Raw genomic sequence first — 115,343 nt, 5'->3', positions numbered from 1 at the left:
ACCCGCGTTGCTCTCGCGAGGGCGTCCGACGCTCCGGCCAGCATCGCGCGAATCGACGCGTGCACGGTCTCCGCATCTTCGGGGCTCGCCACCTTGCCCGTGCCGATGGCCCACACCGGCTCGTAGGCGATGGCGCCAAAGCCTGGCTGGCGCACTAGCTCCCCCAGCACCGCTTTGACCTGCCGCTCGACCACCGCGAGCGTCGTTCCTGCTTCCCGCTCGGCGAGGGTCTCGCCGACACACACGATGGGTCTCGGCCCCGTCGTCATGGCCCGCGCGCACTTTTTCGCGACGAGCTCGTCCGTCTCGCCGCAACGTTGGCGGCGCTCGCTGTGACCCAGAAGCACCCACGTCACGCCCATCGCGCGCAACATCGCGCTGGAGATCTCGCCCGTGAGCGCACCGTCGTCCTCGTCGCTCATGTTCTGCGCACCGAGCGCGACGCGGCTCTCGGCCTCGTCCAACATCGCGCGGACGGCGTGGAGCGCGGTGAACGGAGGGGCGACGAGCACGTCGACGCGGTCGAACGACCGAACCGCGCTCGCCACCGCGCCGGACAGCTCTCTGGCTTCGGGGCCGCCGAGGTTCATCTTCCAGTTGCCGGCGATGAAGGGTCTGCGCTCGGGATTCACGCCCATCTGCGTACGGCGTCGGGAAGCCCACGACAATAGGCTCCTGCCTTCGATGATCCCGCCGCCTGATCTAGCGTCGCTGCCTCCTGATGAGCACGCCCGTTCACGCCGAGCCAGCTCCGGAGCGCGGCAAGCAAACGTCCTGGAGAACCTTCCTCGAAGCCCACTGGAGCGCGCTGGCAGCGAGGTGACCCGCCGTTCACGCACTGACGTCAGAGTTGCACATCGGCCCACAGAATGGAGAGGTCGAGCTCGATGGCCTCGAAAGGCTCGGCTCGGCCACGAGCAGCATCGCGCCACACGGCGAGGCTGGTGTAGCGCCCGGTCTCGAGCCGCAGGGCCTCCAGCGTATGGTCAAGTGGATTCACCAGCCACACGTGGCCAACGGCCTCGCGCGCGTAGATTGGCAACTTGTCAGCGCGATCGGTCTTCGTGCTCGACGGTGAGAGCACCTCGCACACCCAGTCGGGCGCGAGGGTAAAATACGGCTCGTTTCGGACCGCGGGCATGCGGGTCCTTTTCCAACCCCCGAGATCCGGGACGAGGATGTCGTTTGACAAGTGGAGCTCGGGTTCGTCGAGGATGATCCAACCCCCGGGCCCACCGCGCCCACGCTTGAAGGGTGGCCCGAGCTCTTCTCCGAGGGCGCTGGCCGCCGCGAAGCTCGGGCGCGCAACCGATCACCCCGTCGGCCCGTCGGGTGTCACGAAGCGCGTCGCGCGGCGACGAGGAGCGGCTGGCGCAGAAGCGCGTTCTCCCCCGCCGGGGACTTCCCAGGGTCGTCCGCGAGGAGCGCCGCGCGCGAGATCATGAGGCGGATGCGAATGGTAGCCACCACAACTGCCGGCGTCCCATGGCGAGCGCGCTTCCATGATCCCGCCGCCTGAGCTAGCGTCCGTCCCTTCCCGATGAGCACGCCCATTCACGCGGCCGGGCCAGTCGTCCTTGCCAGCGATCATGGTGGCTTCGACCTGAAAGAGGCGCTCAAGCGCCACCTCTCGAAGCAGGGCGTGGCCATCATCGACGCCGGTACGCACAACAAGGATGCGTGTGACTACCCGGTGTTCGCCACCGCGGCGGCACTGACCGTGGCGCGTGGTCAGGCGTGGCGGGGCGTCGTGGTCGACGGCGCCGGCATCGGCTCCGGCATGGTCGCGAACAAAGTCCCGGGCGTGCGCTCGGCGATGGCGTTCGACGTCGCCACGGCGAGGAACGCGCGCGAGCACAACGACGCCAACTTGCTCACGCTCGGCGCCGGCTATCTGAGCGAAGAAACCGCCATCAAAGTCCTTGACGCCTTTCTCACGACCGATTGTACTCTGGACCGTCACAAGCGCCGGGTGGCGATGATCGACGCGCTCGACCACGGGCGCAGCCTCCCGCCGTTCAGCGACACCACGAGGACCAGCGAGCTCATGCCCAGCACAGACCGTGCATCGCTCGTCCAAGCGATCGTCGACGTGCTCAGCGCGAACCCGACGCTGCTCTCCGGAGCGACGGACATGCCCGGCGGCGCGCCGAGCTTCTGTGAAAACGGCGTGTGCGTCGCCTGCGGAAACTGCATTTCGAAGCGGGCGGACAGCGTGCGGGCCATCGTCGGAAACGGCCCGATGCGCCTCGCCAGCGCGCCGGGGCTCGGCGCCGTGCCCGAAGACATCGCGAAGTTCATCGACCACACGCTGCTCAAGCCCGAGGCCACCTACGCGGACATCGACAAACTGTGCGCCGAAGCGGCCAAATTCGGCTTCGCTTCGGTGTGTGTGAACCCCGTGCACGTCAGGCGTTGCGCCGACAAACTCAAGGGCTCCTCGGCCCTGGTCTGCACGGTCGTCGGCTTCCCGCTCGGCGCCACCCCAAGCGACATCAAGGCCCTCGAAGCGCGGCGCGCGCTGCGCGACGGAGCGCGCGAGATCGACATGGTGATCGCCATCGGCGCACTCAAGTCGGGTGACCACAAATACGTCTACGACGACATCCGTACCGTCGCAGAGACCGTGCACGAGGGGCGCGCGATCCTGAAGGTGATCCTCGAGACGGCCCTGCTCACGGACGAAGAGAAGATTGCAGGCTGCGTCGCCGCCAAGAAGGCGCGCGCCGACTTCGTCAAGACCTCGACCGGGTTCGCGAAGGGCGGCGCGACGGTCCACGACGTCACGCTGATGGCCACGGCCGTCGATCACCGGCTCGGCGTCAAGGCATCGGGCGGCGTCGGCTCGGTGGATGACGCGCGCAAGATGATCCAGGCCGGCGCGACGCGCATTGGTGCGTCGGTCGGAGTGAAGATCGTTCAGGAGTCGCGCGGGGAAAAATCCGACCAAGCGTCCGCGAAGGCTGCGTACTAGCAGCCCCGAAAGGTGAGAAGCAGCCACGATGGCCGACCTCCGAAGCTTCGTTTTCCTCGATTCACTTCAGCCGCAGCTCGCGGCGTACCTGGGGACCATCGCCAAGGGGTTCTTGCCGGTCGCGAACGAAGCGTCGCTGATCGTCGAGATCTCCCCGGGCATCGAGATCAACCGCGTGACCGACATCGCCGTGAAGGCGACCGACGTCCGCCCCGGTATGCAGATCGTCGAACGCCTGTACGGCATGCTCGAGCTGCACAGCCCTTCCCAGGCCGACGTGCGGCAGGCGGGTATCGCGATCCTGGCGGCCCTCGAGCTCAAGGAAGAGGACCGCATCAAACCCCGAGTGCTCTCGTCGCAGGTCATCAAACACGTCGACGACCTCCAGGTTCAGCTCATCAACCGCAACCGCCAGGGCATGATGCTGATCGCCCAGGAGTCACTCTTCATCATGGAGGTCGAGCCGGCTGGTTACGCGGCTTTCGCCGCCAACGAAGCCGAGAAGGCCGCCGAGATCAACGTCGTGGACGTGCGCATGACGGGCGCGTTCGGGCGTATCTACCTGGGCGGCGAGCAGCGTGACATCGACGTGGCGAGCGTGGCCGCCGAAAAGGCGATCGAGTCGCTGAAGGGACGCGAGGCGAAGGCTTCGCGGAAGGACTGAGCCGTGATCGATCTTCGAAGCTTCGTATTTTTGGACTCGCTGCAGCCGCAGCACGCCGCGTTCCTCGGCACCGTGGCCAAGGGCTTCTTGCCGGTGCGCGGCCAGGCGTCGCTCTTCATCGAGATCGCCCCCGGCATCGAGATCAACCGACTCACCGACATCGCCATCAAGGCGACTGGGGTGAAGCCCGGCATGCAGATCGTCGAGCGCCTGTACGGACTGCTCGAAATCCACCACGACCAGCAGGCCGAGGTTCGACGCGCCGGCGAGGCAATCCTCGCCGAGATCGGCGCGGAAGAGTCAGCGCGCATCAAACCCGAGATCCTGTCCTCGACGGTCATCCGTCACCTCGACGATCGCCAGACGCAGCTCATCAACCGCGTGCGCCACGGCCACATGATCGTCGCCGGACAGACGCTCTACACGCTCGAGGTGCAGCCCGCCGCCAACGCGGCGCTCGCCGCGAACGAGGCAGAGAAGGCAGCCCACATCAAGGTGCTCGAAATCGTGAGTTTCGGGTCCCTCGGGCGGGTCTACCTGGCGGGCAGTGACCGCGACATCGATGTAGCGGTGCCTGCGGCCGAGAGAGCAATCAAAGGGCTCGTTGGGCGAGCCGGTAAGTAACGACAACGAGCGGCGGGTACGACAACGCCTCAGCAACACGGAGAACGGAAATGGCCGAAGCATTGGGTATGATCGAGTGCCGCTCCTTCGCGGCAATGGTTGAGGCGTCCGACGCCATGGTCAAAGCGGCAAAGGTCGAGCTCATGGCCTACGAGAAGACCGGCGGTGGATACGTCACCGCGATCATCCGGGGCGACGTCGCCGCGGTGAAGGCCGCGGTCGACGCCGGTCAAGCCAACGCAGCGCGCGTCGGCGAAATCGTGGCCACGCACATCATCGCGCGTCCCCACGTCAACGTGGACCTCGTGCTGCCGCTCGGGCGCCAAGCCGAGGTGGAGCAAGAGCTCAAGTCGCGGGGCGGCAAGTAAGACTTTCCCGGCAAGCCCCCTTTGCTCGTGCTCGCGCCGGGCAGAGGGGTGCTTAGGAAGGGTGGACGATGCTCTTAGCAAAGGTGGTCGGGACCGTGGTCGCGACGCGCAAGGATCCGAAGCTCGACGGGCTGAAGTTCCTGCTCTTGCGCCAAGTGAACCCCGAGACCATGGCCGAAGGCGGCTACGTGGTGGCGAACGACGCGGTCGGCTGCGGCGTCGGCGAATACGTGCTCTACGCATCCGGCTCGTCGGCGCGGCAAACCGAGGTCACGAAAGATCGCCCCTGTGACGCTGTCATCATGGCCATCGTCGACACCTGGGACGTGGGCGGCGAGACACGCTTCGAGAAGCACGGGCAGGAGCACGGGTATGCGGACTAACAGCGCGCCCGGCGGAGAGCGGCGATGAGCCCGGATGAGATCCGTCGAATCGCCGAGGCAATCGCCGACCGGCTGAGCGGCGGTTCGGCGCCGCACACGCACTCCGCAGCAAAGGCGCCGACTGCCTCCGGCGATGACGGCATCTTTGGCTCCATCGACGAGGCCATCAAGGCCGCTCGCGTTGCGTTCATTGCGCTCTCTTCCCTGGGCCTCGAGCAACGCAAGCTCATCATCGAGTCCATGCGCGTCTGCATGCGACGCGAGGCAGAGAACCTCTCCCGCATGGCCTGCGACGAGACCGGTCTCGGGCGCTTCGAGGACAAACTCCTGAAGAACCTGCTCGTGACCAACAAGTCGCCGGGCACCGAAGACCTCATGCCCATCGCCCACACGGGCGACGACGGCTTCGCGCTGATCGAGCCGGCGCCGTTTGGCGTCATCGGCGCCATCACGCCCGTCACCAACCCATCGTCGACCATCATCTGCAACGCCATCGCGATGGTGGCGGCGGGTAACGCGGTCACGTTCAACCCCGCGCCTGGCGCCAAGCGCGTGTGCGCGACCACGATCCGCGGCTTGAACCGCGCCATCATGGCCGCCGGCGGCCCGCCCAACGTGCTCACCGCCGTAGCCGAGCCGACCATCGAGTCAGCGACGACGCTGATGAAACACCCGCTCGTCCGCCTGGTCGTCGTCACCGGCGGTCCCGGCGTGGTGCAAGCGGCGATGCACTCGGGCAAGCGGGCGATCTGTGCGGGACCGGGCAATCCGCCGGCCGTGGTCGACCCGACCGCCGACATCGACAAGGCCGCGCGCGACATCGTGATGGGCCACTCGTTCGACAACAACGTGATCTGCGTGGATGAGAAAGAAGTCATCTGCGTGGACTCGGTCGCGGACTCGCTCAAGGCCGCGATGAAGAAGAACGGCGCGGTCGAGCTCAAGGCCTCGGACATTCCCCGCCTGGAGAAGGTGATCTTCGAGAAGAACGCGGGGCCACGCGGGCACGCGGTGATCAACCGCAAGTTCGTGGGCAAGAACGCCTCGCTGGTGCTCCAGGAGCTCGGGATCCCGGGCGGTCCCGAGGTGCGCTGCATCCTCATCGACGTGCCCAACGACCATCCCCTGGTCTGGACCGAGCAGATGATGCCGGTGCTCCCGCTGACGCGCGTCAAGACGGTGGACGCGGCCATCGATCTCGCCGTCGAGGCCGAGGGTGGCTGCTTCCACACGGCGACCATGCACTCGCACGACATCGCGGCGCTCTCGCGCATGGCTCGCAAGTGCAACTGCAGCATCTTCGTCAAGAACGGTCGGGCCATCGCCGGTCTGGGCGCCGACGGCGAGGGCTACACGTCGTTCACCATCGCGTCGCCCACGGGTGAGGGCCTGACGACGGCACGCTCGTTCTCACGCTGGCGCCGCTGCACGATGGTCGACCACTTCCGCATCGTCTGAGCGCGAAGCGATGGCAAGCGTGAGCCCTGCCCAGGAGGTCGCCGGGCCCGCGCTCGCGCTGATCGAGCTGGGCGACATCCCCACGGGCCTGCTGGCGCTCGACGCCATCGCCAAGGAGGCACCGGTCGTGCTGATCGGCGCCGGGACGCTCCATCACGGGCACTTCCTCATCGCGTTTGCCGGCGCGGTCGCGGCCGTGGAGATGTCCTTCGAGAGAGCCCAGGCCCGCGCGCAGGATTCGTTCGTGGACGCGATCCTCTTGCCCGACGCTGAGTTGCGCATCGTGCCGGCATTCCACCAGGGAATTCGCCGTTTTCCCGCGCCCGGCGACGCGCTGGGTATGCTCGAGGCGCGCTCGTGCACTACCCTCGTGAGCGCAGTGGATGCGGCCCTCAAGAACACACACGTCGAGCTCGTCGAGCTGCGCGTCGCGGAGGGGATCGGCGGCAAGGCCATCGCTTCGCTCTGGGGCAAGCAACACGACGTCGAGGCCGCGGTGGAGCAGGCAAAAGAGCGCCTCGCGCGAGGGCGCTCTGAGGGGTGTTCGACGATCGTGATTGCCAACGCCCACCCCGAAGTCGCGCGCGTGCTGGGCGGGGGCACGCGTTTCTTCAAGGAGCAGTTCGGATGAAGCTCGGACGCGTCATTGGCACGCTGGTCGCCAGCGTGAAGCCCGAGGCCATGCAGGGTCTCAAGTTCTTGATCGTGCGCCCGCTGACGGCCGAGCTCGCGCCCCAGGGCGACCCGTTCGTGGCGACCGATGCCTCGGCGCAGGCCAGCACCGGCGATCTGGTCACCTGGGAGGCCTCGCGTGAAGCGGCGCTGCTCCACGACCCTTGGTTCGTACCCGTCGATCACGCGGTGGTCGGCATCGTGGACCAACATCACTACGACGAGACCGGCCTCGGCGATCCGCGCAAGCGCCAAGGGGGCGAGTCATGATCCTGGGACGCGTCACGGGTACCGTCGTGAGCACGGTGCAGCACGCCTTCTACCAGGGGCGGAAGCAGCTCATCGTGCGGGCCTGCACCCCCGACGGCGCCTTCGACGGCGAGACCTACGTGGTCGCCGTCGACCTCGTGGGGGCGGGCGTGGGCGAGATGGTCATCGTCGAAGACGAGGGCAACAGCGCGCGACAGCTGCTCGAGGTCGAGAACGCGCCGGTGCGCTCCGTGGTGGTGGGGATCGTCGACGAAGTGAGCCAAGCGTAGCGGAGCGCGTGAACTACCCGCCGGGCCCGTCTCCGCCTTCGTCGATGGCGCTGAGCTGAGCTGGCCCGCGAGGGCTGACAGAGAGGCAGTGCTCGAAAGGGTGCTGCCTCTTTTTCATTGCGCCGGCGCTGGCTCCCTTGGCTCGACGCTTGTCGCGAGGGGAGCACGACGTCGGCCCGGGTCGGCACCGACGGATTTTGCAGTGGCACGAATTTGACATTTCGTGCTACCAGGGCTCTGCTCCGCCCATGCAAGTGCCGCCGATGCATGGGCCGCGCCTGGTCGCTGCCGTTCTCTTCTCTGCACCGTGTCTCGTTGCGCAGCCACATGACGACCAGCACGCACGCTCCGCCCCCCACGAGCACACGACCGCCCCCGAGCCCGACCCCGCCAATGCACCGGTCTCCGCGCCCCCGGAGGCCTTGCCGGTGGAGTCGCACCATCACGACGAGCCCATCGAGGTCGTCGTCAAAGACGACGCGCGAGACCCACATGCAGCATCGCGGCTCGTCGTGGGGCGCCGCGAGCTCGACTTCCGCCCCAAGCGCCGCCCCTCCGACATCCTCGAAGCGGCCCCCGGTCTGTTCGTTGCCCAGCACGCAGGGGGTGGCAAAGCGACGCAGTTCTTCTTGCGCGGTTTCGACGCGGACCACGGCACCGACGTTGCTTTCTACGCGGACGGCATCCCAATCAACTTCGTGAGCCACGGCCATGGGCAGGGCTACTCAGATCTGAACTTCATAGTGCCCGAGCTGGTCGTCGGCCTCGACATCTACAAGGGTCCCTACTACGCCGAGCTGGGTGACTTCGCGACGGCGGGCGCCGTCAACCTGCGCCTCGTGGAGGTCTTCCCGGAGAGTTTCGCCAGCTACTCCTTGGGGCAGTACGGAGTCCAACGAATCGTCCTGGCAGCGTCCCCGAACCTCGGAGAAGGTTGGCGCAACGTCGTTGCCGGTGAGATCACCACCCAAGACGGTCCCTTCGAGAACCCAGAACGCTATCGCCGCTTCAACGTGTTCCTGCGCACGACGCGAGATTTGGGCCTGCACTCCAAACTTGCGCTGACCTGGATGAGCTACGGCGGGCGCTGGAACGGCTCTGGGCAAATCCCCGCGCGCGCCGTGTGCGGCGAAGGCGAGGCCGGTCTCGATCCGCCGTCGAGCTTTGGAGAACCGTGCCTCGACCGCTTCGGGTCCGTCGACCCCTCCGAGGGCGGGCAAACTCAGCGCCACACCGCTTCGGTCGCCTACTCCCTCGATGCGCACGGTGCGACCATCTCCGCCCTGGCCTACGCCACGAAGTACCGCTGGAACCTGTACTCGAATTTCACCTTCTTCGATCGCGATCCCATCAACGGGGACGGCATCGAGCAGACCGACGACCGCGTTCAGATCGGCGGGGACTTTCGAGTGCGTCGCCACGTGCACTTCGTCGGCTCCCAGTTCACGACCAACGTGGGCATCCAGGTGCGCGCGGACAGCATTGACAACGGCCTCTACGACCAGCGCGCGCGAGAACGCATCCGCGAGCGAGTCCGTTCCAACATCGAGGAGTCCCAGATTGGCGTGTTCGCCGAGGAGGATCTTCGGCTCACCAAGAACCTGCGCTTCATCGCCGGGCTCCGGATCCAACGCATCGACGCTGCCGTCGAGGATCAGCGCGAGGACGTGTCGACCCTCGGCACCCGTACCAGCGGCAGCTCCGGCGCGACCTTGACCCTGCCCAAGCTGACCGCGGTCGTCTCCCCGGTCGAGGAGTGGGAATTGTTCGGCAACGCAGGACGGGGATTTCACTCCAACGACGCGCGGGGCACCGTGCTTTCGACCGGTCGCGTCGATTTGATGACGCCCGCCATGGGCTATGAAGTCGGCACGCGCGTGCGCCCCATGCGCGGGCTCAGTCTATACACCTCGGCGTTCCTCCTGGATCTCGACTCAGAGCAGGTCTGGGTCGGGGACGAAGGCACGACCGAAGCCTCCGCAGAGACGCGCCGCACGGGCGTCGAGATCGGCGCCCGGGCGCATCTGTGGAACTGGTTCTTTGCGGACCTGGACGCGACCTTCACTCGCGCGGTGTTCGTGAGCAATGCCGGCAATGGCAGCTCGGTGGCCCTCGCGCCGACGCGCACGCTGACGGCCGGCGTTGGCGTCCGACCCAAGCTCGGCGACTACACGCCCTTTGGCGCCCTTCGAGTGAAGTCGCTGGCCGACCGCCCAGCCACGGAAGACGAAAGTCTCACCGCTGAAGGATATACGCTCATCGACGCCGAAGCCGGCCTGCGCTGGAGCTTCATCGAAGCCGCCATCGACGTGCAGAACGTCCTCGGCACGACCTGGCGCGAGGTCAACTTCGCAACGGAGAGCCGAATGGGGTACGAGCCCGCGCCGGTCACCGGCATCCACTACGCGCCGGGTTGGCCCCGCACGGTGATCGGCCGTGTCACGCTGTACTGGCCCTGAGGGTCGCCCGGCGAGACGACTGCGCTCTATGACCGATCGACAAGTGCGTAGACGCCATGTTGGAGAGTGTGACGGACCCGTGCTTGCCCGTCGGTAGCGGCCTCGCGCTTCGGCGGCAGCCTCAACCTCGACACGTGCACGCTGTCTCTCCAGACCGCGCCTTCGCGCGCGACTAAGCACGCCGGGCTCCCTACCCGCCGGGCCCGTCACCGCCTTCGTCGATGGGTCCGACGTTGCAGATGCCGGCGCCGCGGAAACGCGGCAGCTTCGGCACGAGGCCAGTGTAGAGGTAGTCCGCGAAGTTGTCCCAGCGGTCGAAGCTCGCGTTGGCAGCGAGCGGCACCAAGGCGAGCTCGGCGAGCGACACGTCACCGTCCGCGTCCCCGTGCACGTCGTCGGCATCGGCGAACGGTGCGAAGCGGAGCTCCGCGAGCAGATCGTTTGGCACGTTCTGAAACAAGACCCCGCTGCGAATCGCGATGTCGACCGATTTCTGGTCGCCGCTCGCCAGCCTCACGCCGGACTCCGCCAGCAGCTTGCAGTGGTCGTACTGGGCCCCCAGCCGGAACGCCCAGGCGAACGTCTTGGTCTGATCCGCCTTCTCTGCCTTGCCAGCGACGTACACGGCGCTGCCGCTGTCGTTGGCGAAGCCGTCGCTGTCCGGCATGCGCAGAAACGTCAGGTCGGCCGCGCTCACGCCCGCGCCGAGCACCGCGTCCTCGGGGGGCGGGCGCATGCGAAAGCGAAAATCACACGAGCCGAGCGCGACCGGCGTGCTGAGCTTCTGGCTCGTCCCGAGCCGAGCGTCGATGACGCGCGCGTAGTCGGTCTCGTTGTACGCGGTGCAATCGTCGCCCCGGAGCGCGACCTCGCCGAGCGTGACCAGGAAGCGATCGTACTCGATGTGCCATCCGTCCATCGTGTCGATGCCGGGCGTGCCGGACCCGAGCGAATAGTCGCTGGTTACCGTCACCGCCAGGTGGCCGGGAGCTGTTCGCGTGTCGTCCGGCAGGCAGCCGGTCAGCGCGGCGACGCCGGCGATGAGAGAGAGCGCGCGAGCGGCGGCGGTCATCTAGAACCCCACTTCCGCGCCGACGCTGGGAATGGTGATGGGGCCGATCTCTTCGTCGCCGAAGCGCTCCTTGCTGAGCGTCGCGTTGAGCACCTCGGCCACGAACGAGATCCAGGTCGACTGACCCAGTATCCAGCGCTTCTCCAGCCGCACGTCGAGTCGGAAGAACGCGGGCGAGCGTTCGATGCCGCTCGTTGTCCGCGGGGGCGAGCTCGCGGCGTCGTTCTGCGAGGTCTCGAGTGGTGTGCCGGTGTAGAACACGACGCGACCTCCGGGGCGCCAGCCGCGACCCAGATCGTAGCCCAGCGCGGCGTTGAGCACATGTGTGCGGTCGAAGTTGCTGGGGAACTCCTCGTTGCCGAGGGCGCGCGTCGAGCGCGAGAGGGTGTAGGAAAGGAACCCGCCGAGCTGCTTGGTGAGCTTGCGCTTCACGAACAGCTCCGCGCCCACCGCCCGGCCCGTGGCGCGCTCGTCGAGCTCCTGCGTGGGCGGCCCGCGCTGAGGTCGAGAGCCCGCGGCGTCGGTCATGTGGAAGAAGGCGTTGTAGAACAGCGTCAGGCTCGCGGTCGTCGCGTCGGCGACGTCCACCTCGACTCCGGCGCTGGTCTGCAAGCTCTGCTGCAGGCCGTTCTCGAGATGGCCCGGCGTGAGCCCCGGGATCGGCAGCACGAACGAGGGCGGCTGGTGCGCGATCCCATAGGCGTGGATGATGCGCACGTCGTTCGATACGGTGAAGCGCGCCGAGATCCGCGGATCTACCGCGACCGCGCTGGCCGATTGCGAGCGGTACAGGTCGACGCGTGCTCCCGGGACGAGCTCGATGTCCCGCGTCACGCCGAGCACGAGGTCGCTCCAGACCCCGAAGACCAGATCGGTGCGCGGAGGAAAGTTGTCCTCGAAGGCCTGGGTCGCCGGGTTGTCCGGATCGGCGTATTTCGAGGCGCTGGTGCGGTAGCGCTCGACGTTGCCGTCGGTGCCGGCGCGCAGCAGCACTTCGTCGTCGAGGCGGTGCTCGAGCACCGTACGCGCGCCCAGCATTTGTGTGGTGACCTTGCGCTGCTCACCGGCGAGGAACGCGTTCGCGGTGCGGTCGAGCCCCAAGGTGAACGCAGTGCGCAGCGAGCCGTGACCCGTCTCGTGATCGTGCCGGAGATCGAGCCGGTAGAACTCAGTTCCGAACAGCACGCTGAGCTCGCCGTTGCGCTCCCGCCCCAGCAGGTCGTAGGCGCCGAAGGAGAACAACGTCAGGCGATCGCGCGGGGACAGGTCGTAAGAGACGCGTGCCTGATAGTCCCGGTACGCGAGCTCCACCTCCGGCGCGACCAGCGAGAGCAGGGCGGCAGTGTACGAGTAGCGCCCACCCACCAGCACCGTGCCACGCCCGTCCGCGAAGCCAGCCTCGACCAGCCCGCCGGCGTCGAACAGACGCAGGTTGCCCTCACCATGCAGCTCGGGTCGCGGTGCCGTTGCTTCGGCGGCCACGATGCCGCCGGCAAAACGCCCGAAGCGCGCCGGATAGCCGCCCGCGTACAGATCCACACGCTCGACCAGCCCCGGGTGCACGACGGAGGGGCCGAACCCCACGTGATAGAGGTACGGAACGCGCACGCCGTCGAGGAAGTAGCCGACGTTGCCCGGGGGCGCGCCGCGCACGTAAAAGAAGGGCAGACCGGACGCCAGCGGCGTGACCCCAGGCATGGCCTCGATGGCACGAAACGGGTCGCCGAACGTGCCGGGGATCTGTCGCACCTCCTCCCGGCTGAACGACTTCACCGAGGGTGCTGGTCGGTGCCCGCGCACCACGACCTCGATCCGCTCGGCCTGCTCGCCCGCTGGCGCAGCGGCGGGCTCGAGCCGAAACGACACCACGGTGTCGTCGCCCGGAACGAGCTTCGCCTCGGTGGACTGCGCCCCGTGCTCGGCGCTCTCCGCCGATATGCGCGCCACCCCGGGCGGCAAGTCGCGGGTGCTGAGCCGCCCGTCTTTCGCCGTCGCCAGAGTGCGTTCGCTGCCGTCAGCGGCCTGGACCTTGACCCGGACTCCAGCCACGGGTTTGCCGGAGGTCGCATCCACCACCTGCACCGAGAGCTCGGGTGGCGGCGGCTCGAACAGGTAGCGGAAGCGAATGCGCGCCTTGACGGGAGCGCCCGCGCGCCGAGCCGGCGAGAAGCGCAGCGCCTTCGCCGCCTCGAGCGCAGCTTCGTCGAAGCCGTGTCCGTGCGGGCTCTCCACGCTGGCGCGCTCGACGTTGCCGTCCTTGTCGAGCTCGAGGATCAGCATCACCTCGACGCGCTCGTAGAAGCGTTCGGCGAGGGCGCGGCGCGGGTAGGCAGCGCCGCGGTCGTGCTCCAACCGTGGCACGACCACGTCGGGCTGAGCGGCGACTGTTCGCGGGAGCACGGGAGCGAGCAGCGCGACCGAGAGCAGCGCGAAGCGGACCAGGGTGAATCGGCGAGCCAACGACCGCCTCAGCTATGGGCCATTCGGGCGTGCCCGTCCAACCGATTCTGCGGGCGGGAATTCGCGCCTTGCGCCTCGCTCGTTGCGCCGGCAACGACACCTCTGAAACTCGGACCGCAATCGCAGCTCCGGCCGATCTTGCAGCGAGGTCCCCGTGCAGGGGCAGCGGGCCGCGGAGGCAGCGTCGGCGATGCCGGCCTCGGGGGTTCGTCCGGCGACGCTGGAACGAAGCCGCTGGCACTTCGTCGGTGACCTTCAAGAACACCAAGAAAGGCGGCGGCGTGTACGACTTCACCGCTGGTGATGCTACGGCGGCGTGCACCTACGTGGCGGGGAGCAACGTCTACTCGGTGCTCTATTCGAGCGGCCTGGGCAGTCTCAACGTCGGCTAAGCCGGTTCCGTCAGCGTGTTCACCAGTTTCCTCGCGGGGCTGAAGGACGGGACTGCGATCGGCGTCGCGGGTTTCAAGCTGACCAAGAAATAGGCGCTGAGCGCCCATTTCCCCGCGCGCGCCGCGGCAGCGACAAAAACCTCGGCCACTTCCTGGGCCCGGCGCGTTAGAACCGCGTCATGCGGGGCACTCGGAGTTATCTCGATCCGGCCATGGATTTCGTGGTCGAGGGCTACAACCAGGCCCCGCCGTTCTCCAGCTTTCTGCCGGGGATCGCCGGCAAATGGGGGATCCCGGTCTGGTGTTACACGGTCAACCGCGGCCAGTGCGTGGCGACGTTCGGCGTGCGCGACAAGGACGGGCAGATCCTCGAGTTCCAGTCGTTCAATCAAGCCTGCATGCGCATCGACCGCGAAGGGTTTCGTACCTTCCTGCGCGTCGGCGACAAACGAGTCGTCGAGCCCTTTCAGCGCACCGACGATCCCGCAGTCGAACAAACCCTGCGCATCCGCCCCGCCGAAATCTCGCTGCTCGAGACGAACCGGGGACTCGGCTTGGAGATCGAGGTCACGTACTTCGGTCTGCCCAACGTGCGCGTCGCCGGGCTCGTGCGCGTGCTCCGGATCCGCAACCTGAAGAAGCGAGAGGTCAGCCTGGACTGGCTCGACGGGATGCCGCGCCTGTTGCCCTACGGTCTCGATCAAAAGCGCATCAAGGGCATCCCCCGTCACATCGAGGCGATGATGGGCGCCTTCGAGCGCGACGGCATCGCGGTCTATCGCCTCAAACAAACCGCGGACGACAGCGAACGAGTGGGCAGCATCGAAGGCGGACACTTCTACCTGCGCGTCGGGCGGGACAGCGCGCGGGGTTTGATCGTCGACCCGGAGGCCGTCTTCGGGGAGCCGTTCGACTACCAGACACCGGTGCGGTTTGCGTCGGGCGGCGCCCGGGGGCTCGGGCGCGCCACTCAGATGTGGGAGAACAAGACCCCGGCGGCGATGTGGACCGAGTCCGTGGCGCTCGGGCCCGGAGAGGAATTCTCGGCGTCCTCGATCTTCGGATTTGCGCCACGGGATCGCGATCTGGACGCGCTCAATACTCGAGCGCGGCACCCCAGCTTCCTGGAGCAGAAGCGCGAGGAGAACCGCCGCATCAGCGACGAGATCGCCGACAATGCCTTCACGGTGTCGTCGTCTCGGGAGCTCGACGCCTATTCGCGCCAAGATTTTCTGGACAACGTGGTGCGCGGTGGAGTCCCAGTCTCGCTGAGGACTCGGGGCAGTGACAGCGTGCTCTACGTCTACTCGCGTCAGAACGGCGACCTCGAGCGCGACTATCACCACTTCGTGCTCGAGCCGACGTACCTCTCCCAGGGCACTGGGCACTACCGCAGCGTGTTGCAGAACCGACGCACCGACGCCTGGTTCTTTCCGGACACCTATGACTCGAACCTGCGCACGTTTCTCAACCTCGTTCAGCTCGACGGCTACAACCCGCTCGAGGTTCTGGGCCTGACCTACCGAGTCGTCGACGACGAGCCGGCAAAGGCCTGGGCAGAACGCCACGTCGCCGACGCTCGCGCCCGAAAGGACCTGCTCGACTGGATGCGTGCGGGTTTTTCACCCGGTGAGCTGGTGATGCGATTGGAGGACCTGACCGGCCTCGAGCCCGAACGCCGCATGGCAGGTCTGGAAGAGGCGCTGTCGTTCTGTGAGGAGAACGAGATCGGCGGCCTGCACGAGGGGTTCTGGGTCGACCACTGGCACTACAACGTCGACCTGCTCGAGGTCCTCTTGATGGTCCATCCGGATCGGGCAGCCGAGTTGTTCCTCGGGCGAAGCGACTACGTCTTCTTCGACGACCCGGACGTCGTACGCCCGCGCCACGAGCGCGCCGCCGACGCCGGCGGCCGCATTCGCTCGTACGGGGCGGTCTACCGGCACCCGGAGAAGGCACGGCGCATCAACGCACGGCCGAATCACCGCCACAGCGTGCGTACCGAGTACGGCGCAGGCGAGATCTACCGCACGACGCTCCTGGTGAAGCTCCTCACCATCGTCGTCAATCGCCTCGCCACGTTGGATCCCGAAGGCTCCGGCATCGAGATGGAGGCCGGCAAGCCCGGCTGGAACGATTCCATGAACGGCCTTCCGGGGTTGTTCGGTTCCGGCTCCTCGGAGCTGCTCGAGCTCGCGCGCACCATCGAGCTCCTGCTCGTGGAGCTGAAGAAGCTCAGCCGCGGACGGGCGCGCTCCGTGCTCGTGTTCGAAGAACTGGCGGAGCTGATGCGGGCGCTCCTGCCCGCGATGAAGACCCGGGCGACCTCCCGCTCGCCCCGCGCAGGCTTCGTGTACTGGGACACCGCGAACGGCCTGAAGGAAGCGTACCGCGAGCGCACGCTGTTCGGTGTGTCGGGCGCCGAGACGAAGTTGCCGCTGGCGGAGCTCATCGGCTTCCTCGCGGCCGGGGCCGCGCTGATCGAGCGCGCGTTCGTGGGCAAGAACCGCCAGCAACTCGTGTCGAAGACGGGCGTTCCTTACACCTATTTCGTCAACGACGTGACCGACAGCGAGCCCACCGGCGAGCAGAACGAGCTCGGCCTGGCCACGGTTCGTCCGCGCGCTTTCTCACAGCGTCCGGTCAAGCTCTTCCTCGAGGGACCGGTGCACTGGATGAAACACCGGCGTCACGAGGCGAAGGCGGTCTACGACGCCGTCCTGCGCTCGCCGCTCTTCGACCGGAAGCTGCAGATGTACAAGAGCTGCGAGAACATGCGAGGCGAGTCGCCGGAGCTCGGGCGCGCGGTCGGTGCGTATCCGCGGGGGTTCATCGAGAACGAGTCGATCTACCTGCACATGGAATACAAATACCTGCTCGAGGTGCTGCGGGCCGGGCTGTGCGAAGAGTTCTGGCACGACGCCAAGCGCGCGTTGGTTCCGTTCATGGACCCGGCGGTCTACGGTCGCAGTACGCTGGAAGGCGCGTCGTTCATCGTCTCGAGCGCCTTCGCGGATCCCCAGCTCCACGGTCGGGCCTTTCAGCCGCGCTTGTCCGGCATCACCTGCGAGTACCTGCACATCTGGATGCTGGCGGTCGCAGGCGAACATCCCTTCCGCCTCGACCGTCAGGGCAAGCTCGAGCTGTGTCTGGAGCCCCGGCTCCCCGGGTGGTTGTTCACCAAAGAGCCGGAGCGACGCGAATACTTCGATGCCCGCGAGGGCTGGACCACGCTCGGGTTCGGCGCCGGCATCTTCGCCTACAAGCTGCTGGGGCACACGCTGGTCGTGTACGAGAACAAGAACGCGAAAGACACGTTCGGCGTCGGCGCGGCTCGCCCGCGGTCCTACGCCCTCACGCTCCGCAGCGGGAAGTCCGTTCGGGTGGCGGGCAAGTCGCTCCCCGCGCGCTGGGCAAAGGCCGTGCGCAGCGGCGAAGTGTCGCGCATCGACGTCGTCCTTCGTTGAACGGCACGCCACCTCGCCGAGCTAAGCGCTACATCTTCAGACTGCGCTTGCAGCCGACGCTCGAGGCGCAGCCCGCGCTTGTCGAGGAGCCGATACAGGGTGACCGTGTCGACGTCGCCTGGCTTCGCTACTCGAACGAAGCGGCCCAGGGCGCAATTGCCGGCTGGCACAAACCCTGGCTCTTCCCGCATCCGGGGTCGAAGACGCTGAGCGCCCCGCAGGCCCTGGCGTCAGCTGCGAAGCTGGCCGACGTGAGCGAAGTTCCGGTGTTCAGGCCCGACAGCCAACGCGGCCAGGCGCGTCTCGACCCCGGAGTCGTGGGGCTACGACGCCCCACCATGACGCGCGCGATCATGAGCGGGGAGACAGCGTCCTAGCGACTCGCATGCCGAGACCGGTCAAACGGCTGCCCGCGACGTGTCGCAGGCGCGACGCGGAGCGACACCAGTTCGGCAGATTGTTCCAAGCTCCGTTGCGGGACAGGCGCATTTGGTTCTGGTCGAAGGGCTGCCCTGGCAAGGGCTCGGGCTCGAGCAAGGCCCGCTCCGCCGTGAGCTCGCCGACCAGGTCGCCGACCCACGTGCGCATTCCGCCGGCGAGATCCCTCACGCCGTACGGGCTCTCATCCGTCGGGAACGTCCCAACGGGCTCCGGCTGCCCGAAGCCCGGCCGCGACTCGCGCATCTTGGAAAACGACGGGTCGAAACGGTCGCCCCACGGGAACCATCGACCATCGACGCCGCGCGCTGCCTTCTCCCACTCGAGCTCGGTCGGCAAACGAACGGTCCGCCCCTCGCGCTCGCTCCGCCAGCGACAAAACGCGACGGCGTCGAACCAGTCCACGCAGCACACCGGGACGCTCCCTGCCTCCTCGCGGCGGCACAGCTCCCTGGCTTTCTCGCCTTCCACCAGGATGTCCCAACGGGGCACCCAGCGGCCTTCGGAGTCGCGCTCGGCGAAAGCTCCCTCCCCGGTGTCCATCGCCCGTGGCAGCCGCTTCATTGCCCATGCTTCATCCCGAAGCTCCAGGTCTGCGACGAACTCCAGATACTCGGCGAACGTGACCTGGAAGCGCCCGATCGCGAAATCCGGGACCTCTACCATCTGTCGTGGGAGCGGCTCGAATGCCTCCGGGTCCCCTCCTACCAGGGAGCTCCCGCCGGGGACGTACACCATCCCGTCGCCGATCTCCTCGTCCGTGTAGAGATTGACCGTCGCTTCGAAGCGTTCGCCGCGGCGCGCGAGCACGGGGTAGCGTACGTCGCGGTAGCCCGCCTTTCGCAGCACGAGCAGCCAGCTTCCGGGCTCGAGCGTGACGTCCACGACGGGGGTCGTCCCCAAGAGCTGGCCAGCGTCCGGGCGCAGGATTCGATCTCGCTCCCCGAGGCGATGTGCAATGACGTCGGCGCCACGCACGTGGCTGTCCACGCTCAGCGTCGCCTTCGCGGTGAGCTTCGCAACGTACGTTCCGTCGTCGTATTCGCGGACTAGCTCCTCGTAGTAGATCTGACCAGGCTCGTCACGGCGACGTTCGCAGCGATCCGCCTGATTCCAATAGAGCTCCGCCATCCTTCGCCGAACGAGCTCGCTCTCGCGGTCATATCCCAGGGCTTGCGCGAAGCGCTCCGAAGCGTGCGCGAGCTCTCGTGCCTCCTCTTTGTCGATCTCTCGCGCTCGGTCCTCGAGCGCCCACCCCGGGCGCTTCTTTTCGACCGGATCCCACGTCTTGATGTGCTTGAGGGCGTCTCGGGCGCGAGACCGAATGACGTCTTGTTCCTCGCCGAGCTTCCGGTGGCGCTCCGAGTGCTCGACAGCCTCTCCCGCCAGGCTCTCCGCCTGCTCGCGTCGGCGTGCCCGCTCCTTCGAGCCCTCCAAGAACAGCTCCACGGCGTCGGCGACTCGTCCTGCGTCGGTCAGCCGATGCTTTCGGTCCTTCACCAACATCGACAGACAGAGCTCCTCCAGCTCAGCTGGGCAGCTCGGCTCTCGGAACCGCGGCGCACTGGGCTCTTGATGAGAGGTTGCCAGCACGATCGCAGCGGCCGTCGGCCCGTCGAATGGGCGGCTGCGCGTCAATAGCTCGTAGAGAATCACGCCGAGCGCAAAGACATCCGCAGCGCCGTCGAGATCGGCCTCGCCACGGATTTGCTCGGGAGCCATGTAGCCAAGGGTCCCAATCGCGGCTCCCACGGCGGTCAGCGAGCTGTCAGCTGTGCCTGCAGCGACCGACGGCGTGAGCTCGGCGTTACCGAGTACCTTCGCGATGCCCCAGTCAGCGACGTAGACCTCGCCGAAATCGCCGAGCAATATGTTCTCGGGCTTGAGATCGCGGTGGACCACCCCGCGCGAGTGGGCGTAAGCGATGGCCCGACAGACCTGGATGAACACCGTACAGAGCCGAGCCAGCGGCCAGTCTTCTCGCCCGGAAGGATGCTCCAGCACGGAGCGCAGCGACCGCTGACGTACGATCCGCATCGTGTAGTACAGTCGTCTGTCGGGAAGAACGCCGAGGTCGTACACGGGCACGACCGCCGGATGCTCGAGCTGCGCCGTCACTCGTGCTTCAGTCACGAAGCGACGCACGGCCATCGCGTTCGCTGCCAGCTCCACGCGCAGAGTCTTGAGCGCCAGCGTCCGCCCGGTTTCGCGGTCAAGCGCCATGGTCACTTCACCCATGCCGCCCACACCGAGCACGTCACCCAAGACGTAGCGCAAAGCCGGTGGAGCTTTCGTCGCTGCCGCGTGCAGCTCGGCGTCGCGCTTGGCCGATTGTGCGGCCGGCGCCAGGAGCGTGTCGTCGAGAGGTACGTTGGCCCACGCCGTGTCGGTGAGCCCGAGTCGAACGTCCCCGGCCACCTCGTTCGGGTCGGCCATACGGTCGGTCATGGGCGATTGAGGTCCGAGCACCCGCTCGCGTCAAGAGCACTCGGTATCGGGTTCGCTCCCGGCGAACGGGGGCTGGATTTCGGAGTGGTGTGAAACACTCACGCCGGCGCGAGCACCGCGTGCACGACAGCCACGGCCCAGGTCCGGCTCTGATTCACCATCGCGCGCAAAGCGTACGTGCGCTGCCTGCGCGCTGGGCAAAGGCCGTGCGCAGCGGCGAAGTGTCGCGCATCGACGTCGTCCTGCGTTGAACGGCACGCCACCTCGCCGAGCTACGAGACGCCATCTTCCGACTGCGCCTGCAGCCGACGCTCGAGCCGCAGCCCGCGCTTCTTCAAGAGCCGATACAGGGTGACGGTGTCGACGCCTGCCACCTTGGCCGCGCGCCGCACGTTGCCCGCGCAGCTCGCCAGCAGCTCGGTCAGATACTTCTCCTCTACCGGGGCGAGGCAGCTCTCTCGCAGCTCGGCCAGTGACTGCTGCCGAGTACCGGAACGGCGCGGCGCCGCCTTCTGTTTACCCGCCGGCGCCAGCGAGCGCGGAAGATGCTCCGGCAGCACCTCGACGCCCGCCATGATCACGGCGTGCTCGATGCAGTTCTTCAGCTCGCGTACGTTTCCGGGAAAGTCGTAGGCTTGGAGCAAGTGCTGCGCCGCGGGCGACAAGCGCGGCGTCGGTTTGCCGTGGCGCGAGGCCGCTTGCTGCAGGAAGACCTGTGACAGGATCTCGAGGTTGTCCTTGTAGTTTCTGAGCGGCGGGAGCTCCAGGGTGACGACGCTGAGCCGGTAGTACAGGTCATCCCGAAATCGACCTTCGCTGACCATCCGTGGCAGATCGCGGTTGGTCGCGCACACGATCCGCACGTCGACGCGACCTGCGGGTTTGTTGCTGCCGACGGGCATGACCTCACCCGACTCCATGGCCCGGAGCAGCTTCGGTTGGAGCACCATGCTGAGCTCCCCGAGCTCGTCGAGGAACAGAGTGCCACCGTTTGCCTTCTCCAGCTCTCCGACCTTGTTGGCGCTCGCCCCCGTGAACGCGCCGCGCACGTGCCCGAACAAAACACTCTCGAGCAACGTCTCCGGAATGGCGGCGCAGTTCACTGCGACGAACGGCGCGCTCGCGCGCTTGCTGTTGAAGTGGATGGCGGCGGCGGTCAGCTCCTTGCCCGTCCCGCTCTCACCGTGGATCAGGACCGGCGCGTTGGTCGGAGACACCTGCTCGATCTGCCGCTCCACCGTCAGCCACTCTGGCGACAGTCCCTTGATCAAGAACGGCCGGCCAGATCCGTCGCGTGTCGCCCGGTAGAGCTGCGCGCGGCGCAGGAACTTGGCGGACGCCCCCGCCAGGCCGCGGAGCTCGTCGACGTGCTCGTCCTTGAACGCCCCAACCTGCTTCGACGATAGAGTGATGACCCCGATGGGTTTGTCTTGGTAGGGGATCGGGACGGCCAGGATGGAGAGCACGTCCTGAAAGTAGGTGGCGTAGTTGGGGTCCTTGCGCGAGTCGTTGCAGACGTAGGGCTCATTCTGCGCGTAGCAGGTGAGCGCGATGCCGTTTCGGCGTCCGTCGTGCCGTTCGTGCAGCACGACCCCCGGGAGGTTCACGACGACACCGTCGACCACGTGAAAATCCACGCTGAGCCCCTTGGCCTTGCGATCCCAGAGGAAGATGGCGCCGTTGCTCGCCCCGGTGCGCTCGAGGGCCAGATCCATGATGCGCCGCTCGAGCGACTCGATGCCGGCGGCGTGAAGTGCCTCGTCCTGAGCCTTCTCCCAGTCCTCCGGGGTCATGGTGGGAGAGAAGCACATGCATCGCACAAGCACCATCAGTTGCATTGATGCAACAGCTTCCGGGTCGTTGCGGCAGGAATTTGCGACGTTTGTGCGACCGACACACCTGGCACGCCCCTCGCAATTCAAGGAATTCGAAACCGACTTTCGAGGAGACGAGCCATGTTCATCCGCCTGACCAAGACCCTGGGAATGCTGACTGTTGCCACCTTCGCCGTTGCCTGCAGCGCGGCTGGCGAGGGCTCCGGGGGTGAGAGCGTCGGCGGCTCGTTCGATCCGATCACGATGCCGGCGCACGAGATCGACCTCGTCGTCGAGCTCGTGAACTCGCCCACCACGACCGCGGAGATGCTCGACGCAGACATCGGCCTCGACTCCCGCGCCGCCGCCAACATCATCGCCCACCGCAGCGGCCCGGACGGCATCTACCCGAGCGCGGACGACGACCGCTTCGAGAGCCTCGAAGAGCTGGATCGCGTACCGTTCGTGGGCGAGTCGGCGCTGCGCAAGCTGCGTGACTGGGCCGTGGCGCACCCGGCGGCGCAGGCCGAGCTGGTCGAGGGCGTGCAGTTCTCGTCCGAGCAGGCGTCGGCGGTGGTCTGGGGCGTCAACCACGCTTCGCTCCCCGAGCTGGACATCGAGCTCGGCCTCACGAGCAGCGCGGCCGCGAACCTGATCGCCGGCGCACCCTACGACTCCGTGAGCGAGATCGGGGCGGTCAACGGCGTCGGTCCGGCGGCGCTGACGACGCTGCGCAACCAGGCTCCCGTGTGGGCAGCCGAGATGAGCCAAGGCGAAGGTCCGGGCCAGGGCGGAACCTACGACGGCATCAACTTCGACGACGCGACCGCCGAGATCGCGCTCTCCATCGCCAACACCGCCAGCTACGCCCAGCTGACTGGTGAGGGTGGCCTGTACAGCGGCGGCGCCAACGCCATCGTCGCGGGGCGGCCGTTCAGCACGCTCGGCGCGCTGTCCGACACGTACGGCATCGGTCAGGCGTCGATGCGCTCCCTGCACGACTACGCGGTGAGCGGGAAGTTCTCCGCTGGTTCCGCGCACCAGTGAGCGCGCGCTGAAAGAAGGGTGGCGGGCGCGTGTCCCGCCTCTCCCGCACGAGACGGCCGGTCCGATGGATCGGCCGTTTTTTTCGTTTCGTTCGCCCGCAGTCGAGCGGTCGCCAAGACAACGGCGAGCGCGGACGCTCACCGCTCCCGTCGCCGCCGTCTCGGCGAACCGGTGTCTCGGTGCCTCGTCCTGTGCGCGCGCGCTCGAACGCGTGACCAACCCGTGACGTTTGCGTGAACCGGCCTCGCGGGCGTTGAGCTGGACTCCGGAGGTCCACTACGTTGCGCTGGCCATGCGTCGAAGACTCCCTGCGACCGTCATCGTCACGCTCGGCCTTGTGCTGTCGTCGCCAAGGGCCGCTGCACAGTCGAGCCCCGAAGAGCACGCCGCCGCCCCATCGGATGCCGAGAAACAGGCCCGCGCCAAGGCCAGGATCGACGACGCGCGGCGGGCCTATCAAGCCGGCGAGCTCGCGTATCAAGCAGGGGACTTCGCGGCGGCCAGCGAGAACTTCTCCGACGCGGAACGACTGATTCCGACTCCACACGCGGGGTACTGGCTGGCGATGTCCCTCGATCGGGCGGGCCGGATCCCCGAGGCCATCGCACGCTTCGAGCGCCTGCTCGCGGACCCGAACGCAGGGAAGATCGGCCCGGAGAAGCTGGAGGGCGCCCGCGCACGCCTCGAGGAGCTGAAGAAGACTCCGGGCAAGATCACCCTCTCCACCAGACCCGAAGGGGCCACTGTCACCGTCGATGGAGAGAAGCACGCAGGTGTCACTCCAGTCCTGCTCGAGCTGAATCCGGGCCGCCACAAGCTGTCGTTTGCCCTCCAGGGTCACGACGGGCTCGAGGTGGAGCTCGACGTCCCGGCAGGCTCGAAGGGCGCGCACACCCTCGATCTTCTCGAGAGTGTGGTGCCCGCACCGCTTCCACCCAAAAAAGCCAGACGCCTGACGGCCACGCCGCGTGGACACGACGTGGCAATCACCAAGCCACCGAGCACCACGGGGGCCTGGATCGTCGCCGGCGCCGCGGGAGCTGCGACCGTCGCCGGCGGGATCTTCGGTGTGATGGCGCTGTCGGCCAAGAGTAAATACGACGGCGCACCCAGCGACGACCACGCCGATGACGTTGCACGAAATTCGATGCTGGCCGACATCTGCTTCGGCTCGGCGCTCACGCTCGGCCTTGCCAGCCTGGTGATGTTCACGACCTCCGATGGCAACGAAGCGCCGACGTCGAGCGGCCGCATTCGACCTGTCCGTCACCTCGCTGTCACACCGCTCTTGTCCCCCCAAGGCGGCGGAGCGCGTGCGGGCTTTGCATTTTGAGGGTTCACGCCAGCGAATCGCTGAAGTCGGAGTCACTGCCAAGTCACGCGACGTTCGCTGGAACGTCACGCGGCAAGGTTAAACCGCATTCCGTAACCAGATGGACTTCGGAGGCTGGGAACAAAACAAGACGGACGGGCTGCGCCTGAAGAGGCTCGCCGCGGGCTCGGTCGTTGGTTCCATCGTCGTCTTGAGCACCCTCGCCGTGGTCGCCGCGACGGCTGCCAAGGCCTACGGGCTCGACCACGACGACACGATCGTCGAAGCAGCCATCGTCGACTCCCCGGAAGAAGAGCAGAAAGTCGACGTGGCTCCCGAGCCAGCGGCGACCGACGCTCCCAAACCAAAACCCAGCGCGAACCTGCTCGTGCAACCGACCGAGGTCGACGACAAGCTGGTCGAAAAGACGCCTGTCGCCACCGACAACCCGTATGCCGGCGTCGACCCCTACGCCATGCTCGACAGCGCGGCGCGGGCCCCGGAGCCGGAGAAGGTGAAGGTCGAGGCCGCGCCAACGCTGGTGCAAAAACCGAAGCCGGTGGTCCAGCAGCACGCCGCGGCTTCCGGGCCCGTGGCCGTCACGGAAGACGTCACGCCGCCCCGCGCGATCTCCAACACGCCACCCAGCTATCCGGCCGATGCAAAGGCGGCGGGCATCGAGGGCACGGTCGTCATCAAGTACGTCGTGACCGAGACGGGCGCCGTTACGGGAGTGACGGCGGTGCGCGGGCCGCCCGAGCTCGTCGCGGTCTGCGAAGCCGCGGTCCGCAGCTGGCGTTTCATGCCCGCGCAAAAGGACGGCCAATCCGTGGCTGTCACTCGCGTCGCGCGTTTCCCCTTCCGCATCAAGACCTGATCCAAAGGCCTCAGACCCGAAACCCTCGGAGAGATCGAATGTCCTTCAATCTATTCCAAATCCTGTCCCACATGGGGCCCCTCGGCATGGTGATTGCCGGGTTCTTGATCGTCATGGCCATCGCCTGCATCGGCGTCGTCATTGAGCGCCTGGTCATGCTCTCGCGCGCCAAGAAGGAGTCCCGCGCGTTCGCGGCTGACGCAAAGCTCCTGATTGACGAGTGGTGCATGGACGAGCTGGCGAAGGTCGCCAAAGAGCGCGTCCATTCACCTCTCGCCGGCTTGCTCGGCGCAGTCGCAGCGCGCTACGCGCATGCGATACAGCACCGCAGCGGCGGCATGAAGGCTGCCGAGCTCGCCCGCAACGAGGCCGAGCGCGCCAAGGAAGCCGTCGGTGAGGACCTGCGACGGGGGATGTCGATCCTCGCGACTACCGGCTCGATCGCGCCCTTCATCGGGCTGCTCGGGACCGTCGTCGGCATCATCGCGGCGTTCCAAGGGATCGCCGCTTCGGGTTCGGGTGGCATCGGCGCCATCTCCGCCGGCATCGCCGAGGCTCTCGTCGAAACGGCGTTGGGCCTCCTGGTCGCCATCCCCGCGGTGCTGATGTTCAACTTCTTGACCGGCCGAATCAACACGCTGGAGCTCGCCCTCTCGCGCTCCGTTGGCGAGCTTTTGGACGAGATGGAGGATCACGATGGCGATGAATCCGGGCAGCGCCTCGCGGCGGCAGCCTGAGCCCGAGATCAACGTCACGCCCCTCGTGGACGTGATGCTGGTGCTCTTGATCATCTTCATGGTGATCGCTCCGACGCTGGCCGAAGGTGCCGACATTCAGTTGCCGACCATCTTCGCGGTGGACGAGCAACCCAAGGACCTGGAGCCCATCGACGTGGCGCTCTTGAAGAACGGCGGCGCGATGCTGGAAAAGGCGGCTGTGGAGCCGGCGCTCCTCGAGACCAAGGTGCGGGAGCTGCACGCGAAGGACCCCAAGCGCCGCGTGATGCTCAAGGCCGACACCCAGGTGAACTACAAGCGAGTCCGGGAGACATTCAAGATGCTGCAGGGCGTCGGTTTCCATGGCGTAGCGCTGCGGGTCGCCAAGCGAGACCGAGCAGGGGAGAGCTGAGATGGCCATGACGCCGGCAGCGACGGGCAGCCGCAAGGGCAAGCCGAGGGCGGTCCCCGTCATCAACGTCACACCGCTCGTCGACGTGATCTTGGTGGTGCTCATCATCTTCATGCTCGTCACACCGATGATGATGAAGACCTTCTGGCTCAACATTCCGAAGGCGGCGGAGGCCGAGCAAGAAAATAAGAAGGACCCAGCTGCGAGCGACGACGCGAAGAAACCGCTGGTCGCCACAGTGAGCGCGTCGGGGGAAATCCGCATCAACAAGCACGTCATTCCAAAGAGCGAGCTCAATGCGCGCCTGCCCCGGCTCCTGGCGGCGAAGGAAAACAAGGTCCTCTACTTCGATGCGGCGGACGACGCGCCATATGGTGTTGCCGCCGAGGCGATGGATCTGTGCCGCAGCGCGGGTGCGCGCTCCATCGCGATCATGAGTCAACCCGTCGTGCAGTAGCCGGCAACTTCGAACCTCATCCGCGGCATCCTTCGCGACGGCGGTGGTGTACCCGCGGCCCGAGACAGAACCATGCGACTCGTCCGCTCGAAAATGTTCCCGCTCGTGGTCGGTTACCTGATGGCAGCGGGCATCGCCCAGGCGCAACCCGTGCCCGCCGACGACGAAGGCGAAGAGATCAAGCCGATCGACGAACCCGACGACAAGAAATCCGACGACAAGAAATCCGACGACAAGAAGGCCGACGACAAGAAGGCCGACGACAAGAAGGCGAAGCCGCCGAAGCAGTCCAAGGGTGCACCAGTCGAAGCGGGTGAATCGAGCGGCGCGGAGGGCGATCTCGACCCAGCGCGCCCCCCCAAGAAGGGCAAAGGCGCCATCTGGGGGGTGCTGACGGACAAACGCAGCGAGGAGCCGATGATGGAGGCTGTCGTCACGGTCGAAGGCACCAAGCTCCGCGCGATCACCGATCTGGACGGCCGCTACCGACTCGAGCTGCCACCTGGAACCTACACCTTGCGCTTCTGGGCCGAGCTCCACAAGGCCGAGATCCTGAAGAACGTACACGTGGAGGAAGGCAAGGGCGCACGGCTCGATGCGGTCCTGCAAAACGACGAAGGTGCGGTCGACGTCGTCGAGGTGGTGACCGAGGCGGACAAGACCGCCGTCGAAGGTCAGATCCTCAGCCGCCAGCGAGCCTCGGCGGTGGGCGACAGCGTCGGACGCGCTGAAATCGCCCGCACGCCCGACAAGAACGCGGCGCAGGCAGCCCAACGTGTGGTTGGGGCGACCGTCGTCGGGAACCGCTTCGTTTTCGTGCGCGGTCTGGGCGAGCGCTACACCAACGCGCTCCTGAACGGCGCTCCCCTGCCGAGCCCCGAACCGGACCGCGCAGCCGTACCCCTGGATCTCTTTCCAACGATCACGCTCGACAGCTTGACCATCGCGAAGACCTTCACACCGGACGTGCCCGGAGACTTTGCCGGCGGCTCCGTCCGAGTGGAGACGCGGCGCATCCCCTCAAAGTTCATTTTCCAGAGCTCGCTCTCCGGCTCGTACAACTCCCAGTCGACCTTTCGAGATCGGCTCAGCTACAAGGGCGGCTCCACTGACTGGCTCGGCTTCGACGACGGCTTCCGCGCGCTCCCCCCCGGATTTCCGTCCTACAAGCTCACCACCGGGGCGCCCAAACCCGGCGGCGGCAACGTCACGGACCAAGACGTGGACAGCGCGGGGCGGGACGTCAACTCGTTCTTCAGCAGCAAGCGGGCGTTCACCCCTCCGGACCACAGCCTGAGCGTGGCGGTCGGCAACGCATGGAAGCTCGGCCGCGAATCACGGCTCGGCGCGCTCGTGGCGTTGAACTACGGTCACAGCTACCAGATCCGTACCGATGAAGAGTCCAACGACTACGCCGTGTCGTCGAACGGCTCCCTCGCGCGTCAGCGCTCGTACCTGGTCGACACGGGAAACGAGACGGCCAGCTGGGGTGCGTTCGCGAGCACCACCTACGAGCTCAACGCACACCACCGCTTCACCCTGATCGGTCTGCACAGCCAGATCGCCGACAAGACCGTCACCGTCGCGGAAGGCTTCAAGGACGTCGCTGCGCAGCTCGCGGTCCACGACACTCGCCTGGCCTTCGTGTCCCGCGCGCAGAATTTGGGGCAGCTCGGGGGCGAGCATGTGCTGCCCGAGCTCGGCGGCAGCGAAATCGACTGGCGTGTCTGGCTGTCGAATGCATCGCGGAACGAGCCGGACACCCGCAACGTGGCCTGGCAGCTCACTCAAGGTTCGACGACGTGGTCTTACGCCGACGACTCCTACAGTGGCCGTCATTTCTGGGCCGAGCAGTCGGAAGGCATCAAGGGCGGTCAGCTGGACTTCACCACGCCCATCGCCGACGACGACTCGAAGCTGAAGTTCGGTGGCTTCGTCAATTTGCGCCGGCGTGAGTTTACCTCTCGAGCGATGGCGTTCCGCCGCTCCTCGGATCTCGCGCTCTCCGACTACTCGAAGCTCAACTGCGCCAGCAAGGACTTCGACGCCTGTGCGGACTCGCTCTTCTTCGGTTCCAACATCGGCCCCGTCGTTCGGCTTTCCGAGTCTACGTTGCCGGTCGACGCCTACAACGCCGACCTGGACGTCTACGCCACTTACTTCATGGTGGACGCCTCGCTCTCGCCTTGGTTTCGCGTGATCGCCGGCGAACGCCTGGAGGTGACACGGCAGACCATCGAGCCCTTCGACCAGTTCAGCTCTGAACCGCAAGAGTCAGCCGGAATCGACAGCACAGATCTGCTGCCGGCCCTCGGCACCGTGTTCACGCTGACCAAGCGCTCGAAGCTCAGGACGTCGCTGACACGGACGTTGGCGCGACCGCAATTGCGAGAGCTCGCGCCGTTCGCCTACAGCGACTTCTTCGGCGGGCGCTTCGTCTCGGGCAACCCCGACCTGAAGATGACCCGCATCATCAATGCCGACCTGCGCTTCGAGTTTTTTCCGACGCTCAAGGAGGTCCTCGCCACCACCGTATTTTACAAACGCTTCTCGGACCCCATCGAGACGGTGGCCATCGCCAGCGGCGACCGCGGGCTCGTCACGTTCCAGAACGCCGAAGGGGCAGACCTCTACGGCATGGAGCTCGAAGCCCGAAAGGATCTGGGGTTTCTCAGCAGGAGCTTGAAGGAGTTCACTGGCATCGCAAACCTCACGCTGGCTCAGTCGCGCATTCAGCTGAGTGGTGCGGCTCGAGAGTATCTGACCAACGCTTCTCGCCCCATGACCAACCAAGCGCCTTGGGTGCTGAACCTGGCGCTCGACTACGCGGGTTCGAGAGGGACGACGGTCCGGCTGCTGTACAACGTGGCCGGCAAGCGCATCGTGCAAGTCGGCTCGCAAGACATTCCGGATGCCTACGAGCACCCCCGGCACGTGATCGATCTGAGCGCGAGCCAGGACATCAACTCACACTTTCAGGTCAAGGCCTCCGCCTCGAACATCCTGAACGCGCCGCACCTCGTGACGCAAGGCGCGGACCACGACGCTCCGGTCGTGAGCAAGTACACATCCGGCAGCGTGGTTTCGGTCGGTGCTACCTACACTTACTGGCGCGTGGCTTTTTGACGACTTCGTCGTGACGACTCCGTGCGTCCGTGATCACACAAAGTCACGAACGTGGCACTTGGAGGCAACGCGCACAGGGCAAAGTGCGCCACGTCACACCAACAGGAGAACACCTCATGAAGAGCTTTGGTCGTCTTTCGATGCTTGGCAGCGCCGCGACACTGTCCCTGATTTGTGCCTCGGCCTGCGGCAGCGACGACAGCGGGGGCAAGAACAACGGCGGAGCCGGCGGAAGCAGCGCGACCGGCGGAGCTTCGGGGTCCGGCGGCACCAGCAGCGGCGGCACCAGCAGCGGCGGGGCTGCCGGAAGCGGCGCGATGGGCGGAGCTGGAGGAGCCTCGGGTTCGGGCGGCGCCTCGGGCTCCGGCGGTGCCTCGGGCTCCGGCGGTAGCGGCGGCACGGCGTGCGACCTGAGTGGCACTGGGAAGAGCAAGGCCGACATCCCGAACCCGGTCAAGACGAGCATGACACTTACCGCCGACAAGGTCTGGACTCTCAAAGACATCACCCACGTCTCGAGCGGCGCCACATTGACCATCGAACCGTGCACACGCATCGAGGGCACCAAGAGCCCCATCGGTGTGCTCGTCATCACCAAGGGCGCCAAGATCGACGCACAGGGCAAGGAGAACGAGCCGATTCTGTTCACGAGCCAACAGCCGGTGGGCAGCCGCGCGGCGGGCGATTGGGGCGGCGTCATTTGCTCGGCAAGGCCAAGACGAACGACGTCGACGCCGTCGTCGAAGGCCTGGCGGATCAGCCCGAGAACCACTACGGAGGCACTGACGACGCAGACAACAGCGGCAGCATCAGCTACGCGCGCATCGAGTATGGCGGCTACGAACTGAGCACGGATAACGAGGTCAATGGCCTCACCTTTGGGGCCGTCGGCAGTGGGACGAAGATCAACCACGTGATGGTGAGCCAGACGCTCGACGACTGCTTCGAGTGGTTTGGCGGCACCGTCAGCGCCGATCACCTGATCTGCAACGTGGACGGCGACGACATGTTCGACACAGACCGAGGTTTCACGGGCACGATCGACACGTTGTTTGGTCGCAAGCGCAAGAACCCTTCGAGCGACCCCAACGGTTACGAGTGGGACAACAACAAGAACAACAACGCGGCGACCCCCGTCACGCACCCGGTGGCCAAGAATGTGACTATGTGCGGATTCGGCACGGACGTCGGCAAGACGACTTATGCCGCGGTGCTCCGCCGCGGCATTACCGGCAGCATCGACAACCTGGTGGCGGTCGGCTTCAGCTACGGGCTGGATGCTCGCGATGGATTCGGCACGCTGTCGGCTCCGGCGGTCACCATCACCAACACCACGCTGTTCGACATGCTGACCAGCAACGTTGCCAACGCGTCCGAGACCGACAACGACAACGGCTTCGACGAGACGGCGTGGTTCAACGCCGGCGCGGGTAACAACACCACCGACCCCGGCTTCAAGACCACGGACTGTCAGGAGACCAGCGGTCCCAACGCCAAGGTCACCGGCTCCAAGAAGGGCGCCTTCAAGGATGGCAACTGGCTCACCGGGGCCTGGATCGACTGGGCCGAGAAGTAGGCGGACGATCCCGGAAGCCGCCCTCGGCGAGGCGACGCGGGCGGCTGCGGGAGTGTGGGCGACGAGGCGCGGATCCCCGAGCAGTCGCCCCAGAAACGGCGTGCTCCCGTCACTCGAACGTCACTCGATGGCGGTAGCTCTGACGTAGATGGCCAAGGTGCTCATCGTCGAAGATGAGGCGGATCTCTGCCAGGTGATCGCCTACGGTCTCCGACAGTCGGGTCACGATCCGCTCTGCGTGGGCCGCGGAGCCGACGCGCTGCGGATCGCTCAGTCGGAGCACCTCGACCTCGTGCTGCTGGACATGGTGTTGCCGGACATCCCGGGGACCGAGGTTTGCCGGGCATTGCGCGGAGCGCACGCAACTCGGCACGTGCCCGTGATCATTCTGAGCGCGCGTGGGGACGAGATCGACCGCGTGGTGGGCTTCGAGGTGGGCGCGGACGACTACGTCGTCAAACCGTTCAGCGTGCGGGAGGTCATGCTCAGAGTCAACGCGCTCCTCCGGCGAGTGAGCGCTCCTCGGCCTGTCGAGGCGGACCCGAACAGCGTGTTCGGCTGCCTGGAAATCGACCGGGACGCCCACCGCCTCTGGGTCGAAGGGAGGGAAGTCGAGCTCACCGTGCTGGAGTTCCGACTGCTGCTGACGCTCTTCGGTCGCAAGAACCGAGTGCAGACCCGGGCCACGTTGCTCGACGACGTTTGGGGGCATTCGCGCTGGCGTCACAGTCAGGACCGTCGATACCCACGTCAAGCGCCTGCGCGAGAAGCTGGGAGCTGCTCGAACTACGTGGAGACGGTGCGCGGCGTGGGATACCGCTTCCGAGCTTCTCCAGATCCGGACGGCTGAGTGCACGCGAAGCGAGGCCAGAAGCCGACTGACTGCTCCGCGGCGAGGCTGCGCCCCAAATCGTGGCATCATCCGCTCATGCTTCGGGCGTGCGTTTGGGTGCTGTTGTTGTCGGTGGGGCTGGGCTGCAGCTCGGGGAGGACAGCGCGAGCCCAGCAACGGGTGGCAGTGGCGCGAGCGGTGGCGCGGGCGCGACCGGCGGCAGCGGCGGCGCGGCCGGCGGTGGCAACACGGGCGGTGGCAACACGGGCGGTGGCAACACGGGCGGCGCGGCGGGCTCTGGCATCTGCAACGGCGACCGACCGGCCCGAACAACACGGGAGTGCCGGCCGGCACGCAGCTGAAACCGAGCGGTAACATCACGGTCGACACCGACGGCGCGATCATCGAGGACCTCGACATCACCGGCGCCGTCACCGTGCTCGCCAACAACGTGACGATCCGCAGGGTGCGCATCACGAGCGCCGACTACTACCCGATTCGCTACTTCGACAACGAAAACACGGGGCTCGTGGTCGAAGACAGCGAGATCATCGGCAAGGGGCGGCGACGCGACTGCAGCGATCTCGTTCGTGAATTACACCGCGCGACGGCTGAATATCCACGGCAGTGCCGACGGCCTCAAGGCGGACGCCAACGTCACCATCGAGGACTGTTTCATTCACGATCTCTCCAACGCTCCGGGCGAGCACAACGACGCCGTGCAATCCACCGGCGGCAAGGGCGTGACCATCCGACACAGCGTGCTCGAGGGCGCGAGCAACGCCGCGGTCCAGACTGGAGATCTCGGCGGCGCCACCGAGGATCTCACCATCGAGTGCAGCTGGCTCTCGGGCGGCGGCTGGACGCTGAACATCCGCGGCTCGGGCGCGACGGCGCCCAAGAACACCAAGGTCATCAACAACCGCTTCGGCCGCGACGCGGCTACGGACCATGGGTGATCGACGATCCGAACCCGACGTTGACCGGCAACGTGTACGACGACAACAACGAGCCGATCCCGTATTGAGGCAGGAACGTCGGTGACTTCGCCCTGCCGCTCGAAACGCGTGTCGAGAAACCACGGGAAGGGTTTCTCCTCGTGGTCCTGCGCGCGAGCAGGATTCGATTGTCGTCGGCGTGACCAGTAGTGTCGTCGCCTCAGCACTCCGTCGGCAAAGAACGCGGCACGGCAACGTCGAGCCGCCAGGCGTCGCTCTTGAAGGGGAGGCCGAGGTCGGTGGCCCAGCGTTTTGCTCTGCCGACCGTACACCTCGATGGCCAGCACGGCCAACCAGAGCGCGAGCGTCCAGCCGCCGATCAACTCCAGGTCGGGCATCGCGTCTCCCGCGGAAAGTTTAGCGCGCCTTCGTCACGCGGCGCGGGCGATCAGTGAGGTTTCGGGCGGCACAAGGGTCGGGAACGCGCCCGACGGCGCGCAACCAGCAGTGCGAGCACTGCAATCGGAGCAACACTCGTCACTGGGTCATCGTGACGGCGTGGGGCGGACACGTGACAAGGATTGCAGCCGCGCAGCAGCTTCTTCGGCCGGATGCCCCACAGGCCGCCGGGTCATCCGTCACCGTCACGTCGGTGGCGATGCTGCCGGAGCCTGCCCCGATCGTCCAAGTCAAAACCTGTTTGGTATGTTTGTCGTAGTCGACGGCGTCACCCTGCCCTCGGGTCTCCAGCACCAGCTCACCCGACGCGCCCGGCGCCAAAGTCAAACCGGGGCCACAGGCGGCGCAAGTCCTCGCGGAGAGGTTGGCAGACTCCTTACAGCGGTTGCGGATGCGGAGCCGCGCGGTCTGCGTGCTGTCGGCAGCGCTGCCGAACGCCGCGGGCGAGCTCTTCACCGGACTTCGCTCCAGACACTCGGGCGCGTCCGCGGACTCCACGCGCACGACGAAGATCGGGCCAGGATCACAGGCTCTGGCTGGCGCGGCGTTCAGGCTCACCACAACCGCGAGGACGAGCGCGAGCCGCACCGGCGAGAGCATAACCGAACTCGAGCGTGAGTGGCTCGTCTCCCAGCAGGGTGAGGCGGGCCGGCGTCTCGTCTTGCCCGGAATTGTCCGGGGCAACATCAGGTCGCGCCTCGACCTCAATCCTTCTTCGGCCCCTCGTCGTAGCCCCGCGGGCGGTACTTCTTCTCGATGCCTTTGTGCTCTTCGCCTCGGTACACGATCTCGATCGCGAAGTAGTTGAGCCAGGATCCGGGTGTTTCTCCGCCAGATCGAGCAGCTCGTCGTGGTGAGCCTCGATCGCCTTGTGGTCCCACAAACACTGCATGCCCAGCGCAATCAGGTTGGGATCGTTTCGGCCCGAGCTCGAAGCCCGTCACGTAGTGCGGCAAGGCGTCTTCCGGTTTGTTCATGCGACACAGCGTGTCGCCGTAATACACGTGGGCCATGGGCCACTGGGGTGCCAGGCGTTTTGCCTCGCCGTTGAGCTCGAGACGCTTCGCCAGATCGTTGTTGTGGGCTCCGACCATCACCGAGTAGTTCAGCTGCGCCTTGGCACTTCGCGGGACCGAACGCTGGGTGGCGCGCCAGAAGGTCAGATCGCTGGTGTAATCGAGGGCGTGCCAGCGCGCCTTGAACGCCTGGAGCGAAGTCGGCTGCGTAAACTTGGCCCACAAAGCTCTGGTACTCGTCGCACTGCGCTGATTCCAGAATCCCGCCGGCGCGTGAAATAATGTCGACGGCGAGATCCTGTCGCGGGATCCCATCTTTCAGAGCAATGGCTCCGGCGGTGGCGAGTTCCGGAGCGACATACGCGGCGGGCTTCAGCCCGGCCGCGATCGTGGCGCTGACGAACGTGTCCGGCGGCGGTCAGCAGATTGTACTGGTCGAAACCGCGCTCGAGAGCGAAGGTCAGGTCGGCGTCCGACACGGTGTCGAGGACGTACGTCAGCGACTTGCCCATCCCGGTCTGCTCGAAGGCGGGGTCGCCCGGGGTGATCCCGTTCGACTGCGCAGCGAGGCCGATGAGTTGTTTCTTTAGAGCAGTACGCGCTCCGCCTAGATTTGCGGCGACGTGGCCCTTGGGGACGATGAGGCCTGCGTTGGTGACGATCTCCATCGCGGCCTTCTGGCTCGCGGTGGTGATGCCCCTGTCCTTGACGCGTGCGTTCAGGTCGGGCCCGTAGGCATTCGGCGAGTCCGGCGACAGGAGCTTGCCGGCGGCGACACCGCCACACGCGGGGTCCACCGTGTGGAACTTGTTGTCGAAGAACGCGCCCGCGTTGGGGTTACGCGCGAGCTCCCAGCGACCCGAGAGCACGCGCAATGCGTGCCCGAGCGAGTTGTACGAGCCATTCGCCGCCTCTTGCTGTGCCCACGCAACGGCCGATCCGCGCTCTGGGTCAGTAGCTCGCGCGCGTCGCTGCTCGGCACCTGCCATGTCGGCCTCGACGGACTTCCGAATCAGCTCCTCCAGCAGGCGGCTCGCGCCGCGGAGGATCTGCGTGTTGAACTCGAGCCGGGAACGCGCGAGGTCGGTGAGGTTCGTGGTGTTGACCACCCGACGAGTCGGCTCCATGGGGGGGAAGTACTGGGTCGTTCCGGTCGGCGCGACGCCGAAGAGCCACGGGGCCTTCACTGGATCGGTGGCGAAGCTGGAGTCCGTGAGGGCGCGCGCATACACGGCTGAGCAGGTTTCCGGGTTGGTGCCGCCGTTCGTCGGCACCTTCATGTCCGTGAGGGCGAGGTTCGCCAGAAGGTAGATGGCCAGGTCGCGCAGAATGAATCGGTCCTTGTTCGATTGAACGGGAATCGACCACGGGCCCGGCGGGAAACCCGTGAACGGACTCGTTCCATCGACGCCGTTCCATCTGATCGGGGCGATGGCGTCGGCGACTTTTGCAAGCTCATTCGCCGTGCAGAGCAGGGCTTCGGAGTAGGCGACTTCCTCGTCGCAACTCTCGGGCGCGTGCGCGAAGATGCTCCAGGCGTAGCCGGCGCCGCTTGGGCTCCAAGGCGGCACGATCGGGCCGGAGAAGGGGGTTACCGCCACCGCCAATTCTGTTCCCGGGGAAGCCGCACTCCATCGCTGCTCCCCAGACCAATGCCCAGCCGGACGGTTCGCCTAGATCCTGCTCAAACTCGACCCCGCCATCGGGGCCACCAACCACGGCCTGCGGTTTCGAGCCAGGGCCGGTTGGCTCTACCTGCTGACCGATGGTCGGCTTTGGCGACATCTTCCAGATGTCGGCTGGCGACCCCGGGAGCGCGCCGTGAGGGGAACCTCACCACTCGGAAAGCTGACTTCGCGAACGGGTCCGAGATCAACCCTGCGACGAGCCGTGTCTTGGCCCGCGTAGATGTGGATCGACCATTCCGGCTCCGATGTGCTCGCTGGCTTGTTTCTCTTGGCCGCCGAATCGTCACCGGAACAGGAAGTTGAAACACCGAAGAGCGCAGCGCACGCGAGAGCGCAGGCCACGTATGACTGAAAGAGTTCGCCAGTCTTCATCATGGGCAACTTCCTGGGACGGAGATTTCTTCGATAGTCACGTTAGCGGCGGGCGCGTTGGGGTCATCTGTGAACACGGCGATCTTCGGATCGACCTCGCTCCAAACGAAGCACTCCTGTTTCGACAGCGAGTTGGGGCAGAAGAAGTCCTGGCCCCCAACCGGGGAATCAGCGCGTATCGACCACGGCTTCTTCACCTTGATCTTCAGACCGTATCCCGCCTTGAAGGGGGGGCTGAAATCGATGCCCACGCCGTAGACCGTGCTCGTGGGCGAGCACAGCGCGGTGCACTTCGGATCCACGCCGGGCTTCGACGGCGTGCGAACGACGTAGGGGTAGTCGATAAACTTCGTGTCGTAGAGGTAGAAGCCGCACGATGTCGCCTGCGCGCACGAGGGCGTCGGTCCGCCGCAGTCGCTCGCGCAGTTCACGAGGGGCGCCTTTGTCGGACACGGATCGTCCTGCCACTGCGAACCGCCGCTCCCGCCCGAACTCGCGTCACCAGCGCCGCCGCCCGAACCTCCGGTCGTCGCTCCCGCGCTGCCATCGATCGCATCGCTGCCGCCTGAGTTCCCGCCGGCGCCACTGGTGCCCCCACCACCGCTACCACCGACACCCCCACAGTCACACGCTCCCCACGTGCCATCCGCCCCGCAGCTCTGCGCGCCGTCGCACGCGCCAGGGCCGAGGCACGCGCGCGTGGCGCCCTGCGAGCACTTCCCACCCGCGCTCCCCGCATCGTCGGAACCGCACGCGCTCGCGATCAGCATCGCCAGCGGCACGACGATGCCCAACGCCGTCCATCCAGATTGCTTCATGTCGACTCCGGAACGACGCCGTCGGCACTCGGCCGATCCGGGTTGTTGGATTTCAGTACGGACGCGTCATCCCTCTGCATACCCTCGCCGTTCCTCCCCGACCCCGGCCGCCCCCTGCCAAGGTGTGCCTAGGGTCTCTCGCGGCGATGCGGAGTCAACCGACAAAATCCGACATTTGTACGACAGTGTGCGCAGGCGTGTGCTGGCGCGACGCGCAATCGGCGCGAGGTCAGTCGAAGCGAGTCGGGCAGCTGTACCCGATGCCGGCAACTGTCTCGATGCGCACGCCGAGCGGCTCGACGACGTCGCGCAACCGTTCGATGCGTTTCTCCAGCGCCTTGTCGCTGGCCTCCGGATTCTCGAGCACGATGGCCTTCAGCTCGGCGCGCTTTACCGGTACTCCTGCCGCGGCGACCAGCTTCCTCAACATTCGGCGATCACTCGCGGAATTCAGGGTCGCGAGCACCATCCCCAGACGCAATCCACTGGCGCGACTCGCGGCGGCCGCCGGCTGAACGCGCCGGAGCACCGATCGCAACCGCGCACGAAGCTCGTCCCCGGTCGCCGGCTTCGTGACGTAGTCGTCGGCACCGGCGTCGAGCGCACGCGCCTTGACCTGAGACTCACCCAACCCGCTCACCATGATGATCCCGCCGGAATAACCCAGCTCACGAAAGCGCCGGCAGACGGCGATCCCGTTTTCCCGGCCAAGATTCACGTCCAGGAGGATCAGCTCGCAGTCAAACAAGGCGCCGGAGCGCAAGCGCGTAGGTTCTACAAGCACCCCCTCGATGGAGGGCGCGCGGCGGCAGCGAGGGCCAGAGAGGGCGAGGTCGTTGCGAGAAAGGCTCCGGCCGGCGTAGTCGGAGGGCCCAAGGGGCCGTTGGGTGCTTCGCTCGAACCTGAGCTCGGGGCAGGTCCTCGAGTCGGGGCAGTGGACGGAGGTCTGCGTCCTCGAGCGCGCGTCAGTGCGCGTCGAACAGCTCCGCCTGAGCAGGCTCGCCAGGGTCGGCCAGCCGCCGGCGGATGGCGGGGTGCTTGAAGTAGGGTGGACCGCGTGCGGGTGCGAGGCGTGGCGGATCGGACGGCTCGCCGAGCCACGCGAGGTATCTCTCGATGCTGGCCGTGGCCATGACGAGGTGACGGAGCTTCATTCGCCCACCGCAGTTGTCGCAGCGCTCGACGTCGATCTTGAACGCGCGCATGAGCAGCTCCCGCCAGGGGCGATATCCCGAACGATGGGTGGCCGGCTTGTCCTTCGCCTTCGGGCTGCAGGTCGCGCAGCTCGTCGTGCAACTCGGGTCGCCTTCTGCATGCGCCGAGGGTGCCGGCGACGGCGGAGGGGGAACGACTCGGGCTCTCCACTTGCTGGCGGCGGCGAGCACGCCGGCGTACCTGACGGTGTGGAAGCCGGGAGGTGGCACCGTGGTCGCGAGCCGCACCAGGAGGGCGAGCGGGACATCTGCGAGCGTGCGCTGAAGAAGGCGATCATGCATCGCAAAAACTCGCTCTTCTATCGCACCGAGCGCGGCGCTCACGTCGGCGACGTGTTCATGAGCCTCATCCACACGGCCGAGCTGTGCGGCGCCAATCCGTTCGACTACCTCCGCGCGCTGATGGCGCACCCGAAAGAGGTCGCAGCCGATCCCGCCGAGTGGCTCCCTTGGAACTACCAGCGGCCCGTCGCGGAAGCCGCGTAGCCTTTCAACCTCGGCGCCACCACGCCCTACTCCCCGAGCTGCACGAAGTCGGCTAGCTTACGTCGCGCCATGGACGAAGCCACGCTTCAGGACAAGCTCCGCAAGATCGAGGCGCTCCACGCCGGCACCACCAGCGCCGGTGAGCGCGAGGCGGCGCGGCTCGCTGCCGAGCTCATTCGCGCCCGTCTCGCAGAGTTTCGCTCGCGCGAGCCGGACATCGTCATGGTGTACACGCTGTCCGACCCGTGGAAGCGCAAGCTGTTCCTGGCGCTCTGCCGCCGCTATGGTCTCAAGCCCTACCGCGAGTACAGGCAGCGCTACAGCACGGTGCAGGTCCGCGCGCCCGAGTCCTTTCAGAGCAAAACGCTGTGGCCCGAGTTCCTCGCGCTCGCCGAGGAGCTCGGCAAGCACCTCCAGGAGATCACCGAGCGGGTCGTTCGTGAAGCGATCCACGGTGACATGAGCGAGGCTGCTGAGAGCGGGTCCCCGAAGTCGTTGCCCGAGCCGACCCGAGCCTGACGCGCTCGCGACCGGCGCCGAACAGGCTGGGCCCGAGCTCGCGGCGCGGGCATTTTGCGCCCTACGCGAAATGCCGCGGAAATCGGCCTGCGCACGCTTGCCGAAGGGACACGCTTGCCAGAACGACACACTTGATTGTCATGGTCTGGCTGCTAGTCGCCGCCGACAGATGGCCAAAGTGCCCGTCGTGGTTAGTCCTGAAGCGGTGCGTCCAATGCTGCGTCCTGGCCACCGTCGAGTTGGTGCTCGGAGCAGTCCGGGAAAGCGAGCCCGGTGTTGTCGTTCTTGCAGAGCCAGGTGCCGCCTGGACACTGGCATGACCACGGCATGCCCAAGGCAACGTATCCGTCGGGACAATGATAGAAGTAGCTGCCTTTGCAGATCGCGCCGCCGACGCACGCGCCCGTCGGCCAGTTATCGCCTTGCTTCAGCGCGGCACAACCAGGATCAGGCGGCGGCGGCTCACCAGCATTGCCGTCCCCATCGGGCGCCTCGGAAGGCTCGCCCGCGTCGCCCGCGTCGCTCGCGCTGCTTCCACCGGAACCGCCCGAAGCCTCTTTGCTCGCACCTTCCTCGCACGCAGGGCTCACGCTACCCAGCATGAGGGCAATGGCCGTTCCGACCCATGCCCTTGTGCACGCGCGCATTTCTCATCCCTCGTGGGGTAGCGTGAAGCTCCACCCACTAGCGTCGTAGTGCTTCGTCTTGCCGAAACCGCCAACGTCATACGACACCATCGCACTGAACGTCCCCTTCCACGCCGCGGGCGTGTGATGGATCACCAGGCGGCCGCCCTCCGGCACCTTGGCGAAGAACGCCGCCTTGGCAGCCGGATCTTCTAGCTGTTTGCGGAAGGCGGTCGCCGCCATGGCGACGCTCTTTGAAACTTCGGGCCAGTAGACGGACTCGGTGACGACCTCACCTAGGTCATTGAACTGCGCCCAGGCATGAGACTCGACCACGCGCACCCCATCGTACTGTCGACTTATCGTCGACGTGTATGCTTCGAACTCCCACGATGTCGGGGGATCCGATCCGGCGCCACTCGCGCTAGCCATCGTGTGCACGGATACCGAATCGACCTCATCCGCAGGCAGCCCGGCATCGACGAAGTACTTGCGAACAGCTGCATTGTGCACCGCAGGGTCGGTGGTGAGGGCGGGCCGCGCGCGAGACGGGGCGTCGGCATTCGGCAGCGCAAGCACGCTGCGCGTCTTCTGGTCTGTGCCAAACACGCCCCAATCGCCGATGACCTTGTCGATACTCGCCTCCGACTTCTGATAGGTCGGCGAACCGATCGCAAATCGAGAATGATTGAAGAGGTGTACGTACTCTGTGAGAGTCGGGCTACCGACGGTAACCGAGGAACTCCCGGTGGGTTCGGCCGGCGACGCCGTGCACGCTGCGAGGGCGAGGAAGACGCACGCTAGTGTGAATCGATGCATGGTGAGGTTCTCCTTCCTCAGAATCCGTACAGAACGGAGTCGTAGTTACAGTATATGCTCGCGCGGGAGTAGGCGCTGCCGATTGCATCGTTCGATTCGCTCTTGGCCTGTGCCCAGGTCTCTTGATTGGCATGCCAGTTCGCGTCGGCCTGAGTATGCCCTCTTCCGATACTCATCATGCAGCCCCACGAGTGGTTGGCTGGAGTGCCACCGCCAATTGGAACGCTCGTGAAGCCGTATCCAGCCTGCGTCGAATTGAGCCAGGCTGACGCCACGGCTGAGTTGGGGTTGGTGACGGCAGCAATCGCGACGTCAATGCCGCGCTGCGGCTCGGTTCGGGCGTCTGAAGTATAGAGAAAGCCGTTCAGGTCCTTCCATGCAGCGACAGGGACCAACATGTGGACGGAGTGGACCCCGGCGAAGAACTTGACCGTAGCTGCGTTCCAATACCTCGCCCTTAACCCACAGCTGTTGACAATGAACGCGACGTTCGTTCCACCGTTGGTACCCGCACCAGCGAAGGCTCCGCTTGCAGCGTCTTCACCAAGGCCGATGGTGCTCACCGTTGCCCCCGGGTAGGTCCGCCCGTAGTTGACTAGATTGCCGTGTGAAGAGACTGTCGAGGAAGTTACAATCTGGCGCTGTTTCTCCTTAATACACACCTTCGTCTCGACGATCGGCACAAGTGGAGGAAAAAGCGGGCAGTATGAGCCGGCTGGGCAGTCTGAATCAGTGTTGCACGTGGTAGCAGTCACATCTCCGCACATTCCATGAGCGCAGACGTAGGAGATTGCACCATGAACCGCCCCGGGTTCTCCGGAGACTCGATTACATGAATCCAACCACCATGGCTGGGCTCTCCTGATTGCGATAGTACGCCGACTCGAATTCAGCTGGGGGCACGTGTCCGATAGGCCCGAAGAGGCGACGGTTATTGAACCAATCCACCCACTCGAGCGTAGCGAGCTCGACCGCCTCCACGTTGCGCCACGGACCTTTGCGGTGAATGACCTCCGCCTTGTAGAGCCCGTTGACCGACTCGGCGAGCGCGTTGTCGTAGGAGTCGCCGACGCTGCCGACCGACGCTTCGATTCCGGCTTCCGCGAGTCGCTCGGTGTACCGAATGCAGAGGTACTGCACGCCTCGGTCGCTGTGATGCACCAGGCCGTCGTCGTGCGGCCTGGCGTACAATGCCTGCTCCAACGCATCGAGGGCCAGGTCGCTGCGCAAGGAGCGCGAGACGCGCCAGCCCACGATGAAGCGCGAGAACACGTCGATGACGAAGGCGACGTACGCGAACCCACCCCAGGTCGCGACGTACGTGATGTCCGCGACCCAGAGCTGGTTTGGTGCCGTCGCATGGAACTCGCGCTGGACGAGGTCCGATGGCCGAGCAGTCGACTCGTCGGTGATAGTCGTGACCTTGAAGGCACGGCCCCGTCTGACCCCGCTGAGGCCCATCCGGCGCATCAATCGCTCGACTGTGCAGCGAGCTACGGTCCTGCCTTCGCGGTGAAGCTGTCGCCAGACCTTTTCGGCGCCGTAGGCACCGTCGTACGCTTCTTCTTCCACGCGCTGGATTTCAGCGCACAGAACGTCATCGCGCTTGGCACGCGCAGGACGTCGTTCCGGGTCTCGGCGTCGAGCTTCGTGCTCGTGGAACATCGACGGGGCGATCGGCAGCACCCTGCAGATCGGCTCGACCCCGTAGGCCTCCTTGTTGTCTTCGATGAAGTTCACCATCACCTCGGTCGGCGGTCGAGCTCCGCCTGGGCAAAATACGCTGACGCCTTCCGAAGGATCTCGTTCGCCCGCTTCAGCTCGCGGTTCTCCCGCTCCAGCTCGTTGAGGCGGTCGCGTTCGGCTGTAGTCAGCCCTGGCCGCTTGCCCGCATCAACCTCGACACGGCGCACCCACTTGCGCAGCGTCTCCGGCGTGCAGCCTATCTTGCTCGCCACCGAGCTGATCGCCGCCCACTCCGACTCGTGCTTGCCGGCGGTTTCCAAGACCAACCCGACCGCGCGCTCCCGGACCTCCGGTGAGAACTTGCTCCGTCGTCCCATGACTCCATCCTCTCAACATATGGAGCCTCCGGAAATCCCGGGCCGATTCACCACCAGCTCTGTCAAAGTTGTAGGTGTCGTTGTCTGCGCCATTCCCGGTGTACTGCGGATCGTGGAAGTCCCTATCGAATACGCTGTTGTCCATATAGTGGACGAGCGGGGGTGTAACCCGTGCCGGGTAGAGTGAGGATTCCCTCAAGGTAGGAACCTTCGGAATTGCATATCGTGTCGCAATTCCCAGCACCGCAACCCGGCCACCACGTGTAGTTGTTGATCGTCTCCACGATGACCCCAGTCGAGTCCACGGCCCTGGCACCAGCGGTCGAGGCCAGGACGCCGACCCCGACAATCACACCTAGCGCATGCCAGCGTCTCAGCCTCCGGTGTCGTGTGGAATCTTTGCTCATCGTGGCCTCCTCCCCGATTCGTGCCCCTCGCCCCGCTCGGTGTAGCTCGATGGCAGTGAAAAAAAATGACACCCGTCAACTTGGGAGAACACCGCTTCGCAGAGCGCTCTTTCCCTGGCTGTGTGAGCGCGACGGTCGTGACCTGCATCCCCACGCACTCTGGCGTCGCCGGGGCGGGCCACACTCGGAACGACGCGTCCCCTCCAGCCGCGTGAGCGCGAGCATCGGCACGACGCTCGAAGTCTTGGCAAGACGCACCCGCTCGCGCTCACCGGCTAAGGAGGGGACCGCGGAGCGAAGCGACGCGAGGGGAGGCAGGACAAGAGGCGCTGAAGTATGGACGCTACCGCTCGCTGGATGAGCCGATCCGGCGGCTGGCCGAGAGCGCGAGCTACCGCTCGCCGCGCATTCGCGCGCTGTTGGGCGATGCGGATCCGAAGCTCGCGCCGCCTCCCGCTCCGGCGCCCGCGCCCAAGCCAAAGGTGCCGGACGCCCAGCCTGATGAAGCGGCGCCTTCGGAGAAGAAGGAGCCGCCCGAGGCCGAGCCCCCGAAGCCTGCACCGCCGTCCAAGGATGAGCTCGCGGAGCTGTTGGTGATCGTGAGCTTCGGCCGGGTGCCGGCGAAGGTCGCCAAGCGCGTGCCAATCGGACTCGCGCTGACCATGGTTTCGGGCGACCTCGCGCCCCACGATCACCAACGCGCGAGCGCGCTCGCCGCCCAGGGCCTGGTGACCTGGGTGAGCTATCCCGAGCTGGGCAAGGCGCGCGGGCAATACGACATCCCGGAGTTCGCGCTGGACGGGAGGTGGCAGAAGCTCGAGGGCATCGTGGCCGTGGATCGCGAGGCCCAGCGCGCCTGGGACGAGGCCAAGGGCGCCGTCGTCGGTAGCGCCATCACTCGGCTGATCTCCAGGGTAGTCGCGGGGGAAGTCGTGCGACGTGGATCGGGAGGCGGCGCGGTCGGCATGCTGCTCAGCCTGGGCACGCAGGCCACGCTGGTGGCGGCCGACACGACCCTTGCAGGACCAGGCAACGACCTTCTGCTCGCGGCAGTCAGGGCACGCGAGCACGGCGAATCCACGCGCGAGCACGCCGCAGTCGATGAAACCTTCTAGTTCTTCCCTCACGAAGCTGGGCAGCGGCGAGGCGAAGCCGTCCTCCGCCGCAGCGTAGAGCGTGAGGAGATTGTCGCGCACGACCTGGTGGAGCGCGGTCGCCTCCGGGCGGCGGCGTGCGTACGTCGGCGTGCCGGACACGAGGCATGCCTTCGCAACAGGCGTGCCCGCGACGCCCGCCTGCGATTTCGACGACTTCACCCACGCCGAGAGGGGTGGCGACAGCGCCTTCGCCAGTGGCGATCGCCACTCGTGGCACCGGCGCCCATCCGCCGCCGTCATCGAAGCGACGTCGTCACAGGCGCGGAGCGACGCGTCCCCTTTACGCGCGCAGCGCGCGCCATCGGCGGGGCGCCGTGGTCTTGGCGCGACGTCAGCCGGCGCGCGCTGCCGCGTCAGGAGGGGACCGGCGCCGCGGCTGCTGAAATCCGAGAAACTCCCCGAGGAGCGCCGCGTTCGCTACCTGCTCGCTTTCACCAGCGGCATGCGCGACGGCGAGCTCGCCGGGCTCACCTGGACCGACCTCGACGACTCGACCGTCCGCGTCGCCAAGCAAGTCTCGACGCGCGCGCGCACGCCGACCCGCCCAAAGACCAGGTACGCGCACCGCGTGCTCCCTCTGCACCCGCTCACCGCCGAGGCATTGAAGACCTGGAAGGCCACCGGTTGGGTCCTGCTCGTCGGCCGCAAGCCGCAACCCACCGACCCGGTCTTCCCCGACCAGCACGGGCACCCGCACCGCCCCCGAAGCGCCGAGCTCCTCCGGGAAGACCTCGAAGCCGCCGGCTGCCCCACCAAGTACGCCGGCGAGTACCCGATCGACTTCCACGCCACCCGGCGGAGCTTCGCGAGCTGGCTCGAGGCGAACGAAGTCCCCGGCGACATCGTCGATCGCCTCCTCGGCCAGGCCGGCAAGAGCGTCCGGAAGCGGCACTACAGCGCGACCGACCTGGAGGTCATGCGGAAGGCGATCGAAACTATTCGGCTCGACCTCCAGCCCCACTTCCAAACCGTTGCGTTTGCTGCATGTCTTGCTGCACCCGTGCAGCAAGCCGTCCGCGATTCCGCAACGATCTCCTGGAGCCAGCTCCGAGACTCGAGCTCGAGACCTACGGTTTACGAAAGGGTGGAGGGATCGGGACACGAGCGGCTGGAAGAGTGTCAACGAGTGCCACGGGGAGAAACGGTGGAGGATCGCGGGTGTCCGGTGCTGGCCGCTGACGTCACTCCGGTGGGTGGCGCGAGCAACGGTTTGGCGGCGACGCGGGATGCTGCATGTGCAGCATGGGTGCGCAGCAAGATCGAGGACGCGGTGAGGTTGCTCGACAATGGTGATGTCGCTGGCGCGCGAGCTCTGCTCGGGGAGTTCATTCGATCGTCGTAGTCGGGCCTGCGGGGCATGTGGGCAAGCCGAACGCTTGTCCAAGCGGGTGTGGGCAAGCAGCGAGCGGCCGCGGGGTTCAGCGACGAGCCGCCGTGCTTGCCCAAGGCGGCGAAGCCGCCGGCAGCCGCGGCATGGCCACGGGCGCCACTGTTGCGTCTGGCGGAGGCAATCCGGCAAACGTCGGCAAAGAAGACACCGACTCACCGCGATCGAGCCGCGGCGCAAACGGACGGTCATTTCCGCTCTCACTTGGCCGATGGGGTGGAGGCCGGGTAGACACATCCCGGAGAGAGCTTCAGTACTCGCAAGTACGGGTTCGAGGCATTCTCGGAGTAGCTCAGCCAAGTCTCGCCTCCGAAGTCGATGAGCTCCATGTCGCGCAAGTCGTGCTCGGTGTCGAGCCCTTGCACGACGAGCGTGGGCTCCGATACGCCCGAGGCATCGACGGTAAGCGTGTACACTCCGTAAAACGTCGCGCTCGCTATCAGGGCGCTCTCCTTTCGCGCCGTCATCGCGTGGACCTTGAAGTACCCGATGTCACTCTTGGGTGGGCGGGACTCGAAGTACTTGTCGATACCACCCTTGTCGTCCATGTGAACAATCTCGATGGCGCGATCGAGTTGCGCGATCCACGTGTATACGAACCACGCGCCACCGAAATCGTCCGCCGAAACAGCGCCGGTCGAAAACCCGCTTTGCGGCGCGCCCGGTGGCTGGAGTACCACCGGGCTGAACGGCAGCGCGGCGCCTGCGCGATCGTGGACATTGACCTGCACCACGTCGCTGTCGAACACGAAGGTTCGACCGCTCGTGGCGTTGGTTGAGGTTCGGTGGCCGAGGACGTAGCCGGGCGTTGCGGCGCTGGCTGTTTGGCCGAACTGGGTGAGCGGGAGAATCACGCTTGCTTGGTCGTTCATGCGTCCGACGTGCAGCGTGAACTGTGGAGGCGCGCCATAAGCGTGGAGCGCGAATGCTTCGCCGTCCCATGCCGCTGCTGTCTGCAATGCGATGACGCTCGGATCCGGTGTCGCTGGCAGCAGCACTGTCTTGAGTACATCGGTGTCTCCAAGTCGCCCTAGTGACGCGCGTGGCGGGAGCTTGTTGTTCTCCGCGTAGTCGTATCCAACGGCGAACGTTTCGTCCTCGCGCCCAGCGAAGGACCGGACTCCGGAGAAGTCCGCGGTGAGACCGTTAGGCATCAGCTGGAACAGGTTGTTCTCGGCGAGTTTCCCCGTGTCTGGGTGAAACGTACTCACGATCAACCACTGCACCGTGTCACCCAGGAACTGCCCCGTGGTCCCTTCTGGATAGAATCGATATCCGGTCAAGCGTAGTGGACCCCTTTCGCCGTTGCCCAGAGACTGCCGCTTACAGGGGAAGCTTTCCCCATGAGCCACCGGTCCGGCTCGTCGAGGAGCTTCGGGGAAATCGCAATGTCGACGCATCCCAGTGTGCCTCCGGTCCCGCTCGCCCCAGCCGCGCCGCCAAGGCCGCCCCCCGCGTCGCTACCCGCCGCACCGCCGGTACCCCCCTCAGCTCCCGAGTTCCCGCACCCGTGACTGATCAAAGCAAACGCGACCAACGCACCGCGACTCAATGCGCTGTAAGTCAAAGGCCGACGTGCTCCCGATCTGCAAGCGTTGCGAGAGCAACCTCAAGCTGGACGGCTTCGTTCAGCGCTTCCCGAGCCTTGGCCTGGTTGTGCGGCTTCAGGTGGGCGAGAGCCACGACTTTCAGCGCTCGGATCTTCGCGAGCGTAACCACGATCTTCACGAGGTTTGCGTGGTCGCCGTGCGCTTTCGTCAGCAGTGCGAGTGCCTTTGCGAAGCTCTGCTCGACCTCCGGGAGCGACAAGAGGATTGCGGAACGAGCACCCGTGACGTCACCTTGGTCCATCAAGTCTTGAGCACGCTCTTCGTGCGACAGAGCGCGGTCGAGTGACGTAAGCCGGGGCCGCGTGAAGATTATCGTGGAGGTCCGACTGACGTTTCCAGCAAAGTCTCGGGCCTGCACCTTGACGGAGGTCGAGTTCGCATCTGGTAGTCGCAGGTCGAGGTGAGATGTGGCCGGTTGCCACGCCACCCCGTTTGGAGGGCCATTGCCGAACCACACTCTGATTGATTCGACTCCGCTCGCGATCACGCCGAGGTCGATGGCCAAATTCGGGCCATCCGTTGCGCGTAGCGGATCGTTCAGGCCAAGCTCCAGAGTGACGTTCCGCGAGTGAATCGTCGTCGGTGGCGCGACCACTGCGACGCGCGGCGGTACAGGGTCGATCCGCGGCGTCACGCACGCGACTTCGGACCACCCGCTGGTCACAGCGGTTCGCTCGGCGCGCATCCGATAGCAGGCGACCACGTCGTTCGGGGAAGCTGGGTCCAGCGCAAACGGTCGACCCGTCAAGGCGTCGGAAGGGATGGTAACGAAAGGCCCGTGGGCTGCGCCCGCGCGCTGGACTCGATAGGTGGCGGCGGCATCGTTCATCCCGGCAGGAAGGTAAGTTAAGCCGTTGCCGGCGATCGGGACGAGGACGGGCGAATCGATCAGATCATCTCCGGCGGCGCGCGGATTCCGACCTGCGGCCACCTCGGAACCATCTGACTCGCCCCCGCCGTCGCTGTCGCTGGCGCGCGGGTTGGTGCCCGCCGCAAATTCCTCGCTGTCTATGAGTCCGTCGTCGTCTGCATCGCCAAGGTCTGCGAGTGCGTACGCGGCCGCCCAACGGTCCGGGACGCCGTCGCCGTTCACGTCGGGCAGCGCCGTGAGAGCTACGCCACGCCGAGTCTCCCTGGTGGCAACGCTTCCGTCCTGCAGGTCGCACGTGCTGAGGACCTTCGCAGAGTAGAGTCCGGGCGCTCTGGTCCGAGAGAAGGCCGCGCCGAAGAGGCCGTCGCCGGGCTCTCCGGCGCCGTGCTCCCCGTCGTCCGAGAGTGTGAAGGGCCCGACGGTCGAATCATCAGGCAGGGTCAGCCAGGCCTGCATCGTGCAGCTAACGAGCGGCCCTTGGTCGATCACCGCTGACCGCAGGAACAGATCCGAGCCGACCCACGCTCGAAGCTCGTCTCCTGTACCTGCGGTAGGGTCCTCCGAGAACGGCAGAGCGTCTGTCACGTCGAATTGGGTGAAAGCCTGAACGGGGCTTCGCACTGCGCCCTCGACGAGCACGACGGGCGCAGCGATGTCAGAGAGCGGCGGCACCGAGACGCTCCAGTTGCCGGGTTCGGGATTCTCGACGCGGAAAGTTGTCGAGTGGCCTTCCTCACTGATGCCGCTTGGAGGGACCTCTGCGCCCGACGGGGATTGCAGCGTTCCGACGCCAGCGCCGGCGACTCCGCTCGCGATGGTGACCCGCAAGTCCTTTGCTCGAGTCTCGACGCTCAATGAATGGACGCCGCCGCTCGTCCTGGCGCTGAGGACGCGATCGAACGAACCGATACCTCCATACAGACTGAGCAGTGCGTCGATGGCGTCGGCGATCCAGTTGCCACCCGTGGGCGCAGCCTCCTGCACGTACAGCAGAGTGCCTCCGGTCCGTCGGGCAAGGCGATCGAGCTCAGAAAGGTCGGCATCCTGCCCGATCGCGATCGACGAAATCACAGGCACGGGCAGAGTGCCGTTGCGCAGTCGGAAGTTCTTCGTGTCAGGGTGCCAGGGCGGGCCTCGGTCGTCGTCCGCCGGCGGGAATGGCTTGTCCAAGTAGTCAAGCGCAGTCGAGGGGTCCGTGTTCGCGCCATCGGACAGAAGGACGATGGAGAGTCGGTCGGGCTTGAACAGAACCGGGTTGTCGAACAGGGTCAGGGCCGACTGTGCCTCGAAGACGCCGTCCCCGATGCTCGTACCGCCGCCGGATGCGAGGCCGTCAATCGCCAAGTTGAACTGCGACTGATTGGCAGCGGACACCGCTGCCATGGCGCCGCCGTCGATGAGCTCGGTATCGGCGTCGTGATTGAACGAGACGACCCCGGCAGCGGTGGTGAGGAATGTTCCCGCCGGTGGCAAGAACGAGGCAACCAGAGCCTTAGCAGCGACGTTCGCGTCCTGCAGCTTGAAGGGGAACATGCTGGCGCTCTTGTCGATGCTGAGGACAACCGCTTCGGTTTGAGGCCAGCCGTAGTGAAGAGCTTCCAGGTTGGTGGCCGTCAGCCCGTGCATTGAGACCGTCAAGTCGAACTTGCATGGCGTTGCGGGTGTGCACGCCGCAGGGGGCGGGTACGCGCTTGGCGGGAGCTCAGCAGTGATCAGGTACGCGCCGCCCGAAATGGGCCACAGCGTGAAGGTGCTGATCGAATGGCCGGACGCGATGATCTGGAGCTTGCTCTTGCCTAGGCTCGGATCGAGGATCGGCTGGTTGTTCTGGTCCGTGAACGACAGTTTGATTGCGAATTTGCGGCGGAGCGAGCCTGTGCCGACGAGCGCCGGCAGCGACATGCTCGGCTCTACGATCGTCAGCTTCGGCTGAATCTGGCCGATGCTCCAGTTGAACACGGCAGGCCCTTGACGCCCGCTAGCCAGAGCGATGACTTCGCGCGTCGTCCCGGACGCGGGGAATCGCCACGGGCACGTCCACGGTCGCGGCACCGGTGTAGGACGTTTGCGGAAAACACGCCTCGCCGATCCCCGCCTTACAGAGCGGGACTGCGACGCGCTTGCCCGGAGACGGTTCGTCGATTCGGAAGACACGGAACGCCGGCTGGGGATCTCCGCTGAGAACCGTCGCGCTAACCTTCAGGAGTTTTCCCGCCCAGGCGTTGTCGACTCCGACCGAGAAGTACGCCGCGCCATGCTTGCCGATGCCGACGGGCAGTGGGCTCGAGACCGAAGAGCCCACCGGCAAGACATCCGGAACGGCCACGCCGCCGACTACCCTGAACGAGTCGTGCTGCCGAGTGACGCGCCGGAGGCCGTCGCAGATGGTCGCGGTCGGGTTGCAGGTTTCTTCGATCAGGCTCGCACGCGGCAAGAAGGGCTTCCCGTCGGCCAGCCGGGCCGTGGAGTAGTAGCCGCCGAGCTGCGTCCAATCGAAGCGCCAGCGATCGTCCGCATCGACCGCGTCGCTGTCGTTGTAGTCCTTCAACACCATAGCCGTGTGGAAGTCGAGGACGACATCGTCCAGCTTGCGCCCGAGGTGCTGGAGCAGACTGTTGTTCAGAACGGCCGTCGTGCTTCCGGGCTTCGTGGCGAAGTCCTGGAGCAGGCGGCCGATGAGATCGACTCCCTCGTCAGAAATCGGCCGCTGGCTTAGTGGAAGCAGGTTGGCACCGGCAACGCGCGGGAACTGCGAAGTGGCGCCCGAAGGGTGCGGAGCTTGCGGCGTCGGATACGCGAACTGCTCTTGCAGGTAGCGCAGAAAGAACGCCGAAACGTATGGCTCCGTGACAGCGTTGACGCTCGGGAAGTCGAGCAGGTGGATGCCAAGGTACGGCCCTGCTCCGTGGTCTACCCCAAACTTCCCGGCCGAAACGCACTGCCCGCGGTTGTCTCCACTTGGCAAGAGCGTTGCCCCTGGGAAGCCTTGCAGGCAGAGGTTCAGCTCATTGCTGGCGGCCAGTTGCTCGCTCAGCACACCGAGGTGGGCGTTGACGCCCGGATGCTCTCGCGACCACGCCATGGCCAGGCTGTGGAAGTACTCATGCGTGTACAGCTGCACGCCCGACATGGCCGCAAGGGCTTGCTGACTTGGCGGCGCGAGCACGTTGACCGCCTGAGCAGAGTTCACCTGACCAAAGAAGGCACCGCCTGGGATGCGCGTTTCGTGCCGCCGCGGTGGGGTCCGACGAAGTCGCGGTACGGCTGAGGCGCGCCGGCTACTGCGCCGTTGAACGAGGCGAGGAATGGCGCGTTTGGAACGGTGACAGCGACCTGGATTCGGCTGCTCTGCGCGTCGTCTTCCGCCAGCAGGACCGCCCGTATCCACTCGGGCACGTAGGGCGGCATGCAGATGTTCTCGCCGACCGGCGGGCCCGGCAGGTTCCAGTGCACCTTCGAACCATCTACGCAAACGTCGAGCGCTGCGAACGGGCTTCGCGGTCGGCGCGGCGCCGTACACGCTGATCGGCGTTGGCGGTCCAGACGTTGGCGAAAGACGGCTCCACATAGGGCAGAAACCGTTGGTCGATGCATCTCCGAACGCATCCTTCGCTTCCTGTGGCAGGTGGACCGTGAAGAACCAGTCCTTGGTGAGCGGGTCGTCGAAGTCGATGGCGAGCAACGCTTCGGTCCTGCCTGTGGCTTCAGCGACGCTCTTGAAGACGTCGGGCTCGGTGATGGCACCCGTGCCGGACGCTTTGTCGTAGATAACCCAGTCACCCGTGCCGGGGCAGACCCGCACACCGCCCGCCGAGATCGCGCACACCTCGACGCGATCGGTGTCGGAGATGGCCGCGAGCTTGTTGTCGTTCGGATTTGCCAGCACGTACGCAAAGCGCACCACCATCTTCCGCGTGCTGGGCAGGTTGCCCACGCCATCCCCGGTGAAGCCTGCCCCAAGCGAGCCGGTTACCACGGGCTCGCAATTGGCCAGGCGCACTTGAAGTGGAGCCGCCCTTGCAGCCGTTGCGAGCAGCGAGGCCGCGATGAGCGCGACAGGAAACACCGCTGAACAGAACCTCGTCGCCATCCCGCCACCTCCAATAGAACTCGCCGACTGAGAGATTCTCGCTCACCGGCGAACCATGCTCACCGACAGCGCTCAACTCTGCCGGACGCGTGTGGGGGCGCGTCCTACCTCGGCAGGTGGCGTGTGCTCACCGTCTGGCTGTGACCGACCCCACTTGCTCGCGCCTTTCTCTTGCTTTCAACTTTCCTTCGATGCGGGTAGCTGTGCGAGCGCTTGCGCGGATCGTCCGGTGAGGGGCCAACTGCAGATCGGGCTTGCTGAGCGACAACTCCGCCTCCCCGACGACGACGATTGCGGGTGGCCTGTGGACTTGCCGCGCCTGGGGACAAGCCGTCACTTCACGACCATGCCCGGCTTGCTTGTCCCCAAGCGCTTGGACAAGCCTGCGGCTTGCCCACAAGTCCACAGGCCCGACGACGACGATGATTTGTAGGTCTACGGACCATCCCGTTCGATCCGAACTTTCAGCCACTCCCCCGCCGGTATCGCGCTCTGCGTCAGCTTCTCGATCCCAAGCGCGAGCGCGAGCCCAGGGCGCCGAGCGCCACGGCACACCTTGTCGAGGTGAGTGCGGTTGATCCCGAGCGCGACGGCCACGTCGTCGCGCGTCATCTCGAGGCATCGATCCAGCGCGAGAATTTGGTCTCGCGTTTTCTCGGCCGGCCGGGCGCTCGCTTCGCCGCCATCGCTCGGGAGTGTTCAGCCCGGATACGGCGATCGTCAAGCGCAGTGTCCTTGCGCGAAGAAATGGGTTGCGTCCCGGGCCGCCGGTGCTGTGCTCGGTCTGTGTCGTGGAGCTGCCCGTGCGCTTGATTCGGATCTGCGCCCTAGTGGTGGCCGGCGCCCAATCAGGCTGCTCCGGTTCTGAAGCACCCAAGGCAGCCGTTTCACCTGCGCTCACAAGCGCGACACCCAAGGCAGTCCCACCGCCGCACGACGCGGGGCTCCCCGCGGACGGTCAGTGGCACGAGTGCACTAGTGATCTCGTAGGCTACCGAATTCGGATGACAGTTGACTTTCCGCTTCGCTCGGCGACGGTTCCCGAGGCGCAGCTCGCAGAGCTCAAGAGCCTGGCCGAGTCGGTTGAGCGACGCTACCTCCTGGTGCGCGTCCAGGGCCACGCCGACCCTTCCGAGGGGACGGTGGGCCTGGGAATCGCGCGAGCGAACAGTGTGATCGAGGTCCTGGTCCGGAATGGGGTGAAGGCCAGGCGGCTGATCCCTGTCGATCGCGGCGCCGTGGTCGATGCCGGGAGCAACCAGGATGAAGGAAGCGGGGGTCCGCGAGTGACCTTCAAGGTCGTCGTTCGCGAGTGTGAGTAGCCGTCGACGCGAACGCACGTTTTGTCGGCAGCACGAAAAAGCATTGCTTTTTAGCACGCCGGTGCGCGAGTTCTGAAGCACCCTCGATGGAGGGCGCGCGGAGGCAGCGAGGGGCCAGAGAGGGCGAGGTCGTTGCGAGAAAGGCTCCGGCCGGCGTGGTCGAGGGCCCAAGGGGCCGTTGGGTGCTTCGCTCGAACCTGAGCTCGGGGGCAGGTCCTCGAGTCGGGGCAGTGGACGGAGGTCTGCGTCCTCGAGCGCGCGTCAGTGCGCGTCGAACAGCTCCGCCTGAGCAGGCTCGCCAGGGTCGGGCCAGCCGCCGGCGGATGGCGGGGTGCTTGAAGTAGGGTGGACCGCGTGCGGGTGCGAGGCGTGGCGGATCGGACGGCTCGCCGAGCCACGCGAGGTATCTCTCGATGCTGGCCGTGGCCATGACGAGGTGACGGAGCTTCATTCGCCCACCGCAGTTGTCGCAGCGCTCGACGTCGATCTTGAACGCGCGCATGAGCAGCTCCGCCAGGGGCGATATCCCGAACGATGGGTGGCCGGCTTGTCCTTCGCCTTCGGGCTGCAGGTCGCGCAGCTCGTCGTGCAACTCGGGTCGCCTTCTGCATGCGCCGAGGGTGCCGGCGACGGCGGAGGGGGAACGACTCGGGCTCTCCCACTTGCTGGCGGCGGCGAGCACGCCGGCGTACCTGACGGTGTGGAAGCCGGGAGGTGGCACCGTGGTCGCGAGCCGCACCAGGAGGGCGAGCGGGTCGAGGTCGAGCGCGAAGGTCCCGTCGCTGAACGGCCTCTTGAGGACGAGGCGCACGAGGTCGTCGCCAAGGAGCTGGACGCGTTCGTTCGCGATCGGCGGGCGCAGGATGTACTTGACGCGCTTCGTGATGCCCGAAGGGGCGCACAGTGCCTCTCGTCCCGCGGCATCGCCGGCCCTCGCCGTCGTTGCGGCGTGGAGCGAGAAGCCACCCTCCGTGGCGCACAGGGCCTTGGTGTGGAGCTCCGCCTCGCAGCGGAGCTGGATGGGGTCTCGACGGCGAAGGGCGGGACCTGCGGGCAGCGTGCCGGTGACGGACGCGGCTGCGAGCGCGGCGAGGGCGGGCTCGCTGTCAGCGAGCTTGGCGTCGCGGGCGACTGCGTCGTCCTCGATCACGCCCTTGCGCCGCAAGAGCGCGAGGACGCGCGCACGCACGATCTGGAGAATGCCACCGACGTCGTCGTTGGTGAGGAAGGGCAGCGGATGGAAGACGAGCTCGCCGCCTTCGTCTTCGGTGAACACTCCGTCGAGAAACAGGGAGTGCAGGTGCGGGCTGAGTCGCAAGTCCGAGTTGACGCGTTGCACGACCGTGACCGCGCCGCTCTTGCCGCCAGGGACGCCGCGAGCTCGCGCCTGTACAGCGGCGAGGCGAAGCCGTCCTCCGCCGCAGCGTAGAGCGTGAGGAGATTGTCGCGCACGACCTGGTGGAGCGCGGTCGCCTCCGGGCGGCGGCGTGCGTACGTCGGCGTGCCGGACACGAGGCATGCCTTCGCAACAGGCGTGCCCGCGACGCCCGCCTGCGATTTCGACGACTTCACCCACGCCGAGAGGTGGCGACAGCGCCTTCGCCGGTGGCGATCGCCACTCGTGGCACCGGCGCCCATCCGCCGCCGTCATCGAAGCGACGTCGTCACAGGCGCGGAGCGACGCGTCCCCTCCACGCGCGCAGCGCGCGCCATCGGCGGGGCGCCGTGGTCTTGGCGCGACGTCAGCCGGCGCGCGCTGCCGCGTCAGGAGGGGACCGGCGCCGCGAAGCGGCGACGAGGGGAGGCATCAATCCTTCTTCGGCCCCTCGTCGTAGCCCCGCGGGCGGTACTTCTTCTCGACGCCCTTGTGCTCTTCGCCTCGGTACACGATCTCGATCGCGAAGTAGTTGAGCCACGACCCCGGGTGTTTCTCCGCCAGGTCGAGCAACTCGTCGTGGTGATTTTCGATCGCCTTGTGATCCCACAGGCACTGCATGCCCAGCGCAATCAGGTTCGGATCGTTGGGGCCGAGCTCGAAGCCCGTCACGTAGTGCGGCCACGCCTCTTCCGGCTTGTTCATCCGGCACAGGGTGTCGCCGGCGGCGCGGCAGGTGCTGACGCGGGCTCCGACGCGACGACTGACGCCGCTGACGCGGCCACGGAAGCCGAGGCTTCGGCGCCAAGCTGCTCCGGAGCCTGCTTCCAGGTCGTGCTCAACAAGAACCTCGACAACTACGACCGCGAGCGCTGGGTCACCCGCAAGGCGACCATCCTCGGCGACCGCGCCAAGGACATCTCGCCGCCCGCGCACGCAAGTGGCAACGGCCAGCCGCGTAGCTGGAGCTGACGAGAAGTCGAGCCCGACGACGAAGAGGCAGTGCCCGAGAGGGCGCTGCCTCTTTGCTTTTCGGCGGGCGCGTCGCCCTGCGATTTGACGGTGCGGCTTGGCGGCCAATCCTCGCCAAATCTTCCAGGTTGAGCTGCACGGTGAAAGAGTCGAAGGACCGGTCTTGCACCATCCGTGGTCATGGCTCGTGCCACATGTCCCACCCACTTCTTGGACTTCGCGTCTCTTCAGTTCCCGTGTTCTTGGCAGTCTCCTCCCCTGACCACGACCCCGGCGCGTCCCGTTGCGCAGCAGATGACGGCGGTCAACTCGACATGTGACCTGCCGCACTGCGTTCACAGTCTCGCCTTGACCCAAACGTGCAGAGCCCATAGCTTCGCGATGGGGTTGGTCGTGAGCGAAATCGGTATTCAGCGCGGCACGCTCGGGTCGAGCATGCAAATTGCTCTCTCTCTCTCTCTGCGCGATAGCCGCGACTTCCTGCGATTTCCCCTCGTTTCCTGCGGCGTCGGCTGGCGGCGCCTGCGGAGAGTCGCTGAGTGCCGGGTGCAGTTCGCGCGTGCCTCGAACGCGTCGAAGAAGCGCGCCGGGGGCACATGCGGGGGTTCGCGGCTACGCCGGTGCTTCCGCCGGATGCCGCATAGCTGGCGGCACCTCGGTGCCGGGAAAGTCGGAGAGTTGGAATGAACACACCGCCTTCTTTCGTTTTGATAAAGCGCGCGGACGGTCCGAGACTTCACGGCACGGAGCGTCTCACGCTCGTGCGACGAAGAGCGAACAGCGTCGCCTGGTCGTTAGTGTGCCTAGCCGTGGCTTGTTCGACATCCCCCAATCGGGATCCCGCACAGTCCCAGACAGCGTCTGCGTTCGAGGCTACCGAGACGGACGGCGTTCAACTCGTCGGGAACGGAGCTGCCGTTTCCAGGCAGGCGCCGTCAGAGGCAATCTTCACGTCCGAGCAACACGACTACGCGGCCGCGAAGGCGGCGTGGGAGGCTGCCGCGCCGAAGCTCCCAGCGACAGCCCCAAACGACTTCGTCCTGCAGGAACTGTCGAAGAAGGCGGACAGCGAGCTCGTCGCCGTGGCAATCACGCTCGATGAGTCTCCGATCGACTGGGCCGCCTTCCACTCCGCCAACGCCAACGACGCAGCGCGGGCGATTTTCATCGCAGGCCGCGAAAAACAACTCGAACCCCTGCAGAAACCGTTGATCGAGTGGCTGGCGGCGAACGGGGCGACCAGCGTTGAGAAGCGGTGGCTCGTGAATCAGGTCCATGCAGTAGTTTCCGTCGCCGTCGCGAAAGCGGTCCTGAAGCACCCCGATGTCTCGGAACTCCACTTGTCGACGAAGTGGCAGAACCACGCTGAATGGACGGGCAGGAATGTCCGGTTGGGCACGCTGATGAGCACCATGAACCTTGGGGGGTACACCGGCGCCGCCGGAAGCCGAAGCGGTGGGCCGATCCGCATCGGAATCTACGATCCGAACATTATCAATCCGAGCCACGTTGGATGGAACGCGGCGGGCGGCGGAACCCGCCTGATGATGGTCCGCGACTGCAAGGTCAGCGGCTGCCCCATCACCACGACATCGAACCCCAACGGCGACGCGCACGGTACAATCGTTACGGCGGCGGCCTCGGGGAGTATCGAGAGCGGGCAGGATTCTGTCTACCCGGGTACGAACACGCAGGCGCAGCAGGACCGGAGCGGGTCGCTGCGGGACGCACGCATCTATTTCTACTGGGGCGGCGATAATCAAGCGTTCGTGCGCGCTATCGAGCGCGCAGTCTCGGATGGCGTTGACGTGTTCAACTACTCCGGGGGCGGCGAGGGAAGCACAATATGCAACCGCTTCGCCAATCCCGACGGTGTGAATGGGCTACTCGCGTCGGCGCTGGCATCCGGAATGCTTTCGAGTTTCTCGGTCGGCAACGACCCGCCAACGATGGGCTGTCGGGTGACTTGGCCAGCTTTTCGGACCGAGACCCTCGGAGTGAGCGGGCTCAAGTCGATCGACGATTCGCTGGACTACCGCGCCCTTCCGATGTTGGACGGAGCATCACGCGGCGGGCTGCCCATTCGGACTTGGACTGGCCTCTTGACGAGCACATGGGGTGTCGATCTGGTTACCCCGGGAAACATCCGTCTTCTCTACCGCCAGCCGTTCTCCTCCGGATATCTCGCATACTACCAGTACGAAATTGGGGGAACCTCCATCGCCGCCCCGGTGGCGGCCGGTGCTGCGGGAAGCCTGCGTCAGTACCTTGGCGCATCGACGCCAGCTCAAGCCATTCTTGTCAACATGCTGATGCTCGCAGACGGTTGGGACGCAGACACAGGACAGATCAATACTGACTACATGTCGACGCGTTCGGGCGCAGGCCGATTGAGAATGCACTCGTCGTATGATCTGACAGGCCCGTGGGGTTGGGGTTGGAGGCAGGTCACCGTGTACAACGGGCAGACCGTCAAGTGGACGGTCGGCGACGCGGGTCCCGAGAGCAGCTGGGTCCGGCAGTGGAAGTGGGCCACTTTCTGGCACGAACCGAACCTCGACAGCGTCGCAGATATCGATTTCAAGGTCGTCAACACCTGCCCCGCGGGCGGCGGACCTCCCGAGGTCATCGCGTGGGATAACTCATACAACCTGAGGTCGCATTTTGTGTTCACCCAATCGATTATCAGCGGGCGTTGTCTCGAGATGCAAGCGATCGGATACAACGTGCCGTCTGGCGGTCGGGTCGTCTGGAGCGCGGACTACTACCATAGCGGTGATCCGCTCCTTCATTGAGGAGGAACGATGAGTCGGCGCTGCTCTCCCGCCCGAAACGCGGGCTCTCGTCCAATCGCGAACGCCGGGAGCAGAGGCTTTCTGCTTCTGTGGATGTTGCTGATGCTGCAGTGTGCACCTTCCGAAACGTCGACGGCACCCGATGCGGGTGACGGAGCGTCGGGACCGTGTCCGCCAATGGCGACGAGTTGCGCGAGTGAGTGCCTGACGATCGCCGGATTCCGGCTCGACGAGCAGCAGAACTGCTTCACGGGCTCAGATATCATTGCCTGTTGGGGCGGCACGGGTGGGATCAACGCGCAGAACGGCTGCATCCGCGATCTAAAGAGCGGGGTGGCGTACATGGTCGGTTCGACCACGTACATCGAGGATCTGGTTGCAAGCGGGGAGTGGTCTGTGTGCTCGACAACCAGCAGTGATGCGTGCCCGTGAGCCGTCGCGACATCCGCCCGGGATGCGCACGAAGGTGATCACGCCGCGAGCCTTGCGTATCGGTGATGCAGTCCACCGACCCTCGGCAACTCGACGACGTGACCCATCGAGCGGGGCTCGACGGGACGCGACTTCGGGCAGTCGTTGGCGAGTCCCTGGTGCGTCCGATCCGCGTGGTAGTAGCTGAGAAATTCATGGAGCGTCCGTCGCAGATGGGCCTCGTTCCAGATGACCACGTGGTCGAGACAATCGCGACGAACCGTCCCGATCCAGCGCTCGCAATATGGATTTTGCCACGGCGAGCGGTAGGCCGTGAGCACCTCCTCGATTCCCAGGTCGCCGATGCGCTTGCGGAGGAACGCGCCGTAGATGCTGTCGCGGTCGCGGAGCAGGAACCTCGGGGCGGTGTCGAACGGAAAGGCCTGGACCACCTGTTGGGCAGTCCACTGCGCCGACGGGCTCGAGGTGACGTTGAAGTGCAGGACACGCCTGCGCTCGTGCGAAACGATAACGAGCGCTGTCCGCGCACCGCGCCCCGAAGCTCACCGGGCCCGCGACGGAGCACGCGGCTCTGGAAGAACGGTGGCCCTCTGGCCGGCGACAACGGCGGCGGCTCGGTGGGTTCGCCGATGTGCCGCAAGATCCTCTCGATGCCGACCGCCGAGACGACGAGCGCGCGGAGCTTCATGGGCGCGCCGCACCGGGTGCACTTTTCGACATCGATCTGGAACGTCCTCCTCAGGAGCTGAGCCCACGGCCAATAGCGAGAGCGATGCGTGGCTGGACGCTTCGGCTTCGCCTCGTCATGCCCGTGCGCAGCCGCCATGGCATCGTCGTTGGGCGCAGGCGGAACGACGAGCGGTCGCAACTTGTGAGCAGCCGCCAGAACCCCCGCGTACCTCAAGGTGTGAAATTTCGGGGGCGGCACCGCTGCGGCCAGCCGGCACAGCAGCGACAGTGGATCCAGATCGATGGCGACGGTGCCGTCCCGGAATGGCCTGCGAAGGCGGATGCGAGCGAGACCGTCGGGCAAGAACTCGAGTCTCTCCTGAGCGATGGGCGGTCGGAGCACGTAGCGGACCAGCGCCTCGCGACCTGTCGCATCCTGCGCGCTCGCGCTGGTGGCAGCGTGGAGCGAGAACCCAGTGTCGGTAACGGAGAGCGAGCCCACGACCTCGACGCCCGGTGACGTGCGCAGTGCGACGGGCTCGCGGCGGCGGAGCTCAGAGCCAGCAGGTGCGAGCCCACTGACCGCCGCGGCAGCGAGCTGCGCCAGAGCGGGTTCGCGCTCCGCGAGCGTATCCTCGAGCACCGTGAGCTCACATGCGTTCTCGATGACTTGGGCCCTCACGAGGTAGCTCAGGATGCGAACGCGGATCACTTGCATCAGGTCGGCGACGTCGCTGGTCTCGAGGCACGGAAGCTCATGGAAGGCCAGCTCGCCCGCGCTGTTGGGCGCGAACACACCGTCCAGGGCGATGGTGTGCATGTGTGGATTCAAGCGAAGGTCCGAAGAAACCCGCTGTATCGCGGTGACTGCCCCGCTCGTGCCACGCAGAGTCCCGGCCTCTGCGAGCTTGCGGCGATAGAAACCGAGCACCGTGTCCACGAAGATGCGTGTCACTTTGCCGAGCAGCTTGCTGTCGTAGGCGAGCCGGTAGCGAATCTCGAACGGCAGCGTGAGCACGAACTGTCGCAGTGGAACGCGCGGCGGGAGAACGTGGTCGACCAAGTTCGCGGTGTGCTCCGCCATGCGTCGGCCCAGGCATGACGGGCAGAAGCCGCGGCCGTGGCACGAGAATGCGACCAGCTTCCGCTCGCTGCAGTCAGCGTCGGTGCACGCGAGCAGCGCGAAGCCGTGCGTGCGGACATACTACGGTTCCCTTTTCTTACCGTTGCGCATTCGGTCAAAGAGGTCGGTTTGGGGCGCGTGATCTGCGGAAGAAACGTCGATTCGCCAGCACTCGCGGTTGCGCACGACAGTGCGGACCGCCCGGAGCTTGCCCTGCTTGACCAGATGGGCAACGAGCGACTTTGCCAGGCCAGGCGGCGTGCCGCCTTCGCCAGCCCGACCCAGTTCTCCGGCGCGGAGCCGCTGGTCAGGCGACGTCGAACGTCTTCGGTGAGCACGATCCGCCAGGGAGCCTTTCGGTGGCTTGCTGCCCCGACAGCGTGCCGTCGCGGAGCCAGCGATGGATGGTGTGCATTGAGACGCCGAGCTCGCGCGCGGCTTGATCGGCGGTGAAGGGCCTTCGCGCTCATCGCGCGGTTTGGGAGTTGGACACTTCGGGATCTGGTGACTGCCACGAAGCGACAGGACGCTCGACTTCGTGAAGGCGCGTCCCAGGCCGCTCTTGTGCCCTTGCCGGTTGAGGATGCCGGCGATCTGCACGTCGTCGAACTCCGTCGCCAGTTTGCGCACCAGCTCGATGATCTCCCCTCAGAGGTGGCGTGTGCATGAGGACCCTTTGAGCGGTAACGGACGAGGTCACGATCCGTAACCGCACCTCCTTCCACACGATGCGCAGCAGGTGACGTTTCTCGTCGCTCTTGACCTGCACTTCCTCGATCAGCGCACGTAGCAGGCGCTTGCGATCGCGCACGGTCGTGCTCGGTGCGCTCCATACCTCATGCAGGTCTTTTCCGAGCTCCTGGGCGCGGGCAAGCTCTTCGTCGCTCAGCGGACGCTGGGTCCTGCGCGTCCGCGCCGCTTGCGCGCGCAGCGCTTCGAGCTCGACCAGGCGCTCGTTCCAGCGCCGCTCGAGCTCGCGGGCCACGGTGCGGTTTTCGGGCTCTACTGCCAGGTACTGCCGCTCCGCACGCTGAGCCTCGTACTCGGCCTTTTCGATCTGCAAGTGCCAGGAGCGCTCTGTCGCCTCGATTTCGAGCCGCAGCGTTTCGCCCGCCAGCGCCGCCGCTTCAATCCCGCCAGCAGCCGACACGTCGAGGAACGCCTCGACCACCAGCGCTTCGATGCGCTTGCCGCCAATGAGCTGGCAGTCCTGCCCTGCGACGGCGGCGAGCGGACGCGAGCAACGATACTGCAGCGTCCGAACGGCGCGCTCACCGCCGTAGTTGACGTACATGCGCGCCGGCCGCAGTGCCCACAACGCATCAGGCCCTGCAAAAGCGCTCGACCTTCACGAGCGGCTCCTTGGTGAGCTTCGTCGGCGGGGACTGGAATCACGCTGTTGGCGCGCAGGCTCTCCTGGTTTTTGAGGAACGTTTCGAAAGAGATGTATGCCGGATGATGGTCCCCCGATCAAGACGGGCCAGTCGACCATCCCCCGCCGCCCTCGCCGCAGCGACAGCTTCTGCGTCTGCGGATCGAGCTCGCGCAGGGTTTCGCTGCGTCCGAAGACGAAGGCGCCGCCATAGATCGGGTGGCGCAGCATGTTGTGGATCATCCGGTAGCCGACCGGAACCCAGACGATCGGATGCGACCTCGGCAACATGCGACGCACGGGAAACGGCAGGCCTTGCTCGCGCCACCACAGGTACACCTGACGGCCGGCACCGAGCTCCTCGAACTTGTGGAACACGCGGTGCACGGCGGCCTGAACTGCCTCGTCGCTCGACATCTCGAGCTGCCCGAGCTCGTCGAGGTCGTAGCCCGCCGGCGGGATCGTGAACGCTTCTCCGCGGCGGGCCCTTCTCCAGCGCGCCTCGACCATCCGGTGCACGGCGCTGTCACGCTCGAGCTCACTCACCTGCCCGCGGATGCCGAGCACCATGCGGTCGGCGGACGACGACGGGTCGTACACGCCGTGCTCGTCGGCGATCAGCGTACCCGTCCAGCGACACAGGTACACGAGGTGATGCCAGTCGGAATCGTTGCGCGACAGGCGCGACACCTCGAGGCTCATCACGATGCCGACCTCGCCGCAGGGCAACGGCGGCCACCAGCCCGCCGAAGCCGGCGCGTGCTCCGGGCAGCGCGCCGCTCTTGCCCTGATCCTCGTCGATGACGAGGACGCGCTCGCGGCTCCACCCCAGCGCGAACGCCTCGTCGGCGAACGCGTACTGCCGGCGCTGGCTTTCGAGGTTGCCGCGCACCTGCTTGAGCGACGACTGCCGCACGTAGACGAAGGCCAGGCGCGCCTGATGCTCGACTCGTACCTTCAGACGATCCCCATTCGATCCACTCGGTCCAGTCATCATCGATCTCCTCCTCGCTTCTTTTCACTCTTGCTCGTCCGACGGGCAGCAGCGGCGATCAGCCGCGACCACACGGCGACGGCTTCGCGTCGGCATTGTTCCGGCAGTCGCTTCCACAACGTCGCGAGCCCGTCACCTCGCAGGTCGAGCGTTGTCTGTTTCGGCATGCGATTCCTCCTCCAGTGGAGACACCGCATCCGCCACCGCGCACAGGTCCGCAAGCGGCGCCGACCCGTCACGCGGCACGTCTTGCTTCAGCCCGCGGCGACGCAGCATTTCGAGGAGGCTCGAGCATTTCCTTCAGCGCATCGATGCTGAAGATCGTGTCTGGTCCGTGCGGCGCCGACTCGCCGTCGGCGTCCGTCCAGGAACGCGGCACTCTCATCGTGCCGTCCGGCAGGCGCACCACGATGTGCTTGGGACCGCCTCGCATCACCTCGAACCGCTGTCCCTCAGCGGATGGTGACGGCGCGTGAGCGTCACCTCGGGCGGCGTAGGGTGAGTGCAATACTGAGTCTGTACGTGCTTACCCACGCGCGAGCACGCCGCAGTCGATGAAACCTTCTAGTTCTTCCTCGCGAAGCTGGGCAGCGGCGAGGCGAAGCCGTCCTCCGCCGCAGCGTAGAGCGTGAGGAGATTGTCGCGCACGACCTGGTGGAGCGCGGTCGCCTCCGGGCGGCGGCGTGCGTACGTCGGCGTGCCGGACACGAGGCATGCCTTCGCAACAGGCGTGCCCGCGACGCCCGCCTGCGATTTCGACGACTTCACCCACGCCGAGAGGTGGCGACAGCGCCTTCGCCAGTGGCGATCGCCACTCGTGGCACCGGCGCCCATCCGCCGCCGTCATCGAAGCGACGTCGTCACAGGCGCGGAGCGACGCGTCCCCTCCACGCGCGCAGCGCGCGCCATCGGCGGGGCGCCGTGGTCTTGGCGCGACGTCAGCCGGCGCGCGCTGCCGCGTCAGGAGGGGACCGGCGCCGCGAAGCGGCGACGAGGGGAGGCATCAATCCTTCTTCGGCCCCTCGTCGTAGCCCCGCGGGCGGTACTTCTTCTCGACGCCCTTGTGCTCTTCGCCTCGGTACACGATCTCGATCGCGAAGTAGTTGAGCCAGGATCCGGGGTGTTTCTCCGCCAGATCGAGCAGCTCGTCGTGGTGAGCCTCGATCGCCTTGTGGTCCCACAAACACTGCATGCCCAGCGCAATCAGGTTGGGATCGTTGGGCCCGAGCTCGAAGCCCGTCACGTAGTGCGGCCAGGCCTCTTCCGGTTTGTTCATGCGACACAGCGTGTCGCCGTAATACACGTGGGCCATGGGCCACTGGGGTGCCAGGCGTTTTGCCTCGCCGTTGAGCTCGAGACGCTTCGCCAGGTCGTTGTTGTGCGCCCCGACCATCACCGAGTAGTTCAGCTGCGCCTTCGCACTCCGCGGGACCGAACGCTGGGTGGCGCGCCAGAATGTCAGATCGCTGGTGTAATCGAGGGCGTGCCAGCGCGCCTTGAACGCCTGGATCACGAAGAAGCCTGCCACGGCCGCCACGGCCCAGCGCCGGTAGCGTGCGCGGGCCAGGAGCCACGCGAAACCACCGCCGAGCACCAGCGACGTGCCAACCACGGGTAGGTACCAGAACCGCTCCGCGCGCACCGTCGGCAACAGCACGGGGATGTTCGAGTGCGGGAAGTACGCGATGGGAACCCACAACAAACCCACCGCGACCAAGAGCCCAATGCCGAGACGCTCGGTCGGAAACTCCAACCCCTCGAGGCGCGCCCGGCGCTCTTTCCACCACGCACGAAGCCAGAGCCACAATGCCAGCACCGGGGGCGCCAGCATGCCGAGCGCCCCGATCACGCTCTCAGGAAAAACGACTCGTTGTGGGGCGGGCTCCTGGGGGAACGAATAGTCGCCGGACAGAGTCCACGGCATCACAACCTGACCTAGCCCTCGCGCATACACACGCAACGCACCCGCAACCCGGTGCGGAAAGTCGGCGTTCACCAGCGGATTGTTGATGGGATCGCGGGGCAGCCGCGGTTGCCGGAACCAGACCATGAACGCGTGCAGCGCGCGCTTGCCGGCGGGCTCCGTCGCGACCAACGGCTCCGCGAGATCCGCGGGCAACGCGACGGGGAAGAACTTGCGTCTGAAATACGTGTAAGCGACCAGCGCGCCTAGCGCCGCCCCGAACGCGCCCAGACCGCGCACGAAGCGCCAAGGACGCCGCGGGTGAAGTGCCGGCGCCCAGACCAGGGCCGCGAACCCGATCAACGGCACGCCCACGATCACGCTCTCTTTGCTGAACAGACCCAAGCTCATCGCCAGGAAGACAGCGAAGGGCATGAGCCAGATGCGAAGTCGCAGCGCCGACAGGGCGAGCAGCACACCGAGCCCGCCCAGCACGTCGGCAATGCCCACGACGCCCGTCACGGCCTCGGTGATCACCGCACACGCTACGAAAGCGCCGCCTACGAGCCACGCAACATCTCGGCGACGGGTGATGGCCAGCGCGAGACTCGCGAGCACCGCGGCGTTCACCGCGTGAATGACCACGTTCACCCAGTGGTGCAGCCACGGCAGGTGGCTCACGTGCCAGAGGAGCCGCCAGATCAAATTTGGGATCGGGCGATACGATCCGATCGTGCGCTCCGGCGGCAGGCCCCAGAAGTCCCGATGGAAGACCTCCCAGAAACCGACCTTGCCACCGTTGACGTAGGGATTGGCCAGCAGCGCTTCCTGCTCGTCGAAGATGTAGTTCGACGCGGGGCTGCGCACGAAGAGCAGCGCGGCGATGGCGAGCGCCGGGGTGAAGGCAGTCCAGAAGGTCGGGTCTTGCTCGCGGAAGTAGCGCGCGATCCACGCAAACGCACGCCGCCACCAGGCCGGGCGCGGCGGCAGCGCCGGCGCGGGTACGGCTGGCGCCCCGGCTTGGAGCCCCGCGTCATCGGCCGTCGGACTCGCCGGCGGCTCCTGGCTCAGGATTTCTTCGGCTCCTCGATCGGCCACACGTCGCCCCAGAGCGAGCTACCACCGTCGATGTAATAGGTGGAGCCTGTCACGAAATCGTTGGCATCACTGGCCAGGAACACGATCACCCGGCTCACCTCTTCGACGCTGCCCAGGCGTTTGATGGGCGTCGCGCGCCGCGCGAGCTCCAGCGTCTCTTCTCCGTATTGCTGGGTGCCACTCGAGCGAATGGTGCCGGGCGCGCAGGCGTTCACTCGGATGCCGAAGCGAGCCCACTCGACGGCCAGGGTCTTGGTCATGTTGTCGACGCCGGCGCGCGCGGCGCCGGTGTGCACCATGCCTGGGAAGCCTCGCGCCACGTCCGCAATCACGTTCACGATGCGCCCGCGCTCGCGTGGGATCATGGCAGCGTTGGCGGTTGCGACGGTCATGTTGAACAGGCCGTTCAGGTTGTTGCGAATGACCGCCTCGAAGCCCCGCGCGCTCAGGTTCTGAGCGGGACACGGGAACTGCCCGCCGGCGTTGTTGACGAGCACGTCGACCTGCCCGAACGCCTCGAGCACCTTGGCGACGAAGGCCTCCGTGCTCTCCGACTCCCGCACGTCCAGCACGAACCCCACCGCCTCCGCACCCTCGGCTCGGAGCGCGAGCAAGCCCGCGTCCACGTTCTCCTGTTTGCGACTCCCGATGGCGACCTTGGCCCCGAGGTGTGCGAGCTCCAGCGCCACCTCGAGCCCAATGCCCGTGCCGCCCCCGGTGACGATGGCGACCTGCCCCGCAAAGAGGCCCGGCGCGAAGATGCTGTGGCGCGCGCTCACGGCCGCATCGACTACACCGATCCGCCGGCGGACGCCACCACTCGGCGCATCAACGAGCCATGAAGACCGTGGCCACACTGATGATGACCGGCAGGAGCAGGATGAAGCCCAAGAACACCCACGCTCCGGGGCGCGCGAAGTTGAGTGTGTGACCGATGCCGTACCGCTTTGGGATCCACAACGCGGGGTCGTCCGGCGCAAAATAGACGAGACCGCGCCAACGCCATCCGTCCGGGTGTGTCCCGAGTGTGACACCACCCAGCTTCTTCAACTCTGCTTGCACCCGGACCAGCGGCCCCAGGAAGTAGGCGAGCGAACCGACGGTACCCAGCACGCTGAGCGCGAGCGCCGCAACGATTCCCGCGGGCAAGAGCCCACGATTGCCGGGCAAACTTCCGATCGCGATGCTCAGCCAGGTGATGGCGATGCAGCCGTTCACCGCCAGCATGAGAGTCTCGACCAGACGCACCAAGAGCTCGCGCCGGCGGAGTGCGAAGCGCGCGTACTCTTCCGGTTTCTCGCTCGGCAACGCCCAGCGTTCGCTAGCCGCGCCCCACACGATGAACCAGAGGAGCGCGTAGTCGAACAGCATGACGGCGGCGAGTACCCAGAGCTCGCCGGGGCTACCCCAGCGGTTCGGTTGCCCCAGCGCATCGAAGTGCATGGGCACACGCCCGGGCAGCTCACTGCGGAGGAAGAAGAAGCCCGCGCACGCGAGGGCGATCAGTGCGACGTGCGCGATTTGAAGAGGAAGCGAGACGAACTCTCGCGCCCGCGGCGCCTCAGCGAGCGGCACGCGAAAGCGACGCGGTTCCGTCGGCACGGTGGCCGAGCGCACGGCTCCAACGAGCTCTGCGAGGAGCCAACCGATGGCAACGAAGGGCAGCAGGGTCGCCAGGCTCACAGCCAGGGCGATGGGACCGAACAGCGCCGCCCCCACACCAACAGCCAAGGTCGACAACGTGACCCAGCGCACGCGTGCCACGCGTCTCCGATCGGCGTGCGTGAGCGGCCGCCCGAGGTCCATGAAGAAGACGCGTTCTTCGTCGGCGCGAGCGACGAGCAGCACGCCCGCGAGCACGCTCACCAGAGTGAGCGCCAAGATGATGCGAGGAAGTTCCATGACACGTCTCCGTTTCAACCATCCGACCGCTCGAAGAAACGCGCGAGCGCGCGCTCGAGGAAAGCGCTGACGTCGTCGCGCCCCCTTCCGTCGAGCACGAGGCGACTGATCACGTCGTCGAGCTGACGCTCGACCTCGTCGATTTCGGAAGTCCGCGCGTGGGTGACCCGCTGCACCCGCGCGCGCGCGCCGGGGCGCAGATCGACCAAGCCGTCATCGGCCAGGATGCGGTACGCCTTGGCGACCGTGTTCAGGTTGATGCCGATGTTGCCGGCGAGCTCCCGCACACTCGGCAGCTCGTGGCCGACCGGGAGCTCACCCCGTGCCACCATGGCCCGGAGCTGCTCAGCGATCTGCCGATAGACCGGCTGCTGACTTCCGAAATCGACTTCGATTGTAAGCACTTAGCTCCGATTGTATGCTGTATGCGAACAGTATACAGTCGGTCTCGCGGCGGTCAAGAGTCGCTGCGTCGAAATCCCACTCGTTCGTCGATGACCGCCCGCAGGGTGTCGAGCAGCACCTCCGCCGCGACCGGTTTCTCGAGCACGGCGTCCGCGCCTTCGAGGGCGGAGGGGAAGCCGCTGAAACAGATCACCTTCATGCTCGGGCTGAGGGCCCGAATCGCACGCAGCGCTGCGCGTCCCGCGAGGCGCGGCATGGATTGATCGAGCAGCACGACCGCGTAGCGGTTCACGTCCTCGCGCACCCGTTCGATGGCGTCGATACCGTCCGCGGCGGTCTCGACCACGTAGCCCGCATCACTGAGCAGCGCCGAGAGCAACCGACGGATCATCGACTCGTCGTCCACGACGAGCACACACTCACCACGACCGCCACAGCGCTCCGGCGCGACCGGTTTGTTTGGCGGTTGCTCGGTCGCCGACTGGGATGGCAAAAATAGCTCGATGCGCGTCCCCACCCCTTCGGTCGAGCGACAGGCGACCCGGCCGCCGTGCTCGCGCAAGATGGCGTAGGTGGTAGCCAGTCCGAGTCCGGTTCCCCGTCCGAGCTCCTTCGTCGTGAAGAAGGGCTCGAACGCTCGTCGCTGCACCTCGTCTGGCATGCCGCAACCGTTGTCTTCGATCTTGATTCGGGCCTCGGAGCCGGACTCGCCCGCGCCGCGGACCCGGTCCACGCTGACGCGGATCTCGGCCGAGCCGCTCTCGCGCCCGTCGAACGCATCACGAGCATTGATCAGCACGTTGAGCAACGCTTGCTCGATTTGCCCCGCGTCGCAACGTACGGGGGGGAGATCCGAGGCGAGGCTGACCGTGATGGCGACCTCGTGGCCGAAGGTCGTGCGGCTCATTTCCACGGTGCGTTGTACGATGCTCGCCAGATCTTCGACCTCGCGCGAGGCGTGGCGCGGCTTGGCGGAAAAGACCATCAACTGACGCACGATCTTGGCGGCCATCTGCGCCGAGTGCCTGCCACTCTCGAGCACGCTGGCCACCTCGTCTCCGCTCTTTTCAGCCGCAAGCTCCATGCTCGAGAGCATCACGGTCAACATGTTGTTGAAGTTGTGGGCAATGCCTGCGGCCAGCTGCCCCACCGCTTCCATCTTCTGCGCCTGCAAGAGCTGCTCCTGCAGTGCGTGGCGTTCGGTAACGTCGACCATGCCCCCCGCCAGACGCACCGCACGACCCGCGCTGTCGAGCTCTGCGCGGCCCTTACACATCAGCCAGCGGAGCTCACCGTCCGGGCGGACCACCCGGTACTCCACGTCCTCGTAGTGTCCTGTCTCGCGCACCATCCTGGCGCAGGCCTCCAGCCGAGCTCGATCGTCTGGGTGCACCAGCTCGAGCAGTGCGCTCGTGTTCCCGGGCGCTTCACCGATCCCGAACAGGGAGAGGGTCGTTGGATCCCAGGCGTGTGTGTCGCTGTCGAGCTGCCAGCTCCAGAGTCCGACGCCGGACGCGGCGATCGCCAGCTCGAGCTTCTCTCGGCTTTCGCTGAGGCGCGCCTGGGCCTCCAGCAGCTCCGTGACGTCGGTCGCGACCAGCACCAGCGACTCGACCTCACTGCCTCGGGTCAGGGGCCCGACGCGCGTGAAGTAGCGAGCTGCTTTGCCGTGGGGTCCAACCCCCACGCTTTCGTAGACGCCGGGCGTCCCACTCCGAACCACACGCTCGATGCACTCCCGGGCGACCTCGACGAACTCGGGCGCGAGGAAATCGTACATGCTCGCCCCGATGACCTGAGACCGGGTGAGTCCGGGGGCGATGCGGTTCGCGAAGTGAATGATTCCGTCGGGGCTCAGCTTCACGACGAAGTCTGGGACGGTGTCCAAGATCGAGCTGAAGGACTGCTCGGAGAAGCGGGTGGTCGCGATCTCGGTCTCGAGCGCGATGCGCCGGGCCTCGAGGCGGCGTACCCGCTCTTCGAGCTCCCGGATCTGCGCCGTCACCCCCGCCTCCGTCTTCTCCATCGTTCCAGACCCCTCCCAGCCGAGAGTAACCGAGCTTTGTCGGTGATACAGCCCGCTCGCGACAGCCGCCCCGGAGTGCTACGGATCGACCGACCGAATGCTGGACGTCGAAGCCTTGGCCGAGAGCCTCGCCGGTGCCGCGCCGGGCGCCATCGTGCGGCGCGCGTTGACCGAGCACGGAGCCGACCTGGGCATCAGCTTCAGCGGCGCCGAAGACGTGCTCCTGATCGAGCTGGCCCGGCAGAGCGAGCTGCCTTTTCGGGTGTTTTCCCTGGAGACCGGCCGCCTACACCCGGAGACCCAGCGCTTCTTCGGGCGGGTCGAGAAGCACTACGGCATCCGCATCGAGTATTGCCTGCCGGACGGAGCAAAGGTTCAGGAGCTGGTGCGCCGGAAGGGCCTGTTCTCGTTCTACGAAGACGGCCACACCGAGTGCTGCAACCTGCGCAAGGTCGAGCCGCTGAAGCAGCACCTGGCAACCTTGAGCGCGTGGCTCACCGGCCAGCGTCGGGATCAGAGCCCAACCCGAGCCGAGGTGCCCATCGTGCAGCACGATCCGACGTTCGTGGGCAAGGGCGGACACAAGCTGGTGAAGTACAACCCGCTGGCGGAAGTGACCCTCGACTACGTGTGGGCGAGCATTCACGGCTTCGAGGTCCCCTACAACGAGCTGCACGAGAAGGGCATGACCAGCATCGGATGTGAGCCCTGCACCCGCGCCATCTTGCCCGGTCAGCACGAGCGCGAAGGGCGCTGGTGGTGGGAGCGCGCGAACGACAAAGAGTGCGGGCTTCACTCGGGCAAGCGCTGAGAAGATGGCGGAGCTCGATCACATCCAGATCACTGGTGCGCGGGAGCACAACCTCAAGCACGTCGACGTCGCCATTCCGAAGAAGAAGCTGGTCGTCTTGACCGGCGTCTCCGGCTCCGGCAAATCGAGCCTCGCCTTCGACACCTTGTACGCCGAAGGACAGCGTCGTTACGTCGAGTCGCTCTCGGCGTACGCACGCCAGTTTCTGGGGCGCCTGGAGAAACCACGCTTCGACTCGATCCGCGGGCTGTCTCCCGCGGTCAGCATCGAGCAGAAGACCACCAACACGAACCCGCGCTCCACGGTCGGCACCATCACCGAGATCTCGGACTACCTGCGGGTGCTGTTTGCCCGGGTGGGCGTTCAGCACTGCCACCGCTGCGGAGCGACGGTCACGGCGCAGACCCCCGAACGCATTGCCAAGACGCTGCTTGGGCACCCCAAGGGCACGCGCGTCGTGCTGCTCGCGCCCTTGCTCGTGAATCGCAAAGGGGAACACCGAGAGCTGCTGGAGGACGCGCGGCGACTCGGTTACGTGCGCCTGCGGGTCGATGGGAAAATCGTCGAGAGCGAAGGCTTGGCTGCGCTCGCCAAGCGCAAGAAACACCACGTCGAGGCGGTGATCGATCGCCTGGTCGTGGGCCCCGGCCTGCAAGGCCGGCTGACGGGCTCCGTCGAACAGGCGCTGCGCGCCGGCGGCGGCTCACTCCTCGCGATGCTGCCGGGCGGTGACCAGTCCTTCTCGGAGAAGGCTGCCTGTACCCACTGCGACATCTCGTTCCCCGAGCTGAGCCCGCCCGCCTTCAGCTTCAACAGCCCCCAAGGCATGTGCCCAGACTGCAACGGCCTCGGGACGCGGGTTGCGATCGATCCAGCGCGAATCGTGCCCGATGAGAACAAGAGCGTCGACGAAGGTGCCGTGGTGCCCTGGGGTGCCGGGGCGTCGAAGAAGATCGGCTGGGTGCACGGCTTCATCGGTCAGATCTTGAAGTTGATGGGCGTGCCGGTGGACACACCCTGGAAGAAGCTGAGCGCCAGACATCGGCAGGCGATCCTGTTCGGTACGGGCGAGACCAAGTACCGCGCGGCGTGGAAGAGCAAATCCGGCAAGGGCAGCCTGGACGTCACCTGGGAGGGTGTGATCCCGCGCATGATGCGGCGCTTCTCGACCACCCAGAGTGATTGGTCGAAGCGCTGGTACGCGCAGTTCATGGGAGACGCCGAGTGCCACACCTGCAACGGCACGCGGCTCAGGGTCGAGAGCGCCGCGGTGAAGCTCACCGGGCGCAGCATCGTCGAGCTGTCGGCGCTGACGGTCACGGACGCTGTGGCTTTCTTCGACAAACTCGCGCTCAGAGGGGCCAGCGCCGAGATCGCCGCCGAGGTGCTCAAGGAGATCCGCAGCCGTTTGGGATTTCTGGCCTCGGTCGGGCTCGGTTATCTGTCGCTCGACCGCGCCGGCCCCACGCTCTCGGGCGGGGAGTCGCAGCGCATTCGCCTGGCCAGCCAGGTCGGCAGCGACCTGACGGGAGTGATCTACATCCTGGACGAACCGAGCATCGGCCTGCATCAGCGCGACAACCGCCGGCTGCTCGACACGCTCGAGCGCTTGCGCGACATCGGCAACACGGTGGTGGTCGTCGAGCACGACGAAGACACGATCCGCGCCGCCGATCACGTGATCGATTTCGGCCCCGGTGCCGGGGTGAACGGTGGCGAGGTCGTGTTCGCAGGCAGCCCCAAGGCTCTGGAGAAGAGCCGGCGCTCGCTGACCGGCGCGTACATGGCCGGGCGTGCACGCATCGAGGTTCCGAAGAAACGGCGGCAGCCGACCGGGCAGCTCGTGCTGCGAGGGGCTGCGGCCAACAACTTGAAACAGCTCGACGTCAGCTTCCCGCTGGGTGTGATGACCTGCGTCACCGGAGTGAGTGGTGCCGGCAAGAGCACACTGGTCACCGACATCTTGTACCCGGCCCTGGCCGAGAAGCTGCACGGCGCCGAGCACAAACCCGGAGCGTTCCGCGCGCTGGAAGGCATCAATCAGCTCGACAAGGTCATCGACATCGATCAGCACCCCATCGGGCGCACACCGCGCAGCAACCCGGCGACCTACATCAAGGTGTTCGACGAGATCCGCTCGTTCTTCGCCGCGTTACCCGAGGCGCGAATGCACGGCTTCGAGCCCGGACGTTTTTCGTTCAACGTCAAGGGCGGGCGGTGCGAGGCGTGTGAGGGCGACGGCGTGCGCCAGATCGAGATGCACTTTCTCGCCGACGTGTTCGTGAAGTGCGAAGAGTGCGAGGGGCGGCGCTTCAATCAGGCGACGCTCGCGGTGCGCTACAAGGGCAAGAGCATCGCCGACGTGCTCGAGCTGACGGTGAGCGAGGCCATCGAGCTGTTTGCGGCGCACCCGAAGGTTCGAGACCCGCTGAAGCTGCTGGCCGAGGTCGGCGTCGATTACCTGCATCTGGGCCAGCCTTCGCCGACGCTGTCGGGCGGAGAGGCGCAGCGCATCAAGCTCGCGCGGGAGCTGTCGCGGCGTGCGACCGGCAAGACGCTGTACATCCTAGATGAACCGACGACGGGGCTGCACTTCGACGACGTGAAGAAGCTGCTCGGCGTGCTGTCGCGGTTGGTCGACGCGGGCAACAGTGTGGTGGTCATCGAGCACAACCTGGATGTGATCAAGACCGCAGATCACGTCATCGACCTGGGCCCGGAGGGCGGCCCCGGCGGCGGCAAGCTGGTGGCGCAGGGCACTCCGGAACAGGTCGCCAAGATGAAGGCATCGGACACGGGCAAATACCTGCGCGGCGTGCTCGGTTGAGGGTTTCGGTCGCGCAAGCAGCGCGAGCGGCTGCGCGGGCTTGACAGCCTCTTCGAGCGCGGGCTCCGACGCGAACCCAACTCCGTTGACACCCTTGCCGCACACGGGAAACCTGTCGGCATGCCGCGTGTGTTGTTGCCTTGTTTGTTGCTCAGCCTGCTGACCGCTTGCGGGAGCTCCGACGACTCGGGTCCGGGCGGGGGTGGGACCGGTGGAGTGGGTGGCACGGGGACCGGAGGGCTCGCAGGCAGCGCTGGGGTCGGAGGCGCGTCCGGCTCGGGGGGCAAGAGCGCAGCCTGCATCGCCCAAGACACCAAGCTCCAAGCCGCGCTCGACGCCGCGCGCACCAAGACCGGCAGTCGAGATGCGGCGCTTGCCGTCACGACACCCGAGTGCGGGCAGGAGACCTTCGTGAGCGGTGAGTCGGGGCTCACCGGCAACGAGGTCTTCCGCATCGGGAGCGTCACCAAGACCTACGTTGCTGCGGTGGTCATGAAGCTCGTGGGAGCTGGAAAACTCTCACTCGACGATCACCTGGACAAGTGGATCAGCGGGGTCCCCAACGGCGACGCGATCAGCGTACGGATGTTGCTCAGCCACCAGAGCGGCATTTTCAACTACACCACCGACCCGAATTTTCTGGCTGACCTGAAGAAGAAGTGGACACCCGACGAGCTGGTGCAGCTGGCGGCGAGCCACGGCGCCGTCGATCCGCCGGGCTCGGTCTGGAAGTACTCGAACACCAACTACGTGTGCCTCGGGATCATCGCGGAGAAGCTCGGTGGCAAGGGCATCGCCGAGCAGATCCGCGCGGAGCTGCTCGGCCCGCAGGCGCTGAAACACACCTTCTTCGACGGGGAAGAGCCCGTGGGCGACCCACTCGCACCCGGCTTCGACGCGGGTGGGTCGGACTCGACGAACGCCGTCGACCCGTCGGGACCCTGGGCGGCCGGGGCCATCGTTGCGACGCCAGCGGACACGGCGCTCTGGATTGAAGCGCTTGCGACCGGCAAGGTGTTGGCCCCCGCGGAGCAGACACAGATGGAGACCGGCGTGCCCATCCCGGGAGCGCCTGCGAGCTACGGCTTGGGCCTGTTGATGCTGGACGCGGCGGTCACCGCGGGCGCAGGCAAGGCCTACGGGCACGACGGCTCCATCAACGGGTATCACACCCAGGCGTTCCACTTCCGGGACTCGAAGACCACCATCGTCAGCATCGTGAACCAGGACGGGGCCAATCCGAACGACGTGACCCTCGCCGCACTCACTACGCTCTTTCCGTGAGCGCAGGCGAGCGGCGCAGTCGACTCACTCCGCGCGCTCGAGCCGGAACTTCAGGTTGCCCTTGTCGCTGCCGCCCCAGGTGGTGATGCCGGCGCCAACCAGCGCCGCGCCCTCGCAGGTCACGTTGCCGACCAGCTTGTATTTGCTCTCCGAGGCGCCACGCGACACGACGCTGTCGGCGCTGAACTCACCCGACGCCTTGACCGTGCCAGTGACCGTGCCGGTATCCGGGTTGTCCGCCTCAGCGGTGCTGCCGGTCAGGTTCCCACCCGCTGCGACCACCAGATCCAGGTTGCCGGAGCGGACCATGTCGGGTCGAGACAGTGCGTACGACTGCCACTCTCCGACCCAGTGCCCGGCGGGGAGCGTACCCGCCTGACACCCGCCATGCGGCCCCGACGCTTCACCCGGCTTGCCCGAGGCACAGCCCAAGAACAACAACGGAACGGCCAAGAGCGCACACAGGTCAGCAGGTCGAGCTCGCACGACGTTCTCCTAGCAGATCGCGGAACCAGCGGCGATGGCTCAGGCGGGCGGTTTGCATTTGACGTCCAGCACTGTGCCCTCGTTGTTCTTCTCTTTGCACTCGGTCTTGCTGCTGTCGTCGTCCGAGATGACCTTCACATCCGTGGGCGTCGCAGTCGGAGGCGAAGTCCAGACGCAGCTCACCGTCTCGCACTCACCGGGATTGAGCGCCTTCGTGGTCGCGGTCTCGCACACCTTGGTCGTGCCATCATAAAAACCGACCTTCACTCCCGTGCCGATCGGGGCCGTGCCTCGGTTGCAGACCGGCGCGGACAAGAGGGCTCCGCTCGAACCACACTGGAAGCCCGCGATGCCGGTGGTGACGTCGGGGATGTCCTGGCCGCTGGCGTCGCCCGGCACGTTCTGACGGAAGTTGTTGAGCGTCGGATCGAGCCAGTTCTTCTTCCACGCGCTGCTCTTCGGCACCGTGCCGTCTTCGTTCACGTGGGTGACCGCGTAGGCGTGCTGGTTCCAGATGGTGCGCGAGCGCACCCAGCGATCGGTTGCGTCTTGATACACCCGAATGCCTTGCACACCTTTCGGGTGCGCCGCGCGACAGGTGTTGCCCGTACCCGGCAGGCCCGCGGGCGGCGCCGCGCACTTGTAACCCAGATCCGTACAGGCTGGATCGGTCGCGGCGCTGCAACACTCCGCGGTGGTCGCGCAGCGGCAGTACCCTTGATCACACTTGTTGCTCGGGCAGTCCTTGTTCACCTGGCAACCGGAGCCGGCGAAGGTCGCATCGACGCCGTCGCCGTTGATCAGCGGCGCGTTGCACGCGATGCCAGCGCCGGCGGTCGAGCACGCCAGGTTCGAGGGGGTCACGAGATCGGCGCGGAAGTTCCCGTCCGTATCCGCCACCACCGGGTTTTCGTACCAGGTGCAGCTCGAGCGGTACTGGCTGAAGAGCACCCTGCCGGTCGTGCCGTCGTACACCCGCACGAAACACTCGTCGGCGTAGACGACCTCGGCCTTACCGTCGTCTTCGAAGTCGAACACACTCGAGCCGGTGATGTTGCTGGAGATGTCCTGGGTGCGGCGCGACCACAGAATGCCCGCGGGGCACGCGCCGGCCACTGCGTTGATGTCGTCGCAGCCGTTGGTGTTGGCGCACTTGCCGTTGGGCCGGGGTGTTGCCGAACAGTCGATGTCGTAGACGGTGAGAAACGCCTGACCAGCCACGCCGAGCTCTGGCAAACCGTCGCCGTCGTAGTCGGCGATGGTCGGCGCGCCACCACCGCCACCCGGCACCGCGATGGGACCGAGCACGACCGTGCCGTCCATTGCGTAGATGCCGACGCTGGACGCTCGCACCACACCCAGCTCCGGGTTGGTGGCGGGAAGACTTGCGCCGTACGCTCCGAAATCCGCCACGGCCACGAAGCCCGGACCGGTCGAGCTGAAGTAGGTCTCCTGCGTCCAACCCGCGGCGGTCCACTGCCACACGTACTGCCCGTTTGTCAGTTCGATCGCGGGGTCTTGGTCCAGATCCGCGAGCACCGGGTTCAAGCCGACGCTGTGGCTCGCGTACCCGGCGGGTGGACCGCCCTTCAAGGCGCCGGTCTTGCCGTCGATGACGGTGCCCTCGCGAATGACCTCGGGCACACCATCGTCGTCGAGATCGTGAACGCTCGGTCCAGCCCAACCGAGCGGGCAGCGGTGCGACGCGCCGTCGCAGGCACCGGCGACCGGAGCGGGGGTCTGCCACAAGACACTCCACGCGCCTGCCTTGCGAGTGAACGCCACCATGCGTCCGTCCGCGGCGTTGGCGACGATGTCGGCGGCGCTGTCGCCATCGAGATCGGCGACCGCGAGCGCGGAGGACGACACCACGTAGCCGCTGTATCCCGCCTGGCCTCCGCCGAGGTTTGCCTCGAGCGTGCAATCGTCGCCCCGGAGCACGCGGATGACCCCGAGATCTTCGGTGTAGTTACTGGCCACGGTCGCGGTGAACGGCGCCACGATGCTCGGCACACCTTGGCCGGGTTTGTTGAAGTTCACGACCACCGGTGTCGCCTGCACGTCGAGGTGTGAAGGGAATGGGTCGCCCGCCGGGGCCGTCGAGAACTCACACTTGATGGAGGGTGCGAAGTTCCCCGGGGGCAGCCCGACCTGGCAGTTCGGATCGTGATCCTTTCCGGGCGGTGTACCCCAGGGAACACAGCCCACTCCGGGCTCACAGTAGGTGTCGTTCTGGCAATCGTCGTCATCGTTGCAAGCGGTCTGGGTGACACAGAAGCCGCTGATGCAGATCTGACCTTCGGGGCATCCACCCGGGCAGGTCGTGCTGGCTTCACCACCGTTGCCGTCGGGGAAGATGAGTGTGTCCTGACTGGCGTCCTTACCGATGGTGCCGCCGGTTCCGCCGCTGCTCGGCACGTTGCTCGCCGACTCCCCTTCGTCGCTGCAGCTGCACGCTTGCGCGAGCGCAAACGCCGAGACCCCGAGACCCAAAACCAAGCGTTTTGTCATCCGCCGCGCCATCGTCTACCTCCGCACTCGGAGCAACCATAGCAGTCTGGCGCCGCGCTGCGCGGTCAGAGCGCGCAGGTCAGGGTGCCGAGCTTCGACACCTCGGAAGTGCCGTTGTCCCACTGCACCTTGAGCGTGGCCGAACCCCCGCAAAAACTGCAAGGGCTGCCCGTCCCGGTGCCGGTGCCAAGATCGCCCAAAGGGAAAAAGTTCGGTTGCCACGCATGATGCTGCATCAATAAACGCGCCGAGCTGGGACGGCAAGCCAAGGCCCGGGGTCACGAGATCGCGACTCTGCCGCGAAGTGAGTAGAGTCTGCGGCGATGCCGGACCTACCGGTCTTCGACGGCTGCCAAGTCATAGAGAAACTCCGCTCGGGGTCGGTGGCAGACCTGTACCACGCGGTCCAGCAACCGCTGGGTCGACCGGTGTTGGTCAAGGCCTTGTCGTCGAGCATCATGCCGTCGAGCCCATTCGCCGCATCGCTCGAGCGTGAAGCCCGGGTGCTCGCCGAGTTGCACCACCCGAACATCCTGCATGTGCACGATTTCGTGCGGCACGAGGACCGCATGTGGCTCGTGCTGGAGTACGTGGACGGTTGGCCGCTGGACGAGCTCCTGCGCGTGGTCAGCAAGCTGTCCCCGCTGCCCGCCGCCGCCATCGTGCTCGAGATTGCCCGAGCGCTGGAGCACGCCCACCGACACGGAGTCGTGCACCGCGACGTGCAGCCGCGCAACATCATGGTGTCGAAGCGCGGGCACGTGAAGCTCTTGAATTTCTCGGTGGCGGTGGACGAGCGTCTGCCCACCGCGCCCGAGCTCCTGGATGGCGCCAGCAGCTTCGGCGGGCCGCTCTATCTCTCACCTGAGCAGATCCTCGGTGAGGCCGCCGACCCACGCAGTGACTTGTTCTCACTCGGCTTGGTCTTGTACGAGCTGCTCGCCGGTGTCCGACCCTTCGAAGCGCCGGATGACCGGACCGCGGCTCAGCGCATTCGACACGACGCCGCTCCACCGCTCGGCCGTGCAGTGAGCGGTGTGCCGCCGACGCTCGAACGCATCGCACAGCGTTGTCTCGAGAAGATGGCGAGTGATCGCTTCGCCAACACCGAAGAGCTCGTGCTCGCGCTCGAACGCTTCCTGGGTGACGCCGGTGTAACCTCGTCACATCGACAGATCGTACAGGCACTCGTGCAAGCCGGGTTGACCGACGAAGGCCCCCGCTCGGTGCTCGACACCTCCGCGATGCTCTCGGAGGCGCCCGAAGGCCCGCCGGTGAGCTGGGCGCTGAAGGGGTTCCTCGTTTGCCTGGGCATGGTCGTCATCGTGGGCGCAGGTCTGCAGTGGCTCGCTTCACGGCAAGAGGGCGTCTCGGCCGGGCGACGCGGGGCGACGGAGCTGGCTCTTTCTCCCCGACGCCCGGCCTATCTGCGTGTCGTGGCGGACCCTTGGGCGCACGTCATCGTCGATGGCCAGCGAATCGACACCACGCCGTTTGCCCGGGCGATCCCCTTGGCCGCCGGCACCCACTACGTGCGGCTCGAACACCCAAACGCTGCGACCGAGCGCCGCACCATCACACTCATACCGGGTGAAACGGTGCTGCTCGACGTGAAGATGCGGCTCGACCCTGGGCGGCCGGTCCCCGACGCGGCCGCCGCACCGCCGCCCGGGCCGGACGCCGCGGTCGAGACTCCGTAGCGGTCTGAAACACCGCGCCGTCTTGTTTGCAGCGTCGGGCGACCGTGAGGCACTCGAGGACACCGAACGCGGCCCAGGCTCAGTGCCAGAGCAGGCGCGCCGAGATCGCGAGCGCACGACCGCGCAGTGCAACGGCAGCTCCATCACGCTCCGCGGAGGCAAATCCGAGCAGCCCGCCCCGCCATCAGACCGAGCGACCCCTCGCTGCCGATCCAGGCGTAATAGCCGAGCCAGGTTGAATGGAACCAGAATGTCGATGCCGTGGAGGGCACGACGGGCGGTACGGAGGATGTCGGCGAAGGAGAAGCCGCGCTTGTGCGCGTAGCACGGTCGGACAGGAAGCCTGGCCAGCGGGCTCTGGAGGGCGCCTTCGGCGAACCAGAGAACGAGGACGGAGTAGAGGAGTCCAACCAGGGGAGCGACGCGAAGGACCGCCGTTTCCTTGCGCGCCTGTGAGTCGGCGAAGCGAGAAGAGTTGCTTGGCCTCGCGGAAGAAGACCTCGATGCCCATCGGCCGGCGTAGGTTTCCAGCAGAGTGACGACGTCCAGAGACGCATCGCTCGAGAAGAAGACCCGACAGCCGAGACGTCCGGTCGAGCATTCGACGATGACGCTCCGAAGCAGGCGAGTCCCCGTCGCGCGGTACCACTGCGCGACGAGCGTCTTGTAGCGGATCGTGGTCAGGCGACCGTAGAGCATGGCCGTCGTGGTCTGCCAGGGCGTTCGACCATCGGCGGCGATCTTCTCCGGCTTGCGGAGCAGTTTACCCCGCTTGCGTGGACGACCGCCTTTGCTCGAGTTCGAGGGTTGCGGCGGTGCTTCGGTGAGGACCGCGTCTGGCCTCATCGCACCGAACAGCACGACCTGCGCCCGACCAACATCGTGGAGGGCTCCGCGCGTCGGACAACGCGTGACTACGTGCAGTTTCTCGTCACTGCGCTCGGCTCCGCTTTCCGAAGTCCGATACCTGCTTGGTCTCGCGCGTCGGCTCGAAATCCTCGCGCCACAGGCTCATGAACGGCTCGAACCCGCGTACGACGAGCTCGTCCGTGCACCCCAGGGGCTCATTCGATCGCTCGACGCGCGCTCCTAAGCCTGTAGCCTGGAGCCTGACCCTGGAGCCCTCGTGTTTCGCCCGAAAGGGCGAAACACGAGTCAGACCCGAGCGTGCTCGGGAAACTTGGGCGAACAACGCCCGCCCCGAGCGTCAACTCGCACGGCGCCTGCTCACGGCCCGATGACCGTCCAGCTGCAATGGGCATCCGCACCGCAGATCGGCAGCAGGTAGCTGGGGTACGGCGGCGGTACACAGGGCGGGCAGGCGCCGCCATTCGGCTGGCATACTTCGGCCTCGAGGTTCGCGTTCTTGTTGTACGCGATCAGCTGCTGCTCGACGCCGCCTCCGCAACTCTCACAACAATTGCTACCCCAACGCAGGCGGCACTCGTCGTGAGATTTGCACGCGCTCAGCGCGTCCTTTCGCAGATCGATCGCCGCACACTGCCCGGCTCGACACAGCGCCAGGTAGGCCGGGTTGTCCATCGAGACACAACCGGGGCAAGCTATGTCACCGGTGCAGATTTGAGCTTCGAGGTCGTTCACCTTGGCGGCGTTCACAGCCTGGAAGCCGGACAACGGTGCATTCGGATCACAGTAGCCCCCGCAGCAGTTGTTCGCGAAGAGCGCGCAGGTGCCGGGCGCGTTGCACGCGGTGAGTCCCGAAGCGTTGCCGCCGCCGCCGCTACCGCCGCCGCCGCTACCGCTGGTACCACCGCTGGTCGTTCCGCCGCTGCTCGTGCCGCCGCTGCTCGTGCCGCCGCTGCTCGTGCCGCCTCCGCCGGAGGCACCACCGGTTCCCGTGCCGTTCGAGGTCGAGCCGCCGCAGGCGGCGATCAGGAGAGAGAGGGCCAGGGCTCCAGCTCGAATTCGCATACCCGGATTGGACCACTGGGATCGCCGCTGCGCAATCGGAGCCGTAGGGTGCCCAGCGCCGGCAATCGCGAACTCGCGCCGTGTGCGCTAGTTTCGAGCACGGCAGAGGTCGGCTCCGGCCACGGCGGTCGGCGATCACGGGCCGTGTCGTTGGGCGCTCCGCCTAGCAAGCTCCGCATGGTCCTCGCGCTCGCGGCGCGGTGTCGCCTGGCTGCTGGCAACACGGCCGGGGGCGTACGCCAAGTGAGGGCCGGGGCGGGAAAAAAAACCTCTTCTCAATTCAAAGCATGCTTCTCGAAGAACGCCCACAAGGCGTCGTTGGCGTTCAGATCTTTGGTGGTCTTGCCAAACCCGAAGCCGGACAGATCGAACCCACCCGGCCAGGTGTGACCACCGCCGTCCACGGTGCAAAACACGACGTCCGCGCCACCCTGGCAGCCGCTGTAGGTGTCGCAGTGGCTGTCGCCGTTCTTGAACGTCTCGGTCGCGGCCGCGTTGCAGCCGTTTCGCTTGACCCACTCGGCCGCGGAGTTCTGGGCCAGCGCGTAGCTGACCAGGGTGTCGGACGTGCCGTTGAACGAGATCATCGGGATCGGGCGCGCCGGGTTACAGCTGGGCATGCCGTTGAACGCAGCGACCGGTGCCACGGCCGCAAAACGGTCCGCTCGCTCACACGCCAAGCGGTGAGACATGAACCCGCCGTTCGAGAGGCCCGTCGAGTAGATGCGCTTGCTGTCGATACACAGCTCTGCCTCGAGCGACGCCAGCAGGGCATCCACGAAACCCATGTCGTCGCGAGTTTGGTCCTGGGCGCAACACAGACCCGCGTTCCAGGTCTGCTCCCCATTCGACTCCGAGAGGCCCTGGGGGTTCACGACGATGAAGCCAGCCGCATCTCCCTTGGTGTTCAGCCCACTGACGAGCGCTTGGAGCGTCGAGGCCTCCCCCGCGCTGGCCGGCGTCCGTCCGTGAAAGTTCAACACCAATGGCCACGGCTTCGACGCATCGTAGCTGGGCGGTAAGTGGAGCTGATACGCGCGCGCGGTGCCCGCCACGTCGAGGGAGCGTTTGCCAGTGGCCGGGGCCGGACTGCCGCAGCCCGACGAGGTCGAACCTGCGGAGCCGCTCGAGCCGCCCGAACCAGCAGCGCCACCCACTCCCGCAGCACCACCCGCTCCAGAGGCGCCGGCGGCTCCACCGCTTCCCGCTGCGCCACCGCTCGACTGGGCGTCCGATTTCGAATCGTCACCGCCGCAAGCAGTCAGGAAGAACAACCCGAGAACCCCAAATGACGCGCGAACCCTCACGCCGGCAGCCTAACACCGCCCTCGCTCCGGGCGACACCTGGCGGTGCAAGCAGTGCGCACGGCGCGCCGACAGCCCACCAACAAGCCGTGGCCGCGGCAGACAGAAACATGAACAATGCCAGCATGTGGCGCGTGAGGCTCGGCACCTGCACCCTGGTCGCTGCAGCGTGGTTGGGGGCTTGCAGCAGCGACGACCCGACCGGTACCACCCATCAGCTGCCCGTGCCCGACGGCAGCGTCGTCGACTCCGGTCCCATCGACGCGGCGCCGGATCAGCTCAGCACCGACACGGGCGTGGACGCGGCGGTGTTCGACGCACCGAAGTTGCTCTCCACGACCGGACTCTTCTCCAACATGGTGACCCGCAGCTTGGCTCCGGGCGTGATGCCGTTCGAGGTGCGCTATCCGGTGTGGCACGACGGCGCGACCAGCGAGCGTTTCCTCTACCTGCCACCGGGCGCGAAGGTCGACACCTTCGTGATGGACATCTGGCAGTTTCCCATCGGCACCAAGGCCTGGAAAGAATTCTACGTCGGCGGCAAGCTGATCGAGACGCGCTACGCCGAGAAGCGCGCCGAGGCGTCCGGCGGCTGGCTGCTGGTCTCGTATCTGTGGAACGAGGCCGTTCAGGACGGGAACGTGGTGCCCCAGGGGGTGCCGAACGCGCTCGGGACCACTCACGACGTGCCTGACGTCGAGACCTGTGGCCAGTGCCACAACGGTGCCGGGGACGTCATCATCGGCGTCTCGGCGATCCAGAGCAGCAAGGAGACCGGGGGTGGGTTCCTCGCGAGCTTGATGGCGCAGAGTCAGCTCTCCGATCCACCGGCCAAGGAGTTTCCGATGCCGGGCGACGGCCTGGTCGAAGACGTGCTCGGCTACCTGCACGGCAACTGCGCGCACTGTCACAACGACACCAACTGGCTCGCCAAGATCCGCAAGCTTCGCTACAAAATTCCGGTGGACGTGGCGACGCCGGAGGCGACGCCGACGTATCAGACGAACATCAATGCGCTGATGAACCACCTCACGCTGGGCACGACCATCTGTGTCCTGCCCGGCGACCCGGGCAAGAGTCAGCTCTACGTGCGCATGAACGTGCGCGGCGACAACGGCATGCCGTTCTTCGACACCAAGCAGATCGACGACGCCATGATGCCGAAGATTGCAGCCTGGATCACCGGGCTGAAGTAGACCGCGCCCGCGCTCAGCTCCGGGCGTTCTTCCAGCGGGCGCGCTCTTCCTCGAAGATCCGCGCCAGGCGCCGCTGTTCCTGCACGAAGGCGGCGTAGGTCTTGGGCACGCGGGGATTGGACAGGAACGCCGCGAGCACTCGCACAGCGGCCTCGGCGTCGTCGGTCGCGCGGTGGGCGTTCGCCATCTCGATGCCGAGTCGGCCCGTCACGTCCCCGAGCGACTTGCCCTTCTCGAATTTCTGCAGCTCGCGGGCCCAGACCAGAGGGTCGATCCAATCGACGCCGCGACGGCACGCCGGGGGCAGCTGCCCTGATGGCGCACCCGCGCGCTCGAGCTCTGCCAAGAGGAACGCGCGATCGAACTCGGCGTTGTACGCGACCGGCACCGCACCTTGCAGAGCGGCAACGACCTCGGCGGCTACCTCAGCGAAGCTGGGTTTGTCGCGCACGTCATCGTCACTGATGCCGTGAACGTCGAAGGCCTCCTTCGGGATCGGCCTGCCGGGGTTGACCAGCCAGCTACGCCGCTCGGTGACCAGGCCCCCACGGAACTGCACACACGCGATCTCGACGATGCGATCGACGGAGGCGTCGCGCCCGGTCGTCTCGGTGTCCAGGGCAACCAGCGGCAGGTCGTCGATGGCCAGCTCCGGGCCCAGCTCTTCGGCGACACCGACTGCGACAGCCCGCAACAGGTGGGCGATGCCGGGGTAGTGTCGCCCGGTCGGGAAACAGCCGCCACCGTCCGCGCCGTTCTTCATTTGCCCTTGGGGGAGGGATCGGTCTTGGCCCGCGACGACGCGGAGGGGGCGGGCGCGCCGGAGCCAGCCGGGGCGCCAGACGCGGGCGGGCGCGCCGAGTTTTCCACCGCGGGTTTGTCCGCCGGTGCGTCGTCTTTGACCACCTTCGGTTCGATCTTCTTGCCCGTCTTCAGCTCCAGCTCGAGTGAGACCCACTCGTCGAGATCTTCCGAAAAATCGAACTGGTCCAGATCGTAGTGGCGCCCGTTGATGAAGATCAACGGCGTCGAGTCGAGCTCGAGTTTGTCCCCGAGCTTGCGATCACGCGCGACCTCGTCGGCGATGGCCTCGCTCGCGAGATCGTCGGAGAACTTCTTCGCATCGAGCCCGAGCTCTTTCGCGAGCCTGTCCAGCGCCGTCTCATCCGGCGGGGTCGGCTGCATCTCGAAAAGCTTCGCGTGCATCTCCCAGAACTTGCCCTGCCGCCCCGCAGCGAGCGCGGCGCGCGCAGCCTTCTCCGCGTGCTTGTGGATGCTGAGTGGGTAGTTCTTGAACACCAGGCGAACGTGCGACGGATACTTCGCGAGCAGCTTCGTGATCACCGGGTGGGCCTTGCCACACCCCGGGCACTCGAAATCCGCAAACTCGATGATCGTGATGGCAGCGTCGTCGGGACCCTTGGTGGGCGAGCCGGCGATGGGGATCTCTTTGACCTGATCCGCTGCGAAGCGGGCCTTGAACGCCGCATCGAGCTGCGCGCGGGTCTTGCCCTTGCGCACTTGCTTCGCCAGGAACTGCGAAGCCGGTGCACACGGCTTGCACGGCCGGGACTCCTTGACGCACTGAGCGAGGCTCACGGCCTGATCCGCACACGGCGCCAAGAGCTCGCTCACGGCGCCGGACCAATCGTGCTTCTCGCGCGAGGTCAGCGGTCCGGTGTCCACACCGGGCAGCTCCACGAGCCCACCGGAGTCCGCACCGCCGGGGCCCTTGCCGCCCTCTCCGGGTGAGCGGCAAGTGCTCAGCTTGAAATTGAGCAAGGAGAGCGCGAGTGCGGCTCCTACCAGGCGCAGGCTTGGCATCGCGGGGGGCTATATCATCGGTCCGGGGCCGGCTCTAGGCTCGACTTCAGCGCGAGATCGCCGCAACCGGGCCAAACTGAGGTAGATCCCGGCCATGGCGGAATCCTTCCCGCCCGACAGCATCCCCCCCAGCTTGCCGCCGCCGCGCAACGTGCGCCACGTGATCGCGGTCGGCGGGGGGCGAGGCGGTGTCGGGAAGAGCACGCTCGCCGTGAACCTCGCGGTCTACCTGGCCCAGCTGGGGCGCTCGGTGATGCTGGTGGATGCCGACCCTTCGGGCGCGGAGCTCCACACCCTGCTCGGCGTCGACGTCCCGCTCGGCTCCGCCGGCGCTCGGGAAGATGCGCACGAAGACGACCTGACTCCCGTGCCCACGCCGGTGCCGGGGCTGTTGCTCTTGCCGCAGCTCTACACTCCGGGCTCGACGGTGCCCATCCGGCCGGGGCGCAAGCCGCGCTGGGCCCGACGCCTGCGGCACCTGGACGTGGACTACGTGCTGCTCGACCTGGGAGCCGGTACGGGACCTGCAACCCTCGATCTCTTCTTGAGCGCGGACACCGGCTTGTGTGTGACGACACCCGAGCCTCCGAGCGTCGAGGCGACCTATCGTTTTGCGCGCGCGCTCTTTCAGCGCCAGATCCGCCGCACCTTGATCAAGGACCGCTTCAAGATGCGGTTGGTCGAGCGCGCTCAGTCGGAGCTACCGCCGCTGCCGGCCCCACAAGATCTAGTGCGGACCATCGCTCGTTATGACGTCGCGGTGGGCGAGCTCGCCGCGAGTGAGCTCGCGAAGCTCAACTTGAGGCTCGCGGTCAACGGTGTGCGCCTGCGCTCGGACTCGGATCTCGGGCAGACCATGTGTGACATGGCCGAGCGGTATCTGGGCGTGCATTTCGACTACGTCGGCCACATCGAGCAAGACGACGGGGTGTGGCTGTCGGTGGTGCGGAGTCGGCCGTTGCTCATCGACAGCCCGACCAGCAAGAGCGCCCGCAACATCGAGCGCATCGCGCGACGAGTTCTGGCCGTTGCGACCACGCGCGGCGAGGCGAAGTATCCGGCGCCCATCCCCCTCGTCGCCCGGGAACCCAGTTTGTACGACGTTTTGTGGACCCACCGGGGCGCGACCGACGAGGAGGTCCGGCGCGCCTACAAGCGCCAGCGGGACGTGTATCAGCCGGGCAGCTTGCCCCTCACCTCGTTGCTCAACGAGTCGGCACTGCGGGCCGAGCAGGGCCGCATCGAGGAAGCGCACGACACCCTGCTCGACGCAAATCGCAGGCGCGCCTACGACCTGTCGGTCTTCCCGGACGTGAACGAAGCCAAGCTCGAGCGACCGGCCGCCACTGACACCGCACTCGAGGCCGAGCGGGCCATGTTGCGTCAGGAGCTCAGTCGCGAGATCAACGCCGAGACCGAGTTCACCGGTCCGCTCATCGCCAAGGTCAGAGAGTCCCAGGGCGTGGAGATCGAAGAGATCGCCGATCACACCAAGATCAGCGCTTCTCATCTCAGGGCCATCGAAGCCGAAGACTTCGGAGAGCTTCCGGCGCTGGTCTACACCCGCGGCTTCGTGCAACAGGTGGCCAAATACTTGAAGCTCGACCCCGCACAAGTGTGCCGCACGTATCTGCGCCGCGTGCGCCAGTGGCGGACCTCGAGTGGTGGAGAGACGAACGCCTGAGCGCGTTCGGGCATTCGAGTCATGCGGGCTGACCGACCCGAGAAGGGTGATCTCGCGTTCACGCTGGCGGTGGGCCTGGTCGCGCTCTTGCCCCGGCTGTTCGTCGCCGTGGCCTGGGCGCGCGAGCCGGTCTGGGACGGCCACTACTATCACTTCGGCGCGACGCGCATCGCCGCAGGTCTCGGGTACTCCGAGGACGTGCTCATGGCGGGGCACACGGTCTGGAAGCCGTGGTGCCACTACCCGGTCGGACTCTCGGGACTGCTGGGTCTCGTCTACAAACTGTTCGGCAGCGGCATCCTGGTCGCCCCGGTCGTCAACGCACTGCTCGGCACCCTCACCGTCGTGCTCGTGCACCGGCTAGCGCGCTACCACCTGGGTGAAAACCGCGCGCGGATCGCCGCCACGCTGGTTGCGCTGCACCCCGGTCTGATCGCTTATTCCGCGGTCGTCATGACCGAGCCGCTGGCTGCGCTGCTGATCGTCGGGGCCGCGCTCGCCGCCGCCCGTTTCGGTCCGCGCTGGCTCGGCGCCGTGCTGGCGGGTGTGATCCTGGGTCTCGCGGCGCTGGTCCGGCCGTCCACGCTGCTGGCAGCACCCTTGGTCGCCGTGATGGGACCGCGCCCGTGGTGGAAGGCGCTAGCCCGCGGCGCGCTCGCCAGCGCGATTGCGCTGTGTGTCGTCGCGCCGTGGACCGTGCGCAACTGTCGCGTGATGGATGGCTGCGCGCTGGTCTCGACCAATGGCGGCTGGAACCTCGCCATCGGCGCCATCAGCGACACCGGCCGCTTCGACACCCTGCGCGCGTCCGACGGCTGCCCCATCGTGACGGGTCAGGTTCAACAAGATCGCTGTTGGGCCGCGGTGGGGCGCGCGAAGATCCAAGAGAACCCACGGCGCTGGCTGGCGTTGATTCCGAAGAAGCTGGGGCACACCTTCGATCACGAGTCGTTTGCCATCGAGTATCTGAGGGAGGCCGATCCCGGTTCGTGGCCCGAGAGTCGCCGCGTCGCGGGGCGGGCGCTCCTGACCTTCTTCCATCGGCTGTTGCTGGTGGCCGCCGCCCTCTCGGTGGTGTCGTGGGTTGGCCGCGAGCGCCGTGAGCGCGCGCTGACGGTATCGCAATGGAGTCTGCTGGCCGGGGTCGTCGCCGCCACCGTCTACGCCTTCGCAGATCTGAGGCATCCGTTCTTCTGGCTACCCACGCTGCTGCCGCTCGCGGCTTGTCTTCCGCTCGCCGGCCGCCCGCTGCAGGGACCCGTCGGGCGTTATCTGCTCGCGCTCCTCGGCGCGACGACGCTCACCCACGCAGTGTTTTTCGGCGACGACCGCTACCACCTGGTTGTGACGCCGATTTTATGCATCCTGGCGGCGGCCGCGCTGAGATCGACGGATGAATCGGCGAACCAGGCGGAACGAAGCGGGGCTTCCGGAGTACCCTAGCCGACGATGCAACAGCGCTTGATGACACCCCGCATTCTCTGGGCGGCCATGTTGTTCTCCACGGTCGTGTTCCTGTTCATCGTCTTCACGGTGAAGAACCCGGAGACCAATCCGATACCGCTCATGCCTCCGGCGCTCGGCTTCGTCGCGCTGGTCGTCGCCGCGGTCAGCGTCATTCTTCCGGCGCACCAGCAGCGGAACGCGCTCGCTCAGAACAAGCTCGAGCTGGCGGAAGCGGCGGATCCGAACGCTTCGAGCATCATCCCGGATCGCGACGCACCGAAGCGGCGTGTCTTTGCCAATGCCAAGGCCGCGGAGAAAGCCGCCTTCATGGCATATCAGACTGGGCTCATCCTGGGCTGCGCGCTCAGCGAGTCCGTGGCGCTGTTTGGTTTCGTCCTCGGATTCCAAGGACACCCACCGCAGTTCTTCCTGCCCTTCTTCGTGGTCTCCTGGATCCTGTTCGCGGTGCGCTTCCCCACGCTCGACCGAGTGCTCGTCCCGCTCGAGAAGGCCACGGGCGCGGTGCTCCCGCGGAGCAACTGACGTCGTGGCTCAGAGCCGGAACGGGTTCGCCATCTCCATGTTGCGCCGAACTCCGCTCTTGCCAGCCTGAGTGTCACTGGGCGCTTGCCCCGGTTTGGCGGCGGCGGGCGCCTTCTCGAGGCGCTCGTCCGCTTTGTTCAGCTCCTCGGCTTGACGTTTGAAGTCGCCGCTCACTGCACCTCCTCGAGCCCCCTGCGCCTCCGCGGTCTTCTTGGCGCGGTCGACCTCGTCGATCTTCTGTTGCAAGCGTTTGCGCGCGCCCTCGGCGTCGCCGGAGTTGAAGAGCTGGTTGGCTGCTTCGATCGCGTCAGCGGTGCCTGTGCGATTGAGCCGCGCCGAGACGGCGGGATCCAGGTTCGGGTCGATGCTGGCGAGGGTGCGGGTCGCCGAGAGCTGGCCCGACGACTCGAGGCGACTGCCTGTGGCCGAGTCGAGAGATTTCAGCGCCACGTCCGCCACGCGGATTTCGCCCTCGGGGCCCTTCGGCAGGCGCAACTTCACGAGCAAGGTCTTGTTTTCACCCTGGGAAAAAGCACCCATCGAGACGAACACCCGGTTGCCGTCCTGGCGGAAGCTGCGGTCGAAGACCTTCTCGACCTCCACACCCGGGGCGAGCTTCAGCTCGATCTCCGCGTCGCGCGCCACGGTCTTCACCAGAGACGCGAGCTCGCGGTCGAACGCACGCTGGAGCTCATTCGCGGTCTCCGCGAAGTAGTGCTGCCCGTTCGAGTCGAGGGCGAGCGCAGCCAGCACGCGTTCGTTGTATTCGGTGTCGACCCCGATGGAGCTAATCGCGCAGTTCATGCTGCGGGCATTGCCGGCGATGCGGCGAAACCCTTCGATGTCGCGCACGCCGCTGGTGGCTTCTCCGTCCGACAAGAGCAAGATCCGCATCAGCATGCCGCTTCGAGCACGCAGCGCCGCCATGGCGGCGTCGATGCCACACGAGATGCACGTCTCACCATTGGCCCGGATGCCATCGATCGCCTGGAGCGCGCGCTCACGGCTCGCGCTGTCGATGCTGGTCGAAGGCACGATGGTCTCGGTGGTAGCGGCGTAGGCCACGACACTCAGCACGTCACCATCACGCAGCCGGCGCACCATTGCGCGCGCGGCATCGAGGGCGTTCTTCAAGCGTTTGCCCTTCATCGAGCCCGAGCGATCGATCACGACGGCTAGGTTCAACGGTGCGGCGGCTGCGCCTGCGTCGCTCTTTGCGCCGACCGAGGCCAAGAGCAGGGCCTCACCCGGCGCGTCGGCGCGGACCTTCGCTTGCCCAAGGCGTGCCTCGAGGGTCAGGAGGCCCTCGGCGCGGAAGCTCGCTTCGACGGCCACCGCCGGCGGCGGCGTGGTCAGCGTGATCTCCGGAGAGACCTTGGGGCTGCGCGCCGCCTGGGCAGTGAATGACCAAACACTGGCGCTGGTCCCGAGCATCCCGAGCGCCGCCAAAACACCGACCGTCTTCAGTCTCATCGACAACCCTCCAGGCGCCCGAGAGGGCAGCCGCGTGACAGCTACCGACGTCCGAGGCGGCCAAAAGTTTCAGCGGGCTCGGGCTCCGGCGCTCTTCCCGGACAATGCCCTGAAAAAGCTGCTGATACACTCGGGCCGATGTCCGAGGACCGGAGCGGCAAGTCCTTCGGAAGCCTGCCGCCTCCGGGCGGGGGCAAAGAGGAGCTTCGGGCGACGCTCTTGCGTCCCTATTTCCTGCGTCTCCGCTCCGAGAAGGGCGACGACGCCTGCCAGCAGCTCGTGCTCGGCCTCGGGCTCACCGAGCAAAGCCTGGATGACGACAGCGCTTGGCTGTCCGTCGCCGCCACCACCCGTGCGCTCGCGGCGCTCGGCAGCGCCCTCGGGGAGCCCGCCCTCGAGAAGCGCGGACAATGGGCGACTCATCCCCAGGCGCTCGGCGGCTACGTGCGCATGCTGCGAGTCGCCTCCACGTTGCCAGAGGCCTACGAGTACTTCTGCGCCCACGCCGGCGAGTCGACTCGCGTGGGGACCTTCACGCTCGATCGCGCCAGCGGCGGCCGCGCAGCGATCAGCTATCGCCCTCGGGAAGACGGCAGCGAAGAGGAGCGCGACGCCCTTCTGTGTACCCTCCGCCGCTCCGAGCTGGCTGCGCTGCCTCGACTGTGGGGCCGCCCGGATGCCGACATTGCGCATGTGTCCTGCTTGGCGCGAGGTGACGCGAGCTGCAGTTACGTCGTGACCTGGCAGCCGATCGCCCGCAGGCGAAACGTGCCGCTTGCCGCGGGCTTGGGCGCAACCCTCTCGGCGGGCAGTGTGGCGCTCTCGGGGAGTGCTCTGGCCGCAGGCATCGCCGGCGTCGTGGGCGGGGGACTGGGTGTGCTGGTCGGTCTGTTGCAGCACCGTGTGGCCAACGAACACGCCGCGCGCGTGCTGGAGAAACACCGCATCTCGGCCCTCGAGCGCGGGCTCGAGCTGAAGGGTGCGTTCGGCACCACACCCGGCGATCTGGTCGGCGTCGTGCTGGGCGGGAAATACCGCATCCGGCAGCGCATCGCCGTCGGTGGCATCGGGACGGTCTACGCCGCCGAACACCTGACCATCGGCTCGCACGTCGCAGTCAAGGTGCTGCGGGGTGCCGCGGCGGAAGACGCCGGCGAGGTGGCTCGCCTGCGCCGGGAGGCCCGCGTTCAAGTGTTCGTAGAGCATCCGAACATCGTCAAGGTGCTGGACCTCGATCAGATGCCAGACGGCTCCATCTACGTGGTCATGGAGTTGCTGCACGGCATGACCCTGGCGCGCCGGGTCAAATCCATCGGCCCGCTGAATCCGGAAGAGGCAGTGGACGTGTTCAGCAAGGTCTGCCGCGCGCTCCACGCCGCGCACACCTTCGGGATCGTGCATCGAGACATGAAACCCGGAAACATCTTCCTGTGTGACGATGGCGACGTGAAGCTCCTCGACTTTGGCATGAGCAAGCTGGCTCAGGCCGAGTCCATCACGCAGCAGGGTTTCACCCTGGGGACACCGGAGTACATGTCGCCCGAACAGTGTGTGGGCGCGGAGCTCGACGGACGCGCCGACCTCTACTCCGTCGGTGTCGTGATGTACGAGGCCTTGTCCGGGAGCCTGCCCTTCAGGGTGGCGCATCGCCGTGATCTGTTGACCTTGCATCAGCGGCAAGACCCGGAGCCGCTCTCGGCTCAGAGACCCGATCTCGATCTGCCCGAGCGGCTGGAGCGTGCGGTCTTGGCCTGCCTCGCGAAGCGCCCGGACGACAGGCCGAGCAGTGCCGCCGAGCTCGAACGCCTGCTCGAGAGCGCCCTCGAACCGGCCAAAGTGCCCGACGCGCCGGGGGCCTGAGCGCGGCTCGGACCTCCGGGTTAAGCTCCCGAACCAGACCGGATGCGCCGCTCCAAGCTCCTCGTTCTACTCACCGCCGCTGCCCTGTCGGGCCTGAGCACCGAAGCTCGCGGGTTCACCCACGTGGTGCAGAAGGGCGACACCCTCGCGTCCATCGCCGAGCGCTACTACGGCCTGATCCAGCACGAGAAGTTGCTGGTCGCCGCCAACGGTCTCGATGCCCGGGGCGGCGCGCCGATCGTGCTGGGCATGCGCCTCGAAGTGCCGGCGCTGGCGCACCGCCGCATCAAGAAAGGAGACACCTGGGCAGAGCTGGCAACGACCTACCTCGGCTCTGCGCAGCGCGCCGATGTGATCAGCATGGCCAACGGTTCGAGCCCTTGGCTTCCCCCGGCCGATGGCGCCGAGATCGTGGTGCCCTACAACTTGCCGGTGATGGTCACGAACGCCGACAGCATCGTGAGCATCGCACAGAAGTACATGGGCGACCCCAACAAGGCCTGGGTCCTCGACCACTACAACGGTCTCAAGGGGAAGAAGCTGATTCCAGGTGACCTGGTGCTCGTGCCACTGACCGAGCTCGCGCTGACCGAGGACGCCAAGAAGGCGGTGGTCGAGGGCAACCCGCTCCTCTGCAGTCAGAGCGCGGGTGAGACGCGGGACAAACAGCGCAAGGTTCAGGCCGAGCTGCCGGCGCTGACCGCAGACGTGAAGAGCGGCCGTTACGTCGACGCCATCGCCCGCGGCAATCGGTTCCTGGCCACCCAAACGCAGCTCACGACGGACCAGCTCGCCGGTGTGCACCGGCAGCTGCTCGAAGCCTACGCCGCGCTCGACGCGCCGGGGCTCGCGCGGGCCTCGTGCACCGAGTGGCGCAAGCTCGACTCGGTGACACCCCTCGACCCGGTGATGCTGAGCCCCAAGCTCATCGAAGCTTGTGAGGGAAACCCACAATGAGGCGGCGCCGGTGACCGAGAGTGTACCCGAAGCCGGCCTGTCTGGGCCCCTGGTTCCCGGCTCCGTGATCGGCGGGCGGTATCGCATCGGCAACGCCCTGGGCGATGGTGCAAGCGGCGTCGTGTATCGCGCGGAGTGTGTCGAGGCGCGCGCAACCGGCGAGTCCGCGTCGGTATTGGTCGGCCAGATCGTCGCGCTGAAGGTGATCCATCGGCACCTCGCGCGAGATCATCAAATCAGTCGGCGCTTTCACCGCGAAGCCCGCATCCTCCGCCAGCTGCGCGGCCCGAATCTGGTCCCGCTGCTCGACTTTGGCGAGGCCGAGGACGGCCTGCTGTACATGGCGCTCGAACACGTGCAGGGCACGCCCCTCGACGTGCTGGTCAAGACCTCGAGCTTCGACGCAGTTCGCGCCACCGAGATCGTGCGGCAGATCTGCTGCGCGCTCGACGCAGCCCACGCGCAAGGTGTGGTGCACCGCGATCTCAAACCCGGCAACGTCGTGATCGAACGCGATGAGGAAGATCAGCTGGAGACCGCCCGGGTGTTGGACTTCGGCCTGGCCAAAGTCCTGCGCGGCGACGCCAGCCAATCCCTGACGGCGCTGACCCAACAGAACATGGTCTTCGGCACGCCCGAGTACATGGCGCCGGAGGCCGCTCGCGGGGACGACGTCGATTTCCGCAGCGACATCTACGCTGCGGGGATCATCTTGTACGAGCTCTTGACCGGGTCGGTGCCGTTCGCCGGCAAGAACCCGATCTCGGTGATGACGGCGCACCTGACCGACGCCGTCGTACCGCCCTCGGAGCGCGCGCCACACGCAGGTATTACCCCTGCCCTCGACGCCGTGGTCATGCACGCGCTGGCGAAGAAACCCGACGACCGTTATCCGTCGGCGTCCGCGCTGGCGACGGTGCTCGCCACGGCGCAGAAGCGCCCGCGCGACGTGGCTTCCACCGCGCCACCGCCGCTGGAGCTCGACCTGGGCAATCGGGATACCGAGCTGTCGGTAGGAACGCCGGCTGCGACTGAGGTCGTGCCGAAAGAAGCAGAGCTGCCCCGAACGCGCTCGTCAGGCCTTTTCTGGCTGATCGCGGTGGTCGCAGCCCTGCTCGGAATTGCAGCAGGCGTGGTGCTCAGTTTGGCCGGTAGCTAGCGCTCTCCGGCCCGCACGGGCACACTCGTCGACAGCGCAAGTGTCTCGAGTCGTCCGCACGGACAAGTTCAACGCCGGGGTGGACCGCCCGTCTCCCAAGCGCGCGGCTTCGCGCTACGTGGTCGGCGAGATCATCGCGGAGAAGTACAAGCTCGTCAGTTTGCTGGGCGAAGGCGGCATGGGTTCGATCTGGGTGGCGAAGAACCTGGCGCTCGACGCGCAGGTCGGGCTCAAGCTGATTCGCGGTGACATGGCCAGCCCAGCCACCGAGGAACGCTTCCTGACCGAGGCGCGCGCCGCGGCGCGCCTGAAACATCCCGCCATCTGCCGGGTCTTCGACTTCGGCCGCACCCGCCACGACGAGCCCTTCATCGTGATGGAGCTGCTGCAAGGCGAGACATTGGGCGAGGTTCTCGATCGCGAGGGCAAGCTCGAGTCGATCCAGTCGGTGCAGATCCTGCTACCGATTGCCGATGCGCTGAGCTCCGCCCACGGCCGTGGCGTCGTGCACCGAGATCTGAAACCCGACAACATCTACCTCGCGGACACGGACGGCCGACTGCAGCCGAAGATCCTCGATTTCGGTGTCGCCAAGCTGGCCGCGAGCCCGGTGAGCGACACCCGCATCACGCAGGCCGGCACCGTGGTCGGCAGCCCCGATTACATGTCTCCGGAGCAAGCGCGGGGTGTCGACGACATCGACCACCGCGCTGACATCTGGGGGCTGAGTGTGCTGCTCTACGAGTGTTGTACGGGGCGCGTTCCGTTCGAGGATGTCAACTACAACGCCCTCCTGCGCCACATCATCGAGGACGAAATCCCATCGATCCTCGAGCTCGGCGCGGGCGACGCCGACCTCTGGGCGATCTTGAGCAAAGGCCTGGCGAAGGACCGCGTGCTCCGCTACCAGAGCATGCGCGAGCTCGGCGCGGACCTGGCCGGCTGGCTGCTGGCGCGTGGTGTGTCCGAAGACCTGAGCGGGCACTCGCTGCGGGCCACCTGGGTCGAGCCGATGCCCCCGGGTAGGATCTCGCTGGTCTCGATGGCCAGCGTGCGTGGATCGACGCCGCCCCCCGGCGCGCCGAGCCCAAGCCAAGCTCCGCCGAACGCGACACCCATGCCCAGCGTCCCGAGGTTGCCGCCGGTCGTGGCGCCCCCGGTGCCGGTTGGTGATGCGCAGCTCGCGTCGCACGGCAGCGATCCGAGCCGACGCAAGTGGGCCCTCGCGCTGATCGGCGGCAGCTTGCTGATCGCAGTAGGGTTCGTGGTGGTTCGCGCTCTCACGGCGTCAACTGCACCAGCGCCGAGCGCCGCGACGCTGCCCGCGCCACCGACTCCGGCTTCCTCGCCCACACCAACGACCACTAGCCCAAGCTCCGCGAGCTCGCTGCCCATCGCCCCGGAGCCGGCGGCAACTCGAGCGGACGAACCCAAGGCGGCGACCGCGCCGGTGAGGGGAAAGCCGAGGCCGATCACGCCGCCGCCTGCGCCAGATCCCGGGCCCAGCGCCAAATCTTCCCCCACGCCGGCCCCGACACCAGCTAAACCCAAGGGGGGATATGCGGAGGATCTCGGGTTTTGACGGTCAGCGTCGGCGAATGCACGCCCTCGTGCGAGGCGCACGGGTGGCTGCCATCGCAGTATTCACACTGACCGCGACCTCCGTCGCCTCCGCAGAAGCCGACGACGCAACCAAGAACGCCGCCCGCGAGCTGGCCGAGCAGGCGGCCAAGGCCATGGATCAGGCGGACTACGCCAAGGCCCAAGACCTGTACCAGCGTGCCTACGCCCTGGTTCCCGCACCCACCCTCTCGCTCCGTCGCGCGCGCGCCCTTTCGAAGGGTGGGCGCTGGGTGGAAGCGCTCGAAGCCTACGTGCGCACGACTCGCACCAAGCTCGACGCGAGCTCGTCTTCCGCCTTTCGTGAGGCGGTGCAAGCGGCGCAGACTGAGCTCGCCGAGCTGCGCCCACGGGTGCCGCGAGCGAAGATCTCGGTCAAAGGCAGCGGCCGAACTTCGAAGGAGCTGAGTGTCACCGTCGACGGCAAACCCTTGGCCGCTGCGCTCATTGGTGTGTCCGCGCCCATCGATCCCGGTTCACACGAGCTGATCGCCAAGACCACGGATGGCCGCGAAGCACGCGCGACGCTGAAGCTCGAAGAAAAAGAGAGTCGAAGCGTCGAGCTGACCTTGCCCGACGCACCGAGCGCCGCGGCGGTATCCGAAGGTGCGGAGGCGAAGCCAGCCGCAAACGCCTCGACGGCGTCGTCGCCCCGCTCACTGTGGACCTGGGTCTCGTTCGGCGTCGGCGCCGCGGGGCTCGGCGTCGGGATCACCACCGGGCTGATGGCGAACGCAAGACATCAGAGCGCCGAGGACAACTGCCCGAACAACCGCTGCGTCGCAGGCTCGAGTGGCGCCGACGATGCCGCCACCTTCCGTAGCCTGCGCACGGTCTCGACCATCGGCTACGTCGTTGGTTTGGTTGGTGTGGGCGCAGGCGTGACGTTGTGGCTCACCACTCCGAAACACACCGAGAGCGCGCAGGTCGGTGCGTTCGTTGGACCGGGCGCGAGCGGCGTTCGAGGGACGTTCTGATGCCGCAGCGGTATGGCTGGCCGCGACGGGTCTTGGCCGTGTGCCTCGCCGGCCTCGCCGCCGCCGGCTGTCCGCAGCTCCAGAGCGACGACTTTTCGACCGTACCCGCGGGCAGCGGCGGGCAGAGCGGTGATGCGAGCTTGGGGGGCAAAGGCGGCGACGCCGACGCCGCTGGCGGAACGACGGGCGGCGGGACCGGCGGCATCGCCGGCAGCGGGGCGAGCGGAGGCACGGCCGGCGCCGACGCGGGGCCGTGCGCCACGTGCGCAACGGGCGAGGCGTGTTGTGACGACGTCTGCGTCGACCTCTCGAGCAGTCCTTCCAACTGCGGTGTGTGCGGCGTCGGCTGCCCGGGGACGACCTGCGCCAGCGGGCAATGCACGAACACCTGCGTGCTCGGTCACCTCGACTGCGACAAAAACGCCGTCACCGGCTGCGAGATCGACTCGGCGGTCGATCCGGCCAACTGCGGCAGCTGCGGCGCAATGTGCACCTTCGATCAGACCTGCGCGCTCGGGAAATGCTCCTGCCCGAGCGGCACCGCCAACTGTGACGGGCAGGCGGGCAACGGCTGCGAAACCCAGCTCGCATCGGCAAAGAACAACTGCGGCGCTTGCGGCGTGACCTGCGGTGCAAACCAGACTTGTGTCTCCGGCAAATGCGAGTGCGCCACGGGCTTCGGCGACTGCAACGCCGACAAGAACGATGGTTGTGAGGCGAACTTCGGCAGCGACGCCAAGAACTGCGGCGTTTGCGCCAAGTCGTGCGGAGCGAACGGAACCTGCAGCACGGGCAATTGCGGCTGCCTCGCTGGCTTTCAAGACTGCGACGCAACGGTCGGATGCGAGACCTCGCTCACCGATCCTCAGCACTGCGCCTCGTGCGCGACCCAGTGCTCGGCGCCGACAGCCGCCTGCGACGGAACGAGCTGTGTCGCCAACTGCGCGAGCAGCGAGACCCTCTGCGGAAACTCGTGCGTCGACACCAGCAAAGATCCCCAGCACTGCGGGGGTTGCAGCCAGCCGGTGGGACCCAACCAGAAGTGCACGGCCGGCCAGCCCGATTGTCTGAACGGTTTCGCCAATTGCAACTCCCAGGCCGGAGACGGCTGTGAGATCGACCTGACCGCGAACCCGACCCATTGCGGTTCGTGCACCACGGTCTGCAAACCGGGTTCGGTCTGCTCGGGCTCGCTGTGTCAATGTGCGGCGTCGACCCCGAACGACTGCGGCAGCTCGTGCCGTGAGTGCTGCAGCGCGGCGAACTGCGCCGACTCCGATCCGTGCACCACCGAGAGCTGCGATGGCAACGGCAAGTGCGGCTCCGCCGGTTGTACGACCGGCAATCAGTGCTGTGCGGCTGGCTGTTTCCAGTGTTGCGTCGACACAGACTGCACTGGGGGCAAGGTCTGCAGCGGCAACCAATGCGTAACGCCGACGTGCACCGGCTCGGAGCTTCTGTGCGGCGGCTACTGCATCAACCCGAACACCGACCCCAAGAACTGCGGCGGTTGCGGGGGAGTGTGCGGGGTCGGTCGGTCTTGTGCGGCAGGAGTCTGCACGCCGCCGTGGGCTCCGGTGACCTCCGCCGGCGCGCCGAGCGCGCGCAGTCATGCCGCTTACGCCGCGCTCTCCAGCCCCGGGCGGGTGTTCATCTGGGGCGGGGTCGACGCGGTGCCAGACGTGCTCGACGACGGTGTGATCTACGATGTGACCACAGACTCGTTCGCCCCCATCGTGCAAGACCTGAACACACCCTCGCCCCGCATCCTTGCCTCGGCGGTGTGGACCGGCAATCGGGTCTTTGTCTGGGGCGGCGGCAACGGCTCGACGGATCTCTCCGACGGCGCGCTCTACGATCCGGCGCTGAAGTCTTGGCTGGCCGTCGCCAAGACGGGAGCCCCGAGCGGCCGACGCGCACCCATCTTGGTGTGGACCGGTTCCGAAGTGCTGGTGTGGGGCGGCTTCGATGCGAATGGCTCTGCGGTCGCCGGAACGTACCGCTACGACCCGCAGCAAAACAGCTGGAAACAAGCCGCCACGAGCGGGGCTCCCGCGCCGCGCGTGAGCGCCACAGTCGGCTGGAACGGCACCGACTTCTTGATTTACGGCGGCGACCTCGGCCCGAGCAACACCAACCAGACCTTCCGCTATCAACCCAGCACCGACGCCTGGACACAGCTCGCCAATGGGCCAAGTCAACGCCTGGGCGCGTTCGGCGACTGGGACGGCAACTACCTGATCGCGTGGGGTGGCCGCAAATCCACCGGTGGCTCCCCAACCACCTATGACGACGGCAAACGCTTGGACGGCTCGAGCTGGAGCAACCTGTCGACGACTTCACCGCCGGGCGCTCGTCTTTCACCCCAGCGCGAGGCCGGCTTCAGCGCGCGCGTGTCCAACGGAGTCACCCTCGTGCTCGGCGGCCTCTCGACCTCGGACACAGTGCTCAATGACGGAGGCATCTACCGATCGGGGACCAACGCTTGGACGCCAGTCGGTGCGTGGCCCTCGGGAGAGGACCATCTGTTTGCCGTCGGCGCCTTCGCGGCGGGTGAGTTCGTCGTGTGGGGCGGCATCAATGGCTCCAAAGTGACGGCGACCGGTGAACGCTTCCGACCGTGATTCTCAGCGCGCGATCGAGCGCCGGCTCGACTGGGGCGAGCTTGCGCCGCTCAAGCTGTCGGCACGGCACGCCGCCGACGGCGTGTACGCAGGCGGACATCGCAGCCCGCGGCGCGGGGCGGGCGTCGAGTTCGGTGGGCACCGCGCTTACGTACCCGGAGATGATCTGCGCTTCATCGACCGCCACGCCCTGATGCGGCACGGCCGGCTGCTGGTGCGACAGTTCGAGACCGAGACGGATCGCGCTCTGCGTCTGGTCGTCGATGCAACCACCTCGATGGGGTTCCGGAGCCGCGGTGCACCGGGAGCCAAGCTCGCTTACGCCGCGGTGGTGGCGGCGGCGCTCGCACGCATCGCCACCTCCGGCGGCGATCCCGTGGCCCTCGACTGGATTGGCGGCAAGGACTGCCAGCCGCTGCCTGCGCTCGGCGGCCGCGAGGCCTTCGAACGCGTCGTTGCTGCGCTCGAGAGCGCGGACCCGGGTGGAGACCTGTATCTCGATCCCGCAGCGGTCGAGCGGGCGTTCGCGCGGGTCGCGCGCTACGCCCGCCGCGGCGCCGTCGTCGTGCTCCTGACCGATCTGCTGGATCTCCCGGCCGGCACCCTCGAACGGTTCGCAGCGCTCTCGTCCCTCGGGCGCACGCTGATCGTCGTGCGAGTGCTCGACCCGCTCGAAGCGAGCTTCAGCTTCGACGGACCGGTCTCGCTCAGGGCAACCGAAGGCGACGTGCTAGTCGAGACCGACGCCAACCTGGTGCGCGAGACCTATCTGGAGCGGCTCGATAACCTGGCGCATGAATGGGACGAACGCCTGACCGCGACCGGCGGACGACTGGTGCGCGCAACGACCAGCGATGACCCGGTGACCACCGTGCGGGAGATCGTGCTCAGCGCCAAAGGGGGCGAACGATGAACTTCGTCGTCGGGCTCGCGCTCGCAGTCGGCGTGTTCGTGGTCGTGCCCTTCGTGGCGCACCTGCTGCGGCGGTCGCGGGCCGAAGAGCGCGAGTTTCCTCCAGCTCACCTGGTCCCGGTGGCAGAACCTGTGGCCCGACAGCGCAGTCGCCTGGAAGACCGCGCGCTGCTCGGTGTCCGCGCGTTGATGGTGCTCGCGCTCGCGTTGCTCGGAGCAACACCCTTGGTTCGTTGTTCGCGACTGTCGATCGCGCGCCAGACCGGCGGCTCCGTCGCGCTCGCCTTGATCATCGACGACTCGCTCAGCATGCGCGCCACCACCCCGTCAGGGAAGACGCGCTTCGAGCGGGCGATCCGCGGCGCCGGCGATCTGCTGGATGCCGCGCGCGAGGGCGACGCCGTGGCCATCGTGCTCGCGGGCGCTCCGGCGCGCCTCGCGCTGTCTGCCACCACCGACCTCGGGGCGGCTCGGCGTGCGCTCTCGGACCTGGCCGTCACCGATCGCTCGACGGACCTCGAAGCCGCCGTTCAGCTGGCTCGCTCGTCGGTGAAACAACTGCCACACGTGGATCGCAAGGTCGTGCTCTTCAGCGATTTTGCGGGGGCGGAGCTGCCCGAGGGTGAACCGCCGATCTGGGCGCCGCTCGACGAGCTCAGAAAACCCATCGACGACTGTGGTGTCGTCTCCGCCGAGAGCCGTGGGCGCCGCGTCACGGTGTCACTCGCGTGCTCGTCCGCACAGGCGGCCCGCGGCCGCTCCGTCGAGCTCGTGGTGGGCTCGTCCGACGCTCAACGCCGAGATGTCGACGCCGGCTCCAACGACCAACGCGCCAAGACCGGCGAGGTCGTGGCCAGCGCAAAGCTCGATGCAAGACCCGGCGAACAGACCCTGTCGCTGGAGCCTTCGATCGCGAGCGTCGGGCTGGACGCGCGGTTGTCGGGGCACGACGCCATCGGGAAGGACGACCTTGCTCCCGTCGCCCCGGAAACCGCGAGCCTCGGCCTGGTTGTGATCTCCGACCCGGCGACCGCGAGCGCCACGACCGGCGGTGCAACGGTGGTCGAGCAAGCTCTCGAAGCCCTGGCGCTGGACGTGAGTGTGCGTCCGATGTCGATGATGCCGGACGACGACAAGGAGCTCGCCGGCATCGCGGCTCTCGTGCTCGACGACCCGGCGGGCCTCGGCCCGGAGGCGCGAGCGGCGTTGGTCGCATGGCTCGAGCGGGGTGGCGTCGCGGGCGCGTGGCTCGGTCCTCGCGTCGAGAGTGTGCAGCTCGGCACCACGCTGGAGCCCTTTCTGCGGGGTGCGCTGTCTTGGGACACGACCAAAGCCAAGGGCGTCGATCCCGCCAGCCTTGCTTGGCTCGGAGCGCCCGCGAAGAGCCTCGCCGAGCTGTCACCTCGCGGGCGCGCTCGGCTCGACAGCGCGCTGCCGAATGGCGCGAAAATCATCGCGCGCTGGGACGACGGTCAAGCGTTCTTGGCGGAACAGACCCTGGGCCGCGGGCTCGTCTGGACGGTGACTCTTCCCACGTCGCCGGAGCAGAGCGACCTCGCGCTGCGTCCGGGGTTCCTCGCGTTGCTCGAGCACCTGGTCGAACAAGCCCAACGACGCGCCGGCCCGAAGCGAAGCATCGCCGGCACGCCGTGGGCATTCCCCGCCGCCGCCGAGGTCGAGGTGTCGGGACCGGATGGGCCCCTCAAATCCGAGAGCGCGGGTGAGCCCACACAACCACAGCGTGCGTTCGTGCCGGAGCAAGTCGGCCGATACCGCATCCGTCTGGACGGCACCGATGAACGCCGGATCGTCAGGCTGGACCCGAATGAGATCACCACGCTGCCGCGAGCGCCCGACGCGCAGAAAGATCGCGTGCTGACCGGTGGCGTCGAGAACGACGTCGATATCTCGTCCGAGGTCGCACTCTTGCTCCTCTTGCTGCTGGCGCTTGAGCTCGGCCTGCGCGCCGCGGGCCGCCTGAAACCCAAACGGGGCCGACGGAAAACAGACCCGCGGCCGCGCGTCGAACCCGTGTCGGACGGGTAGCTCCCGCGCGCACGGCGTGATAGTCCGAGGGCGCCATGCTGAAGCGCTGTGTGCTCGTTCTCGCCCTGGGGCTCTCGGGCTGTCATTCGCCTGGAATGTACGGCTACAGCCGCACCTACTCACCGCTCGATGCGGAAGAGTCGGCGACGAAGAGCGCCAAGGAGTACGACCCGGTCATGGCGCAGCGAGCGCCAGAAGAGTGGAAGGGCAAGGCGGTCTCGCTGTTTGGCGTGGTGAAGGCGCGCCATCCCGGCGCGGCTGGCCAGGCCGACCTGAGCTTGAGCGTGCGCACACTCGAGCCTCGGAACCTGTGTGACACCGGCGACGAGGACACCTGCCGCGTCACCGTCGGCGACCGCGAACACGCGGTAGTGCACGCGTTGGCCAAGCTGTCGGGTGACGACGACATCGGGAAGCTCAGCATCGGTGCGGGCTCGTTGGTCCGGGTCGTCGGCACCTTGAGCGACAGCGTCGACCCGAACGACGGCAGCCCCGTCGTGCGGGTCACCTTCGTGAGGCATTGGCCGCGCGACTTCTACGTCACGATTGCGGACCGTACCCACATGAGGCGTTGAAGCCACCGCAGGCGTGTGCCGGGCAACCGGCCAGCAGACCTGCCGTCGACTCGGGATGCCGCAGACACGATCGGCGCCTTTCCATCCCGGGGACTCGATGTCACGAAGCCGGGGTTTTCCCCGCGCTGCCCGGCTGTGCTAAACGAACCGGCCTGATGCGTGCCCAGGGACCCTTCCGCCGCCTCCCTCCCGGAGTGCTCGCCCTTGCGTTGGTGCTCGGCGCGGGCACCACGTCGACGCCCGCCAAAGCGACCGTCATCGAGAAGGTCGTCGCGGTGGTTGGTGAGCGTGCGATCTTGCTCAGTGACCTCAAGGATCGCGCGAAGCCATTCCTGCTCAAGATAAACCAAGAGATCCCGGCCGGGGCGCAGCGCAGCGCCGCCATCTCTCAGACCCACAAGAACGTGCTCGAGCGCATGGTCGACGAAGAGCTCCAGGCGCGCGCGGCCAATCGCTCCAAGATCATCGTGGACGCCAAGGAGGTCGACGAGGCCATCTCGCGCGTCGCGGCGCAAAACGGCCTGTCCATCGACAAGCTCATCTCGGAGGCCGGCAAGACCGGCCTGGACGAAAAACACTACCGCAGCGAGATCCGCCGCCAGGTCCTGGAGGCCAAACTCCTCAATCTGCGCGTGCAAGGTCGCATCCGTGTGACCGAAGAGGACGTCCGCACCATGTATCGGCGTCTGGTCATGGACGAGCGCAAGAAGCTCGCGTTCCGCGCCGCATGGATCCGCCTGGACGTAGCCGCGGGCGACAAGACGGCGGCCAAGGCCGCGCGCCGGCGCGCCGAGTCAGTGGTCCAGTCCGCCCGTTCGGGTTCCGACTTCGGCGCTCTGGCCCGGGAAAATTCCGACGACGCGGGCAGCCGCGGCAAGGGCGGCCTGCTCGGGCGCCTGAGGCCAGCACAGTTGGCGCCGCTGCTCGACGCCGCGCTCTTCAACCTCGAGCCAGGGCAGGTCGCCGGCCCGGTGCGCGTCGGAGATTCGTTCTTCGTGCTCAAGCTCATCGAGCGAGACGAGACCGAGCTCCCCAGCTTCGAAGAAGCAAAAAACGAGCTCGGAGAGCGAGTCTATCTCGAGAAGATGGGCAAGGCTCGGCGCTCTTGGGTCGAGGGCCTGCGGCGCCAGACCCACGTCGACATCCGGATGTGAGTCCCGCGCGTCAGGCCTTCGCGGCGCGTTTTCGTTGCGTCGAACCCCAGGGGTAGAGCTTCACCAGCTGCCAGCCCTTGGTGCGTGTGGCCTCGTCCAGATCTCCGGTCGATGCCGCGCGCAACGCAACCGCGAACTCCTCCACCCACCCGAAGCGGTCGTCGGGCTTCTTCGCGAGGGCGATGGCCAGCACCAGCTCGACCTCGACCGGGACCTTGGCCAACAACCCCGGCTGCTGCGGGTTCGTGTAGAGCACGTCGAGCAGCAGCGGCCCGATGTCTTCACCGGTGAAGGGCGGCTGCCCGGTGATGCCGCGATAAGCAATCGCCGCCAGGGCGTACAGGTCGGCCCGATGATCGACGGGTAGACCCTGGGCTTGCTCGGGCGGCATGTATTGCGGTGTGCCGACTGCGACCTCGCGGGTCAGTGCGGCTCCGCCCTGGATCTTGGAGAGCCCAAAGTCGAGCACTTTCCACTTCTGCGGCAGTGAATCCACCAGAAACAGGTTGGCGGGTTTGAGATCACGATGCACGACGCCGGCTTCACGCACCGCGGCCAGCGCGCGCGCAGCGTGCTCGACCATCGTCACCACGGTATCGAGCGGCAAGCTGGGCGTGCGTCGCAGGTACCACGCGAGGTCGTGCCCATCGAGCAGCTCCATCGCGATGAACGGCCCGCCGTAGGGCGTGTACCCGAGCTCGTAGACTTCCGCGACGTGTTCACTCGGCACCGATGCCGCCGCCTGCGCCTCGCGCATGAAACGCTGCACGTACTCCTTGTTCTCGACCATGTTGGGGTGAAGCAGCTTGAGCGCCACCCTGCGGTCGCTCTCGGTGTCCTTCGCCGCGTACACCTCACCCATGCCGCCGCGACCGATCACCTCCTCGATCTCGTATTTGCCCATCGCCTGGCCGGACATGTAACCCTCGCCCGTGCGCAGGGCCCAGTCGAGCTCGTTACGTGCCTCGTTCAAGAGTGCGTCGCGCTGTTTCAGAGTGCGGCGAACCTGCTGCGCGCCATCCATTGCAGTCTCGGTCGCGCGGCGGCTGCTGCGCGCCAGATAAAACGTCATGCCGAAGACGAGCTGCATCATCGCAACGCGGTACCAGCGCGACATCGGATCGGCGTGAGCGGCGGAGAACAGGCTCACGTCGGGGACGACACCGGCGGCGATGCCCGCGGAAATGCCCAGGTAGATCCCGGCCCCCGCCACGTAGACCGCCGCCGCGCTGCCCTTGCTGCTCGAGAGCCCGAAGAAATACAGACCGACGGTGAAGATGGCCGCCGCCGCCGAGAACGTGCCCAGGTAGTAGATCACCCCCACACCCAAGATCGCGTCCACGATGCCGATGCTCGCCATCAGCCGGGGTGTCCAGCTGGCGTCGTGGCGGAGCACGTACAAGGTGACCAAGGACAGCACCAGGATCACCCCTGCGAGCACCGAAGTGATCGCGCGCAGCCAATCGGCGCCAGGCAAGAACGGCAGCGCGGCCTCCAGCGCAACCATGATCACGGCCAGGCAGCGGAAGAAGACCCGCGCGCGCGTGGCCTCTTCCGCCTGCATGACCATGTCGATGGAGCGCAGCGAGCGCGCCGCTGGCGGCAGCGACGCCCGATTTGCCGACCTCACTGCTGCCGCTTGCTCCACCACCTTCAATCGCCCCGCGACCCTCTGCTCTTATCACGTGAGGCCGCCGCTTTTCCCGAATCGGCGACCCCACGCCCTGCCTCGGCGAGAAAGCGCGATTTCGGCGCGACCTTTGGCCCTCAGCGCACCCCACACAGGGCGTCGTAGATACGTCCCCGCGGTGTTCCACTGCCCACCAGGTGACGCGCGCTCTCCAGCTCTTCGCGAATCACGGCCTCGAATCGCTCGATGGGCTGAGCGCCCGTCAGTGACCGGCCGTTGACGAAGAACGCTGGTGTCCCGCTGACACCGAGCTTCTGCCCGAGGCGCGCGTCTCCGTCGATCTTCGGATCATGGCCGCGGCGTCGCGACGCTTCCAGCAGCTTCGTTGCATCGAGCCCGAGCTTCTGCGCCAAACCCTCGAGCGCTGGTTCGGTGAGATCTGCCTGAGACGCAAACAGTAGATCGTGAGCCTTCCAGAACTTGGTCGGACCACCGAGCTCGAACGCTTCGAGGGCGAAGGCAGCCGCCGGCCGCGCCTGGGTGTGGTGATCCAGCGGGAAGTTCTTCCATACGACGCGCAGATCGCCGCCGTGTTTTGCCAGGAGTGTGTCGAGCGTCGGCTGAACCCTTCGGCAGAACGGGCACTGGAACTCGGAGAACTCGACGATCGTCACCAGCGCGTCGGTCGCCCCACGCTCCGGCGAGCCGGCGACCGGCGGACAGGTGCGAGCCGCGACGTCGGCACCCAGCCCAATCAAGTTCTTGCGCACGCGGGTGGCGTAGAGCTCGGAGAGGGCCGTGCCCAGCGTGAGCACGCTGCGTGCCGACGTCAGCTCCTTCTCCACCACCCGTTTGAGGTCGTCGTAGCTGGAAAACCCCTCGACGCGGACACCGTTGACGAAGAAGGTCGGTGTCTCGCGCACGTCGAACAAACCTGCAAGCTGTAGATCCCTGCCGACCTCGTTGTCGGTGTCGGTCTGCGACAACCAGGTCTCGACCTGCGACTCCTGACCACCGGCACTGGTCACCCATTTGCCGAGCTCGACGCGATTGGCGTCCAGGCTACTCGCCGCCGCCTGGCCCATCAGTCGCCAGAAGGCGGTATCCCCCAGATCGCGGCGCACGCCGGCGGCCACCCTGGCTGCGTCCCGAGCCCGAGTGTGAATGGCGAGCGGCCGGTGACGAAATGCGAGCCGCACGTCGTTGGGAAACGCACGCAACAGTGACTCGAGCGCGCGCTGCGCTCGCCGTGTGTGAGGGCACTCCAGGTCACCGAACACGACGATGGTGACCAATGCCTTTTCACTGCCCCAGACCGGAACGTCCGCGGGAAGCGGCAGCGGCGACCCAAGGTCGGCACCGCTCACGACGCGCACACCGTTGCTCGGGAGCGGCGCGCTCGAATCGGGCTCGGCGCTCGCGGCTCCGGCGTCCTCGGCGGGCTCCTCCGGGTCGGGATCATCCGTCGGCCCCGGCACGGTCGGCGCTCGCGGCGACGGAATGCTGGGCACGACACCAGCATCGGTGCCGGTCGCGGCGGTCGAGACCGGAGTCGGCGGTGTGCGCAGCATCGCGTACGCAAACAGCCCGCCCACGCCAGCGAGCATCAGTCCCACGCCCGCCAGAAGCGCCACGATCCAGCCTGCGTTGCCGCGCGCTCCTCGACCCGACGGCGGCATCGAGTCCATTCGCGGTGGCGGCGCGGGCGGCCGCGGCGCTGCTGCGGCTGCATTGGGGGACGGACCCTCCGCACCTGGGATTGGCGCGGGCGCGGCTGGGGCAGGCGGCGCAACCAGCGGAGCCGGCGCCCCCGCTGCCCATGGCGGCGAAGCCTCCGACGCACTCGGAGCGCTCGCCGGCGGCATGCCCTGAGGCGAATAATGCGGCACCAGCAGCGCCTCGGCGAGGCCCTGCGCAAAACCGATCAGGTCGTGAGGCCGCGCCACCGGGGAGCGCGCCACGGCTCTGGAGATCGCCGCCTCGACCGCGTCGCTCACATCGGTCCCGCACGCGCGCGGGGTCGGTCGCTCGTCGGCGGGCCCGAGCGCCCGCCCGATCACGAGCTCCGTCGCCAGCACGCCGAGGGCGTACACGTCCGCGGCCGGCGTGGGCGGTCCGGGTGTCGAGCTCTGCTGCTCCGGCGCGCGATACGCAAGCGGCGTCGTCGCGACCGATGCTCGATCTCCAACGAGTGCGCGCAGCATGGCGTCGAGCGCAAACCCCTCGATGCTCACACCCTCTGGACCGATGCGCAGCAACTCGGGCCGGAGCGCACCAAAGGCGATGCCTTGATCGTGGAGCGGCGCCAGTGCGGAAGCGATGGCAGTGATGGCATGGGCGATCGACGGGCGCGGGCGCGGAGGTTGTTGCAACCAGTCCGCCAGGCACTCGGAGTGACGCCGCTCGTAGACGACACTGAGCACGTTGCCCTCGATCGCGACTCCCAGCGGCTTGGCAATGCCCGGCGCCCCGATCCGGTAGCGGTCCTGATCACCGAGCAGCGGCGCTGGGTCACGCGATACGGGTGCCCCGAGTGGTAGCGCCACCCAGCTCACCTCGGTGCCATCCGCTGCGGCGGCACCGAGCGAAAGCCCTCCCGGCAGCTCCTCCGAAGACTCGATGCGGTACGTACCGAGCAGGGTTTCACCGACGATGGGCGGCACGGTCGACACCGTATCACCGCCTGCCAGTTTGGCAGCCCGAGTACTCAGCCGGACAGGCTGTCCGGGCGCCCTCCCCGCAAACCGCTGAATCCTCGTGTGGCGTCGGGTTTGCAGCGTGGCACGCTGTGTGCTCAAAGGGGCTCGACATGGCTTTCAGGCGATACCGGACGCTGGCGACGTGGCTCGGCTCGAGTGCCATCGCGCTCATGGCGAGCCTGATCACCGTGCCGGCGAGCGCGCAGACCGTCATCATTCAGAATACGGGCATCAAGCGTGTCGTCGGGCTGCGCGACAGCGCCAACAAACCGTACTGGGTCAGCCACTCGGACTGTGTCGCCGACGACGTGTTCACGTTCCCCGTCGACATGACGAGCTTCTCCGGAAAATCGTTGCAGGTGTGGGCAGGTCCCGAGTGCACCACGAAAACCAAGCGTGAGGGGTCTCAGATCGACTGCTGGAAGCTCTACGAGGCGTTCCCGCAAACGACGACGCTCAGCGTGAAGCTCCGCGCACAAGACATGGTGGCGCAGGAGAAACCAGGCGCGCCGGGCACGGGCACTTCGGCGGCTTGTGAGCGCACGGACATTGCGACCGAAGGCGTCGCCGTCGTGCTTCATTTCATGCTGCTAGACTCCAACAACGATCTCGCCGGAACCGAGGCCACGTTCGACTCAGGCTTCGACGTCATCGGTCCACCGGCGCCCACTTCGATCTCGGCAGGGATCGGCGAGAAACAGCTGATCGTCAGCTGGACGAATCCGATCGCGACTGATCTCGCCGGTTATCGTGTCTACTGTGACTCGGGCAACGGACCTGGCAGCGCTCCAGCCGCGGGCGGTGCCGCCGGTAGCTCTGGTGCCGCAGGTGCCGGCGCGACCGACGCGGGCAGCGACGCAGCCGCCGAGGCCAGCGCAACGGGTGGTGACTCGGGTCTCGAGGCCTCCGCAGGTGGGTCCGGCGGAACCTCGGGCAGCAGCGGCACCGGTGGCTCCGGAGGCGGCTCGGCGGGCAACCCCGACTGCCCCTCTGCTTCCCTGACTCCCGGGACGATTCCGAGCTCGGAATACCAGTGCGGCTCCACGTCCAGCAAGGTGTCCACCGAGGTTACGGCGACGAACCTCGCGAACGGCGTCAAGTACGCGGTCGCGGTGGCTGCAGTCGACACCCTCGGCAACTCGGGACCGCTGTCGAAGGTCGCGTGTGGCACGCCACAGCCCGTGGACGACTTCTTCGAGCTCTACCGCCGAGCAGGCGGCAAGGGCGGCGGCGGGTTCTGCGCCCTCGGTCAGAACCCGAGCCAGGCGACGCTGGCATTGTTCGGCGCCGCCCTGGCCGTTTCGCTGCTCAGGCGGCGGAGGCGGCTCGGATGAAATTGCGACTCGTTGTGGCGCTCACCCTCGCCGCGTCTTCTGCCAGCGCGCCTGCATTTGCCCAAGGCACCGACGAGCTCGGCCCCTACGGCGGCCTCGATCAGCGTCACCAGTACGAGTCACCCCAGAACGCCGCCTTCGAGCTGCGCTTCGGCCCCTACCGACCGGATGTCGACTCCGAGTTCGGTGGCGCCAAACCCTTCGACCAGACCTTCGGCAGTGACAATCGCTACCTGATCGGCATCGAGGTCGACTGGCAGGCGCTCCGGCTCCCGCACTTCGGCAGCTTCGGCCCGGGCATCGGCTGGGGTTACACCAAGTTCAGCGCCGACGCGCTGCTCGCCGACGGCAGCGGTAACCGCTCGGCGCAAGCGACGACCCTCAACATCATGCCGATGTATCTGGTCGGAGTGCTGCGCGTGGACGTGCTGGCCAAGGATACCTTCATTCCGCTGGTGCCCTACGCCAAGGCCGGCCTCGGCTACGCACTCTGGTGGTCCAGCGACGGCGACGGCACGGCCCACGGCGACGACGGCACCCTCGGCCGCGGCGCATCGTATGGCTACCAGTTCGCACTCGGTGGCATGTTGCTGCTCGACGCCATCGACCGCACCAGCGCGGTCGAGATGGACACCACGACCGGCGTCAACAACAGCTACTTCTTCATGGAATGGTACATGAGCAAGCTCGGCAGCGGCGACCAGATGCGCGTCGGCACCAACACCTGGATGCTGGGCCTCGCGCTGGAAATCTGAGCGGCCGCGCGGCTGGACCGCTGCTCAGCGTGCCTTGAGCAAGCGGTTGATGTGCTTGCGCTCCCACTCCATCGCGCGGTCGTAGTGGAGGAACTCGCGCTCGCGGCGCGCGAACTCGGCCGAGTGAACCAGCGCGCGCCCGCCCTCTTTCACGCTCGGAACCACGTGGTGCAGAAGCTCGTGGTAGACGATGTACGAGATGAAGTAGCGGGGCACCCACTCGCGATCGAGCACCGGGTGCACACGAATCAGTCGCTCTGTTGCGCTGTAACTTCCGAGCTTGATGGTCTTGCGGGGGCCATCCACCGGGTGGGTGTGACGCCCCCACGTGATGAGCACGTCCGGCGGGACCGACGAGCCCAGGTAGCGTTGGCTGACCTCGGTCAAGATGGTGTAGAGGTCGTGCACGCGACCCCGGGGGCGGAGCGGGCCACGGGCCGCCTGCACCGCTCGAATGCGGTGGGAGTTCGACTCGATGAACGCGCCGACGAGCTCGGAAGCATCACGCTCGCCGTCGACCACGTAGCGGACCAGGGCGTCGACCACACGCTCCGAGGCGTCGAGGAACATCATGTGGACGCGGACCTTGAGCACCCCGTTCACCTGGGTGCGCGTGACCATCCGCCGCCGGTTGTCCGTGACCGACAGCTGAACCACACCGCCGAAGGCCTGGTCGAGCCGACGCTCCAAGGCTTGGCGCGCCCCCTCGTGCACGAAGATCTGCGGACCGCCGCCGGTGAACCGGAGCGGCAGCTCGATCTGCTGCGGGTGCGGGATGCGCACCGCGGACGGCGCCATGCGCGGTGAGCGGCCCACCACCGGACGGCCCTTCGCGAGGCGCGCTGGCGCGGCGATCCACGGGAAGCTCACGGCACGACGGGCGGTCACAATGATCTCGGTATGGGGCGCGATCGGACGCGTCAAGGAACGACAATTTACGCCGTAATATCAGAGGCTTATGGCGACAGTTTTGCCCTGGCTGTGGAGCCACCCTAAGTGCCCGCGGAGCTTCGGGATCCCGGTCATCGAGCCGTCAACTAGGCCGCGAATCGCATCGATCCGTCCCCGGCTCTTCCGGAACTTATCAACGGGTTATCCACAGCCTGTGGAGGGGGTCCGGAGGATCCCGGACAGAGCTCAGCCGGCGCGACGCGGCCCGTACCGTCGCGCCGTCGCCGGCTGATTCTCTTCGAAGCTTCAGCTGGGGCGCTGCGCCGCGGGACGTTTCAGCCCAGCCGGCGGCAGCGCTTTCGAGCCCCCACCGTTCGGTGGCGGAGCCTTGTCTTCGGCCTTGGCATCGGCGGCGGGCGCCGCGGCACCCGCAGCTTCCGCAGCGACTCGCCGTTTCACGCCGTGCAGCTCGAGCACCTTCGTCTCGACCTCGGTGAGCAGTTTCGGGTGCTCCTCGAGATAGGTCCGCGCGGCGTCGCGCCCCTGGCCAATGCGCTCGGCGTCGACCGCGAACCAGGAGCCGCTCTTTTGCACGATGTTGGCGTCGGTGCCGAGATCCAGCACCTCACCCGAACGCGAGACACCAAACCCATAGAGGATGTCGAACTCACACTCGCGGAACGGCGCGGCCATCTTGTTCTTCACGACCTTGACCCGCGTGCGGTTTCCGACGACCTGCATGTCCTTGTCCTTGCCCGGCTGGGTGGACGCCTCTTTGATTGCGCCGATGCGACGCACGTCGAGCCGCACCGATGCGTAGAACTTGAGCGCGTTGCCACCGGAAGTCGTCTCCGGGCTGCCGAACATCACGCCAATTTTCATGCGGATCTGATTGGTGAAAAAGATGATGCACTGCGAGCGCGAGACCGAACCGGTGAGCTTGCGCAACGCCTGGCTCATGAGGCGCGCCTGCAGACCAACGTGGGAGTCGCCCATGTCACCCTCGATCTCGGCCTTTGGCACCAGCGCAGCCACCGAGTCGATGACCACCAGGTCGACGGCACCGGAGCGCACCAGCATGTCCGCGATCTCCAGCGCCTGCTCACCGTAGTCAGGCTGGCTCACCAGGAGCTCGTCGGTTTTCACGCCGAGCTTCTTGGCGTAGTTGATGTCGAGCGCGTGCTCGGCGTCGATGAACGCCGCCACACCGCCGAGGCGTTGAACGTTGGCGATGGCGTGCAGCGTGAGGGTCGTCTTACCGCTCGACTCCGGACCAAAGACCTCGATGATGCGGCCGCGCGGATAACCGCCGATGCCGAGCGCGATGTCGAGGCCGAGGGAGCCCGTCGGTACGACCGACACGTCGCCTCCGATGGTCTCGCCATCTTTGAGGCGCATGACCGCGCCCTTGCCGAACTCCTTCTCGACACTCGCAATCGCGATTTCGAGCGCCTTGCTCTTCTGCTTCTCGTCCAACATGTGCGCCTCCGACCCTGCTCACTTCGAACACACCCGCACCGGGGTCAAAGGCCATCTGACCCACCACCGAGCGGTCTCGGCACCTCGCCGAGCATCGATGTGTGACTGATACTGTGCGGCTGTTCAGATGTCAA

The 115,343-nt window shown here is 66.7% G+C and carries 95 protein-coding genes, 2 pseudogenes and 1 other annotated feature (1 of these 98 running past the window's edge); of the genes and pseudogenes, 51 read left to right on the top strand and 46 right to left on the bottom strand.

Annotated features, from left to right (window positions below; genetic code table 11):
* Both IPI67_23665 and IPI67_23660 read right to left on the bottom strand, forming a co-directional pair.
* Window positions 1-638, bottom strand: the 5' portion of a protein-coding gene (locus IPI67_23665) for a triose-phosphate isomerase (protein ID MBK7583183.1). The gene continues 145 nt to the left of window position 1, outside the view; only the first 638 of its 783 coding nucleotides appear in the window; it begins with the start codon at window positions 636-638; its stop codon lies off the left edge, out of view.
* Window positions 639-844: 206 nt separating this feature from the next.
* Entirely contained in the window at window positions 845-1,219 is a 375-nt protein-coding gene (locus IPI67_23660; GenBank protein MBK7583182.1) for a Uma2 family endonuclease, read from the bottom strand.
* A 321-nt stretch (window positions 1,220-1,540) separates the two neighbouring features.
* Here IPI67_23660 and deoC point away from each other — a divergent pair, with 321 nt between their 5' ends.
* The 10 genes from deoC (at window position 1,541) to IPI67_23610 (ending at window position 10,141) form a co-directional block, all read left to right on the top strand.
* Window positions 1,541-2,974, top strand: coding sequence for a deoxyribose-phosphate aldolase (gene deoC, locus IPI67_23655; protein ID MBK7583181.1), 1,434 nt, complete (start codon window positions 1,541-1,543; stop codon window positions 2,972-2,974).
* 28 nt (window positions 2,975-3,002) lie between these two features.
* On the top strand, window positions 3,003-3,638 hold the full coding sequence (locus IPI67_23650) for a hypothetical protein (protein MBK7583180.1): 636 nt from the start codon (window positions 3,003-3,005) through the stop codon (window positions 3,636-3,638).
* Window positions 3,639-3,641: 3 nt separating this feature from the next.
* Window positions 3,642-4,262 (top strand): hypothetical protein, encoded by a 621-nt coding sequence (locus tag IPI67_23645; GenBank protein ID MBK7583179.1) that lies wholly within the window; start codon window positions 3,642-3,644, stop codon window positions 4,260-4,262.
* A 50-nt stretch (window positions 4,263-4,312) separates the two neighbouring features.
* On the top strand, window positions 4,313-4,630 hold the full coding sequence (locus IPI67_23640) for a BMC domain-containing protein (protein MBK7583178.1): 318 nt from the start codon (window positions 4,313-4,315) through the stop codon (window positions 4,628-4,630).
* A 68-nt stretch (window positions 4,631-4,698) separates the two neighbouring features.
* Window positions 4,699-5,013, top strand: coding sequence for a EutN/CcmL family microcompartment protein (locus IPI67_23635; protein ID MBK7583177.1), 315 nt, complete (start codon window positions 4,699-4,701; stop codon window positions 5,011-5,013).
* A 24-nt stretch (window positions 5,014-5,037) separates the two neighbouring features.
* Complete coding sequence (locus tag IPI67_23630) at window positions 5,038-6,471, top strand: aldehyde dehydrogenase EutE (GenBank protein ID MBK7583176.1); 1,434 nt, start codon at window positions 5,038-5,040, stop codon at window positions 6,469-6,471.
* A 10-nt stretch (window positions 6,472-6,481) separates the two neighbouring features.
* Window positions 6,482-7,102 (top strand): BMC domain-containing protein, encoded by a 621-nt coding sequence (locus IPI67_23625; GenBank protein MBK7583175.1) that lies wholly within the window; start codon window positions 6,482-6,484, stop codon window positions 7,100-7,102.
* The gene (locus tag IPI67_23620; GenBank protein MBK7583174.1) at window positions 7,099-7,413 is read left to right on the top strand and encodes a EutN/CcmL family microcompartment protein; all 315 of its coding nucleotides are present in this window, start codon (window positions 7,099-7,101) and stop codon (window positions 7,411-7,413) included. Before IPI67_23625 ends, IPI67_23620 begins: the two co-directional genes overlap by 4 nt.
* Window positions 7,410-7,682, top strand: coding sequence for a EutN/CcmL family microcompartment protein (locus tag IPI67_23615; GenBank protein MBK7583173.1), 273 nt, complete (start codon window positions 7,410-7,412; stop codon window positions 7,680-7,682). Before IPI67_23620 ends, IPI67_23615 begins: the two co-directional genes overlap by 4 nt.
* A gap of 263 nt (window positions 7,683-7,945) precedes the next feature.
* Entirely contained in the window at window positions 7,946-10,141 is a 2,196-nt protein-coding gene (locus tag IPI67_23610; protein ID MBK7583172.1) for a TonB-dependent receptor, read from the top strand.
* Between the two features lie 190 nt (window positions 10,142-10,331).
* On the opposite strand, the gene IPI67_23605 is transcribed toward IPI67_23610, so the two are convergent.
* Both IPI67_23605 and IPI67_23600 read right to left on the bottom strand, forming a co-directional pair.
* Window positions 10,332-11,213, bottom strand: a complete 882-nt coding sequence (locus IPI67_23605) for a hypothetical protein (protein ID MBK7583171.1) — start codon at window positions 11,211-11,213, stop codon at window positions 10,332-10,334.
* The gene (locus IPI67_23600) at window positions 11,214-13,673 is read right to left on the bottom strand and encodes a TonB family protein (protein MBK7583170.1); all 2,460 of its coding nucleotides are present in this window, start codon (window positions 13,671-13,673) and stop codon (window positions 11,214-11,216) included. It lies immediately after the preceding gene.
* 248 nt (window positions 13,674-13,921) lie between these two features.
* Here IPI67_23600 and IPI67_23595 point away from each other — a divergent pair, with 248 nt between their 5' ends.
* From IPI67_23595 to IPI67_23585, 3 genes are all read left to right on the top strand, one after another.
* Window positions 13,922-14,065, top strand: coding sequence for a hypothetical protein (locus IPI67_23595; protein MBK7583169.1), 144 nt, complete (start codon window positions 13,922-13,924; stop codon window positions 14,063-14,065).
* A 179-nt stretch (window positions 14,066-14,244) separates the two neighbouring features.
* Complete coding sequence (locus tag IPI67_23590) at window positions 14,245-17,532, top strand: hypothetical protein (protein ID MBK7583168.1); 3,288 nt, start codon at window positions 14,245-14,247, stop codon at window positions 17,530-17,532.
* 47 nt (window positions 17,533-17,579) lie between these two features.
* Window positions 17,580-17,909, top strand: a complete 330-nt coding sequence (locus IPI67_23585) for a hypothetical protein (GenBank protein ID MBK7583167.1) — start codon at window positions 17,580-17,582, stop codon at window positions 17,907-17,909.
* On the opposite strand, the gene IPI67_23580 is transcribed toward IPI67_23585, so the two are convergent.
* Window positions 17,884-20,418, bottom strand: a complete 2,535-nt coding sequence (locus IPI67_23580; protein MBK7583166.1) for an SUMF1/EgtB/PvdO family nonheme iron enzyme — start codon at window positions 20,416-20,418, stop codon at window positions 17,884-17,886. The two genes, IPI67_23585 and IPI67_23580, sit on opposite strands and share 26 nt — an antisense overlap.
* 272 nt (window positions 20,419-20,690) lie before the next feature.
* A complete protein-coding gene (locus IPI67_23575; GenBank protein ID MBK7583165.1) occupies window positions 20,691-22,211 on the bottom strand; it encodes a sigma-54-dependent Fis family transcriptional regulator in 1,521 nt (506 codons plus the stop codon).
* Between the two features lie 162 nt (window positions 22,212-22,373).
* On the opposite strand from IPI67_23575, the gene IPI67_23570 reads away from it, so the two are divergent.
* The 11 genes and pseudogenes from IPI67_23570 (at window position 22,374) to IPI67_23520 (ending at window position 33,546) form a co-directional block, all read left to right on the top strand.
* The gene (locus IPI67_23570; GenBank protein MBK7583164.1) at window positions 22,374-23,279 is read left to right on the top strand and encodes a hypothetical protein; all 906 of its coding nucleotides are present in this window, start codon (window positions 22,374-22,376) and stop codon (window positions 23,277-23,279) included.
* 292 nt (window positions 23,280-23,571) lie between these two features.
* Window positions 23,572-24,612: a PEGA domain-containing protein gene (locus tag IPI67_23565; protein ID MBK7583163.1), complete on the top strand. Its 1,041-nt coding sequence runs from the start codon at window positions 23,572-23,574 to the stop codon at window positions 24,610-24,612.
* 100 nt (window positions 24,613-24,712) lie between these two features.
* Entirely contained in the window at window positions 24,713-25,468 is a 756-nt protein-coding gene (locus IPI67_23560; protein ID MBK7583162.1) for an energy transducer TonB, read from the top strand.
* Between the two features lie 38 nt (window positions 25,469-25,506).
* On the top strand, window positions 25,507-26,205 hold the full coding sequence (locus IPI67_23555; protein MBK7583161.1) for a MotA/TolQ/ExbB proton channel family protein: 699 nt from the start codon (window positions 25,507-25,509) through the stop codon (window positions 26,203-26,205).
* The gene (locus IPI67_23550) at window positions 26,171-26,596 is read left to right on the top strand and encodes a biopolymer transporter ExbD (protein MBK7583160.1); all 426 of its coding nucleotides are present in this window, start codon (window positions 26,171-26,173) and stop codon (window positions 26,594-26,596) included. The genes IPI67_23555 and IPI67_23550 overlap by 35 nt, the downstream gene beginning before the upstream one ends.
* A gap of 1 nt (window position 26,597) precedes the next feature.
* The gene (locus IPI67_23545) at window positions 26,598-27,053 is read left to right on the top strand and encodes a biopolymer transporter ExbD (protein ID MBK7583159.1); all 456 of its coding nucleotides are present in this window, start codon (window positions 26,598-26,600) and stop codon (window positions 27,051-27,053) included.
* 72 nt (window positions 27,054-27,125) lie between these two features.
* The gene (locus IPI67_23540) at window positions 27,126-30,179 is read left to right on the top strand and encodes a TonB-dependent receptor (GenBank protein MBK7583158.1); all 3,054 of its coding nucleotides are present in this window, start codon (window positions 27,126-27,128) and stop codon (window positions 30,177-30,179) included.
* A 685-nt stretch (window positions 30,180-30,864) separates the two neighbouring features.
* The gene (locus IPI67_23535; protein MBK7583157.1) at window positions 30,865-31,755 is read left to right on the top strand and encodes a hypothetical protein; all 891 of its coding nucleotides are present in this window, start codon (window positions 30,865-30,867) and stop codon (window positions 31,753-31,755) included.
* Between the two features lie 148 nt (window positions 31,756-31,903).
* Window positions 31,904-32,605: pseudogene (locus IPI67_23530) on the top strand (response regulator transcription factor).
* Between the two features lie 89 nt (window positions 32,606-32,694).
* A complete protein-coding gene (locus tag IPI67_23525; protein ID MBK7583156.1) occupies window positions 32,695-32,949 on the top strand; it encodes a hypothetical protein in 255 nt (84 codons plus the stop codon).
* A 228-nt stretch (window positions 32,950-33,177) separates the two neighbouring features.
* Window positions 33,178-33,546 (top strand): hypothetical protein, encoded by a 369-nt coding sequence (locus IPI67_23520; protein MBK7583155.1) that lies wholly within the window; start codon window positions 33,178-33,180, stop codon window positions 33,544-33,546.
* A 516-nt stretch (window positions 33,547-34,062) separates the two neighbouring features.
* Here the strand turns inward: IPI67_23520 and IPI67_23515 are convergent.
* The 6 genes from IPI67_23515 to IPI67_23490 all read right to left on the bottom strand — a co-directional run bounded on the left by IPI67_23515 (window position 34,063) and on the right by IPI67_23490 (window position 39,374).
* Window positions 34,063-34,572 carry a hypothetical protein gene (locus IPI67_23515; GenBank protein MBK7583154.1) on the bottom strand — a complete coding sequence of 170 codons (510 nt, stop codon included), beginning with the start codon at window positions 34,570-34,572 and terminating at the stop codon, window positions 34,063-34,065.
* A gap of 116 nt (window positions 34,573-34,688) precedes the next feature.
* On the bottom strand, window positions 34,689-35,225 hold the full coding sequence (locus IPI67_23510) for a hypothetical protein (protein MBK7583153.1): 537 nt from the start codon (window positions 35,223-35,225) through the stop codon (window positions 34,689-34,691).
* Window positions 35,144-36,601 carry a hypothetical protein gene (locus tag IPI67_23505; protein ID MBK7583152.1) on the bottom strand — a complete coding sequence of 486 codons (1,458 nt, stop codon included), beginning with the start codon at window positions 36,599-36,601 and terminating at the stop codon, window positions 35,144-35,146. Before IPI67_23505 ends, IPI67_23510 begins: the two co-directional genes overlap by 82 nt.
* Before the next feature lie 458 nt (window positions 36,602-37,059).
* The gene (locus tag IPI67_23500; protein ID MBK7583151.1) at window positions 37,060-37,878 is read right to left on the bottom strand and encodes a hypothetical protein; all 819 of its coding nucleotides are present in this window, start codon (window positions 37,876-37,878) and stop codon (window positions 37,060-37,062) included.
* 229 nt (window positions 37,879-38,107) lie between these two features.
* Window positions 38,108-38,626 carry a response regulator transcription factor gene (locus tag IPI67_23495; GenBank protein MBK7583150.1) on the bottom strand — a complete coding sequence of 173 codons (519 nt, stop codon included), beginning with the start codon at window positions 38,624-38,626 and terminating at the stop codon, window positions 38,108-38,110.
* Window positions 38,627-38,843: 217 nt separating this feature from the next.
* Window positions 38,844-39,374, bottom strand: coding sequence for a hypothetical protein (locus tag IPI67_23490; protein ID MBK7583149.1), 531 nt, complete (start codon window positions 39,372-39,374; stop codon window positions 38,844-38,846).
* On the opposite strand from IPI67_23490, the gene IPI67_23485 reads away from it, so the two are divergent.
* The gene (locus tag IPI67_23485) at window positions 39,369-39,578 is read left to right on the top strand and encodes a transposase domain-containing protein (GenBank protein MBK7583148.1); all 210 of its coding nucleotides are present in this window, start codon (window positions 39,369-39,371) and stop codon (window positions 39,576-39,578) included. The two genes, IPI67_23490 and IPI67_23485, sit on opposite strands and share 6 nt — an antisense overlap.
* Window positions 39,579-39,647: 69 nt before the next feature.
* A complete protein-coding gene (locus IPI67_23480; GenBank protein MBK7583147.1) occupies window positions 39,648-40,097 on the top strand; it encodes a hypothetical protein in 450 nt (149 codons plus the stop codon).
* A gap of 191 nt (window positions 40,098-40,288) precedes the next feature.
* On the opposite strand, the gene IPI67_23475 is transcribed toward IPI67_23480, so the two are convergent.
* From IPI67_23475 to IPI67_23455, 5 genes are all read right to left on the bottom strand, one after another.
* Window positions 40,289-40,744, bottom strand: a complete 456-nt coding sequence (locus IPI67_23475; protein MBK7583146.1) for a hypothetical protein — start codon at window positions 40,742-40,744, stop codon at window positions 40,289-40,291.
* Window positions 40,745-40,747: 3 nt separating this feature from the next.
* The gene (locus tag IPI67_23470) at window positions 40,748-41,542 is read right to left on the bottom strand and encodes a hypothetical protein (GenBank protein MBK7583145.1); all 795 of its coding nucleotides are present in this window, start codon (window positions 41,540-41,542) and stop codon (window positions 40,748-40,750) included.
* 17 nt (window positions 41,543-41,559) lie between these two features.
* On the bottom strand, window positions 41,560-42,225 hold the full coding sequence (locus IPI67_23465; protein ID MBK7583144.1) for a hypothetical protein: 666 nt from the start codon (window positions 42,223-42,225) through the stop codon (window positions 41,560-41,562).
* Window positions 42,226-42,370: 145 nt separating this feature from the next.
* Window positions 42,371-43,605 (bottom strand): IS3 family transposase gene (locus IPI67_23460; GenBank protein MBK7583143.1). Its coding sequence is split into 2 segments (ribosomal slippage): window positions 42,371-43,323 and window positions 43,323-43,605, totalling 1,236 coding nucleotides; the frame shifts between segments, so codons are not numbered across the junction.
* Window positions 43,211-43,327: a sequence feature (AL1L pseudoknot), on the bottom strand. Its footprint overlaps the gene before it by 117 nt.
* Before the next feature lie 682 nt (window positions 43,606-44,287).
* Window positions 44,288-45,268, bottom strand: coding sequence for a transposase zinc-binding domain-containing protein (locus tag IPI67_23455; GenBank protein MBK7583142.1), 981 nt, complete (start codon window positions 45,266-45,268; stop codon window positions 44,288-44,290).
* Window positions 45,269-45,290: 22 nt separating this feature from the next.
* On the opposite strand from IPI67_23455, the gene IPI67_23450 reads away from it, so the two are divergent.
* On the top strand, window positions 45,291-46,511 hold the full coding sequence (locus tag IPI67_23450) for a tyrosine-type recombinase/integrase (protein ID MBK7583141.1): 1,221 nt from the start codon (window positions 45,291-45,293) through the stop codon (window positions 46,509-46,511).
* 245 nt (window positions 46,512-46,756) lie between these two features.
* On the opposite strand, the gene IPI67_23445 is transcribed toward IPI67_23450, so the two are convergent.
* The 4 genes from IPI67_23445 to IPI67_23430 all read right to left on the bottom strand — a co-directional run bounded on the left by IPI67_23445 (window position 46,757) and on the right by IPI67_23430 (window position 53,739).
* Window positions 46,757-47,839 carry a hypothetical protein gene (locus tag IPI67_23445; protein ID MBK7583140.1) on the bottom strand — a complete coding sequence of 361 codons (1,083 nt, stop codon included), beginning with the start codon at window positions 47,837-47,839 and terminating at the stop codon, window positions 46,757-46,759.
* Window positions 47,840-48,119: 280 nt separating this feature from the next.
* Complete coding sequence (locus tag IPI67_23440) at window positions 48,120-50,996, bottom strand: hypothetical protein (protein MBK7583139.1); 2,877 nt, start codon at window positions 50,994-50,996, stop codon at window positions 48,120-48,122.
* Window positions 50,997-51,015: 19 nt separating this feature from the next.
* A complete protein-coding gene (locus tag IPI67_23435; GenBank protein ID MBK7583138.1) occupies window positions 51,016-53,127 on the bottom strand; it encodes a hypothetical protein in 2,112 nt (703 codons plus the stop codon).
* Between the two features lie 435 nt (window positions 53,128-53,562).
* Window positions 53,563-53,739: a hypothetical protein gene (locus IPI67_23430; protein ID MBK7583137.1), complete on the bottom strand. Its 177-nt coding sequence runs from the start codon at window positions 53,737-53,739 to the stop codon at window positions 53,563-53,565.
* A gap of 392 nt (window positions 53,740-54,131) precedes the next feature.
* Here IPI67_23430 and IPI67_23425 point away from each other — a divergent pair, with 392 nt between their 5' ends.
* Complete coding sequence (locus IPI67_23425; GenBank protein MBK7583136.1) at window positions 54,132-54,449, top strand: OmpA family protein; 318 nt, start codon at window positions 54,132-54,134, stop codon at window positions 54,447-54,449.
* Here the strand turns inward: IPI67_23425 and IPI67_23420 are convergent.
* Together IPI67_23420 and IPI67_23415 are read right to left on the bottom strand one after the other, a co-directional pair.
* The gene (locus IPI67_23420) at window positions 54,421-55,788 is read right to left on the bottom strand and encodes a transposase (GenBank protein ID MBK7583135.1); all 1,368 of its coding nucleotides are present in this window, start codon (window positions 55,786-55,788) and stop codon (window positions 54,421-54,423) included. The genes IPI67_23425 and IPI67_23420 overlap by 29 nt on opposite strands.
* Window positions 55,789-56,256: 468 nt before the next feature.
* Window positions 56,257-56,529 carry a hypothetical protein gene (locus tag IPI67_23415; GenBank protein ID MBK7583134.1) on the bottom strand — a complete coding sequence of 91 codons (273 nt, stop codon included), beginning with the start codon at window positions 56,527-56,529 and terminating at the stop codon, window positions 56,257-56,259.
* A 129-nt stretch (window positions 56,530-56,658) separates the two neighbouring features.
* On the opposite strand from IPI67_23415, the gene IPI67_23410 reads away from it, so the two are divergent.
* The 3 genes from IPI67_23410 (at window position 56,659) to IPI67_23400 (ending at window position 60,023) form a co-directional block, all read left to right on the top strand.
* Window positions 56,659-56,796 carry a hypothetical protein gene (locus IPI67_23410; GenBank protein ID MBK7583133.1) on the top strand — a complete coding sequence of 46 codons (138 nt, stop codon included), beginning with the start codon at window positions 56,659-56,661 and terminating at the stop codon, window positions 56,794-56,796.
* Window positions 56,797-57,605: 809 nt separating this feature from the next.
* Window positions 57,606-59,591 (top strand): S8 family serine peptidase, encoded by a 1,986-nt coding sequence (locus tag IPI67_23405; protein ID MBK7583132.1) that lies wholly within the window; start codon window positions 57,606-57,608, stop codon window positions 59,589-59,591.
* Between the two features lie 177 nt (window positions 59,592-59,768).
* Complete coding sequence (locus IPI67_23400) at window positions 59,769-60,023, top strand: hypothetical protein (protein MBK7583131.1); 255 nt, start codon at window positions 59,769-59,771, stop codon at window positions 60,021-60,023.
* 38 nt (window positions 60,024-60,061) lie between these two features.
* Here the strand turns inward: IPI67_23400 and IPI67_23395 are convergent, their stop codons facing one another.
* The 11 genes and pseudogenes from IPI67_23395 to IPI67_23345 all read right to left on the bottom strand — a co-directional run bounded on the left by IPI67_23395 (window position 60,062) and on the right by IPI67_23345 (window position 71,515).
* Entirely contained in the window at window positions 60,062-60,532 is a 471-nt protein-coding gene (locus IPI67_23395; GenBank protein MBK7583130.1) for a transposase, read from the bottom strand.
* 1,166 nt (window positions 60,533-61,698) lie between these two features.
* A pseudogene (locus IPI67_23390) lies at window positions 61,699-61,872 on the bottom strand (transposase zinc-binding domain-containing protein).
* A 409-nt stretch (window positions 61,873-62,281) separates the two neighbouring features.
* Window positions 62,282-63,133, bottom strand: coding sequence for a hypothetical protein (locus IPI67_23385; protein MBK7583129.1), 852 nt, complete (start codon window positions 63,131-63,133; stop codon window positions 62,282-62,284).
* 30 nt (window positions 63,134-63,163) lie between these two features.
* Window positions 63,164-63,889 (bottom strand): recombinase family protein, encoded by a 726-nt coding sequence (locus IPI67_23380; GenBank protein MBK7583128.1) that lies wholly within the window; start codon window positions 63,887-63,889, stop codon window positions 63,164-63,166.
* 291 nt (window positions 63,890-64,180) lie between these two features.
* Window positions 64,181-64,348, bottom strand: a complete 168-nt coding sequence (locus IPI67_23375; protein MBK7583127.1) for a hypothetical protein — start codon at window positions 64,346-64,348, stop codon at window positions 64,181-64,183.
* Between the two features lie 397 nt (window positions 64,349-64,745).
* Window positions 64,746-64,889: a hypothetical protein gene (locus tag IPI67_23370; GenBank protein ID MBK7583126.1), complete on the bottom strand. Its 144-nt coding sequence runs from the start codon at window positions 64,887-64,889 to the stop codon at window positions 64,746-64,748.
* Window positions 64,890-65,184: 295 nt separating this feature from the next.
* On the bottom strand, window positions 65,185-67,032 hold the full coding sequence (locus tag IPI67_23365; GenBank protein MBK7583125.1) for a tetratricopeptide repeat protein: 1,848 nt from the start codon (window positions 67,030-67,032) through the stop codon (window positions 65,185-65,187).
* Window positions 67,033-67,151: 119 nt separating this feature from the next.
* Window positions 67,152-67,961, bottom strand: a complete 810-nt coding sequence (locus IPI67_23360) for an SDR family oxidoreductase (protein MBK7583124.1) — start codon at window positions 67,959-67,961, stop codon at window positions 67,152-67,154.
* Between the two features lie 49 nt (window positions 67,962-68,010).
* Window positions 68,011-69,084: a DUF1648 domain-containing protein gene (locus IPI67_23355; GenBank protein MBK7583123.1), complete on the bottom strand. Its 1,074-nt coding sequence runs from the start codon at window positions 69,082-69,084 to the stop codon at window positions 68,011-68,013.
* A gap of 14 nt (window positions 69,085-69,098) precedes the next feature.
* Complete coding sequence (locus IPI67_23350) at window positions 69,099-69,488, bottom strand: GntR family transcriptional regulator (protein MBK7583122.1); 390 nt, start codon at window positions 69,486-69,488, stop codon at window positions 69,099-69,101.
* 53 nt (window positions 69,489-69,541) lie between these two features.
* Window positions 69,542-71,515, bottom strand: a complete 1,974-nt coding sequence (locus IPI67_23345; GenBank protein ID MBK7583121.1) for a PAS domain S-box protein — start codon at window positions 71,513-71,515, stop codon at window positions 69,542-69,544.
* A 97-nt stretch (window positions 71,516-71,612) separates the two neighbouring features.
* Here IPI67_23345 and IPI67_23340 point away from each other — a divergent pair, with 97 nt between their 5' ends.
* The 3 genes from IPI67_23340 to IPI67_23330 all read left to right on the top strand — a co-directional run bounded on the left by IPI67_23340 (window position 71,613) and on the right by IPI67_23330 (window position 76,437).
* Complete coding sequence (locus IPI67_23340) at window positions 71,613-72,326, top strand: phosphoadenylyl-sulfate reductase (protein MBK7583120.1); 714 nt, start codon at window positions 71,613-71,615, stop codon at window positions 72,324-72,326.
* 4 nt (window positions 72,327-72,330) lie between these two features.
* Window positions 72,331-75,153 carry an excinuclease ABC subunit UvrA gene (uvrA, locus tag IPI67_23335; GenBank protein MBK7583119.1) on the top strand — a complete coding sequence of 941 codons (2,823 nt, stop codon included), beginning with the start codon at window positions 72,331-72,333 and terminating at the stop codon, window positions 75,151-75,153.
* 120 nt (window positions 75,154-75,273) lie between these two features.
* Entirely contained in the window at window positions 75,274-76,437 is a 1,164-nt protein-coding gene (locus IPI67_23330; protein MBK7583118.1) for a beta-lactamase family protein, read from the top strand.
* A gap of 24 nt (window positions 76,438-76,461) precedes the next feature.
* Here the strand turns inward: IPI67_23330 and IPI67_23325 are convergent, their stop codons facing one another.
* The 3 genes from IPI67_23325 to IPI67_23315 all read right to left on the bottom strand — a co-directional run bounded on the left by IPI67_23325 (window position 76,462) and on the right by IPI67_23315 (window position 79,670).
* A complete protein-coding gene (locus IPI67_23325) occupies window positions 76,462-76,923 on the bottom strand; it encodes a hypothetical protein (GenBank protein ID MBK7583117.1) in 462 nt (153 codons plus the stop codon).
* Window positions 76,924-76,962: 39 nt separating this feature from the next.
* On the bottom strand, window positions 76,963-79,434 hold the full coding sequence (locus IPI67_23320) for a hypothetical protein (protein MBK7583116.1): 2,472 nt from the start codon (window positions 79,432-79,434) through the stop codon (window positions 76,963-76,965).
* 65 nt (window positions 79,435-79,499) lie between these two features.
* Entirely contained in the window at window positions 79,500-79,670 is a 171-nt protein-coding gene (locus IPI67_23315) for a hypothetical protein (protein ID MBK7583115.1), read from the bottom strand.
* An 87-nt stretch (window positions 79,671-79,757) separates the two neighbouring features.
* On the opposite strand from IPI67_23315, the gene IPI67_23310 reads away from it, so the two are divergent.
* Window positions 79,758-81,134 (top strand): serine/threonine protein kinase, encoded by a 1,377-nt coding sequence (locus IPI67_23310; protein ID MBK7583114.1) that lies wholly within the window; start codon window positions 79,758-79,760, stop codon window positions 81,132-81,134.
* Window positions 81,135-82,361: 1,227 nt separating this feature from the next.
* On the opposite strand, the gene IPI67_23305 is transcribed toward IPI67_23310, so the two are convergent.
* Window positions 82,362-83,066: a hypothetical protein gene (locus IPI67_23305; GenBank protein MBK7583113.1), complete on the bottom strand. Its 705-nt coding sequence runs from the start codon at window positions 83,064-83,066 to the stop codon at window positions 82,362-82,364.
* A gap of 275 nt (window positions 83,067-83,341) precedes the next feature.
* Entirely contained in the window at window positions 83,342-84,373 is a 1,032-nt protein-coding gene (locus tag IPI67_23300) for a prolyl oligopeptidase family serine peptidase (protein ID MBK7583112.1), read from the bottom strand.
* Window positions 84,374-84,496: 123 nt separating this feature from the next.
* On the opposite strand from IPI67_23300, the gene IPI67_23295 reads away from it, so the two are divergent.
* On the top strand, window positions 84,497-85,567 hold the full coding sequence (locus tag IPI67_23295) for a hypothetical protein (GenBank protein ID MBK7583111.1): 1,071 nt from the start codon (window positions 84,497-84,499) through the stop codon (window positions 85,565-85,567).
* 13 nt (window positions 85,568-85,580) lie between these two features.
* Here the strand turns inward: IPI67_23295 and IPI67_23290 are convergent, their stop codons facing one another.
* Complete coding sequence (locus tag IPI67_23290) at window positions 85,581-86,330, bottom strand: 3'-5' exonuclease (protein ID MBK7583110.1); 750 nt, start codon at window positions 86,328-86,330, stop codon at window positions 85,581-85,583.
* A complete protein-coding gene (locus tag IPI67_23285; protein ID MBK7583109.1) occupies window positions 86,327-87,391 on the bottom strand; it encodes a thioredoxin domain-containing protein in 1,065 nt (354 codons plus the stop codon). Before IPI67_23285 ends, IPI67_23290 begins: the two co-directional genes overlap by 4 nt.
* 94 nt (window positions 87,392-87,485) lie before the next feature.
* On the opposite strand from IPI67_23285, the gene IPI67_23280 reads away from it, so the two are divergent.
* From IPI67_23280 to IPI67_23270, 3 genes are read left to right on the top strand one after another with little or no spacing between them, the layout of a single operon-like run.
* Complete coding sequence (locus IPI67_23280) at window positions 87,486-89,075, top strand: helix-turn-helix domain-containing protein (GenBank protein MBK7583108.1); 1,590 nt, start codon at window positions 87,486-87,488, stop codon at window positions 89,073-89,075.
* A gap of 21 nt (window positions 89,076-89,096) precedes the next feature.
* Complete coding sequence (locus IPI67_23275; GenBank protein MBK7583107.1) at window positions 89,097-90,518, top strand: glycosyltransferase family 39 protein; 1,422 nt, start codon at window positions 89,097-89,099, stop codon at window positions 90,516-90,518.
* Window positions 90,519-90,524: 6 nt separating this feature from the next.
* Entirely contained in the window at window positions 90,525-91,064 is a 540-nt protein-coding gene (locus tag IPI67_23270; protein ID MBK7583106.1) for a hypothetical protein, read from the top strand.
* Window positions 91,065-91,073: 9 nt separating this feature from the next.
* On the opposite strand, the gene IPI67_23265 is transcribed toward IPI67_23270, so the two are convergent.
* Complete coding sequence (locus tag IPI67_23265) at window positions 91,074-92,537, bottom strand: VWA domain-containing protein (GenBank protein MBK7583105.1); 1,464 nt, start codon at window positions 92,535-92,537, stop codon at window positions 91,074-91,076.
* A gap of 138 nt (window positions 92,538-92,675) precedes the next feature.
* Here IPI67_23265 and IPI67_23260 point away from each other — a divergent pair, with 138 nt between their 5' ends.
* The 10 genes from IPI67_23260 to IPI67_23215 all read left to right on the top strand — a co-directional run bounded on the left by IPI67_23260 (window position 92,676) and on the right by IPI67_23215 (window position 106,421).
* Window positions 92,676-94,397, top strand: coding sequence for a serine/threonine protein kinase (locus tag IPI67_23260; protein MBK7583104.1), 1,722 nt, complete (start codon window positions 92,676-92,678; stop codon window positions 94,395-94,397).
* Between the two features lie 42 nt (window positions 94,398-94,439).
* Complete coding sequence (locus IPI67_23255) at window positions 94,440-95,354, top strand: LysM peptidoglycan-binding domain-containing protein (GenBank protein ID MBK7583103.1); 915 nt, start codon at window positions 94,440-94,442, stop codon at window positions 95,352-95,354.
* 10 nt (window positions 95,355-95,364) lie between these two features.
* Window positions 95,365-96,513 carry a serine/threonine protein kinase gene (locus tag IPI67_23250; GenBank protein ID MBK7583102.1) on the top strand — a complete coding sequence of 383 codons (1,149 nt, stop codon included), beginning with the start codon at window positions 95,365-95,367 and terminating at the stop codon, window positions 96,511-96,513.
* 40 nt (window positions 96,514-96,553) lie between these two features.
* A complete protein-coding gene (locus tag IPI67_23245) occupies window positions 96,554-98,095 on the top strand; it encodes a serine/threonine protein kinase (GenBank protein MBK7583101.1) in 1,542 nt (513 codons plus the stop codon).
* A gap of 16 nt (window positions 98,096-98,111) precedes the next feature.
* Complete coding sequence (locus IPI67_23240; GenBank protein MBK7583100.1) at window positions 98,112-99,110, top strand: hypothetical protein; 999 nt, start codon at window positions 98,112-98,114, stop codon at window positions 99,108-99,110.
* Entirely contained in the window at window positions 99,110-101,734 is a 2,625-nt protein-coding gene (locus tag IPI67_23235) for a hypothetical protein (GenBank protein ID MBK7583099.1), read from the top strand. The genes IPI67_23240 and IPI67_23235 overlap by 1 nt, the downstream gene beginning before the upstream one ends.
* Entirely contained in the window at window positions 101,715-102,647 is a 933-nt protein-coding gene (locus tag IPI67_23230) for a DUF58 domain-containing protein (protein ID MBK7583098.1), read from the top strand. Before IPI67_23235 ends, IPI67_23230 begins: the two co-directional genes overlap by 20 nt.
* The gene (locus IPI67_23225) at window positions 102,644-104,692 is read left to right on the top strand and encodes a VWA domain-containing protein (GenBank protein ID MBK7583097.1); all 2,049 of its coding nucleotides are present in this window, start codon (window positions 102,644-102,646) and stop codon (window positions 104,690-104,692) included. The genes IPI67_23230 and IPI67_23225 overlap by 4 nt, the downstream gene beginning before the upstream one ends.
* A 35-nt stretch (window positions 104,693-104,727) precedes the next feature.
* The gene (locus IPI67_23220; protein ID MBK7583096.1) at window positions 104,728-105,267 is read left to right on the top strand and encodes a hypothetical protein; all 540 of its coding nucleotides are present in this window, start codon (window positions 104,728-104,730) and stop codon (window positions 105,265-105,267) included.
* A gap of 155 nt (window positions 105,268-105,422) precedes the next feature.
* Complete coding sequence (locus IPI67_23215; protein MBK7583095.1) at window positions 105,423-106,421, top strand: peptidylprolyl isomerase; 999 nt, start codon at window positions 105,423-105,425, stop codon at window positions 106,419-106,421.
* Window positions 106,422-106,431: 10 nt separating this feature from the next.
* Here the strand turns inward: IPI67_23215 and IPI67_23210 are convergent, their stop codons facing one another.
* Both IPI67_23210 and IPI67_23205 read right to left on the bottom strand, forming a co-directional pair.
* Complete coding sequence (locus tag IPI67_23210; GenBank protein ID MBK7583094.1) at window positions 106,432-108,051, bottom strand: serine/threonine protein kinase; 1,620 nt, start codon at window positions 108,049-108,051, stop codon at window positions 106,432-106,434.
* A gap of 137 nt (window positions 108,052-108,188) precedes the next feature.
* The gene (locus IPI67_23205; GenBank protein MBK7583093.1) at window positions 108,189-110,714 is read right to left on the bottom strand and encodes a thioredoxin domain-containing protein; all 2,526 of its coding nucleotides are present in this window, start codon (window positions 110,712-110,714) and stop codon (window positions 108,189-108,191) included.
* A 146-nt stretch (window positions 110,715-110,860) separates the two neighbouring features.
* On the opposite strand from IPI67_23205, the gene IPI67_23200 reads away from it, so the two are divergent.
* Window positions 110,861-112,084, top strand: a complete 1,224-nt coding sequence (locus tag IPI67_23200; protein ID MBK7583092.1) for a hypothetical protein — start codon at window positions 110,861-110,863, stop codon at window positions 112,082-112,084.
* The gene (locus IPI67_23195; protein ID MBK7583091.1) at window positions 112,081-112,839 is read left to right on the top strand and encodes a hypothetical protein; all 759 of its coding nucleotides are present in this window, start codon (window positions 112,081-112,083) and stop codon (window positions 112,837-112,839) included. The genes IPI67_23200 and IPI67_23195 overlap by 4 nt, the downstream gene beginning before the upstream one ends.
* Before the next feature lie 24 nt (window positions 112,840-112,863).
* On the opposite strand, the gene IPI67_23190 is transcribed toward IPI67_23195, so the two are convergent.
* Together IPI67_23190 and recA are read right to left on the bottom strand one after the other, a co-directional pair.
* Window positions 112,864-113,637, bottom strand: a complete 774-nt coding sequence (locus tag IPI67_23190; protein MBK7583090.1) for a hypothetical protein — start codon at window positions 113,635-113,637, stop codon at window positions 112,864-112,866.
* Between the two features lie 399 nt (window positions 113,638-114,036).
* Window positions 114,037-115,209, bottom strand: coding sequence for a recombinase RecA (recA, locus tag IPI67_23185; GenBank protein ID MBK7583089.1), 1,173 nt, complete (start codon window positions 115,207-115,209; stop codon window positions 114,037-114,039).
* Window positions 115,210-115,343: the final 134 nt, after the last annotated feature.

This window comes from Myxococcales bacterium, assembly GCA_016706225.1.
Classification (GTDB): Bacteria; Myxococcota_A; Polyangia; order Polyangiales; family Polyangiaceae; genus JADJKB01.
The sequence above is the reverse complement of the archived record's forward strand: the minus strand, read 5'-3'. Positions and strand labels throughout refer to the sequence as shown.

Excerpts from the sequence above, each read along its gene's own strand:
- deoC (MBK7583181.1), top strand. The coding sequence starts at position 1,541 with ATGAGCACGCCCATTCACGCGGCCGGGCCAGTCGTCCTTGCCAGCGAT.
- IPI67_23650 (MBK7583180.1), top strand. The coding sequence starts at position 3,003 with ATGGCCGACCTCCGAAGCTTCGTTTTCCTCGATTCACTTCAGCCGCAG.
- IPI67_23640 (MBK7583178.1), top strand. The coding sequence starts at position 4,313 with ATGGCCGAAGCATTGGGTATGATCGAGTGCCGCTCCTTCGCGGCAATG.
- IPI67_23635 (MBK7583177.1), top strand. The coding sequence starts at position 4,699 with ATGCTCTTAGCAAAGGTGGTCGGGACCGTGGTCGCGACGCGCAAGGAT.
- IPI67_23630 (MBK7583176.1), top strand. The coding sequence starts at position 5,038 with ATGAGCCCGGATGAGATCCGTCGAATCGCCGAGGCAATCGCCGACCGG.
- IPI67_23625 (MBK7583175.1), top strand. The coding sequence starts at position 6,482 with ATGGCAAGCGTGAGCCCTGCCCAGGAGGTCGCCGGGCCCGCGCTCGCG.
- IPI67_23620 (MBK7583174.1), top strand. The coding sequence starts at position 7,099 with ATGAAGCTCGGACGCGTCATTGGCACGCTGGTCGCCAGCGTGAAGCCC.
- IPI67_23615 (MBK7583173.1), top strand. The coding sequence starts at position 7,410 with ATGATCCTGGGACGCGTCACGGGTACCGTCGTGAGCACGGTGCAGCAC.
- IPI67_23610 (MBK7583172.1), top strand. The coding sequence starts at position 7,946 with ATGCATGGGCCGCGCCTGGTCGCTGCCGTTCTCTTCTCTGCACCGTGT.
- IPI67_23605 (MBK7583171.1), bottom strand. The coding sequence starts at position 11,213 with ATGACCGCCGCCGCTCGCGCGCTCTCTCTCATCGCCGGCGTCGCCGCG.
- IPI67_23590 (MBK7583168.1), top strand. The coding sequence starts at position 14,245 with ATGCGGGGCACTCGGAGTTATCTCGATCCGGCCATGGATTTCGTGGTC.
- IPI67_23580 (MBK7583166.1), bottom strand. The coding sequence starts at position 20,418 with ATGACCGACCGTATGGCCGACCCGAACGAGGTGGCCGGGGACGTTCGA.
- IPI67_23575 (MBK7583165.1), bottom strand. The coding sequence starts at position 22,211 with ATGACCCCGGAGGACTGGGAGAAGGCTCAGGACGAGGCACTTCACGCC.
- IPI67_23570 (MBK7583164.1), top strand. The coding sequence starts at position 22,374 with ATGTTCATCCGCCTGACCAAGACCCTGGGAATGCTGACTGTTGCCACC.
- IPI67_23565 (MBK7583163.1), top strand. The coding sequence starts at position 23,572 with ATGCGTCGAAGACTCCCTGCGACCGTCATCGTCACGCTCGGCCTTGTG.
- IPI67_23560 (MBK7583162.1), top strand. The coding sequence starts at position 24,713 with ATGGACTTCGGAGGCTGGGAACAAAACAAGACGGACGGGCTGCGCCTG.
- IPI67_23555 (MBK7583161.1), top strand. The coding sequence starts at position 25,507 with ATGTCCTTCAATCTATTCCAAATCCTGTCCCACATGGGGCCCCTCGGC.
- IPI67_23550 (MBK7583160.1), top strand. The coding sequence starts at position 26,171 with ATGAATCCGGGCAGCGCCTCGCGGCGGCAGCCTGAGCCCGAGATCAAC.
- IPI67_23545 (MBK7583159.1), top strand. The coding sequence starts at position 26,598 with ATGGCCATGACGCCGGCAGCGACGGGCAGCCGCAAGGGCAAGCCGAGG.
- IPI67_23540 (MBK7583158.1), top strand. The coding sequence starts at position 27,126 with ATGCGACTCGTCCGCTCGAAAATGTTCCCGCTCGTGGTCGGTTACCTG.
- IPI67_23500 (MBK7583151.1), bottom strand. The coding sequence starts at position 37,878 with ATGAAGCAATCTGGATGGACGGCGTTGGGCATCGTCGTGCCGCTGGCG.
- IPI67_23485 (MBK7583148.1), top strand. The coding sequence starts at position 39,369 with ATGCATCGCAAAAACTCGCTCTTCTATCGCACCGAGCGCGGCGCTCAC.
- IPI67_23490 (MBK7583149.1), bottom strand. The coding sequence starts at position 39,374 with ATGCATGATCGCCTTCTTCAGCGCACGCTCGCAGATGTCCCGCTCGCC.
- IPI67_23480 (MBK7583147.1), top strand. The coding sequence starts at position 39,648 with ATGGACGAAGCCACGCTTCAGGACAAGCTCCGCAAGATCGAGGCGCTC.
- IPI67_23475 (MBK7583146.1), bottom strand. The coding sequence starts at position 40,744 with ATGCGCGCGTGCACAAGGGCATGGGTCGGAACGGCCATTGCCCTCATG.
- IPI67_23470 (MBK7583145.1), bottom strand. The coding sequence starts at position 41,542 with ATGCATCGATTCACACTAGCGTGCGTCTTCCTCGCCCTCGCAGCGTGC.
- IPI67_23435 (MBK7583138.1), bottom strand. The coding sequence starts at position 53,127 with ATGGCGACGAGGTTCTGTTCAGCGGTGTTTCCTGTCGCGCTCATCGCG.
- IPI67_23430 (MBK7583137.1), bottom strand. The coding sequence starts at position 53,739 with ATGACGCGCGACGACGTGGCCGTCGCGCTCGGGATCAACCGCACTCAC.
- IPI67_23425 (MBK7583136.1), top strand. The coding sequence starts at position 54,132 with ATGACAGTTGACTTTCCGCTTCGCTCGGCGACGGTTCCCGAGGCGCAG.
- IPI67_23415 (MBK7583134.1), bottom strand. The coding sequence starts at position 56,529 with ATGAACAAGCCGGAAGAGGCGTGGCCGCACTACGTGACGGGCTTCGAG.
- IPI67_23400 (MBK7583131.1), top strand. The coding sequence starts at position 59,769 with ATGGCGACGAGTTGCGCGAGTGAGTGCCTGACGATCGCCGGATTCCGG.
- IPI67_23380 (MBK7583128.1), bottom strand. The coding sequence starts at position 63,889 with ATGAGCCTCGAGGTGTCGCGCCTGTCGCGCAACGATTCCGACTGGCAT.
- IPI67_23375 (MBK7583127.1), bottom strand. The coding sequence starts at position 64,348 with ATGCCGAAACAGACAACGCTCGACCTGCGAGGTGACGGGCTCGCGACG.
- IPI67_23355 (MBK7583123.1), bottom strand. The coding sequence starts at position 69,084 with ATGGAACTTCCTCGCATCATCTTGGCGCTCACTCTGGTGAGCGTGCTC.
- IPI67_23345 (MBK7583121.1), bottom strand. The coding sequence starts at position 71,515 with ATGGAGAAGACGGAGGCGGGGGTGACGGCGCAGATCCGGGAGCTCGAA.
- IPI67_23340 (MBK7583120.1), top strand. The coding sequence starts at position 71,613 with ATGCTGGACGTCGAAGCCTTGGCCGAGAGCCTCGCCGGTGCCGCGCCG.
- uvrA (MBK7583119.1), top strand. The coding sequence starts at position 72,331 with ATGGCGGAGCTCGATCACATCCAGATCACTGGTGCGCGGGAGCACAAC.
- IPI67_23330 (MBK7583118.1), top strand. The coding sequence starts at position 75,274 with ATGCCGCGTGTGTTGTTGCCTTGTTTGTTGCTCAGCCTGCTGACCGCT.
- IPI67_23320 (MBK7583116.1), bottom strand. The coding sequence starts at position 79,434 with ATGACAAAACGCTTGGTTTTGGGTCTCGGGGTCTCGGCGTTTGCGCTC.
- IPI67_23315 (MBK7583115.1), bottom strand. The coding sequence starts at position 79,670 with ATGCAGCATCATGCGTGGCAACCGAACTTTTTCCCTTTGGGCGATCTT.
- IPI67_23310 (MBK7583114.1), top strand. The coding sequence starts at position 79,758 with ATGCCGGACCTACCGGTCTTCGACGGCTGCCAAGTCATAGAGAAACTC.
- IPI67_23305 (MBK7583113.1), bottom strand. The coding sequence starts at position 83,066 with ATGCGAATTCGAGCTGGAGCCCTGGCCCTCTCTCTCCTGATCGCCGCC.
- IPI67_23295 (MBK7583111.1), top strand. The coding sequence starts at position 84,497 with ATGTGGCGCGTGAGGCTCGGCACCTGCACCCTGGTCGCTGCAGCGTGG.
- IPI67_23290 (MBK7583110.1), bottom strand. The coding sequence starts at position 86,330 with ATGAAGAACGGCGCGGACGGTGGCGGCTGTTTCCCGACCGGGCGACAC.
- IPI67_23285 (MBK7583109.1), bottom strand. The coding sequence starts at position 87,391 with ATGCCAAGCCTGCGCCTGGTAGGAGCCGCACTCGCGCTCTCCTTGCTC.
- IPI67_23280 (MBK7583108.1), top strand. The coding sequence starts at position 87,486 with ATGGCGGAATCCTTCCCGCCCGACAGCATCCCCCCCAGCTTGCCGCCG.
- IPI67_23275 (MBK7583107.1), top strand. The coding sequence starts at position 89,097 with ATGCGGGCTGACCGACCCGAGAAGGGTGATCTCGCGTTCACGCTGGCG.
- IPI67_23270 (MBK7583106.1), top strand. The coding sequence starts at position 90,525 with ATGCAACAGCGCTTGATGACACCCCGCATTCTCTGGGCGGCCATGTTG.
- IPI67_23265 (MBK7583105.1), bottom strand. The coding sequence starts at position 92,537 with ATGAGACTGAAGACGGTCGGTGTTTTGGCGGCGCTCGGGATGCTCGGG.
- IPI67_23260 (MBK7583104.1), top strand. The coding sequence starts at position 92,676 with ATGTCCGAGGACCGGAGCGGCAAGTCCTTCGGAAGCCTGCCGCCTCCG.
- IPI67_23255 (MBK7583103.1), top strand. The coding sequence starts at position 94,440 with ATGCGCCGCTCCAAGCTCCTCGTTCTACTCACCGCCGCTGCCCTGTCG.
- IPI67_23240 (MBK7583100.1), top strand. The coding sequence starts at position 98,112 with ATGCACGCCCTCGTGCGAGGCGCACGGGTGGCTGCCATCGCAGTATTC.
- IPI67_23235 (MBK7583099.1), top strand. The coding sequence starts at position 99,110 with ATGCCGCAGCGGTATGGCTGGCCGCGACGGGTCTTGGCCGTGTGCCTC.
- IPI67_23225 (MBK7583097.1), top strand. The coding sequence starts at position 102,644 with ATGAACTTCGTCGTCGGGCTCGCGCTCGCAGTCGGCGTGTTCGTGGTC.
- IPI67_23220 (MBK7583096.1), top strand. The coding sequence starts at position 104,728 with ATGCTGAAGCGCTGTGTGCTCGTTCTCGCCCTGGGGCTCTCGGGCTGT.
- IPI67_23215 (MBK7583095.1), top strand. The coding sequence starts at position 105,423 with ATGCGTGCCCAGGGACCCTTCCGCCGCCTCCCTCCCGGAGTGCTCGCC.
- IPI67_23200 (MBK7583092.1), top strand. The coding sequence starts at position 110,861 with ATGGCTTTCAGGCGATACCGGACGCTGGCGACGTGGCTCGGCTCGAGT.
- IPI67_23195 (MBK7583091.1), top strand. The coding sequence starts at position 112,081 with ATGAAATTGCGACTCGTTGTGGCGCTCACCCTCGCCGCGTCTTCTGCC.
- IPI67_23190 (MBK7583090.1), bottom strand. The coding sequence starts at position 113,637 with ATGGCGCCGTCCGCGGTGCGCATCCCGCACCCGCAGCAGATCGAGCTG.
- recA (MBK7583089.1), bottom strand. The coding sequence starts at position 115,209 with ATGTTGGACGAGAAGCAGAAGAGCAAGGCGCTCGAAATCGCGATTGCG.